General features: G+C 70.3%; 85 protein-coding genes and 3 pseudogenes (2 of these 88 only partly in view). 42 read left to right on the top strand and 46 right to left on the bottom strand.

The features are described 5' to 3' along the window. Positions 1-517, bottom strand: partial view of a glycoside hydrolase family 38 C-terminal domain-containing protein gene (locus tag AB0I03_RS07285; RefSeq protein WP_360407860.1) — the 5' end (the start) only. 2,519 nt of this gene lie to the left of the window's left edge; only the first 517 of its 3,036 coding nucleotides appear in the window; the start codon lies at positions 515-517; its stop codon lies beyond the left edge, outside the window. Continuing rightward, on the bottom strand, positions 510-1,724 hold the full coding sequence (locus AB0I03_RS07280; RefSeq protein WP_360407857.1) for a glycosyl hydrolase: 1,215 nt from the start codon (positions 1,722-1,724) through the stop codon (positions 510-512). Before AB0I03_RS07280 ends, AB0I03_RS07285 begins: the two co-directional genes overlap by 8 nt. 193 nt (positions 1,725-1,917) lie before the next feature. Between AB0I03_RS07280 and AB0I03_RS07275 the strand changes: the two genes are divergently transcribed. From AB0I03_RS07275 to AB0I03_RS07255, 5 genes are all read left to right on the top strand, one after another. Then, positions 1,918-2,967, top strand: a complete 1,050-nt coding sequence (locus AB0I03_RS07275) for a LacI family DNA-binding transcriptional regulator (RefSeq protein ID WP_360407854.1) — start codon at positions 1,918-1,920, stop codon at positions 2,965-2,967. A gap of 118 nt (positions 2,968-3,085) precedes the next feature. After that, entirely contained in the window at positions 3,086-4,390 is a 1,305-nt protein-coding gene (locus AB0I03_RS07270) for an extracellular solute-binding protein (RefSeq protein ID WP_360407851.1), read from the top strand. A 55-nt stretch (positions 4,391-4,445) separates the two neighbouring features. Beyond that, on the top strand, positions 4,446-5,333 hold the full coding sequence (locus AB0I03_RS07265) for a sugar ABC transporter permease (protein ID WP_360407848.1): 888 nt from the start codon (positions 4,446-4,448) through the stop codon (positions 5,331-5,333). Beyond that, positions 5,330-6,229: a carbohydrate ABC transporter permease gene (locus tag AB0I03_RS07260; RefSeq protein WP_360407845.1), complete on the top strand. Its 900-nt coding sequence runs from the start codon at positions 5,330-5,332 to the stop codon at positions 6,227-6,229. The genes AB0I03_RS07265 and AB0I03_RS07260 overlap by 4 nt, the downstream gene beginning before the upstream one ends. Beyond that, positions 6,226-9,384: a GH92 family glycosyl hydrolase gene (locus tag AB0I03_RS07255; protein ID WP_360407842.1), complete on the top strand. Its 3,159-nt coding sequence runs from the start codon at positions 6,226-6,228 to the stop codon at positions 9,382-9,384. Before AB0I03_RS07260 ends, AB0I03_RS07255 begins: the two co-directional genes overlap by 4 nt. 59 nt (positions 9,385-9,443) lie before the next feature. On the opposite strand, the gene AB0I03_RS07250 is transcribed toward AB0I03_RS07255, so the two are convergent. From AB0I03_RS07250 to AB0I03_RS07230, 5 genes are all read right to left on the bottom strand, one after another. Then, the gene (locus AB0I03_RS07250; protein WP_360407839.1) at positions 9,444-10,373 is read right to left on the bottom strand and encodes an endo-beta-N-acetylglucosaminidase H; all 930 of its coding nucleotides are present in this window, start codon (positions 10,371-10,373) and stop codon (positions 9,444-9,446) included. A 239-nt stretch (positions 10,374-10,612) separates the two neighbouring features. Beyond that, positions 10,613-11,353, bottom strand: a complete 741-nt coding sequence (locus AB0I03_RS07245) for a class I SAM-dependent methyltransferase (protein ID WP_360407836.1) — start codon at positions 11,351-11,353, stop codon at positions 10,613-10,615. Positions 11,354-11,618: 265 nt separating this feature from the next. After that, positions 11,619-12,803 carry a DUF418 domain-containing protein gene (locus tag AB0I03_RS07240; protein ID WP_360407833.1) on the bottom strand — a complete coding sequence of 395 codons (1,185 nt, stop codon included), beginning with the start codon at positions 12,801-12,803 and terminating at the stop codon, positions 11,619-11,621. 151 nt (positions 12,804-12,954) lie between these two features. Beyond that, entirely contained in the window at positions 12,955-14,784 is a 1,830-nt protein-coding gene (locus tag AB0I03_RS07235; protein ID WP_360407830.1) for a BNR-4 repeat-containing protein, read from the bottom strand. A 73-nt stretch (positions 14,785-14,857) separates the two neighbouring features. Further along, a complete protein-coding gene (locus tag AB0I03_RS07230) occupies positions 14,858-16,294 on the bottom strand; it encodes a non-reducing end alpha-L-arabinofuranosidase family hydrolase (protein WP_360407827.1) in 1,437 nt (478 codons plus the stop codon). 407 nt (positions 16,295-16,701) lie between these two features. Between AB0I03_RS07230 and AB0I03_RS07225 the strand changes: the two genes are divergently transcribed. Genes AB0I03_RS07225 through rhaS form a run of 4 tightly spaced genes read left to right on the top strand, consistent with a single transcriptional unit; the run spans position 16,702 to position 21,247 of the window. Then, positions 16,702-18,222 (top strand): sugar ABC transporter ATP-binding protein, encoded by a 1,521-nt coding sequence (locus AB0I03_RS07225; protein WP_360407824.1) that lies wholly within the window; start codon positions 16,702-16,704, stop codon positions 18,220-18,222. Further along, positions 18,219-19,220 carry an ABC transporter permease gene (locus tag AB0I03_RS07220; protein WP_360407821.1) on the top strand — a complete coding sequence of 334 codons (1,002 nt, stop codon included), beginning with the start codon at positions 18,219-18,221 and terminating at the stop codon, positions 19,218-19,220. Before AB0I03_RS07225 ends, AB0I03_RS07220 begins: the two co-directional genes overlap by 4 nt. After that, a complete protein-coding gene (locus AB0I03_RS07215) occupies positions 19,217-20,227 on the top strand; it encodes an ABC transporter permease (protein WP_360407818.1) in 1,011 nt (336 codons plus the stop codon). The genes AB0I03_RS07220 and AB0I03_RS07215 overlap by 4 nt, the downstream gene beginning before the upstream one ends. Before the next feature lie 12 nt (positions 20,228-20,239). Then, positions 20,240-21,247: a rhamnose ABC transporter substrate-binding protein gene (gene rhaS / locus AB0I03_RS07210; RefSeq protein ID WP_360407815.1), complete on the top strand. Its 1,008-nt coding sequence runs from the start codon at positions 20,240-20,242 to the stop codon at positions 21,245-21,247. A 116-nt stretch (positions 21,248-21,363) separates the two neighbouring features. On the opposite strand, the gene AB0I03_RS07205 is transcribed toward rhaS, so the two are convergent. Further along, on the bottom strand, positions 21,364-23,568 hold the full coding sequence (locus AB0I03_RS07205) for a CBM35 domain-containing protein (RefSeq protein WP_360407812.1): 2,205 nt from the start codon (positions 23,566-23,568) through the stop codon (positions 21,364-21,366). A gap of 292 nt (positions 23,569-23,860) precedes the next feature. On the opposite strand from AB0I03_RS07205, the gene AB0I03_RS07200 reads away from it, so the two are divergent. From AB0I03_RS07200 to AB0I03_RS07185, 4 genes and pseudogenes are all read left to right on the top strand, one after another. Further along, a complete protein-coding gene (locus tag AB0I03_RS07200) occupies positions 23,861-24,769 on the top strand; it encodes an AraC family transcriptional regulator (protein WP_360407809.1) in 909 nt (302 codons plus the stop codon). A gap of 90 nt (positions 24,770-24,859) precedes the next feature. Next, positions 24,860-25,444 (top strand): annotated as a pseudogene (locus tag AB0I03_RS07195) (RICIN domain-containing protein); the annotation flags it as partial. Between the two features lie 36 nt (positions 25,445-25,480). Next, a pseudogene (locus tag AB0I03_RS07190) lies at positions 25,481-26,383 on the top strand (glycoside hydrolase family 43 protein); the annotation flags it as partial. Positions 26,384-26,519: 136 nt separating this feature from the next. After that, complete coding sequence (locus AB0I03_RS07185; protein WP_360407806.1) at positions 26,520-27,923, top strand: family 43 glycosylhydrolase; 1,404 nt, start codon at positions 26,520-26,522, stop codon at positions 27,921-27,923. 94 nt (positions 27,924-28,017) lie between these two features. On the opposite strand, the gene AB0I03_RS07180 is transcribed toward AB0I03_RS07185, so the two are convergent. Both AB0I03_RS07180 and AB0I03_RS07175 read right to left on the bottom strand, forming a co-directional pair. After that, positions 28,018-29,496 carry a family 43 glycosylhydrolase gene (locus AB0I03_RS07180; protein ID WP_360407803.1) on the bottom strand — a complete coding sequence of 493 codons (1,479 nt, stop codon included), beginning with the start codon at positions 29,494-29,496 and terminating at the stop codon, positions 28,018-28,020. Positions 29,497-29,498: 2 nt separating this feature from the next. Beyond that, positions 29,499-30,995 (bottom strand): RICIN domain-containing protein, encoded by a 1,497-nt coding sequence (locus AB0I03_RS07175; protein ID WP_360407800.1) that lies wholly within the window; start codon positions 30,993-30,995, stop codon positions 29,499-29,501. A 251-nt stretch (positions 30,996-31,246) separates the two neighbouring features. Between AB0I03_RS07175 and AB0I03_RS07170 the strand changes: the two genes are divergently transcribed. After that, positions 31,247-32,260 (top strand): LacI family DNA-binding transcriptional regulator, encoded by a 1,014-nt coding sequence (locus tag AB0I03_RS07170; protein WP_360407797.1) that lies wholly within the window; start codon positions 31,247-31,249, stop codon positions 32,258-32,260. A gap of 53 nt (positions 32,261-32,313) precedes the next feature. On the opposite strand, the gene AB0I03_RS07165 is transcribed toward AB0I03_RS07170, so the two are convergent. The 9 genes from AB0I03_RS07165 to AB0I03_RS07125 all read right to left on the bottom strand — a co-directional run bounded on the left by AB0I03_RS07165 (position 32,314) and on the right by AB0I03_RS07125 (position 46,783). Continuing rightward, positions 32,314-34,686 (bottom strand): glycosyl hydrolase 53 family protein, encoded by a 2,373-nt coding sequence (locus AB0I03_RS07165; RefSeq protein ID WP_360407794.1) that lies wholly within the window; start codon positions 34,684-34,686, stop codon positions 32,314-32,316. A 19-nt stretch (positions 34,687-34,705) separates the two neighbouring features. Continuing rightward, positions 34,706-36,211, bottom strand: a complete 1,506-nt coding sequence (locus AB0I03_RS07160) for an RICIN domain-containing protein (protein WP_360407791.1) — start codon at positions 36,209-36,211, stop codon at positions 34,706-34,708. A 190-nt stretch (positions 36,212-36,401) separates the two neighbouring features. Then, positions 36,402-38,675, bottom strand: a complete 2,274-nt coding sequence (locus tag AB0I03_RS07155) for a carbohydrate-binding protein (RefSeq protein ID WP_360407788.1) — start codon at positions 38,673-38,675, stop codon at positions 36,402-36,404. A 124-nt stretch (positions 38,676-38,799) separates the two neighbouring features. Next, entirely contained in the window at positions 38,800-40,098 is a 1,299-nt protein-coding gene (locus tag AB0I03_RS07150) for an RICIN domain-containing protein (RefSeq protein WP_360407785.1), read from the bottom strand. A 230-nt stretch (positions 40,099-40,328) separates the two neighbouring features. Then, positions 40,329-41,339: a LacI family DNA-binding transcriptional regulator gene (locus tag AB0I03_RS07145; RefSeq protein WP_360407782.1), complete on the bottom strand. Its 1,011-nt coding sequence runs from the start codon at positions 41,337-41,339 to the stop codon at positions 40,329-40,331. Positions 41,340-41,412: 73 nt separating this feature from the next. Beyond that, complete coding sequence (locus tag AB0I03_RS07140) at positions 41,413-43,041, bottom strand: glycosyl hydrolase 53 family protein (RefSeq protein WP_360407779.1); 1,629 nt, start codon at positions 43,039-43,041, stop codon at positions 41,413-41,415. Between the two features lie 97 nt (positions 43,042-43,138). Beyond that, the gene (locus AB0I03_RS07135; RefSeq protein WP_360407776.1) at positions 43,139-44,035 is read right to left on the bottom strand and encodes a sugar ABC transporter permease; all 897 of its coding nucleotides are present in this window, start codon (positions 44,033-44,035) and stop codon (positions 43,139-43,141) included. A 3-nt stretch (positions 44,036-44,038) separates the two neighbouring features. Continuing rightward, complete coding sequence (locus tag AB0I03_RS07130) at positions 44,039-45,460, bottom strand: sugar ABC transporter permease (RefSeq protein WP_360407773.1); 1,422 nt, start codon at positions 45,458-45,460, stop codon at positions 44,039-44,041. 12 nt (positions 45,461-45,472) lie between these two features. Next, the gene (locus AB0I03_RS07125) at positions 45,473-46,783 is read right to left on the bottom strand and encodes an extracellular solute-binding protein (RefSeq protein ID WP_360407770.1); all 1,311 of its coding nucleotides are present in this window, start codon (positions 46,781-46,783) and stop codon (positions 45,473-45,475) included. A 403-nt stretch (positions 46,784-47,186) separates the two neighbouring features. Between AB0I03_RS07125 and AB0I03_RS07120 the strand changes: the two genes are divergently transcribed. Then, on the top strand, positions 47,187-47,756 hold the full coding sequence (locus AB0I03_RS07120; protein ID WP_360407767.1) for a redoxin family protein: 570 nt from the start codon (positions 47,187-47,189) through the stop codon (positions 47,754-47,756). Between the two features lie 39 nt (positions 47,757-47,795). Here the strand turns inward: AB0I03_RS07120 and AB0I03_RS07115 are convergent, their stop codons facing one another. Continuing rightward, on the bottom strand, positions 47,796-48,572 hold the full coding sequence (locus AB0I03_RS07115; protein WP_360407764.1) for a cytochrome c biogenesis protein CcdA: 777 nt from the start codon (positions 48,570-48,572) through the stop codon (positions 47,796-47,798). Positions 48,573-48,740: 168 nt separating this feature from the next. Here AB0I03_RS07115 and AB0I03_RS07110 point away from each other — a divergent pair, with 168 nt between their 5' ends. Continuing rightward, positions 48,741-49,946, top strand: coding sequence for a glutamate-cysteine ligase family protein (locus AB0I03_RS07110; protein WP_360407761.1), 1,206 nt, complete (start codon positions 48,741-48,743; stop codon positions 49,944-49,946). A 247-nt stretch (positions 49,947-50,193) separates the two neighbouring features. Here AB0I03_RS07110 and AB0I03_RS07105 read toward each other — a convergent pair whose 3' ends face one another. Continuing rightward, positions 50,194-51,195, bottom strand: a complete 1,002-nt coding sequence (locus AB0I03_RS07105) for a LacI family DNA-binding transcriptional regulator (RefSeq protein WP_360408146.1) — start codon at positions 51,193-51,195, stop codon at positions 50,194-50,196. A 165-nt stretch (positions 51,196-51,360) separates the two neighbouring features. Between AB0I03_RS07105 and AB0I03_RS07100 the strand changes: the two genes are divergently transcribed. Genes AB0I03_RS07100 through AB0I03_RS07085 form a run of 4 tightly spaced genes read left to right on the top strand, consistent with a single transcriptional unit; the run spans position 51,361 to position 55,232 of the window. Continuing rightward, positions 51,361-52,437 carry a substrate-binding domain-containing protein gene (locus AB0I03_RS07100; RefSeq protein WP_360407758.1) on the top strand — a complete coding sequence of 359 codons (1,077 nt, stop codon included), beginning with the start codon at positions 51,361-51,363 and terminating at the stop codon, positions 52,435-52,437. Between the two features lie 31 nt (positions 52,438-52,468). Continuing rightward, positions 52,469-53,503: an ABC transporter permease gene (locus AB0I03_RS07095; RefSeq protein ID WP_360407755.1), complete on the top strand. Its 1,035-nt coding sequence runs from the start codon at positions 52,469-52,471 to the stop codon at positions 53,501-53,503. Continuing rightward, positions 53,500-54,288, top strand: coding sequence for an ATP-binding cassette domain-containing protein (locus AB0I03_RS07090; RefSeq protein ID WP_360407752.1), 789 nt, complete (start codon positions 53,500-53,502; stop codon positions 54,286-54,288). Before AB0I03_RS07095 ends, AB0I03_RS07090 begins: the two co-directional genes overlap by 4 nt. Then, complete coding sequence (locus tag AB0I03_RS07085) at positions 54,285-55,232, top strand: carbohydrate kinase (RefSeq protein WP_360407749.1); 948 nt, start codon at positions 54,285-54,287, stop codon at positions 55,230-55,232. Before AB0I03_RS07090 ends, AB0I03_RS07085 begins: the two co-directional genes overlap by 4 nt. Positions 55,233-55,293: 61 nt before the next feature. Here the strand turns inward: AB0I03_RS07085 and AB0I03_RS07080 are convergent, their stop codons facing one another. The 8 genes and pseudogenes from AB0I03_RS07080 to AB0I03_RS07045 form a co-directional block, all read right to left on the bottom strand. After that, positions 55,294-57,159, bottom strand: a complete 1,866-nt coding sequence (locus tag AB0I03_RS07080) for an RICIN domain-containing protein (RefSeq protein ID WP_360407746.1) — start codon at positions 57,157-57,159, stop codon at positions 55,294-55,296. A 252-nt stretch (positions 57,160-57,411) separates the two neighbouring features. Further along, positions 57,412-58,368 (bottom strand): glycosyl hydrolase family 32, encoded by a 957-nt coding sequence (locus tag AB0I03_RS07075; RefSeq protein WP_360407743.1) that lies wholly within the window; start codon positions 58,366-58,368, stop codon positions 57,412-57,414. A 49-nt stretch (positions 58,369-58,417) separates the two neighbouring features. Then, entirely contained in the window at positions 58,418-59,311 is an 894-nt protein-coding gene (locus AB0I03_RS07070) for a carbohydrate ABC transporter permease (RefSeq protein ID WP_360407740.1), read from the bottom strand. A gap of 79 nt (positions 59,312-59,390) precedes the next feature. Further along, a pseudogene (locus tag AB0I03_RS07065) lies at positions 59,391-59,990 on the bottom strand (sugar ABC transporter permease); the annotation flags it as partial. A 310-nt stretch (positions 59,991-60,300) separates the two neighbouring features. Continuing rightward, entirely contained in the window at positions 60,301-61,578 is a 1,278-nt protein-coding gene (locus AB0I03_RS07060) for an extracellular solute-binding protein (RefSeq protein WP_360407737.1), read from the bottom strand. Positions 61,579-61,611: 33 nt separating this feature from the next. Beyond that, positions 61,612-62,631 carry a LacI family DNA-binding transcriptional regulator gene (locus tag AB0I03_RS07055; RefSeq protein ID WP_360407734.1) on the bottom strand — a complete coding sequence of 340 codons (1,020 nt, stop codon included), beginning with the start codon at positions 62,629-62,631 and terminating at the stop codon, positions 61,612-61,614. A gap of 172 nt (positions 62,632-62,803) precedes the next feature. Further along, entirely contained in the window at positions 62,804-63,655 is an 852-nt protein-coding gene (locus tag AB0I03_RS07050) for an SDR family oxidoreductase (RefSeq protein ID WP_360407731.1), read from the bottom strand. A 206-nt stretch (positions 63,656-63,861) separates the two neighbouring features. Continuing rightward, positions 63,862-65,352, bottom strand: coding sequence for a non-reducing end alpha-L-arabinofuranosidase family hydrolase (locus AB0I03_RS07045; protein ID WP_360407728.1), 1,491 nt, complete (start codon positions 65,350-65,352; stop codon positions 63,862-63,864). Positions 65,353-65,677: 325 nt separating this feature from the next. On the opposite strand from AB0I03_RS07045, the gene AB0I03_RS07040 reads away from it, so the two are divergent. Beyond that, positions 65,678-67,099: an endo-1,4-beta-xylanase gene (locus AB0I03_RS07040; protein ID WP_360407725.1), complete on the top strand. Its 1,422-nt coding sequence runs from the start codon at positions 65,678-65,680 to the stop codon at positions 67,097-67,099. Between the two features lie 69 nt (positions 67,100-67,168). Here AB0I03_RS07040 and AB0I03_RS07035 read toward each other — a convergent pair whose 3' ends face one another. Beyond that, a complete protein-coding gene (locus AB0I03_RS07035) occupies positions 67,169-68,212 on the bottom strand; it encodes a substrate-binding domain-containing protein (protein WP_360407722.1) in 1,044 nt (347 codons plus the stop codon). Positions 68,213-68,509: 297 nt separating this feature from the next. Here AB0I03_RS07035 and AB0I03_RS07030 point away from each other — a divergent pair, with 297 nt between their 5' ends. After that, positions 68,510-69,121 (top strand): methyltransferase domain-containing protein, encoded by a 612-nt coding sequence (locus AB0I03_RS07030; RefSeq protein WP_360407719.1) that lies wholly within the window; start codon positions 68,510-68,512, stop codon positions 69,119-69,121. Between the two features lie 155 nt (positions 69,122-69,276). Next, the gene (locus AB0I03_RS07025; RefSeq protein WP_360407716.1) at positions 69,277-69,801 is read left to right on the top strand and encodes a hypothetical protein; all 525 of its coding nucleotides are present in this window, start codon (positions 69,277-69,279) and stop codon (positions 69,799-69,801) included. Here AB0I03_RS07025 and ligD (AB0I03_RS07020) read toward each other — a convergent pair whose 3' ends face one another. The 3 genes from ligD (AB0I03_RS07020) to AB0I03_RS07010 are packed head-to-tail and all read right to left on the bottom strand — an operon-like array spanning position 69,802 to position 72,235. Further along, positions 69,802-70,722 (bottom strand): non-homologous end-joining DNA ligase, encoded by a 921-nt coding sequence (ligD, locus tag AB0I03_RS07020; protein WP_360407713.1) that lies wholly within the window; start codon positions 70,720-70,722, stop codon positions 69,802-69,804. Next, positions 70,722-71,663: a non-homologous end-joining DNA ligase gene (gene ligD / locus AB0I03_RS07015; protein WP_360407710.1), complete on the bottom strand. Its 942-nt coding sequence runs from the start codon at positions 71,661-71,663 to the stop codon at positions 70,722-70,724. The genes ligD (AB0I03_RS07020) and ligD (AB0I03_RS07015) overlap by 1 nt, the downstream gene beginning before the upstream one ends. After that, positions 71,660-72,235, bottom strand: coding sequence for a DNA polymerase ligase N-terminal domain-containing protein (locus tag AB0I03_RS07010; RefSeq protein ID WP_360407707.1), 576 nt, complete (start codon positions 72,233-72,235; stop codon positions 71,660-71,662). The genes ligD (AB0I03_RS07015) and AB0I03_RS07010 overlap by 4 nt, the downstream gene beginning before the upstream one ends. 177 nt (positions 72,236-72,412) lie before the next feature. Between AB0I03_RS07010 and AB0I03_RS07005 the strand changes: the two genes are divergently transcribed. Genes AB0I03_RS07005 through AB0I03_RS06995 form a run of 3 tightly spaced genes read left to right on the top strand, consistent with a single transcriptional unit; the run spans position 72,413 to position 74,399 of the window. Then, entirely contained in the window at positions 72,413-73,303 is an 891-nt protein-coding gene (locus AB0I03_RS07005) for a Ku protein (protein ID WP_360407704.1), read from the top strand. A 10-nt stretch (positions 73,304-73,313) separates the two neighbouring features. Continuing rightward, positions 73,314-73,697 (top strand): hypothetical protein, encoded by a 384-nt coding sequence (locus tag AB0I03_RS07000; RefSeq protein WP_360407701.1) that lies wholly within the window; start codon positions 73,314-73,316, stop codon positions 73,695-73,697. Between the two features lie 48 nt (positions 73,698-73,745). Beyond that, on the top strand, positions 73,746-74,399 hold the full coding sequence (locus tag AB0I03_RS06995; RefSeq protein ID WP_360407698.1) for a DUF402 domain-containing protein: 654 nt from the start codon (positions 73,746-73,748) through the stop codon (positions 74,397-74,399). A gap of 4 nt (positions 74,400-74,403) precedes the next feature. Here the strand turns inward: AB0I03_RS06995 and AB0I03_RS06990 are convergent, their stop codons facing one another. Beyond that, the gene (locus tag AB0I03_RS06990; protein ID WP_360407695.1) at positions 74,404-75,306 is read right to left on the bottom strand and encodes an AraC family transcriptional regulator; all 903 of its coding nucleotides are present in this window, start codon (positions 75,304-75,306) and stop codon (positions 74,404-74,406) included. Between the two features lie 56 nt (positions 75,307-75,362). Here AB0I03_RS06990 and AB0I03_RS06985 point away from each other — a divergent pair, with 56 nt between their 5' ends. From AB0I03_RS06985 to AB0I03_RS06970, 4 genes are all read left to right on the top strand, one after another. Next, entirely contained in the window at positions 75,363-78,743 is a 3,381-nt protein-coding gene (locus AB0I03_RS06985; protein WP_360407692.1) for a DUF5107 domain-containing protein, read from the top strand. 199 nt (positions 78,744-78,942) lie between these two features. Continuing rightward, entirely contained in the window at positions 78,943-81,318 is a 2,376-nt protein-coding gene (locus AB0I03_RS06980) for a beta-galactosidase (protein WP_360407689.1), read from the top strand. Then, positions 81,315-82,589 carry a cellulase-like family protein gene (locus AB0I03_RS06975; protein ID WP_360407686.1) on the top strand — a complete coding sequence of 425 codons (1,275 nt, stop codon included), beginning with the start codon at positions 81,315-81,317 and terminating at the stop codon, positions 82,587-82,589. Before AB0I03_RS06980 ends, AB0I03_RS06975 begins: the two co-directional genes overlap by 4 nt. A 55-nt stretch (positions 82,590-82,644) precedes the next feature. Further along, positions 82,645-83,358, top strand: a complete 714-nt coding sequence (locus AB0I03_RS06970; protein WP_360407683.1) for an alpha/beta hydrolase — start codon at positions 82,645-82,647, stop codon at positions 83,356-83,358. Between the two features lie 55 nt (positions 83,359-83,413). Here AB0I03_RS06970 and AB0I03_RS06965 read toward each other — a convergent pair whose 3' ends face one another. After that, on the bottom strand, positions 83,414-88,006 hold the full coding sequence (locus AB0I03_RS06965; protein WP_360407680.1) for an ATP-dependent helicase: 4,593 nt from the start codon (positions 88,004-88,006) through the stop codon (positions 83,414-83,416). Between the two features lie 81 nt (positions 88,007-88,087). Continuing rightward, entirely contained in the window at positions 88,088-88,360 is a 273-nt protein-coding gene (locus AB0I03_RS06960; RefSeq protein ID WP_360407677.1) for a glutaredoxin domain-containing protein, read from the bottom strand. A 79-nt stretch (positions 88,361-88,439) separates the two neighbouring features. On the opposite strand from AB0I03_RS06960, the gene AB0I03_RS06955 reads away from it, so the two are divergent. Continuing rightward, on the top strand, positions 88,440-89,309 hold the full coding sequence (locus AB0I03_RS06955) for a deoxyribonuclease IV (RefSeq protein WP_360407674.1): 870 nt from the start codon (positions 88,440-88,442) through the stop codon (positions 89,307-89,309). A gap of 38 nt (positions 89,310-89,347) precedes the next feature. Here AB0I03_RS06955 and AB0I03_RS06950 read toward each other — a convergent pair whose 3' ends face one another. Further along, positions 89,348-89,629, bottom strand: a complete 282-nt coding sequence (locus AB0I03_RS06950) for a hypothetical protein (RefSeq protein WP_360407671.1) — start codon at positions 89,627-89,629, stop codon at positions 89,348-89,350. 271 nt (positions 89,630-89,900) lie between these two features. Between AB0I03_RS06950 and AB0I03_RS06945 the strand changes: the two genes are divergently transcribed. Then, positions 89,901-92,048: an RICIN domain-containing protein gene (locus AB0I03_RS06945; RefSeq protein ID WP_360408143.1), complete on the top strand. Its 2,148-nt coding sequence runs from the start codon at positions 89,901-89,903 to the stop codon at positions 92,046-92,048. On the opposite strand, the gene AB0I03_RS06940 is transcribed toward AB0I03_RS06945, so the two are convergent. Continuing rightward, complete coding sequence (locus AB0I03_RS06940) at positions 92,049-93,122, bottom strand: LacI family DNA-binding transcriptional regulator (RefSeq protein ID WP_360407668.1); 1,074 nt, start codon at positions 93,120-93,122, stop codon at positions 92,049-92,051. Positions 93,123-93,307: 185 nt separating this feature from the next. Here AB0I03_RS06940 and AB0I03_RS06935 point away from each other — a divergent pair, with 185 nt between their 5' ends. The 5 genes from AB0I03_RS06935 to AB0I03_RS06915 all read left to right on the top strand — a co-directional run bounded on the left by AB0I03_RS06935 (position 93,308) and on the right by AB0I03_RS06915 (position 99,141). Continuing rightward, on the top strand, positions 93,308-94,195 hold the full coding sequence (locus AB0I03_RS06935) for a sugar ABC transporter permease (RefSeq protein ID WP_360407665.1): 888 nt from the start codon (positions 93,308-93,310) through the stop codon (positions 94,193-94,195). Positions 94,196-94,296: 101 nt separating this feature from the next. Further along, on the top strand, positions 94,297-95,106 hold the full coding sequence (locus AB0I03_RS06930) for a carbohydrate ABC transporter permease (protein ID WP_360408140.1): 810 nt from the start codon (positions 94,297-94,299) through the stop codon (positions 95,104-95,106). A 77-nt stretch (positions 95,107-95,183) separates the two neighbouring features. Then, complete coding sequence (locus tag AB0I03_RS06925) at positions 95,184-96,509, top strand: sugar ABC transporter substrate-binding protein (protein ID WP_360407662.1); 1,326 nt, start codon at positions 95,184-95,186, stop codon at positions 96,507-96,509. 309 nt (positions 96,510-96,818) lie between these two features. Continuing rightward, entirely contained in the window at positions 96,819-98,060 is a 1,242-nt protein-coding gene (locus AB0I03_RS06920; protein WP_360407659.1) for a glycosyltransferase, read from the top strand. After that, positions 98,050-99,141, top strand: a complete 1,092-nt coding sequence (locus AB0I03_RS06915) for a hypothetical protein (RefSeq protein WP_360407656.1) — start codon at positions 98,050-98,052, stop codon at positions 99,139-99,141. The genes AB0I03_RS06920 and AB0I03_RS06915 overlap by 11 nt, the downstream gene beginning before the upstream one ends. 150 nt (positions 99,142-99,291) lie before the next feature. Here the strand turns inward: AB0I03_RS06915 and AB0I03_RS06910 are convergent, their stop codons facing one another. Continuing rightward, positions 99,292-99,966, bottom strand: a complete 675-nt coding sequence (locus tag AB0I03_RS06910; protein WP_360407653.1) for a hypothetical protein — start codon at positions 99,964-99,966, stop codon at positions 99,292-99,294. Positions 99,967-100,147: 181 nt separating this feature from the next. Here AB0I03_RS06910 and AB0I03_RS06905 point away from each other — a divergent pair, with 181 nt between their 5' ends. Beyond that, positions 100,148-101,710 carry a hypothetical protein gene (locus AB0I03_RS06905; protein WP_360407650.1) on the top strand — a complete coding sequence of 521 codons (1,563 nt, stop codon included), beginning with the start codon at positions 100,148-100,150 and terminating at the stop codon, positions 101,708-101,710. Between the two features lie 41 nt (positions 101,711-101,751). On the opposite strand, the gene AB0I03_RS06900 is transcribed toward AB0I03_RS06905, so the two are convergent. The 6 genes from AB0I03_RS06900 to AB0I03_RS06875 form a co-directional block, all read right to left on the bottom strand. Then, entirely contained in the window at positions 101,752-102,186 is a 435-nt protein-coding gene (locus AB0I03_RS06900; RefSeq protein WP_360407647.1) for an RbsD/FucU family protein, read from the bottom strand. A gap of 183 nt (positions 102,187-102,369) precedes the next feature. Further along, on the bottom strand, positions 102,370-104,787 hold the full coding sequence (locus AB0I03_RS06895) for an RICIN domain-containing protein (protein ID WP_360407644.1): 2,418 nt from the start codon (positions 104,785-104,787) through the stop codon (positions 102,370-102,372). A 35-nt stretch (positions 104,788-104,822) separates the two neighbouring features. Beyond that, positions 104,823-106,061 carry a mandelate racemase/muconate lactonizing enzyme family protein gene (locus tag AB0I03_RS06890; RefSeq protein ID WP_360407641.1) on the bottom strand — a complete coding sequence of 413 codons (1,239 nt, stop codon included), beginning with the start codon at positions 106,059-106,061 and terminating at the stop codon, positions 104,823-104,825. 1 nt (position 106,062) lies between these two features. After that, entirely contained in the window at positions 106,063-106,890 is an 828-nt protein-coding gene (locus AB0I03_RS06885) for a carbohydrate ABC transporter permease (protein ID WP_360407638.1), read from the bottom strand. Next, entirely contained in the window at positions 106,890-107,780 is an 891-nt protein-coding gene (locus tag AB0I03_RS06880) for a sugar ABC transporter permease (protein ID WP_360407635.1), read from the bottom strand. The genes AB0I03_RS06885 and AB0I03_RS06880 overlap by 1 nt, the downstream gene beginning before the upstream one ends. Positions 107,781-107,848: 68 nt before the next feature. Continuing rightward, positions 107,849-109,117, bottom strand: coding sequence for an extracellular solute-binding protein (locus AB0I03_RS06875; RefSeq protein ID WP_360407632.1), 1,269 nt, complete (start codon positions 109,115-109,117; stop codon positions 107,849-107,851). A gap of 139 nt (positions 109,118-109,256) precedes the next feature. On the opposite strand from AB0I03_RS06875, the gene AB0I03_RS06870 reads away from it, so the two are divergent. Further along, on the top strand, positions 109,257-110,027 hold the full coding sequence (locus AB0I03_RS06870) for a FadR/GntR family transcriptional regulator (protein WP_360407629.1): 771 nt from the start codon (positions 109,257-109,259) through the stop codon (positions 110,025-110,027). A 256-nt stretch (positions 110,028-110,283) separates the two neighbouring features. Continuing rightward, entirely contained in the window at positions 110,284-111,594 is a 1,311-nt protein-coding gene (locus tag AB0I03_RS06865) for a ricin-type beta-trefoil lectin domain protein (RefSeq protein ID WP_360407626.1), read from the top strand. 76 nt (positions 111,595-111,670) lie between these two features. Here AB0I03_RS06865 and AB0I03_RS06860 read toward each other — a convergent pair whose 3' ends face one another. After that, positions 111,671-113,020, bottom strand: a complete 1,350-nt coding sequence (locus tag AB0I03_RS06860; RefSeq protein WP_360408137.1) for a glycoside hydrolase family 43 protein — start codon at positions 113,018-113,020, stop codon at positions 111,671-111,673. 573 nt (positions 113,021-113,593) lie between these two features. Here AB0I03_RS06860 and AB0I03_RS06855 point away from each other — a divergent pair. Beyond that, positions 113,594-114,487, top strand: coding sequence for an ABC transporter permease subunit (locus AB0I03_RS06855; RefSeq protein ID WP_360408134.1), 894 nt, complete (start codon positions 113,594-113,596; stop codon positions 114,485-114,487). Positions 114,488-114,501: 14 nt separating this feature from the next. After that, positions 114,502-115,343: the 5' portion of a carbohydrate ABC transporter permease gene (locus tag AB0I03_RS06850; protein ID WP_360407623.1), read on the top strand. The gene runs 112 nt beyond the window's last position; 842 of the gene's 954 nt are visible here — the first part of the coding sequence; it begins with the start codon at positions 114,502-114,504; its stop codon lies off the right edge, out of view.

Raw genomic sequence — 115,343 nt, 5'->3', positions numbered from 1 at the left:
GGTACAGCTCCTCGTCGCTGGAGGTGAGCACGTCGCCCTCCTCGGTCGGGAGGAAGGGGTGGTAGTCGAGCAGCACGGGGTTCGACGCGGCCTCGACGTAGTACTCGATCCGTTCGCCGCCTTCGGCCTTGGGCGAGACGGGGATCCACTGGGCGCGCGGGTTGAGCGAGCGCACGGCCTCGCCGTCCGGGGTGTACACGAGCCCTTCGGCCTGGAAGCCGGGCATGTTGACGTCGAAGCCGAGGTCGGCGACGATCTCGACGCGGCGGCCGGCGAAGGCCGCCGGCACCTCCCCGGTGAGGCGCAGCCAGGTGGTGCCCCAGGCGCGGCCCCAGTGGTCGCCCACGTCGACCGGGGCGTACTCGGCGTTCAGGCCCTGCGCGGCCGGGATCGGCTCGCCGTCGACGGCGTGCGCGGCGATCGCGAGCGGGTGGGGGTCGGCGTAGACGGCCGGCCGCAGGCGTTCGGCCAGCACCCGGGTGACTCGGCCCATGGTCAGGGCCTGGTTGTCATGCATCTGCGGTACTTCCTTCCTTCGCGCGCACCTCGTCGTGCGCGCGGACGGCGTTCGATTGAACCAGGCGAATCTGGGGATGCCCACCGCGTCGGGCCTCGTCCATGTAGGCGGTCCAGAAATCGCCGCCGGGGGCGAGACCGGCGCGGCCGCCGACGGCGGCGAGATCGAGGTCGATCACGTTGGCGGGGGCCGAAGGCGGCGCTTTCCGTGCGGCGGCGACCGCGTCGCGCACTTGCAGCCCTTCGGGTTTGATGCGGCCGTGCTCGTCGATGAGGCCGAGGTCGTATTCGAGCTCGGGGAAGTCGCCGAGGCCGCGGCTCACGTCGTGCGAGCACCACCAGGTGATGCCGTACAGGTGCGGCGCCTGCGCGAGCTGCTCGACCGTGCCCTCGATGAAGCCGGGGACCGACGCTGCGGGCAGCACGTTCCGCGGCGCGCCGAGCTCCTGCGCCCAGATCCCCTTGTCAGGGTCGGTCTGGAAGGCGCGGGCGACCTCGACCATGTAGCGGGCGTGCGCGCGGGTCTCGAACGCGTCGGGCCCGAACCGCTGGGCGGTGCCGTTGAACACCCAGGAGTGCGCGACGCTGAGGTCGCCGTGACGGGCCACGTGCTCGAGGGTGAACGGCTGCGTGTCGTCGTACCAGCTCGCGTCGTAGCAGGCGTGGAGCGCCAGCAGTTCCGGTGCGCCCCTGCGGATCGCGCCGATCATCCGGTCGAGCCACGCCGTGATCTGCACGCTCGTCGCCGGGTGCGGCTGCGGATGCACGGTGCCGGTGAACTGGTTCACCTCGTTGCCCACAGTCACAGCGAACGCGTTCGGATGCGCGGACACGGTGCGCGCCAACGTCTCCAGGTAGTAAGCGGTCGCGGCGACCACGTTCTCGTCGACGAACATGTTGCGCTCGTGCCAGGAGACCAGCCAGGAGGGCAGCAGGTCGAAGCTCGACAGGTGCCCCTGCAGGCCGTCGACCGCGACCTCGAGCCCGCGTTCGCCCGCGAGCTCGACGACCCGGTCGAGGCGGCCCAGCGCCGCCGCGCTGACCACGGTCGGATTCGGCTGGAAGATCGGCCAGAGCGGGAACACGCGCACATGGTCGGCGCCGAGTTCGCGGATCGCGTCGAAGTCGCGGGCGACCTCGTCGGCGTCGAAATCGATCCAGTGATGGAACCATCCGACGCGCGGCGTGTAGTTGACGCCGAACCTCATCTGCCACCTCTCTCTGCTGTTGCGCCCGAGACCGCCCGAGGGGCCGCCGCTCATGCGCGGTGCGGGTAGATCGGCGCGGCCGCATCCGGACCGCGTTCCGGATCACTGTAGCGCTTTAGTACCGCGTCGTGCACGCGCTCTCCCACCCGCCGGATAGGCTCGGACATCAAGCAGTTGAGTGAAGGAGCCCGGCATGGTCGACGCAGCCAACCCCGCCGAACCGGCGCGCAAGCGCAAACGCGTGACGATCGCCGACATCGCCGAACGCGCGGGCGTCACCAGCGGCGCCGTGTCACTCGCCGTCAACGGCAAGCCCGGCGTCTCCGACGCGACCCGGGCCCGCATCCTCGACGTGGCGCGCGAGCTGCGCTGGCGCCCGAGCCATGCGGCGCAGACCCTCATGGGGAAGAACTCCGAGGCGGTGGGGCTCGTGCTGGCGCGGCCGGCGGAGGTGATCGGCGAGGAGATCTTCTTCTCGAAGTTCATCGCGGGCGTGCAGTCGACGCTGAGCGGCCGCGGCTACTCGCTGATGCTGCAGATGGCCGAGGACACCGCCGCCGAGTGCGCCATCCACCAGGCGTGGATCCTGGACGGCCGGGTGGACGGGATCCTGGTCCTCGACCCGCGCATCGACGACCCGCGCATCGAGGCGCTCGCGAGCCTGGACCACCCCACGATCGTGGTGGGCGGCCAGACCGACGAGCGGTCCGTGCGGTCGCTGCACGTCGACAACGGCGGCGCGATGCGGCTGATCATGGACCACCTCCACGGCCTCGGCCACGACCGCGTCGCCTATGTGACCGGCGACCAGGCCTTCCGCCACATCAGCGAGCGCATGGACGCGTTCTCGCAGTTCTGTGTGGACCACGGCGTCTGGGGGCAGTCGCTCGCCGGGAACTTCGACCCCGAGCGCGCCCGCGAGGCGACCGCGCGGCTGGCGGGCGCGCCGCGGCCGCCCACGGCGATCGTGTACGACAGCGAGGTCATGGCCATCGCCGGGATGAGCACCCTCGCCTCCCTCGAACTGCGGGTGCCCGACGACGTCTCCGTGCTGTCGTGGGAGGACTCCACCACCTGCCAGGTCCTGCACCCCACCGTCACTGCGCTCAGCCGCGACGCGGTGTCGCTGGGCCGCACCGCGGCCGCGGAGATCCTGCAGCTCATCGCCGGTGAGCCGGTGGAGCAGGAGGACGTGGAGACCCGCGTCGTGCAGCGCGAGTCCACGGGCGCCCCGCGACGCTGAGCGGGGGCCGCCTTGACAACCCGAGCACCGCAGTGATTTGATGCAACTAAAGCGCTGTAGTACCCGAGCCGCACCCCGGTACGCACGCCCCCTTTTCGGTTCAAGGAAGAAGCGAGAAATGAAGCTGTTCACACGCCTGGGCAAGGCGGCGGCCATCGCCGCGGCCGGGTCCCTCGTCCTCTCCGGCTGCACCGGCGGCACCGGGGACAACGCCGCCGAAGGCGGTCCGATCGACACCTCCGGAGCGCTCAGCGGCACGATCAAGTTCCAGACCTGGTCGCTGAAGAACGAGAAGTTCACCCCCTACTTCGAGGACCTCATCGCCGCCTTCGAGGAGGAGCACCCCGACGTCACGGTCGAATGGATCGACCAGCCGGGCGAGGGCTACCAGGACAAGATCCTCAGCCAGGCCAGCTCCGGCACCCTGCCCGACGTGCTGAACCTGCCCCCCGACATCGCGTTCCCCCTCGTCCAGGCCGGTCAGCTCCTCGACCTCGCCGAGGCGAACCCGGACCTCGAAGCCCAGTACAACGCGGGCGGCTGGGCGGCCTACAGCGAGTTCACCGGCGTCGAGGGCACCTACGGCCTCCCCTGGTACCTCGGCAGCGACGTGTCCTGGTGGGACATGGCGCAGCTCGAGCCGTACGGCGTGACCGAAGCGGACCTGCCGACCACGATCGACGGCTGGCTCGACCTCGGCGAGCAGGTCGCCGCCGAGTCCGACGGCGAGGTCATGCTGGTCTCCTCCATGCCCACCATCGACGTGTTCATCGCCAGCGGCATCGAGCTCATGGACGAGGACGGCGCGTTCGTCTTCAACACCCCCGAAGCGGTCGCTCTGGTGCAGGGCTACGCCGACGCGTACGCGGCCGGCGCGATGCCCGCCGAGGCGCTCACGGGCAGCTACTCCGGCAACGCCGAGATGTACCTGCAGGGCAAGGTCGCGTACACGACCGGCGGCTCCGGCTTCGCCGGCGACCTCGAGATCAAGGCCCCCTCGCTCCTGGAGCACACGGTCGCGACCCCGCGCCCGGGCATCCCGCCCCTGTTCGTGCAGGGCGTCAACGTCGCCTCGACCTCCGAGAACAAGGCCGCCGCCCTCGCGTTCGCCGAGTACGTCACCAACCAGGAGAACCAGGTCGCCTTCACCACCGTGGCCGCGGGCTTCGCCCCCGGCACCGCCGAAGGCGCCGAGGAAGTGGCCTCGGCCGTCGCGCAGGACATGACGCCGGCCCAGGCCGACGCGCTCAACGTCATGTTCACCGCGCTCGAAGGCGGCCGCGCCATGCCGTTCCAGTGGACCGGCGCGATGACCGACTACGCCACCCAGCAGCTGGCGCTCGCCGTTCGCGGCGACACCACCGCCGAAGCGGCCCTCGACGACATCGTGGCCTACGCCAACGAGAACCGCATCGACCAGTAGCCGACTGGCGCCGGACACCCCTGCACCACACCGGCACCCGGACGAAAGCAGACCCTTGCGATCACATAGATGGTTCACCCCCTGGCTCCTCGCCGGTCCAGCCCTCGTCTGGGTGCTGGTGTTCTCCCTCTGGCCGTTCGTCAACACGGTCATCCTCAGCTTCACGGACGCGCGGCCCCTGCGGCCGGTCGAGCCGGTCGGCTTCGCGCAGTACGAGCGGCTGCTCGGCGACGAGCAGTTCGGCTACGCGCTCATCACCTGCCTGGTGTTCGTGGCGGTGTGCGTGCCGCTGCTGACGATCCTGCCGCTGCTGCTGGCCCTCCTGGTGGAGAAGCAGATCCCGGGGATCGCGTTCTTCCGCACCACGTTCTACTTCCCGGTGGTCGCCTCGGCGGTCGTCGTCGCGCTCATCTGGAGCTGGATCTTCGACAGCCGCGGCGTCCTCAACCAGGTCCTGGAGTGGATGGGCCTGGTGGACAAGCCGATCGCGTTCCTCGTCGACCGGTGGTGGCTGCTCGCGTGCGCCATCCTCCTGACCGTCTGGAAGGGACTCGGCTTCTACATGGTGGTGTACCTCGCGGCGCTCGGGAACGTCGGCAAGGAGCTCCACGAGGCCGCCATGATGGACGGCGCCGGCCCGTTCCGCCGCTTCCGCAACGTGACCATCCCGGGCGTGCGCGGCGCGATGGTCCTCGTCTCCGCGCTCATCGCGGTCTCGGCGATGCGCGTGTTCACCGAGCTCGACATCCTCTCGAACGGCACCGGCGGCCCGGGCGGCTACGACATGTCGATCGTCATGCTCATCCGCCAGGTCGGCTCCGGACTCAGCGGCAACCTCGGCTACGCGGCCGCGATCAGCGTGGTGCTGTTCCTGCTGACGCTGATCCCGCTCGCCGCCATCGCATTCATGAACCGCGAGAAGAAGACGAAGGTGCCGGCATGACCACTGCGATCGACCGACGGGCCGCCGAGCGGGCCCGCCGCTTCCGCCGCCGCGGCTCGAGCGACTTCTCCAAGCCCACCCTGCCGGGGATGATCCTGCGGTACGCGCTGCTGCTCGCCGTGTTCGCCCTGGTGATCGGCCCCTTCGTGTGGCAGCTCTCCACCTCGTTCAAGGGCCCCGGCGAGGACCTCTACGCGTTCCCGCCGAACCTGGTCCCGCAGGACCCGACCTTCGCGAACTACAGCACGGTCGCCGACGTCGTGCCGGTGTACCGCTACGCCTGGCACTCCCTGCTCGTGGCGCTCGGATCGGTCGTCACGAACGTGGCGCTCGCCGTCTTCGGCGGGTACGCCCTGGCGTGCATGCAGTTCCGCGGCAAGCTCATCGCCCTGGGCATCCTGCTCTCGACGATGCTGCTGCCCGCCGAAGTGACCGTGACCAGCAACCTGCTCACCATCAACGCGCTCGGCCTGGGGAACACGCTGTGGGGCGTGTTCCTGCCCGGGGCGATCGCCGCCATGAACGTGCTGCTCATCGCCACCGCCTGCCGGATGATCCCGAAGGACGTGCTCGACGCCGCCATTGTGGACGGCGCGACGACCTGGCAGCGGATCCGGCACCTCATCTGGCCCAACGTGCGGGGCATGGCGAGCGTGGTCGCGATCTTCACCTTCATCGGCGCGTGGGACGACTACCTGTGGCCGCTCATGGTGCTCACCGAGCCCGGCAACTACACGCTCACCGTCGGCATGGCGTACCTGAACAGCAACTTCTCACCAGACCCGCGCCTCATCGCCGCAGGCACGATGGTCGCCCTCGTCCCGATCATCATCGTGTTCTCGATCATGCAGCGGTACTTCTTCAAGGGCGTCCAAGAAGGGGCGATCAAAGGTTGACCGCGCCTTCCCTCGTCCCCGCCGCCGGACCGGCCGACCCGCCGTCGTCGCGCCCGCACGCCGGCGTGCTGGGCGGCCGGGTCTTCGCCTACCGGTTCGACCCGGCCCGGGGCGTGCAGCGGATCGCGGTCCCGGGCCTGGAAGCGGTGCCGATCGCCGCGGACACGATCGTGCAGTGGGCCTTCTACGCGGACGGGCCCGCGGCGGTGCACGCGCCGCACGCCGCCCTGGCGGTCACGGTCGACGTCCGCTTCGACGACGGCTCGCGCCTGAGCGGGGAGCCGCGGCTGCGCGACCGCTACGGCATGCCGATGACGCCCGAGGCGCAGTACGCCGCGGCGTGGTCGATGCCCGAGCAGTGGAACGCCGATGCGGTGCAACTGGAAGCGTGGGCCGGACGCCTCGGCACGGTCGAGATCGCCCTGGGATCCTCTACTTTGGATGGCGTGCCCGGCGCGGTCACCGGCTTCGTCGAAGTGGTCCTCGCCTCCCGCGCCGCCGGCCTCGACCCGTCTCCGGCCGAACGGGTCGACACCCGCCGCGGCAGCCACTCCGGAGCGCGGTTCTCCCGCGGGAACACGATCCCGATCACGGCCCGGCCGCACGGTTTCTGCTTCCTCACCCCGGCCACTGACGCCGCCGACTCCCGCTGGCCGTACCGGTGGTCGGTGCACGACGACCCGCAGGGCCGCAGGCTCGAGGCGGTGCAGTTCTCGCACCAGCCGAGCCCGTGGATCGGCGACCGCGGGGTCCTGCAGCTCATGCCGTTCACCGGCGCCGCGGCCTCCTCCCACGCGCGTCGCCGCCGCTGGATCGAGCCCGGCTCGGAGACCGCCCGACCGCACGTCTACAGCGCCGAGCTCACTGGCGGCCTGCGACTCGAGGTCACCGCGACCGATCACGGCGGCGCTTTCCGCGCCACCGCATCCGATCCCGCGGCGCGGGTCGGATTCGTGGTGGACCAGCTGACCGACGCCGGACGCCTGCACCTCGCACCCGACGGCTCGTTCCACGGCTGGATCCCCGAAGGCGCGGCCGACTGGGGCAACCCGCCGCGCACCTACTTCGCCGGGCGAGTGCTCTCCCCAGTGACGGCGACCGGGATGCTCGACGACGACGAACGAACGCGCACGGCGGGCTTCGTAGCGGGCACGGGCGCGCTCGAAGTGCGTGTGGCGCAGTCGTTCCTGTCCGTCGACCAGGCGCGGCGCGCGCTGAAGCAGGAGCTGCCCGCCGAGCGCACGTTCGACGACCTCCGCTCGGACCTGCAAGCCCAATGGGACCGGCTGCTCGGCGCGGTCACCGTGCCCGAGCCGCGGCACGACCCGTTCCGCGCGCTCGCCGACGAGGAGGACCGGGCCCGCATCGCGAGCGCCCTGTACCGCCTCCACCTCTACCCGAACAGCGCCGCCGAGAACACCGGCACCACCGAAACACCACAATGGAGGTTCGCGGACCCGATGGTCCCCGCCGGGCCCGACGGCCCGCCGGTGGCGGACGGCGCGCTCTTCGTGAACAACGGCTACTGGGACACCTACCGCACGACCTGGCCGGCGTTCGCGCTGCTCGACCCCGCGCACGCCGGTGCGATGCTGGACGGCCTGCTGCAGCAGTGGCGGCGCGGCGGGTACATGGCGCGCTGGAGCGCTCCGGGCTATGTGGACTCCATGGTCGGCACCTCGAGCGACCAGATCTTCGCGGACGCCGCCCGGTGGGGCGTGCCGTTCAACCGTGAGGACGCCTTCGCGAGCGCCTGGCGCAACGCCTGCGAACCGTCCGGCGACCCGCGGCGCGGGCGCAAGGGCATCGCCCGGGCGCGGTTCACCGGCTACGTCGCGCGCGAAGTGCCGGAAGGCATGAGCTGGAGCCTCGAGAACGCCGTCAGCGACGACGCCATCGCCCGGTTCGCCGCGCAGCTGGCCGAGTCCGAACAGGACGATGCGCGGTACCGCGCCTTCGCACGCTACTTCGCGAACCGGGCCCGCTCCTACCGCGTCCTCTTCGACGCAGCACACGGCTTCTTCCGGGGACGCGGCGCGGACGGCGCTTTCGCAGCGGCACCGTTCGACCCGCGGGTGTGGGGCGGCGACAACGTCGAGACGAACGCCTGGGGCATGTCCGTGAGCGCCGTCCATGACGGCCCCGGCCTCGCCGCGCTCTTCGGCGGCCCCGCCGGGCTGCGCGCGCACTTGGACCGGTTGTTCGCCGAACCGGAGACCGCGGACGAGCGGCACTGCGGCACTTACGGCGCCGTCATCCACGAGCAGCGCGAAGCGCGGGCGCAGCGCTCGGGGATGTGCGCGATTTCGAACCAGCCGGCGCACCACATTCCGTGGATGCACGTGTTCGGCGACGAGCCGTGGCGTGCGGGAGCCACGGTGCACGGCCTCGCCCGCCGGCTCTTCGCCGGGGCCGTGATCGGCCAGGGCTTCCCCGGCGACGAGGACAACGGCGAGATGAGCATGTGGTGGCTGTGGGCGGCGCTCGGCCTCTACCCGCTGGTGCTCGCCTCCGGTGAACTGCGGATCGGCAGCCCCCTGTTCGACGACATCACGGTCCGCCGGGCGGACGGCGGTCGACTGCGGGTCCACTCGCACCGCCCGACCCCCGAGGCCCGGTACCTGGTCGAGGCGCGACTCGACGGCACGGCGCTCGACCGACCGGTGCTGCACGTCCATGCACTGCAAGGCGATGTCGAACTCGAACTGCGCTTCACCGCTGCACCGGAAGCAGCGTCGCTGAGCCCGCTCTGGCAGGGCACGGCGGCGGTCGAACCCTGGCGTCCGGACCTCACCGGGGGAGCGGGCGACGCGATCGGGTCCATATCGGACCCCATTCGGATCTTCGACGACGGCGCGTCCGGAGCACGAACCGTCCTGGCCCCGAGCGACTGGGTCGGCTGGCGGTTCGCAGCGGCCCGACGAGTCACCGATGTCTCGGTGACGACCGCCGAAGACGCAGCCGACGCCTTGGTGTGGGAGGCGAGCGACGACGGCCTCGCATGGCGCGCACTCCCGACGACGCATATCGAAGCGCTGCATGCCGATCGCACGACGCCGTCCACGTTCGCGGAGGTCGTGACCGCGAGGATGCTGCGGGTCCGCGCGGTCGCCACGATCAGTCTGCACCAGCTCGAGCTCTTCGACCTCGGCTGAAGCGACAGCGGGCGGCGCGGCCACCGGCCGCGCCGCCCGCTGCGCTATCGCTCAGCCCGTCATCTCGGGTCGTAGACGGTGGTGCGTCCGGTGAGCGGCTTGGTGATCCGGGAGATGTAGCCGGCATGGTCGCCGGCGGTCAGGTTGTACGTGACGATGGCGCCGTATCCACCGCTCGCGGTGCGCGTGGCCAGTGAGGAGGCGGTGCTCGACGAGGTCTCGGTCAGGTTGACCGCGCCGGGAGCGAGCTGCGGGTCCTCCAGGCCGGGGATCGCCGGCACGTTCCACGTGCCGTACCAGGGGTTCCACGCGTAGTCGAGCAGGTCGCCCGCCCGCACGCCGCCGTACTCGGTGGCCTCGGCGGCCGGGCCGATGTTGTAGAACGTGATCAGCTTGTCCGGTCCGAGCCGTTCCCGCAGCGCGCTGACGAGGTACACGAACGAGCTGTCGTTGGCCGGTCCCGTGCCGTTCGTGCCGTACTTCGACCACTCGTCGTCGAAGTCGATGCCGTCGAGGCCGTAGGCGTCCACCACGGCGGCGAGCTCGTCGGCGAAGGCGGCCGCCGCCTCCTGGGACGGGAAGTTGGCGATGCCCGCGCCCTGGTGGTTGCCCAGAATGGACAGCAGGACCTTGGTGCCGCGCGCCTGCAGCGGGCGGATCTGGTTCGCGGCGTCCCCGAGGGTCGCGGTCACGCGGTCGTTCAGGTGGAGGTAGGCCGAGGCCGACGCGGTGTCGTAGTTGATGTTGGCGGCGAAGATGATCGCGATGTCGAACGCCGGCCGGGTGGTCCCTTTGAGGGTGTAGTCGGCGACGTTCGCCATGTCGTTGCTGTTGACCTCGACGTAGACGACGCGCTTCGGCTCGCCGGCGCGGGGCGCCGCGCTCGCGGCCGAGGCCAGGGGCAGGCCCCCGGCGGTGACGCCGAGGGCGATCAGCGAAGCGGACGCCGTGCGGCGCAGCATGCTGCGGCGGTCGATTGATTCGGTCATGAGGAGTCTTCCTTCGTGCATCGTTGCATGACGGCCACGACTCCGTGGCTCGAAACGACTATAGCGCTTAAGTTCAGGCGACGATAGAGGCAAGGTGGCGCACTTTCACCTCGCAACCGCTTGCAACTCAAGCGCATGATGACCCGCGCGAGCACTCGCGCAGCGCGGACCGCCCGCGCCCGGGGACGGGCGCGGCGATGTGGCGAGCATGAGGTCGGCGACCTCGTTGTCCAGGGCCTCTAGTCGAGAGGGAGCCGGTAGACCGACACGTGGTACGGGGAGTCCGCGGTGAACTCGCCGCCCTGCCAGTCGGCGTGCCGGGATTCGAGTCCGAATCCGGCGAGCCGGGCCATGAGGTCCAGTTCGGACGGCCAGATGTAGCGGTGCGGGGTGCGGTCGAGGCGGGCCCGGCGGCTCTCGCCGAAGGTGAAGTGGTGGGAGACCACGTGCTGGTTGAGGGTGTCGTAGGTGTCGAGCAGCACGTACCCGTCCTCGACGACGCCGACCGTCCCCCTGCGGCCCGGCGGGAGCGCGCGCAGCTCCGGCACCCACAGCTCGATCACGAACCTGCCGCCCGGGACGAGATGCCGGGCCGCGTTCCGGAAGCACTCGATCTGCTGGTCCTGGGTGAGCAGGTTCGCGATGGTGTTGAACACCAGGTAGACCAGGTGGAACTCGCCGGGCGCGCGGGTGGCGGTCATGTCGCCTTCGAGCACCGGGAGCGTCGCTTCGTCCACTTTGGTGCGAAGCTGCGCGATCATGTCGGGGGACAGCTCGATCCCGGTCACCGGCACGCCGCGCTCGGCGAGCGGCACGCCGACGCGGCCGGTGCCGATCGCGAACTCGAGGGCGCGGCCGCCTTCGGAGAGTCCGACGAGTCGGTCGAGCGTCGGGTCGAGGACCTCCGGCGCGAACATGCCCTCGCCGGGAGTGTCGTAGCCGCGGGCCGTCTCGGCGTCCCAGATGTCGTTCGATGCCATCGCCACAGGATTCCGCAGACCTGCAGCCGTGTCGAGTGGTTTGCCCGAGGTCCGGTCCCGAAGCAGGGGTCCGGCCGCAATCCCGACCTTCCGGCGGATTGCCGCCGCCGCTGTACGAGTCGGCCGGCGGTTCCGGCCAGAGACTCGAGCTCAGCTACAACGACCCCGTGCTCAGCGACAACGCGGGACACGCTCCGATCACCGTCACCCAGTGGCGCTGAGATGAACAGGGCCGGTGCCGCGACGTCGCGTCGCGGCACCGGCCCTAGCGGTAGGCGAGCCTGCGCAGCAGCGCGTCGGCCGGGCCCTTCTTGCCTTTGGCGGCCAGCCAGGCGGCCAGGGCGACGCCGACGGCCCAGACGCCGAACGCGACCGCCATGGCGCCGGCGCGGTGGAGGTGGTCGCCCAGTCCGATGAGGTCGGGATGCAGGAGCACTGCGACGCCCACGGAGCAGAACAGGTAGACCGACAGCGACCGCTGCCCGGCGGCGGCCAGCGCCTTGGTGACGGCGCCGGGGCGACGCTGCAGCCGCCGTCCGATGAGGGCGAACAGGGCGGCGTAGCCGACGCCGGCGGCGACACCGGTGAGGATCTGGAGTCCGAACAGCGGCATGAACGCCTCGTCGGGCACCTCCAGCACGTCCAGGCCCGCGAGCGTCAGCGGCAGCGCCCCGGCGACGGACACGCTGACGCCGATGGCGGCGGCCTTCCGCAGCGCCGGGACATGACTGTCGGGATCCTGGAGCCATCCCTTGCGCCCCAGGCGGATGCCGAGGACCACGAGGATGACCATGGGGAAGAACAGGACGTTGATGAGCGGTGCGCCCACCGCGCCCGCCAACCGGGTGGTCCAGTCCTCGAGCGTGGTGTAGCCGACGATGCCCTCCCAGGTCTCGCTCCCTCCGGCGAGTCCTGCGGCGATCGTGCCCCCGCCGATCACGATGGCGTAGTAGGCGATGGCGATCCAGGTGGCGATGCCGACCGCCCGGTCGGAGCGGAAGAGCAGCCAGCCGAACAGGAGCCCGGTGAGGCCGTAGGCGGCCAGGATCTCGCCGGGGAACACCAGGAAGGCGTGGAGCAGCCCGAAGACGAGCAGCCACACGCTGCGGCGGCGGATGACGCGGCGGGTCTCCGCATCGGAGCGTCCTTTGGCGCGGGCGGCGTCGATCATCATGACCATGCCGATGCCGAAGAGGACGCCGAACAGGGGGAAGGCCCGGTTCTCCAGGAACAGCGCGGCCAGGGCCGAGGCGGTCCGGTCGACGGCCGACCCGCCGAAGGGCGCGCCGTAGCCGCCGATGTCGTCCGCGGTGAGGTACATGCCCGCGTACGCCATCGCGATGAGCAGCAGCATGAACCCGCGGGCGAGGTCGGGGGTGAGCTTCCGTTCGGCCGCGGGAACGGAGGCGTGCCGTTCAGGTGTCGCGGGGGTGGGGGTCGTTCGCTCCACGGTCCCTCCAGGGGGATCGGACAACATCGGGATATGCGTTCAGCGTACCCAGACAGTCCCACGGCGCCAACGGATTTCGACGGTCCTTAACGGGCGTGCGCCTCCGGTGAGGCGCCGCAGGGCGCCTCACCGGAGGTTCGCGATCCGAGGCCTAAAGCGACCACTGCTGGGTGCTGCTGCTCGAGCACGTGGCCTGGAGGAGGCGGGCGCTGTTCGCGGTCGAGGCGCCGGTCACGTCGATGCATTTGCCGGAGTGGCGGGCGACGAGCTGGACGTGGTCGCCGGCGGTGCGGAGCTGCCACTGCTGGTTGGCGCGGTCGCCGCACGTCCACTGGATGATCGCGGCGTTGTCGGCCGTCGAGGCGCCGTTGACGTCGAGGCACTTGCCCGAGGCCTGCGAGACGATCCGGTAGTACCCGCTGCCGGCGTCGTGCAGCTCCCACAGCTGGTTCGCGCCGCCGTGGCAGGTCCACTGGATCGCCTCCGCGCCGTCGGCCGTCGAACTCGAGACGACGTCGATGCACTTGCCGGAGTTGCGGTTCGCGATGTCCGTGGTCTGCGTGCCGCCGCCCTGCCCTGCCGTCCAGTTGAGGACGTCGATCTGGCTGCCGCCGTAGCGGGGCGCGAAGACCGAGACGACCCCGTCGAGGAGCCGGGCGTGGTCGAGCAGGGGATCGGAGTAGTACTGCACGCTCGAGGTGTAGCGCGTGGCCCAGTCGGTCCAGCCGGAGGCCTTCGACGCGGTGTACACGCTCAGCCGCCTGGTCGAGGAGTTCCCGCTCGCGATGTACAGGTTGTCGTCGCCGTCGACGCCGATGTCGGCGCGGGTCATCACGCCCGTGTAGGAGAGCACTTGGCGGTTCCAGGCCTTGCTGGTCTTGTCGCGCCAGTAGTGCACGAGCACGGACTTGCCCCGCGCACTGTCGAAGTTGCTGTCGTTGGACGCCGAGGGCGCCATGTGCGAGGCGAGCACGTGGACGATGCCGGCGCTGTCGACCACTTGCGACTCCTGGTTCATGAGCCCCCGGTTCTGCCCGATGCCCACGACCCGCAGCGAGGCCGAGTCGGCCACGAGCGGGTTCGAGCCGGTGGTCGCCACCACGTCGCCGTTGTTGTTGCGCCAGGTGCGGCCCTGGTCCTTGCTGTAGGCGTAGTAGATGTCGTGGTTGGTGCTCGCGTTCGGCGTCTCGCGCACCGTCCAGGTGACGTGCAGGAGGTCGCTGGTGTCGAGTCCGGTGTCGTCGTACTCGATGCCGAAGAGGTAGGCGTTGTTGTCGGCGCGCGTGCCGTTGAGGAACTGGCCCAGGTAGCTCCAGGTCCCGCCCTTGTACTCGAAGAGCACCACGTCGCCCGCGCCGCTGGCGCCGGTGCGGATGCTCATCTGCAGCACCCCGTCCGGGGCGCGGAAGAACTGCGGGTAGGTGGCCTGCGACAGGCGCTGGCCGCCGAGGGTGTTGGTCACGGCCCCGAAGCTCGACGCGGACCAGTTCGCGGTCGCCGGCGAGGTCGCCAGGCCCGCGGCGGACTTGCGGTACTTCAGGAGTGAGCTGTGCATGTCGAAGGAGAGGTGGATCGAGCCGTCCTGGCCGGAGATGCCGATGGAGATCGTGTTGTGCGAGTCGGTCGAGGTCGTCCGGTAGTCGGTGAGGCGGATGGTCTGCCACGAGCCCGAGGCGACCGCCCGGCGGGCGAGGTTGACGTAGCCGGCCTGGTCCCACCAGGCGGTGTACTGCCAGCCGTTGAACGTGGTGATGCCGTCCTGCTGGAACGATTCACCGTTCATGTAGCCCGTGTACGTCAGGGCCGTGCGGCCGTCCGTGGTGAGCGTGGTGACGGTCGGCGAGCCGAGCGAGGGCGCGGCCGCGGACGCCGGGACCGCGGAGAAGGCCAGCAGCGCGGTCAGCATCGCTATCAGTGCGACGGCGGGTCCGAGCGGGCGCGGCCTGCCGGTCGTCTTGCTTTGGGCGGCTTGATGTCTCATGCAGGGTTCCTTCGCGATGTCGGCCGAGGTGGTGGCGCTGCGACGGCGTGGCCGCAGATGCTGCGCCGTCGCCTCAGCAAGGGGAGTTCGTTTGCGTCAGCAGGCCGAGCCTCCAGGGCAGGAGGTTGTACGGCCCGCTCGCGTTGGGGTCCTTGCCCTGGTAGAGGAACCGCAGGTCGCAGGGGTCGACGGTCAGGGTCTGGTCGATGCCGCTGCGGATCAGCTCGCCGTGGCTGATGTCGTTCGTCCAGGCGGTCCCGCCGAAGGTGACGTTGCTCCGGGCGGCGAACGGGTTCTCCTTGGTGTCGGCCAGCGGGGTCCAGGGCCCGGAGATCGATGAGGAGGTCCAGGACCGGAAGATCCGGCCGCCGGCGGTGATCGCCTCGACCATGAGCAGGTACTCGTTCGCGCCCGCCAGGCGGTAGACGTTGGCGCCTTCGAAGAGCCAGTGGTGGTTGGGGTCGTGCATGGCGATGACCGGCTCGGAGAAGCCGTTCGGGAAGCGCGCCAGCGAGGTCTGCGCCCGGTAGAGGTTCCCGTTGTCGTCGGAGGAGTACATGTGGCAGGTGGCGGCGTCGCAGACGGTCCAGAAGTCCAGCCACTGCCCGCCGCCCATGTTGTCGAGCACGATCTGCGGCGTATCGGCGTAGAACGGCTTCGGCGCGCTCCAGGAGGTCGGGTCGGCGAGGTTCGCGGTGGTGGAGTAGGCGACGTTGTCGCCGATCTGGTAGGTCAGGTACCAGCGCTGTTGCGGCGCGAAGTAGAACACCTGCGGCGCGGCCTTGTACCCGGACCCGATCGCGGACCGGTCGAGGAAGTGCAGCGGTGCGGAACCGGCCTGCGACCAGTCGGTGAAGCTGAGGTACGCCAGGCCGTAGCCCTGGTTGGCGCTCACGACGCTGACGAAGACGTGGTAGCGGCCGTTGTGGTGCACGACCGACGGGTCCTTGACCGAGACGATGTTGTGGGTCGCGTCGGATTTCGGGAAGACCAGCGGGCCGGTGGAGCTCCACTGGAGGCTCGAGGGCAGCACGCTGCCGCCGGCGCGCACCACGTCGAGGTAGTCGATGTTCGCCAGGCCGCCGGCGGTGGTGGCCGCGAGCCGGATCGTGTTGGCGCCCTCCCGTACCGGCACGGAGACGTTCGCCACCGCCCATCCGTTCCAGGAGCCCGTCGGTTCGAAGGCCACTCCCGACCGGGCCAGGGCGCCGTTGACGCTGAGGTCCGCGGGGCGTGCGGCACTGGACCCGTTCGCGTACTTGATGCCGAGCGTGAAGGTGCCGGGCGCTCCGGAGTGGACGGTGAACTGCACGTACGCCCCGGTCCGGTTCGCGGTGTTGCAGAACCCCCTGCCGGAGAATCCGGTGTAGTTCGCGTCGATCGTGCCGTCGCAGGCCGCGTCCTCCGCCTCGTACCGGGACGACTGCGCGTTGGCGCCCGGCACGGCCAGGACCACGGCGGCGACCATGGCCATCACCGGCACGAGCACGAGCCTCGCCAACCGACCCATGGGCACTCCTTCAGTGTGTCTGCGCCCCAGCGCAAGGGACATCGCGGCAATGTATCGATATAAATCAATACCTAGAGCGAGTGTCGCAGAATCGCCCCCCGATTGCAAGAGTCGACGGGGGTCGGGCGTCCCCTCGCCGGGAGGCTCTACGCCCCGAGTGTTTGCAAAATTGTGTCGATAAAAGATCGAATCCTGTGCTTGACAGCACGGTGCGGAGCGATCTAGGTTGTCTGAGTCACAGTGAAACGATTCAATACTTGATTACCGAAAGTCGTTGCCACGACACGGAAAGTGCACATTCGTGTTCCCGCTGCCTCCCAGCCCCGGCGACACCCCCGTCCCAAGGAGCCCGACGATGATCCGCCACCCCCAACGCGTCCGCCTCGCGCCGGCATCGGCGGCGACGCATGAGTGATCCCGTCCCCGAACCCGTGCTCGTGCTCGACGGCGTGCACAAGTCGTTCGGCGCGACCGCGGCGCTCACCTCCGGCGGCATCACCGTCGAAGCGGGGTCGATCCACGCGCTGGTCGGCGAGAACGGGGCCGGCAAGTCCACCATGGTCAAGATCGTCGCCGGAGTGCACCGCCGCGACGGCGGCGTCTTCCGCTTCCAAGGCGAGGACGTCGACTTCGCCTCGACCGCCGACGCGAAGGCCGCCGGCATCGCCGTGATCTACCAGGAGCCCACGCTGTTCCCGGACCTGTCGGTCGCCGAGAACCTCTTCATGGGCCGCCAGCCGTACAAGTCCGGCCGCCGCATCGACCGGGCCGCGATGTACGAGCGGGCCGAGATGCTGTTCCAGCGGCTCGGCGTGCGACTGGACCCGCGGCGCCTCGCCCGCGGCCTGTCCATCGCCGACCAGCAGATCATCGAGATCGCCAAGGCGATCTCGCTCGACGCCGCCCTGCTCGTCATGGACGAGCCGACCGCCGCGCTCTCCGGCGTCGAGGTCGACCGGCTGTTCGCCGTCGCCCGCGGACTGCGCGACGAAGGCCGCGCCCTCGTCTTCATCTCGCACCGCTTCGAAGAGATCTTCGCCTTGTGCGACACCGTCACGGTGTTTCGCGACGGGGCGTACGTCGCCACCCAGCCCATCGCCGAGACGAACCGGGGCGAGATCGTCGCCCAGATGGTCGGCCGCGACGTCGAGGAGCTGTTCCCGAAGGTCCCGGCCCCGATCGGCGACACCGTGCTCCGCGTCGAGGACCTCAACTCGACGGGCGCCTTCCACGACGTGAGCTTCGAGGTCCGCGCCGGCGAGATCGTCGGCATCGCCGGACTCGTGGGCGCGGGCCGCAGCGAGATCGCCCGCGCGGTCTTCGGCGTGGACGGCTACGACTCCGGCAGCGTCCACCTCAACGGCAGAGCGGTCCCCATGCGCGACCCGCGCGCTTCGATCAAGGCGGGCATGGCCTTCGTCCCCGAGGACCGGCGCCTCCAAGGCCTCGTCACCGACGGCTCGATCGCCCGCAACATCGCCTCCGTCATCCGCCGCGGACTCGTCAAAGCCGGCCTCCTCACCTCCCGCGCCGAGCTGCGGGCCGCCGACGCCTGGGCCGCCCGCCTGCAGGTGAAGACCCACGCACTGGACATGCCCGCCACCACCATGAGCGGCGGCAACCAGCAGAAGGTCGTGCTCGCCAAGTGGCTCTCGACCGAGCCGAGCCTCCTCATCGTCGACGAACCCACCCGCGGCATCGACGTCGGCACCAAAGCGGAAGTGCACCGCCTCCTGTCCGACCTCGCCGGCCAGGGCATCGCCATCCTCATGATCTCGTCCGAACTGGCCGAGGTCCTCGGCATGGCCGACCGCGTCCTCGTCGTCAGCGAAGGGCGCATCACCGCCGACATCGACCGCGAGCAGGCCACCCCCGAAGCCGTGATGCGAGCGGCCACGCAGCTCCACCACGCGGAGGCCGGCGAATGAAGCACGCGATCGCCAACCTGCTCCGCACCCGCGAACTCGCCGTCGCCCTGGTGCTCATCGCGGCCGTCGTCCTCACGGCCCTCAAATCGGAGAGCTTCGTGTTCAGCGCCGACGGGTGGCGCAACCTCCTCGTCACCCCGTCGATGCTGATGATCCTCGCGGTCGGGCAGGCCGCCGTCATCATCACCAGGAACGTCGACCTCTCCGTCGGATCGGTCCTCGGCCTGACCGCCTACATGACCGGCCGAATCTTCATCGAAGCCCCCGGGACCCCGATCATCGTGGTCGTGCTCGCCGCGATCGGACTCGGCGCCGTCCTCGGACTCGTCAACGGCGTGGTCGTGGCCGTCGCGAAGGTCCCCGCCCTCGTCATCACCCTCGGCACCCTCTACATCTACCGAGGCGTCTTCCTCACCTGGGCCGGCTCGGACCGGATCAACGCCTCCGACCTGCCGGACGACTTCCTCGCCTTGGGCAACAAGCAGATCGCCTCCGTCCCGGTCCTCTCCGCCGTGGCCCTCCTCGTCCTCATCGCGGTCGGCTACTACATGTACTACTCGCGAGGGGGACGCGAGATGTACGCGATCGGCTCCGACCCCGACGCCGCCCGGCTCTACGGCCTCCCGGTCACCCGCCGCGTGATCAGCGCCTTCGTCCTCTCAGGAGCGCTGGCGGGCCTCGCGGGCGTCGTCTACGCCGCCCGCTACGGCACGGTCTCCAGCGGCGCGGGCCTCGGCATCGAACTCGAAGCGGTCGGCGCCGCCGTCATCGGCGGCGTCGCGATATTCGGCGGCAGCGGCACCGTGTGGGGCGCCGCGATCGGGGCCGCGCTGCTCGTCACGATCAACCGCGCCCTGCCCGTCGTGGGCATCTCCGACTTCTGGCAGCGGGCCGTCGTGGGGGCGCTCATCCTGGCCGCCATCGTGCTCGACCGCGTCCTGGCACTGCACCGCGAACGCCGCCTCAGCATCGAACGCGACACTCGGAGCACGGCATGACCTCCCTGCACTTCCGCGCCCACGCGCGACCGGCCTGGCGCCGCCTCCTCCTCACCCGCGAGACCGCGGTCATCGCGATCCTCGCGGCCGTGCTCCTCTACGCGAACCTCGCGGTGAGCAACTTCGACAGTCCACTGACGCTCTACTACCTCTTCCTCGACGTCACCCCGCTGCTGCTCATCGCCCTGCCCCTGACGATGGTGATCGTCACCGGCGAGATCGACCTCTCGGTCGCGAGCGTCGTCGGCCTCTCCAGCGTTCTCGTCGGCGTCCTGTACGCGCACGCCGGCTTGCCGATGTGGGCCGCAGCGGTCACCGCCATTGCCGTCGGCGCGGTCTGCGGATCCCTGAACGGCTTCCTGGTCGCCTACGTCGGCCTGCCCTCCCTGGCGGTCACGATCGGCACGCTCGCGCTGTACCGCGGCATCGCCATCGGCCTCCTCGGCACCGAAGCCGTGACCGACTTCCCCGAGTCCTGGACCGACCTGGCCAAGATGCGGATCGTCGAAGGCGGCAGCCTGCCGCTCGTCCTCATCCCCTTCGCCGTGCTCGCCGCGGCGACGGCGTGGCTCCTGCACTTCTCGCCGTTCGGGCGCGGCGTCTACGAGGTCGGCCTCAACCGCGAGGCCGCCCACTTCACCGGCGTCAACGTCGAACGCACCAAGTTCCTGCTGTTCGTGCTGACCGGCGCCGTCTCGGCGCTGGCCGGCGTCTACTTCACTCTGCGCTACGGCAGCGCGCGCGGCGACAACGCGTACGGGCTGGAACTCCAGGTCATCGCCGCGGTACTGCTGGGCGGGGTGTCGATCTTCGGCGGGCGCGGTGCGCTGCACGGCCCGATCGCCGGAGTGCTGCTGATCGGCGCCGTGTCCAGTGCCATGCGGCTCGAAGGGCAGACCGTCAACGCCATCAACATCGTCATCGGCGTGCTGCTGGTGGCATCAGTCGTCGCAACGCCCGTCTTGAACAGGGTCGCCGCCGAACGGGCCGCCCGCAAACTGCAATGAAAGGAATGAACGATGAGGTTGCACAAGAAGTCGATCGCCGTGGCGGTGACACTCGTGGTCGGTCTCGGACTGTCCGCGTGCGGCGGTGCCGACGACGGAGGCGATGACGGCACTGCTTTCACGTTCCTGCCGAAGAACCTCGGCAACCCCTATTTCGACACCAGCGAGGTCGGCGCGCAGAGCGCGGCCGAGGAGCTCGGCGTCACGGTGACGCAGGTCGGGCCCGACGCGGCGTCCCCGGAGGCGCAGGTGCCGTTCATCAACACCGCGGCGCAGCAGGGTGCGGACGCCCTGATCATCTCGGCCAACGACCCGTCCGCGATCTGCGGTGCGCTGGAGGAGGCGTCCGACGCCGGCACGGCGATCGTCACCTTCGACTCCGACACCGATCCCGAATGCCGCGACCTCTTCGTGAGCCAGGCGGACGCCGCCGGCATCGCCAAGGTGCAGGTCGAGATGATCGCCGAGCAGATCGGCGGCGCGGGGCAGATCGCGATCCTCTCCGCTTCGGCCAACGCCACCAACCAGAACGCCTGGATCGAGCAGATGCAGGCCGAGCTCGAGGCGAACTACCCCGACATCGAGCTCGTCGACACGGTCTACGGCGACGACGACGACCAGAAGTCCTTCGACCAGACCGCGGCGCTGCTGCAGTCCTACCCGGAGCTCAAGGGCATCGTCTCGCCGACCACTGTGGGCATCGCGGCCGCGGCCCGCTACCTGTCGACCTCCGAGTCGAAAGGCCAGGTGGCGCTCACCGGCCTCGGCACGCCGAACCAGATGCGCGAGTACGTCGCCGACGGCACCGTGACCGAGTTCGCGCTCTGGAACCCGGACGACCTGGGCTACCTCGCCGTGCACGCGGCGGCCGCACTCGCCAGCGGCGACATCGAGGGCAACGAGGGCGACACGTTCACCACCGAGCGCCTGGGCGAGTACACCGTCGGTCCTGACGGCGTCGTGCTGCTCGGCGAGCCGTTCCGATTCAACGCGGACAACATCGGCGACTTCGACTTCTAGCACTCGCAGCAAGGGGCGCCGGGCGGTCATCCGCCCGGCGCCCCTTCGTTGTTCACGCCCTCAGCGGGCGGCGGCGGCGCGCAGTGAATCCGGCTCCGCGCCGCCGCCGTGCTCGGTCAGCCGCTCGCCGGCGTGACGTCGAGGTAATCGAGGTTGGGCAGGCCGCCCGCGGTGCTCGGGTCCCATCGGATCGTGTTGGCGCCCGCGCGCAGTTGGACCGTGAGCGTCTGCGTGGTCCAGGTGTTCCACGCGCCGGTCGTCGCGAACGCGGTCGTCGCCACGGTGGACCCGTTGACGATCAGGTCGCCCGGCCGCCCGGTGGTGCCGCCGTTGGCGTACCGGAGGCTGATCGTCGCCGTCCCGGCGGCCGGCGCCTGGACGGTGAACTCGGCATAGGCGCTGTCGGTGTTGTCGCCGTTGCAGAACCCGGTCCCGGAGTAGCCGGAGTGGTTGGTGTCGATGGTGCCGGTGCAGGTCGCCCCGGAACCTTCGGCCTCATAGCGCGTCGCCTCGCCAGGATTGGTCCCGCCGCCTTGCCTGACGAGCGAGAACTGGTCCGCGATGAGGTTGCCGCTCCCGCCGGTGACGGTGACCGTGGCGGTCCCGGCCGGCAACGTGATGCCGGTCAGCTCCCGCTTGGTCCAGCCGCTTGACGACGGGACGTTGAGGGTGTGCACCCTGCCGTCGGCGCCGGTGACCGTGACCCGGCCGGAGCCCTTGGTGTGCAGGCCCAGCGTGTAGGTGCCCTCGGGCACCTGCATCTGCTGCCGGACGCCCGATCCGTTGCTCACCTGGATCGCGAACCGGCTCCCGTTCACCCCGCCGTTGACGTTGGTCACGCCGCCCGAACCGGTCCTGGTCCATCCGACCACATTGGAGACGATGATCCGGTCGGCCTGGATGTCGGGGTTCAGGATGTAGTTGTTGCCGGGGGCGACGCGGAATTCACCGGTGGTCGCGTTGAACTGCCACTGGCTCATCGAGTGGAAGCGGATCCCGGTGCCCTCCTTCGTGATCGGGACCCACTGGTTGTAGCCGATCCCGTTCCACGCGAAGTCGGCCCAGCGGTCGCCCGCGTAGATCACCGTGTCCTGCACGGTCCCCTCCACGGTGATGAAGAACCCGGTCTGGGTCACGTGGCTGTAGTCCATCTGCGTGCCGGGCATCGTGTAGTAGTCCGTGTAGTCGCCCTGCACCCTGCCCTGCGTGGAGTCGAGGCAGTAGTTCACCGAGGTGTTCCAGCCGTGCAGGTCCGAGGCGCACATGTGGTACTTGCCGTCGAGCTTGAACATCGCGTTGCCCTCGCGGCCGTCGCCGTGGCGGCCGATCTCGACCGCCGGCTCCGCGTAGAGCGAGTCGGACGAGCGGAGCTTGGAGACGAACGCGCGGGAGCGGCCCTCGCGGTTGGAGAAGATCAGGTAGTCCTGGCCGTCCGAGTCGGTGAAGACGGTCTGGTCGCCGGTGCCCGTCGTCGGCGAGTTCGTGACCTGCCGCTGGAAGTTGCCGAAGGTGAACGCGCCGGTGGGGGAGTTGCCCTGCAGGAACAGCACGCCGTGGTCGTGCGTGGGGTGCCACATCTGCACGGGCAGCACGTACTTGCCGGTGTTCTCGTTGTACGCGACGCCCAGGCGCCCGACCCATCCGGCGTTGCCCATGGTGCCGCCGAGGCTGCCCAGGCTCGTCGAGGTCGTGGCGACCCGGTTCTCGAACTTCCAGTTCACCAGGTCCTGCGAGGAGTACACCGGGATCGACACGAAGCTGACCTGGTTGTCGTACTTCTGCGTCGGGTTCGCCAGGTAGGACTCGGCGCCGCGGTAGTGCACGCCGTACCAGTAGTACGTGTCGCCGAACTTGAAGACCCCGCCGCCCTGCGAGTAGATGGGGTTGCCGGCGGTGTCCCTCCAGAAGGTGTTGTTGGTGATCGTCGCGAACGTCGACTGGAGGACCTCCAAGTCGGCGGCGGCGGTCTGCAGGTCCGTCTTCGCGTCGGCGACCTCGGACTCGCTCGCCGCATCGTCCTCGACGACGTCGGACGCGGTGGTCAGGGCCGCGGCGAAGGGCTCCCAGGAATCGGCGGTGTACTCCGTGGGGACGCGCGTCTGGTAGTCCGAGACCAGCGTCTCGAGGCCGTCGGCGTTGGTCGCGTCGGCGGCGGCGGTCGCGGTGTCCGTCTGCGCCGCGCCTGCGTCGGCGCCGTCGTCCGCGCCCTGGTCCACGGCGGCGGAGCCGGGAGATGCGGGTCCCGCCAAGGCCAGGGCGAACAGCGCCGCGGCGACGAGGGGGCCCCATCGGCGCGGCGAACTGCGGGCAATGAGTGTCATGGTCGTGCCTCTCACTCGATATCGCCCGACGGCAGGACAGGCGGAGACAGCGCTGTCACCGCCGCCGGTATATGAACACGGGCGTCCGCACGGCGTCCAGAACCCTTGCGGGAGTCCGGGAACCGGGGACGCGCCAGTCGTTCACGATCGCAGTGCCGGGTGGAATCGTGAGCCGGTCGCGTCGTCGCTCGAGGCCGCTCAGTGCGGGCATATGCCGCAAGCGGCTCGAAAGACTTGCCATCGACCCTACGAGCGCTTGACATGCGTGTCGATGGTCATTTCACTGATGGGCATGGACGAAACCACGACCATGGACGACCTCGGCCTGGTCCGGGACGGATTCACCGGGCAGCGGATGCTCGTGGTCCCGCGCGCGACCGTCGCGAAGGCACTGCACCACCCGGTCACCGCGAAGCTCACGGTCACCGACGCCGGCTACTTCCCCCACGCGGTCCGCCACGGCCGCGAGCGCCCGCGCGGCGCGCGCGAGCACCTCCTCCTCGTGTGCACCGACGGCGCGGGATGGTGCCGGACCGGCGACACCCGGTCCACCGTGTCACGGGGCGGCACCATGGTGCTCCCGGCGGACCGGCCCCACGCCTACGGCGCGTCAGAGGACGCCCCGTGGACACTGTGGTGGTTCCATTTCACGGGCGTCGACGCCGCCGACCTGGTCCGAGCCGCGCACGCGGCGACAGGCGGCCCGGTGACGCACCTCAGGGACCCGGCACCGGTGGCGAGCCTGGTCTCACAGGCCATCGACGCCCTCGACGCCGGACTCACCACCTCGTCCCTGATCACCGCCGCGGGCGCCGCCTGGCACGCCCTCACGCAGGTGATCGCCACCGGCCGCCGCAGCCCCGGCGCCGGCATGAGCCCGCTCGAGCGCGCCGCCGAACACCTGCGGGCCACCTCGCCGCACCGCACCCCGGTCGCCGCGCTGGCCTCCATGGTCGGATTGAGCGCCTCCCAGCTCAATGCGCTGTTCCGCGAACGCCTCGGCGTCACCCCGCTCCAGTTCCAAGTGCAGCTGCGGATGAAGCGCGCCCGCGAACTGCTCGACGGCACCGACCTGCCGGTGGCCGCCGTCGCACGCGACACCGGCTACGACGATCCGATGTACTTCTCCCGCCAGTTCGCCCGCATCCACGGCATGGCCCCGACCGCGTACCGGATTCGGTCCTCCGGAACCAAGGTCTGACCCTCGCTCCCAAAATTTTGCAGAGCCCCTGTTCAGCAGCGGCGTAAACGCTTACACTACGAGTGCTCATAGTTTTATATATGTAGATTTATGAACGCTTCTGAGGCGGGTCCGCCCGCCCTCGCGCGTCCCTCACCGCACGATCGGGAGTCCTCCATGCCAACCCGTCTCCGCCGGCGCCTCTCGGGCCTGGCCGTCGCCGCGGCGCTCGCCCTGACCGCCGTCTTCTTCGCCGCACCGCCCGCGAACGCCGCCATCGACACGAACACCTGGTACACCATCGAGTCGCGCCACTCCGGGCTCGTCATGGACATCGCGAACGCCTCGACGCAGCCCGGCGCGGCGTTGATCCAGAACACCCGCAGCAGCGGCGCCAGTCAGCAGTTCCGCTTCATCGACACCGGCGACGGGCACTACCGCATCCAGGCCCGCCACTCCGGGCACGTCCTCGACGTCTCCGGCCGGAACGCGGCCAACGGCGCCGAGATCATCCAATGGAACGACCTCAACGGCACGAACCAGCAGTGGCGGCTCACGGAGAACGCCGAGGGGTACCACGCCATCGTCAACCGCTTCTCGGGCAAGGCGCTCGACGTCTGGGAACGCTCGACCGCCCCGGGCGCGCGGATCTCCCAGTACACCGCGAACGGCGGGACCAACCAGCAGTGGCGCCTGGTCCCGGCCGACACCCCCGGCGGCGACGAACCGTACGGCTACCTCTTCGCCTACATGCTCGGCGAGGGCAGCGCCAACGGCGAGCAGGTGTACTTCGCCCTGAGCCGCGGCAACAACCCGCTCGCCTACGACGCGCTCAACGGCGGCCGGCCCGTCGCGACCTCCACAGTGGGCGAACGCGGCGCCCGCGACCCGTTCATCGTGCAGCACCCGGGCACCGGCCGGTACTACATGATCGCCACGGACCTCAAGATCTACGGCAACGGCGACTGGGACCGCGCGCAGCGATACGGCAGCCGCTCCCTCGTCGTGTGGGAGTCGAGCGACCTGGTCACCTGGACCGCTTCGCGCCTGGCGCAGGTCTCGCCTCCCGCGGCGGGCAACACCTGGGCCCCGGAGGCGTACTGGGACCCGGCCCGGAACGCGTTCGTCGTCTACTGGGCCTCGAAGCTGTACACGAACGCGGACCACTCCGGGAGCACCTACCACCGGATGATGTACGCGACCACGACCGACTTCCGCACCTTCAGCACCCCGCAGGTGTGGGTCGACAAGGGATACTCCACGATCGACTCCACGGTGACCCAGTACGGCGGCACGTACTACCGCTACACCAAGGACGAGCGCAGCGGCACGACCTGCGGCAAGTTCATCCTCGCCGAGACCTCGACGACCCTGACGAACACGAACTGGGCCTTCCAGCGCGACTGCATCGGCCGGGGCACCGTCAGCCAGGGCGAGGGCCCGCTGGTGTTCAAGTCCAACACCGAGAACAAGTGGTACATGTTCATCGACGAGTACGGCGGCCGCGGCTACCTCCCGTTCGAGACGACGAACCTCGCCGGAGGCCAGTGGACGCCCTCCTCGAACTACAGCCTGCCCGGCCGACCGCGCCACGGCATGGTCCTGCCGCTCACCGCCGAACAGTACGAGCGGCTGCAGAACGCCCTGTGAGCCCGCCCCCACGCGCCGGTCGCGGACCGGCGCGTGGAGGCGGCCACCCGCACGCGGCGTCCACGGAACGAACGGCGCCGAGCACGACCCGCCTTCCCCGACTGCACCTTAGGAGCCGCACATGCGACCGATACGACGAGTGGCGCTCGCCGTGATACTCGGGCTCGCCATGGCCCTCACCACCGTCTCCCCTGCCGCCGCCGACCACCGCCTGACCGACGGGACGTCGGTCAGCGTGACCGCCCGGCACTCGGGCAAGTGCGCCGACGTCGTCAGCGCCTCCACCGCCAACGGGGCGGAGATCAGCCAGTACACCTGCAACAGCGGCCTCAACCAGCTGTGGCGCATCCGCGACCTCGGCAACGGCTACGTGCAGCTCGCCGCCCGCCACTCCGACCGGTGCCTCGACATCGACGCGGCCTCGACCGCCAACGGCGCCAAGGTCATCCAGTGGACGTGCTCGACCGGCACGAACCAGCAGTGGCGGATCGAGAACCCCGGCACCGGCCACACCCGGCTCATCGCGCGCCACTCGGGCAAGTGCCTCGAGGTGCCCGCCTCCTCGACCGCGAACGGGGCGCGACTGCAGCAGCGCGACTGCGGCACCGGTACCAACCAGCAGTGGCAGCTGAACACGGTGTCGATCCCCGCGATCCCGGGCCTGTTCGCCGACCCCAACATCGTGCGCTTCGGCGACACGTACTACCTGTATGCGACCACCGACGGCTTCGCCGGCTGGTCGGGCACCCAGTTCCGGGCGTTCTCCTCCAAGGACCTGGTGCACTGGACCGACCACGGCGTGATCCTGGACGTCGCCGCCGACATCTCCTGGGCCGACAACTCCGCCTGGGCCCCGGGCATCGCCGAGAAGAACGGCAAGTACTACTTCTACTTCTCCGCCGGCCTCGCCAGCGGCGACACCCGCAAGCACCTCGGTGTGGCGGTCGCGGACTCGCCCACCGGCCCGTTCCGGGACGCGCTCGGCAGGCCCCTCGTCGCCGCCGGCTCCTATGCGGGCCAGATGATCGACCCGGCCGTGTTCACCGACGCCGACGGCCGGTCCTACCTGTACTGGGGCCAGGGCTCCTCGCACCAGGTGCCGCTCAACGCCGACATGACCTCGTTCAGCGCCTCGCAGGTGCGCACCTACAAGCCCGCGAACTACAACGAAGGGAGCTTCGTGGTCAAGCGGGGGAGCACCTACTACTTCATGTGGTCCGAGGGCGACACCCGCTCCGAGGACTACCGGGTCGCGTACGCCACCGGGTCCTCGCCGACCGGCCCGTGGGGACCGAGGGTCGGACTGATCCTCCAGAAGGACCTGAGCCAGGGCATCAAGGGCACCGGCCACCACTCGGTGGTGCAGGTCCCGGGCACCGACCAGTGGTACATCGCCTACCACCGGTTCGCCATACCGAACGGCGACGGCACGCACCGCGAGACGATGATCGACCGCATGTACTTCAACGCGGACGGCTCGATCCGACTGGTCGTGCCGACCATCGACGGCATCGATCCCCTCTAGCGCACGAGAAAGGCCCCGGCCTGTCGGCCGGGGCCTTCAATATTGTGACCGCAGTGGACACCCGGCGGCGGCGCGAGCCGCCGCCGAGTGTCGGTCACTCGCCCGAAGGCGCCGGGAACTGGACCCCGCTGGCGATCGGCGTCCCGAAGTTCGGGGTGCCGTCCGCGTTCCAGGTGATCTTCTGCACGCGGGTCTGCCGCGTGTCACCGCAGCCCTGGCTCGCCGAGGTGTTGCCGTGGTAGACCAGCCACTGCTCGGTGCCGTCCGGTGAGGTGAAGAACCCGTTGTGGCCCGGCCCGTAGACGCCGTTGCCGCGCTGGAGCACCGGCGTCGACTTCTTGGTCCACGACGAGGCCGCCAGCGGGTTCGAGCCGGTCAGCTCGAGCAGCCCCAGCTTGTAGTCCGGCGTGTTGCACGACGAAGCAGAGAACGTCACGAACGTCCTCCCATTGTGCTGCAACACGGCTGGAGCCTCGTTGACCCGCATTCCCACGGTCTCCCAGCTGTGGCTGGGCCGCGCGATCGTGGCGTGCGCGCCGGTGACGGTCCACGGGTTCGACATGGCCGCGATCCGGATCGACTGGTCAGCGCCGACCCATTCACTCCACATCAGGTAGAGACTGCCGTTCAACTCCAGGTAGGAGCCGTCGATGTTCCACTGGTTCGGCAGCGGCGTCCCCATGAACTCATAGGGCCCCATGGGTGTCGAACTGGTCGAGCGCAGCACGTGGAGCTTCTGCCCGTCGAGGTTCGTCTGCGAGTTCCCCGAGGTGTACATGAGGTACCAGACGCCGCCGATGCGGTGGAACTCCGGCGCCCAGTGCGAGCAGCAGCGGCTCGGCACGTTGGCGTCGTTCCAGACCACCGTGTCGCTCGCGGTCTTCAGCCCGGCCAGGGTGGTGGCGCGACGCATGATGACCGTGGAGCTCCAGGTCGTGGTCGACATGTAGTAGTAGCCGTCCCAGTACTCGATCCACGGGTCGGCCCCGTTGTTGCGGATCGGGTTGGCGAGGGTCGACTGGTTGCCGCCGCCGACCGTGGTGAGCCGCCACTTCTGGGCGACGCCGGCGTTGTAGGTGTACTGGGAGATGCGCGCTCCCGCGGTGGTCGACCGTTCCCACAGGTCGAGGGCCTTGCCCGAGAAGCGGTTGATGAAGCTGTAGGTGCCGTCCGAGTGCTCGGTGACGGACCACTGCTGGTTGGTGCCGCCCAGGTCGGTCCACTGCGCGATGGTCGCGCCGTTGTCGGCGTTCCACTCGTAGACGTCGAGCACCAAGTTCGTGTGCCTGACCTGGATGCGGTAGTAGCCGCCGCCGGCGTCGATGAACCGGAACTGCTGGTTCGCGGCGTCGGTGCGGTTCCATTGGGTGAGGATGGCCCCGGCCGAGGTCGACGAGTCCTTGATGTCGAGGGCGAGACCGGAGTGGGCGCTGGTGATGACGTACCAGGTGCCCGGGGTGACGGCGGCCTGCGCCGGGGCCGAGGAGGCCGCGACGAGGCCGAGGGCCGTGAGTGCGGTGGTGAGGGCGAGCGCGAGGAACGTGCGCCAGCGCCGGTTGGTGTGCTGCAGCATGGTCAGCTCCCGTCCAGGACGGGCCAGCCCGCCGAGTTCCATTGGATCTGTTCGATGTCGAGGGCGAAGCCGCCGCCCGAGCCGTACGCGTGGTACGCCATGAATCCCCTGTGGATCGATTGGCCGCCCGCGGCGACGTTGTTCCCGTACGCCCCGAGGACCACGGTGCCGCCGCCGTTGCGCATGTCGACGCCCGCGGCGTCGACGAACGGGCCGGTCGGCGAGGTGGAGCGGCCGACGGTGATCTTGTAGGTGGAGTTCGCCCCGGCGCAGCAGGTGCCGATCGAGGTGAACAGGTAGTAGTAGCCGTTGCGGTAGGTCATGGACGGGCCTTCGATGCCGCCGCTCTTGGTGGCGAGGCGGATCGGGGTGGCGCCGGCCTTGGGTTTGCCGGAGGGCCAGTCGAGTTCGATGGTGTGGATGCCCTGCTGCCAGGAGCCGAAGACCATCCAGTGCCGGCCGGAGGCGTCGACGACGATGTTCGCGTCGATCGCGTTGTAGGCGTTGCCGTTGTAGGACTGGAAGACCACGCCCTTGTCGGTCCAGCCGAAGTTGGGCGCGGACGGGTCGAGGCTGGGGCTGGTGGCGAGGCCGATGGCCGAGCGCTGGGAGCCGAAGGTCGAGACCGAGTAGTACAGGTAGTACAGGCCCTGGGCGGCGTCGTAGTGGATCTCGGGCGCCCAGATGTTCTCGGACCCGGGGATCTGCTGCGAGGTCCACGCGGGCTTGGTGCTCCACATGTAGCCGGCGTGCTGCCAGGTCTGGCCGCCGTTGGTGGAGCGCAGGATCGGGACGTTGCCGTTGCTGTAGCGGATGTCGCCGGTGGCGTAGACGAACCACGGCTGGCCGGTGCATCCGGCCCACAGCGCGGGGTCGTGGGCGCCGAGGGAGCCGCTGAGGTTCGGCGGCTGCGCGGGCCCGCTGGTGCAGTCGTTCGGCTGCGGCTGCTGGGTGCCGCCGATCGGGGTGAGGGACCACTGCTGGTTGGTGCCGCCGGTGGCGGTGTACTGGGAGATGCGCCCGCCCGCGGCGGTCGACCACTCCCAGACGTCGAGCGCCTTGCCCGACAGGCGGTTCACGAAGGTCGCGTACCCGCCGGACTCGGTGACGCGCCACTGCTGGTCGGTGGCGTTGGTGCTGGTCTCCTGGACGACGTTCGCGCCGTCCGCGGTGCTCTGGTTCTGCAGGCCGAGGACTTTGCCGCTGTGCCGGGCCTGCATGCGGTAGTAGCCCCCTCCCGCGTCCACGAACGTGAACTGCTGGTTGGTGGCGTCGGTGCGGTTCCACTGGACGAGTCCGGCGCCGTCGGCCGTGGAGCGGCCGTCGATGTCGAGGACCAGGCCTGAGTGGCGGCTGGTGAGGACGTAGTTGGCGTTGGTGTCGATGGCCGCGTTCGCGGTCTGCGGTGTGAGGAAGTACAGGCCGGCCGCCGCCAGGACGGCGGCGGTGAGTCCGGCGAGCCAGGTTCCGGGTCTGGATCGTCGGTGGGTCGTCTGCATGTGCGTTCCGATCTCTCGACAGTGAGGGATAGAGATTGTTCGATGTTACCGGACACATGGAACGATACACAAGGGCCCCGGCAACCGGTGGTCGGCACGGCCGCGAACCGGTCCCGACTGATGGTGCCCAAGGTGCTCCGGTGGCGTTCGATAGAATTCGACGCAGTGCTGCTCCGGAGGCGAGCCCCTCACGCGCGCTGCGGCAGCACTGCCCCTCAGGGGGCATTCGACGAGCTACAGGCTGTGGAGGCATGGTGAATCGCGGCAAGGTCACCATGAGCGACGTCGCACGGCTCGCGGGCGTCTCGCCCATGACCGTCTCCAACGTCATCAACGACCGGGTCCGCGTCAGCGACCAGGCCCGCGAGCGGGTCCTCGCGGCGATCCGCGAATCCGGTTACCAGGTCAACGCCGCGGCGCGCAACCTCAGGTCGGGGCGCAGCGGCGTCATCGGGCTCGCGGTCCCCCAGGTCGGCAACGCCTACTTCGGGCTGCTCGCCACGCACGTCATCGAGGCGGCGCAGCAGCACGGCTACCACGTCGCGATCGAGCAGACGGGGGCCCTCGCCACCGGCGAGGCCGCGGCCATCGCCCAGTCCCGCAGGCTCCAGTTCGACGGCCTGATCCTCTCCGCCGTCGAGATCGAGTCGCTGGTGCCGCCGGTGCCCGAGCAGGGCTACCCGATCGTGCTGCTCGGCGAGCAGGACCGCGCGGGCCGGTTCGACCATGTCACGGTGGCCAACGAAGCCGGCACCGCCGCGGCCACCGAGCACCTCATCGACCAGGGGTGCGAGCGCATCGCGGTCGTCACCGGGGGCGATCTCGACCGGCTCACCATGTTCACGCGGCGCTACAACGGCTACCGGACCGCGCTGGAAGGCCGCGGGATCGATCCCGATCCGCGGCTGCGGTTCATCGTCGACGCGCTCTCATGGGAAGGCGCCAGGAGCACCGGCCGGCGGATCGCCGAGGCGGACCTCGGCATCGACGGCCTGGTGGTCTTCAGCGACACCGTCGCGATGGGGGTCATGCGCGGCCTGCGGGACCGCGGTGTCAGCGTCCCGGACGACATGCGCGTCATCGGTTTCGACGACATCCCCGAATCGGCGGTCTTCATCCCCTCGCTGTCCACGGTGAATCCCGACCACCGGTGGAAGGCCGCCAAGGCCGTCGAGCTCGTCGTCGCGCGGATCGCCGACCCCGCGGCACCACCTCGCGAGTTCACCGCCCCGTTCACGATCGTCGAGCGGGAATCCACCGCCTGAGTGCGCATAGGACGACGCGGCCGCCCTCATGGGCGGCCGCGTCGTCCGTCAGGTCAGAGGCCGGCGCACTGCCCGCTCCTGGGGCCCTTCACTTCGTTGGCCTTCCCGTTGTTCACCGGAGCCGACCCGTTCTCGCTGCACGACAGCGGGCCGCTGATCGCGTTGCCGGCGATCACGTTCCACCAGGTCGTGCCGGTCACGGTCACCGGACCGGAGACCCGGTTCGGGTCGCAGTCCAGGTTCGGATCGCCCAGCGTCACCGAGGTGCTTCCGGTGAGGCTCACCGGACCGCTGACCTGTGTGCCGCACAGGACGACGACCGCTGCGCCGGTCGCGGAGAGCGGACCGGTGATCCGTGCCCCGTCGGCGACCAGCCCGGCGCCCTCGGCGACGTTCACCGGGCCGTACACGCGGGCGCCCTCGGCCAGGCAGGTCGTGCCCGACGCGACCGACAGCGGCCCGTAGTGCGCGCCGCTCAGCTCCGTGTCGCAAGCGACAGCGGCGAACTCGTCCACGACGTCGACGACCGCCGTCACTTCGCCGTACTCCGTCGTACCGGTGACGCGGACCTGTCCGGCGGTGCCGGTGGCGCCTGCGGGCAGGTCGTCCCATGCCACCGGGACCGCCTCCTCCGTGCCGTCCGCAGTGGTCAGCACCTGCACCGTCGCAGGCAGCACCGGAGTGCCGCCGGTCGTGACCGCCGTATAGACCGTGTCCTCCACGACATGTGTTGCGCGGCTGCGGTTGTAGACGTCGATGGAGGCGTTCGGCTCGGAGGTGTTCGCCATGCCGGGCACCGAGCGGAACATGGACTGCCAGCTCGCCGGCTCCCACAGAAGCGCCCCGGCGCCCTGGTTGTCCACGACGTCGTTGACCATCTGGAACACGTGCTGGATCGCGTCGGCCTGGCCCTGCACGGTGCGGGGGAAGGTCGAGTTGGGCTGGGTGCCGCCGCCCGTGGCCGGGTACGAGGTCTCGGCGATCTCCAGCCGGTACTGCGGGTACGTGGTGGCGAGCGTGTGGAGGTTGGCCTCCATCTGCTCGAGGGTGCCGTGGTGCTCGGGGTAGTAGGAGAGCCCGAGCACGTCGAAGTCCTGGCCCTTGGCGTTGAGCCGGGTCGTCAACTGCTCCCAGAACTCGCCGGCCTTGCCCATCCCGCTGATCCGGCCCACCACCGAGTGCAGCTCCACTTCGGACTCCGGTGAGGCGTCGCGGACGGCCGCGATGCCGGCGGCCAGCAGCGTCGTGAACCGGTCCCACGAGTCGAGGTACTTCTGGCGTTCGGCCGGGTCCTCGGAGAACCGGTACTGCCAGAGGATGCCGCCGCCGGGCTGCGACTGGTAGACCGCCGCCTGGTTGCGGAAGTACGCCGGGTTCGCGCCCGCGTGCACCGCCTCAGTGGACGGTGCGCCGACCGCTTCGCTGCCCCACATGAACCCGTTGGCGATCTCGTTGCCGACCGCCACCTTGTCCGGGACGGTCCCCTGCGCGACGAGCTGCGACACGTAGTCGTGCGTGTAGTCGTAGACCGCTTCGGTGAGCTCCGGGAACTCCAGCTCGGCCCAGGCCCGCGGCTTGGGCTGCTTGCCCGGGTCGGCCCACGAGTCCGCGTAGTGGAAGTCGATCCCCAGCCCGAGACCGCGCTCCTCGACCCACTGCGCCGAGGTCAGGGTCCTTTCGGGCCCTTGGTAGGGCACCGCGTTCAGGTTGCCGGTGGACTCGTTCCGGGGCTCGTTGAACACCCGCAGCCGCGTGTACTCCAGGCCGCGGTCCTGCATGACGTCCAGCAGGTGCGGTCCCGCGCCGCGGTCCTCGGCCTGCGGGTGCACCCAGTACTGACGGCCGCTGGGATCGTCCATCCAGGACAGGTCTGCGCCCAGGACCACGTCGTCCCGCAGGTAGTTGAAGACCATCAGTTCGCTGATGCCCACCGCCGCCCCGGGCGAGGCCCCGGTGACGGCGACCCGCACGAACCGGGTGCCGGGCTGCGTGAACAGATCCACGCCGCCCGAGCCCGGTGTCGCAGTGGCCGACCGGTCCGCAATGCGATCCCAGGACTCCCCGTCCGGGGAGGCTTCGACCACGTATTGGTAGACGGCGCCTGGATCGGGGAAGGCCACGTGGACCTTGCGGAGGTTGTCGTATGCGCCGCCCAGGTCGAGCTGCAGCCACTGCTGCGAGCCTGATTCGGTCGCCGCCCAAGCCGTCTCGGGATCCTGGTCGACGGCCAGGCCGGCAGTGTCGGCGCCGCTGGAGGCGGTCGCCTCCACCCACGGCTTCGCGGCGAGGTTGCTCTCGATCGGATCGATGTCGGCCTCTCCGTAGAGGGCCGCGGCGGGCGCGGCCGGGCCGAGGGCGCCTACCAGCGCCCCGGCCATGAGCAGTGCCGCCGATGCGCCGGCGGTCCTGCGTTGCGGAGGTCTCATGAAGGGTTCCTTTCGGGGGTCAGCGGAACAGGCCGGCGGGGACGATCCCCTGGTTCCGCATCTCGTTGCGGACGAGCTGCGCGAACTGGTCGGCGCCGTAGTCCGAGGTGTGGGTGTTGTCGCCCGCCTCGTTGGTGAGGAACAGGGCCTTGGAGCGCTCGGTGCCGAGCTGCTCGACCATCTGCTTGGTGAGCGCGGTCATGTCGATGAGGTCGACGCCCTGCTGCTGCGCGAGGGTCCGCATCTCGCGGGGGAGGTCGACGCCGACGCCGTTGACGTGCAGCGCGGTGCCGTTGTTGAGGGTGCCGTCGCTGTTGAACGAGCGGCGGACGATCGGCGTGACGAGGACCGGGACGCCGCCCTGGGCCTCCACGCCGTCGATCAGCCGGGTGAGGTTGCTGCGGAAGGTCGAGGCGTTGGTCTGCTTGTCGTTGTGCCCGAACTGGATGAGCACGATGTCGCCGGGCCGGATGAGCGGGCGCATGGTCGGGAAGAGCCGCGAGTTGGACAGGAACGAGCCGGAGCTCTCGCCGGAGTCGGCGTAGTTCGCGACCGACAGGCCCTGGGTGAAGTACTGCGGGAGCGCCTGGCCCCAGCCGGCGTACGGGCGCGTGTGCTGGTCGCAGACGGTCGAGTCGCCGGCCAGGAACACCTGCGGCTGCCGGGCGGGCGTGACGGCGACGCTGGTCAGGCGCGGCGCCGAGCCGCTGAAGTACAGGTCGAGGCCGGGGCTGCCGGTGGTGCCGGTGGGCTGGCCCTCGGGGCTGCGCACGTTGACGGTGAAGGTCTTGGTCACCTGCTGCCCGGCCGCGGTGGCGGTGGTGCCCAGCATGGTGCGGCGCGCTTCAGCGGTGACCATGGTGGACCCGGCCTGCGCGCCGCCGAGGACCACGGTGACGTCGTAGGTCCCGGGCGCCACGTTGTAGCGGCAGGTGATCGGCGAGGTGCCGGTGCAGCCTTCGAGGCCGCCGCCGGGGCTGCCGTTGTCATCGACGGGGATGAGCTGGAACTGCTGGTTGGTGCCGCCGTTGGCGGTGTACTGGCTGATGCGGGTGCCCGGGGTCGTCGAGCGCTCCCAGACGTCGAGTGCCTTGCCGGAGAAGCGGCTGATGAACGTGGCGTAGCCGCCGCTCTCCTGGACCTGCCACTGCTGGTTGGTGGCGTTCTGGTCGGTGTACTGCGCGATCGTCGCGCCGTTGGCGGTGTTCTTCTCCCACACGTCGAGGACCTGGCCCGAGTGGCGGGCCTGGATCTTGTAGTAGCCGCCGCCGGCGTCGACGAAGCGGAACTGCTGGTGCTGCGCGTCGGTGCGGTTCGCCTGCACCAGCTGGGCGCCGGTGGCGGTCGAGGCGCCCTGGATCTCGAAGACGAGCCCTGAGGACCGCGACTGCACGACGTACCAGGCTGAGGTGTCGGGCGCTGCCGAAGCCGCGCCGGGAACGAAGACGAGGAAGACGACGGCGGCGACCGCGGCCGTCAGGAGGGCGGCCGACTGCCGCAGCCACCGGGCGGGGGAGAAGCGCATGAGCGCTCCAATCTCGTGGAGAAGCGAATGGGTTTCGGCGGCGTCGGCGGAGCGCCGCGAGCCGGGGAGGGTTCGGATGTTCCAGGAAACGGCCCCGGCGTCGCCGCCGGGGCCTGTGAAGGAGGAAGGTGCGTGCTTTGAACCGCGGGGCCCGGGCGTTCCGGCACGGCGTCCGGGCCCCGCGGGGCTTCTACGGGGTGTGGATGTCAGGCCACGGGTAGGAGGTCTTGTCGCTCCCGATGTAGAAGCTCGGGTGCGGCGGCTGGTTGTACGCGGTGTTCTGCCAGGCGATCGCGACGCGGTACTGGACGTCGTGCATCAGGGTGGCGATGCGCAGGTTCGTCTGGTGCGGTGTGGCGTAGATCCGCAGGCGCGTGCTGTCGCTGGTCTTCCAGATGACCTCTTCTCGCCAGTCGCCGAACAGGTCGGCGGACAGGCCCGGGGTGGACTTGGTGCCGTTGTTCGAGGTCACGCCCGAACCGCTCAGGAGCGTGCCGGACGGGTAGTTGGTGATCTGGGTGCCGTCGAGCAGCTCGCGCTCGCCGTCGCCGTCCCACCAGGACAGGAAGTTGGTCGAGCCGGGCTTCGACCCGATGTTCTGGCCCGAGGCGTTGAGCAGCCCGCTCACATTGGACGACCAGTACTCCGAGCCGGGGTTGGAGGCGAGGACGTTCGCCCCGACGCCGCGACCGTTGTCGCCGCTCGGACTCGTCTGGAACAGGATCTGACCGTTGGAGCCGTTCAGGTGCGAGGACGGCTGGTTCGACGCCTCATGGACCATGAACACCTCCTGACCGGCGCGGCTGGGCACGTGGTCGGTCACGTGCTGTGCGTCCCCATGGCCGAACCGGGTGTTCCACAGCGCCTGGCCGTTCGAGCCGACCGCCATGGCGCCGTAGACGACGTCCTGGTTGCCGTCGCCGTTCATGTCGGCGATGGAGAGGCTGTGCGCACCTTGGCCGGCGTACTGCGAACCGGCGGTGTTGGAGTCGAAGGTCCAGCGGGTGGTCAGGTCGGTGCCGTTCCAGTCGACCGCCCAGATCACCGAGCGGGTGTAGTAGCCGCGCGCGAAGATCATCGACGGCGTCTCACCGTCCAGGTAGGCGGTGCCGGCGAGGAACCGGTCGACCCGGTTGCCGTAGTTGTCGCCCCAAGACGAGACGTTGCCGCGCGGCGGGTTGTAGTTGACGGTGTCCATCGCCGCGCCGGTCTGCCCGTTGAAGACCGTCAGGAATTCAGGACCGGTCAGGATGTAGCCCTCGCCGTTGCGGTGGTCGGCGCTCGAGGAGCCGATGACGGTGCCGGCGCCGTCCCGGGTGCCGTCGGCGGTCTTCATCGCGACCTCGGCCTTGCCGTCGCCGTCGTAGTCGAACACCTGGAACTGCGTGTAGTGCGCGCCGGAACGGATGTTGCGGCCCAGGTCGATGCGCCACATGCGCGTGCCGTCGAGCTTGTAGGCGTCGATGATCGTGTTGCCGGTGACACCCGACTGCGCGTTGTCCTTCGCGTTCGACGGGTACCACTTGACGATGTACTCGTAGTCGCCGTCGCCGTCCAGGTCGCCGACGCTGAGGTCGTTCGCCTCGTAGGTGAAGCCGCTGCCGGTGGGCTTCTGGATGGGGATGTCGAAGTAGCCGCTCGAATTGAACGCCACCTCGGTGCCGGAGGCGGCGCCTTCGGTGCCGTTCGTGACGGCCCTGACCGTGTACTGCGAGGACGACGATCCGCCGTTGTCCAGGTAGTTCGTCGCACCGGTCAGCGGTGAGGAGTTCACCTTGGTGCCGTCGCGGTAGACGTTGAACGCCACGTTCTCGGCGTCCGTGCCCAGCAGCCGCCAGGACACGAGCCGCCCGCTGCCCGAAGGCACGACGGTGACCCCGCGCGTCAGCGCTTCGACCTCGTACCGGCCGTCGCCGCCCTGTCCCGGGCCGCCCGTCGTGGGCTCTCCGGTCGGGTCACCGGGGTCGGTGATCTCGACGTAGTCGATGTTCGGCAGGCCCGCGCTGGTGGAAGCGGTGAGCTGGACGGTGTTGCTGCCGGCGTTCACCGGAACGGTCACGGTCTTGGTCGACCAGCTCGTCCACGCGCCGGTCGCACCGAACGCGCTCGCCGACTGCACCGTGGCGCCGTTGACGACGATGTTCGCCGAACGGGTGTCCGTGCCGCCGTGGGCGTACCGGATCGCCAGCGTGGCGGTGCCGGCGCTGGCGGCGTTGATCGTGAACCGGGATGATGCCCCGGTCGCGTTGTTGGAGTTGCAGAACCCTGAGCCGGAGTACCCGGCGTGGTTCGAGTCGATGGTGCCGTCGCATACGGCCGGAGCCGTCTCGGCTTCGTACCGGACGGTGGCCGCGTCGGCGGCGTTCATCGCCATCATCGTCGCCGCGGCGGCGGCCACCAGGCCGGTCACCGCCGCCACGGGCGCTCGCAGGCGTCTCGCCCGTCGAGAGGTTGACATGTGCATGTTCACTCCGTACTTGCTGGGTGGCGGACCACCCGATCGGGACGGCGTCGGCGCTGCATGTCGGAAGGTCGCCGACGCCGTCACTTCGGGTGGTGCTGAATCGTTTTAATCGTGCGGTTGCGGCTCAGACTGCTTGGCGGGTGAAGCGTTGGTTGGTGCCGCCGTTGGGGGTGTACTGGGAGATGCGGGCGCCGTCGGCGGTGGACCGCTCGTAGACGTCCATGGCGAGGCCGGACTGGCGGTTGATGATGCTGACGACGTTGTTGCCGTGGTCGGTCAGGCGCCAGTGCTGGCTGTGGGCGTTGGTGTCGGCCTGCTGCGTGATGTCCGCGCCGTTGCTGTTGCTCGCGACCTGCAGGACCAGCCCGGAGTGGCTCGCTTTGATCTTGAAGTGGCCCTCGCCGGCGTCGACGAACTGGAACTGCTGGTTGGTGCGGCCGGTGCCCGACCACTGGTGCAGCAGCGCCCCGGCAGCGGTGGAGACCCCGTTGATGTCCGCGTACTTCCCCGAGTGCTGCGCGATCAGCCGGTAGGTGCCCGGCTCGGTCGGCGTGCTGCCGAGCGAGGATTCCCATCGGACGTTGGAGCCGGACGCGTCCTGCGGGAGGCGGTCGCGGGCGGCGGTGTCGCCGTACATGGTCCAGCGGGCCCAGTCGACCACGGTGCGCGGGAAGCGCTGGTCGCTCCAGAAGCTCGTGTGGCTGCCGCCGACGAAGGTCATGAACGCCTTGGGCCAGGTGATCTCGTTGTAGGCCTGGCGGGCGGAGGAGTACGACGTGGTCGAGTCCTGGTCGCCGTGGACGAACAGGACCTTGGCGTTGACCGAGCTCGACGGGTTGCCCATGTCCACGCAGGACTGCGGGTTGGCGGAGATGATGCGGCTGTCGGGCCAGGAGGTGAGCAGGCCGTGGGTGACCATGCCGCCCAGGGAGTGTCCGGAGACGCCGACGCCGATGTCGGTGCGGATGTGCCCGGCCAGCGGACCGCTGGTGTTGAGGGCGAGGGTGTTGGTGATGAGCTGCGAGACGTCCTTGGAGGTGTTGCCGTTGTTGACGTCGGTGAAGTTGTGGTTGAAGTGCGGGGCGGGGACGATGAAGCCCGCCGCCGCGAGGGCCCGGATGATGAACAGGGAGTTCTGCGGGCTGCTGCCGTAGCCGTGGGTCATGTTGTAGACGGGGAAGACCCCGTTCGCGACCGGAGCGTCGGTGACGGGGTTGCCGCCGGCGGTGCCGGTGGCCGGGTAGTAGACGTACGTGGTGACCGGGCGGCTGCCGCGGGTCCAGTTGTAGCGGCGCACGCCCACGGCGAACGGATTGGCCGGGGCCGGATCGGCGAGTGCGGAGCCCGCGCCGAAGAGGGACGCGCCCACTCCCACGGCGCCGGCCATGCCGAGGCCGAGGAAGGTCCGTCGTTGCATTGACATGAGTGCTCCTTCAAGGAGAGTTGTGAGGGTCGCCGACACGGGTTCATCCACTGGGAACGTGCACAGCGAGGTTCAATATATCGTCACAATTCGATATAGTCAAGAACTTCGATATCAGGTTCCGCCGGACTCCTGACCTGCGCTCGGTCAGGCGCAGCGGGTCCGGCGGTGCTGTTCAGGCACCGTCGTGCAAGCGCTCTCGTGCAGTCCCGTCGTTCAGGCACTGTCGTTCAAGCGCTGTCGCGCACGACCAGTTCGGTAGGCAGGACCACGGGCGCGGCCTCCCGCTCGTCCAGGAGGGCGAGGAGGAGGCGCACGGTCTCTTCGGCGATCGCGGCCAGGGGCTGGCGGATCGTGGTGAGCATGGGGCTGGTGGCAGTGGCGACGGCCGAGTCGTCGAACCCGGCGACGGCCACGTCCCCCGGCACGCTGCGGCCGGCGGCGTGGAGCGCCCGGAGCGCCCCGGCGGCCATGAGGTCGGAGGCGACGAAGACCGCGTCCAAGGCGGGGAAGGACGCCAGCAGCTCGTGCATCGCCCGCTCGCCGCCGGCCTGGGTGTAGTCGCCGTGCACCACCATCCGCTTGGTCACCTTGCGGCCCAGCACACTGGTGAAGCCCTCCAGGCGCAGCGACCCGCCCGGGGTGTCGAGCGGGCCGGTGATCATGCCGATCTTCTTGCGGCCCTGCTCGACCAGGTACGCCGTGGCCTGCCTGGCCCCGCCGCGGTCGTCGGCCGCGGCGTAGGGGATGACGCTCTCCCTCCCGAGCACCGCACCGCAGGCGACGGCCGGGACGTGCGAGCGCTCGACGGCCTCCAGGAGCGGGTCGTCCGCGTGGGTGGAAATGAGGAGCGCCCCGTCGGCGTGGCCGCCGCGCAGGTAGCGGGCCACCCGGTCGCGGCCGCCGTCGTCGTCGGCGATCATGAGCACCAGGGACATGTCGTGCTCGGCGAGCTTGTTGGTCCCCACCCGCATGAGCACGCTGAAGTTCGGGTCCTCGAACAGGCGCTCCTGCGGCTCGGACAGGACCATGACGATCGAGCCGGTCCGGCTGGTCTTCAGGCTCCGTGCGGCCCGGTTGACGACGAAGCCGGTCTCGGCGACCGCCCGCCGCACCGCCAGTTCGGCGGCCAGCGAGACGTTGGTCTTGCCGTTGAGGACGCGCGAGACCGTGCCCCGCGAGACGCCCGAGGCCGCCGCGACGTCGTTGATCGTCGGTCGTTTCCGTGCCAAGTCCTTCATCTCTCGCTCGAGTTCCAGTGGAGCCGCAGTGAGGGAGGCCGCGCCCGTGGTCCGGTGCGGCCTCCGCTCATCGTCACGCGGTGCGGGTCAGGCTCACCGAATCGAAGTTGATCCAGTTGCCGGCGTTCGCGTTCGAGTAGAACCCGATCTCGATCTGGCCGCTGGTGACCTGGATGCCGGTGATCGTCACCTGCGTCCAGGTCGAGGCCACCGGGAGGTTGGCCTGCCGCTCGGTCCCGCCGTGGTTCTTGGCGTACATGCGCGCGGCGTTCTGGCCGCCGCCGTTCATGACCCAGGCGGTGAGCGTGTAGGTCCCGTTCGGCACACTGCGCGACTGGTAGGTCGAGACGGTGTACGCGCTGTTCTTCCAGTGCGTGTACTTGGCCGAGCCCTGGTGGAAGCTCCCGCGCGTCTCGCGGAAGGCCGCGTCGAGGTTCGTGCTGCTCTGCGCCCAGACGCTCCACCCGGTCGCGGTCCGGCCGCTGCCGGACTCGAAGCTCCCGTTGGTGAGCACGTTCTCACCGGTGCCCGGATCGCCGCCGCCGCCGGTGACCTCGCCGAAGAAGTCGAGCGTCGAGAGCTTGTTCCCGTTGTGGTCGAACAGGGTCTGGTTGTCCCAGGAGTTGCTCTGGCCGGCCTGGTCGTTGATGTAGGTCATGCCCGCCGATGTGGCCCAGCTGGTGTCGCCGGTCCAGGCCGCCTCCCACCAGACCAGGCCGCGTCCGCGGTCGTTCGGGACGTCGGCGATGGCGTCCTGCAGGTCGCGCAGGAACTGCGTCTGGCCCGCCACCGTCGCGGGGTAACCCGACTCGTTGGCGTGGCTGCTGGTGAAGATGTTGCCGCGGCCGTCGCCGTCGGCGAGGGTCCACGCGTACGCGGTCTCGACGACCATGACGTCCTTGCCGTAGCGCGAGGCCACGTCGTTCATGTTGGTGCGCAGCTGGCTCATCGTGCCGTGCCAGTACGGGTAGTAGGACATGGCGATGATGTCGTACGGCACGCCCTGGTTGCGGGCGTTGTCGAACCAGGTCCGGTACGCGGCGTTGTTGCCGCCGCGGTCGAGGTGCAGTGCGATCTCGATGCCGGTGCCGCCCTCGTGGACGCCCGCGATGCCGGCCTTGAGCAGGCCGCCGAGCTGCGACCAGTTGTCGGTGCTGCCGGTGGGCCACAGCATCCCGTGGGTGATCTCGTTGCCCACCTGGACGATGTCGGGCTTCGCGCCCGCGGCGGTCATCTGCGAGACGACGTCCCGCGAGTAGGTGCGGACCGCGGTCGTCAGCTGGCTGTAAGACATGTTCTGCCAGGCCTTGGGCTTGTACTGCTTGCCCGGGTCGGCCCAGAAGTCGGAGTAGTGGAGGTCGAGCAGGACGTCCATGCCGAGGGCCTTGGCGCGCTTGGCCAGCGCGATGGTCTTGGCCAGGTCGTTGGTGCCGCCGCCGTAGGGCTGGCCCGAGGTGCTGTACGGGTTGTTCCACAGCCGCAGCCGCACCAGGTTGGCGCCGCTGTCGGCCATGATCTCGAGCGCGTCGCCTTGGACGCCGTCGTCGTAGAAGCGTTCGCCGCTGGCTTCGACCTCGGCGAGGGTGCCGACGTCGACGCCCATGTAGAAGTCGTCCCTGACGGCCTGGGCCGGGGAGGCTGCCGTGGCGAACGCGACGAAGCCGAGGGCGGCCGTGAGGGCCACCGCGATCATCCGTCTCATGTGTCGCTCCTTTGCGATCGGGGGTCGGGCGCCGGGGCGCCCGCTGCGGCGGCGCGGGGCCGCCGAAGTCGAGGGGCCGCGTGCGGCCCTGGGGCGCTCATCCCTTCTCCGCGCCGGCCATGGCCCCGGTGACCAGGTGGCGCTGCAGGACGATGTAGAGGATCGTGATGGGCAGGGCGAGGGCCACCGCGCCGGCGGCGAAGGTGGTGAAGTCGTTGCTGTACTGGTCGGTGATCATCTGGAACAGGCCCAGCGCCACGGTCTGCTTGTCGTTGCTCTGCAGCAGGAGCCGCGGGAGGATGAAGTCCATCCACGGGGCCGTGAAGCTGGTGATCGCCACGAAGGTGAGCATGGGGCGCATGAGCGGCAGGATGATCTTGCGGAAGATCGTGAGCCGTCCGGCGCCGTCGAGCGCGGCGGCCTCGTCGAGGCTCGCGGGCAGGTTGTCGGTGTAGCCCTTCATGAGCCACGTGTTGTAGGGCAGGGACGCGGCGATGCTCACCAGCGCGAGACCCGTGAGGGAGTCGAGCAGGCCGAAGTTGAGGAACAGCATGTAGACCGCGATCGCGGTCAGGAAGCTGGGGAACATCTGGAGGATGAGGATCCCGAGCATGCTGACCTTGCGGCCCCGGAACCTGATGCGGGCGAACACCCACCCGCACAGGGCGGAGAGGGCGACGGACCCGACCATGTTGAGCACGGCGACGTACAGCGAGTTGAGGTACCAGCGCCCGTAGTTCGTCTCGGTGAACAGGTGCACGTAGTTGTCGACGGTCGCGTTCTCGGGGATGGGGGTGGCGTTGGCCAGCCCCCCGCCGGGCCCGAAGGAGGAGCCGACGACCCAGATGAGCGGGTAGATCACGATGACCGCGACGATCAAGAGGACGAGGTGCATCAGGGCGCTGGTGGCGCCGTCGCGCACGCGCTGGCGGCTCTCGACGCTCGAACCGCCGCGGGAGGGGCGGGCCCCGGTTTTCGCTGGAGTGGCGGCCATGGGTCAGAGCTCCCGGATCGCTTTGGTGCGGTTGAGGTTCACCACGGAGATGGCGCCGACGATCATGAAGATGACCAGGCTCATCACCGCGCCGATGTTGTAGAGGCGGTTGTCGAGCGTGAGCTTGAACAGCCAGGTGACGAGCAGGTCGGTGCTCCCCGCGAAGCGGTAGTCCACATTGTCTGGTCCGCCTTCGGTGAGGAAGTAGATCACCCCGAAGTTGTTGAAGTTGTGCACGAACGACAGGATGATGAGCGGTGTGACCGTTCGCTGGACGATCGGCAGCGTGATGTAGCGGAACTGCTGCAGCGGCCCGGCGCCGTCGATGCGGGCGGCGTCGTAGTAGCTCTCGGGGATGTTCGCGAGGACGCCGCCGACGAGGGCCATGAAGAACGGGAACCCGAGCCACAGGTTGACCAGGAGTGCGACCCCGCGCGCGAGGTTCGGGCTGGTCGGGTCGGTGAACCAGTAGACGCGCTCGTCGGTGAGGCCGATGTCGACCAGCCACTGGCTGATGGGCCCGAACTGGCCGTTGAACATCGAGCGGAACACCAGGGCGGAGACGATCGCGGGCACGGCCCACGGCAGCAGGAACACCGAGCGCCACATGCGCGGGAACCTGACCTTCCGGCTCGCCAGCAGCACCGCGATGAGCATCCCCGCCGCGTACGTCGTGATCGTGGCGATCACCGCCCACACCACGGTCCATCCGAGGATGCCGACGAACGTCGAGGCCCATGAGGGGACGGCGAAGATCGTCGCGAAGTTCTCGAAGCCCACCCAGCTGACGAGGTTCTTGGGCGGCAGGTTGTCGCGGCTGTAGTCGGTGAACGCCACGAGGATGCCGAAGAGCACCGGCAGCACCGACATGAAGACCAGGAGGACCAGGCCGGGCGAGAGCGCGATGAAGGCGAAGGCGCTCTCCCACAGGCGCTTGAAGTAGTCGCCGGACGTCTCGGCCCGGCCGCCGCCGTTGCGCTCGGTCCGGTAGCGGACCGCATCGCGGATGCCCCAGATCCAGATGATCGCGAGCAGCGCCAGCGTGAGCAGTGCGATGAGCCCGTTGGCCATGAGGACGATCGAGTTGTCGCCTTCGGTGAGGCCGGTCATGGTCATCTCGCGCGGCTGCGTGCCGAGCGTGAACAGCCCCCACAGGCCCCGGATGAAGAACCCGCCGTTCGCGCGCGGGGTGAACTCCATGCCGGCGTAGTAGTTGCCGGTGGCGACCTCCCAGACGATCGCGCCGGCGAAGAAGGTGAAGAAGAACGCGGCCTTGCCCGCCTGGCGGTTGAGGAGCTGACCTGCTCCCCACACCAGCGCCGAGGCGAGGCCCGGGACCGCGGAGGGGAGTCCGGCTCCCGCCCGGCCCGGGCCGCGCGGAGTGCGGGCCCGGGCCGGGGATGCGGGTGTCTCAGTGGTGGTCACAGCGGTCGGTCCCTAGAGCCCGTGCAGTTCGTTGTAGGTCGTCACGGCCTTCTCCTGGGCTGCGGCGGAGTCGGAGAGGTCGTCCCACACGTCGACGACCATCGCGTCGCCGACCTCCCAGAAGTACTCGGGCACCTGCGGGATGAGTTCGGCGTTGGCCGACTGCGCGACGATGCCCGCCACGTGCGGGTCGTCGGCGATGCCCTCGATGCCCGAGAGCAGCTCCTGGTTGAGCGCGGGGATCTGGCCGCTCGAGGCGTAGACGGCGGCGGCGCCGGCGTCGGAGGCCATGAAGTTCGCGAAGACGCGGGCCGCGGCCGGGTACTCGGAGTATCCGGAGACGGCGGCGACGTGCATGCCGGCGAAGGCGCCGGGGATCCCGCTGCCGGCGACGCCGGGGAGGGTGGTCACGCCGTATTCGAAGCCGTTCTCGGCGGCGCCGGTGTCGAAGAGCGAGAAGCTCCAGGGGCCGGTGATGACGTACGGGGTCTCGCCCTTGGCGAAGCCCTCTTCGATGACCTCCCAGGTGCTGTCGGCGCTGGGCACGTTGTAGATGTCGCGCAGGCCGGCGTAGTAGTCGAGCGCGGCGGTCAGCGCCGGGTCGTCGAAGCCGGGCTGGTCCGGGTTGCCGTCGGGGTAGACCTGCCAGCCCATGGCGGAGAGGATCGGGTAGGCCCGGTAGATCTCCATGGTGGACATGCGGATCGTCCAGCGGTTGGCGCCCGGGTCGTTGTACTCGGCGGCGAGCGCCTCGATCTCCTCCCAGGTGGTGGCGGGCTCGGGGGAGCCGGTGAGCTCTTCGAGCAGCGTGGCGTTGTACATGAGCCCGAGGGATTCGGTGGTCACGGGGACCGCGTGCATCTGGTCGTCGACGGAGACGACGCTGGTGAAGGCCTCGCTCATGCGCTCGCTCAGGACGCCGGTGTACTCGCCGAGCGGGGCGGCGGTGCCGTCGTCGACCGCATTGGGGATCTCGTTGTAGAAGGTCATGAAGACGTCGGCGCCGGTCCCGGCCTCGCCGGCGAGCGCCATCTTGTCGACCGCGTCGTGCTTGCCGACGAGTTCGTACTCGATCTTCATGTCCGGGTACTCGTCTTTGAACTCCTCTTTGAACGCGGCGATGACGGCTTCGGCGAGGTAGTCCTCCTCGAACCAGACCTTCAGCGGCACTTTGCCCGAGGCGATGTCCTCTTCGATGACGTACTGGCCGGCCTCGGCGTCCCACTCCAGTTCGGAGGACTGCTCCTCCTCGGTGGGGCCGCCGCAGGCGGTCAGCCCGAGTGCCGCCGCCGCGGCGAGCGCGATTGCTCCTCTGCGTCGCATGTAGGTTCCTTGTCTCAGTGAGGGATGCCGCCGCTGGTCCGCAGCGACTGTGAACGTTTACAGCAACATAGCGACATGTCTCACTGGAAACAACCCTGATATGTGCGGTATGTGGCATTTGCATGACAATTGTTACGATAAAAAGTTGCGAAATCGAGCCCGAAACCTTGATCCGCAGGGGGACGCAACCGCCCCTCGCCGTTGACGGGCGTTCCCGGCGTGCCGAGCCGGGCCGAGATTTCGCAATTTGTAAGGTCCGCGGCCGCACGGCGCATGCTGTACTCGAGTGCCGGCAGGCTTGCGCCTCCCGGCGTCGGCCGACCGCCTGCGCGGGCCCGGGCGAGTCCAGGCCCCAGGCTCGAACCATCACCACGCAGAGAGACGAAAACGTATGCGACGCACCATGACCGGATTGTCAGCGGCGGGACTCGCCGCGGTCTTCGCCCTCGGCGCCTGCGGCTCCGAAGAAGACCCCGCAGGCGAATCCACCACTGCGGCCACCGCCGAGCAGTCCGGTGACGACATGACGGGCTCGGCGCCCGAGGACGAGGCGGCGGTGCCCGAGCTCCTCGACTTCAGCGCGACCACGCTCGACGGCGCGTCCTTCGAGGGCGCTTCGCTCGCAGGAGGCCCGGCCGTCCTCTGGTTCTGGTACGAGGACTGCCCGATCTGCCAGAGCCAAGGGCCCGCGGTCGCCTCGCTGCTCGAATCCGAGGGCGACCGGGTCGACATCGTGGGCGTCGCCGGACCGGGCCTGTTGGGCACGAGCAGCATCGAGCAGATGCAGGAGTTCGTGTCGGACACCGGCACCGAGGACGCGACGCACCTCCAGAGCACCGACGGTGAACTGTGGACACGCTTCGGCGTCACCTCGCAGAGCACCTACGTGCTGCTCGACTCGAACGGCGAGATCGTCGACTCCGGCCCGTTCGCCGACGACGAGCTCGAAGAGAAGGTCGCCGAACTCGACTAGCACCCCCGCGGCGGTCCGGCCAACGGGCCGGGCCGCCCTTCACTGCCCCAGGATCGACCTGACGAGCCCCTCAAGGAACCGCTGCACCGCCCTCGCCCCCTCCACGATCGGGTCCTGCGCATCGCCACCGTTCAGCACGCGAAGGTCCCACCAGCCGTAATAGGCGACGTAAAGGCCCGCGACCAGCAGCAGAACGCCCACGACCCGCAGCACCTTGGGGAAATGCCGCCTGAGCGACGCCACGAACCCCTGCCTCGCCAGCGCGATCGCCACCGAGACCGCGCCGATGACCAGCGACATCCCGATGGCGTAGGTCAGGAACATCGCCGTGCCCCCGAGCACCGAGGCCGAGCGAAAGCTCTGCGCCATGACGGCCAGGAACGGCGCCACCGTGCACGACAGCGACGCGATCGCGAAGCACACCCCGAAGAGCGTCATCGACCCCAGCGAGCGCTTGACCTCCCGGCCGCCCAGCTTCGGCATGAACGTGGGCAGCTCCCGCCCGAGCAGCAGCCAGACGCCGGCGGCCGCCGCCGCCACGCCGACCAGGATCGTCACCCACGGCAGGTAGGCGGTGATGCTCACGGCGGCAAGGGAGATGAGGAGGCCGAAGGTGCCGAAGACGGTCACGAAGCCCAGGGTCATGGCGACGGTGAACAGCAGGGCGCGCCCCAGCGCCCGGCGCCGGGCGACGGTCTCGTCGGCGTCACCGGAGATGAGGAAGCCGGCGTACACGGGGAGGAGCGCGAACCCGCACGGGTTGACCGCGGCCACGGCTCCGGCGACCAGCGCCAGGGCGAAGGGGAGTTCCTGCATGGGCCCAGTCTGACGCAGGCGCACCATCGCCCCCGGAACCGACCCGGTCCCCGCCGACCCCGCAGCCGGTCCGCTTAACCGGCGCCGTTCTGGGCATCCTCCCGCTGCCTCCCGGGCTTGGGCCCGCGCGGGGCGTTCCGCGTCCTGGAGACCGGAAGGAGAGGTGGCATGGACACGCTGTCGAACACGCACGATGCAGCCGCTTTCATAGGGCGTCGGGGCTTCACCACAGGGCCCACCCGGCGCGTCGGCGTCGAGCTCGAATGGCTCGTCGAACCCCGGGGCGACCTGGAGACCGGCTGGAAGCTGCCGGGCGGCGGCACCGTCAGCCGCGAGGCCGGCGGCCAGGTGGAGATGAGCTCCGCACCGGCCGACGACCTCGCCTCGTGCATCGCCTCGGCCGAAACCGACCAGGCCGCACTCGAGGCGGCCCTCGCCACGCGCGGCCAGACCGTCCGCGGCGGCGGCTTCGACGGCGACCCCGACCCGGTCCGCTACGTCGACGACGCGCGGTACCGGACCATGGAGGCCTACTACGACCGCTCGGGCCCGTGGGGCCGCATGGTCATGTGCGGCACCGCCTCCGTCCAGGTCAACCTCGACGCGGGCGACGACGACGCCGACCTGCGCCGCCGCTGGGACCTGGCGCACCGGCTCGGACCGGTCCTGATCAGCGCGTTCGCGAACTCGCCCGAACTCGACGGGCGCCCCAGCGGCTGGAACTCCACCCGCCAGGCCCTGTGGTGCAAACTGCCCGGATGGGGCCGCCCGGTCTCCGAAGAGGGCGACCTGCGGCGCGACTTCGCGGAGTGGGTGCTCGACGCCGAGGTCATGTGCCACCGCTGCGACCCGCCCCGCGACTGGGCCGTTCCGCCCGGCATGACCCTGCGCGACTGGATCCGCAGCGGCCACAACGGCCGCAGACCCACGCGCGAGGACCTCGAGTACCACATGACCACGCTCTTCCCGCCCGTGCGGCCGCGCGGCTGGCTCGAGCTGCGCATGATCGACCAGCAGGACGGCGACGGCTGGATCGTTCCCGCGATCGTCGCCGCGACGCTCATGGACGACCCGCGGGCTTCGGCCGCCGCGTACGAGGCCACCGAGCCGCTGTGCGGCGGCCGGCCGCAACCGCCCGCCTCGGTGTGGGAGGAGGCCGCGCGCATCGGCCTGGCCGACCGGGACCTCCACGAGGCGGCGCTCGCGTGCTTCGCGGCGTCGGCGGAGGCGCTGGCGCGCATGGGAGCCCCTTGGCGGCTGCGTTCGCGCCTCGCCGAGTTCCGGCTCCGCTTCACCGACCGGGGCCGGTGCCCGGCGGACGACCGGCTCGACGCCCTCCGCGCGAGTCCGGAGCCGGAGGCGGCGGCGCTGTAGCGGCAGGAATGGTGCAGCCGTGCGATATCCGCGCGGGAGTCCAGATATAACTCGCGAACGAGGTATGCGTTGCCGGGCTCGGCGGTTCGCTACGACCGCTGCGCCGGGCGTTCCGGCGGGGCGACCGAGTCGCGGACGACGATGTGGGTGCCGAGGAGGACGCGGCCGGTCGTCGCGCCTTCGCTGCGGCGCAGGCCGTCGATCTGGAACCGGCCGGGCAGCCTGAGGCCGTCTCAGCCCGCAATGGTCACGCGCTGGCCAGTGGAATCTCGCCGCTGCCGCGCATGATCAGCGTGGTGCCCACGACGATGCGCTGCGACGGTGAGTTGTTGCCGTCGAGCCGTTCGAAGACGCGCTCGGCGGCGATGCGGCCGAGGTCTTCGGGGTGCTGGGCGACGACGGTGACGCCCGGCTCGAGGAGGTCGGCGAGTTCGACGTCGTCGAAGCCGACGAGGGCGGTGTCGCGTTGGCGCCCGCGTTCGCGCAGTGCGTGGAGCGCCCCGATCGTGATGAGGTTCTGGGCGCTGAACACGGCGGTGGGCGGGTTCGGGCCGTCGAGCAGCCGCAGCAGCGCGTCGCGGGCGGCGGCCTGGTCGTGGAGGTCTTCGATCACGGGCAGGTCGTCGAGGGGGACGCGGGCGCGGTCGAGGGCGTCGAGGAAACCGCGGCGGCGTTCGCGTGCGGTCTGGATGCTGTGGAGGTCGCCCAGGTAGGCGATGCGCTGGTGGCCGTGTGCGAGCAGGTGTTCGGCGGCTCTGGCGGCGCCGCCGGCGTTGTCGCTGACCACGGCGTCGGTCTCGATGCCCGACGGCTCGCGGTCGACGAACACGATCGGGGTGCCGCGCTGCAGCTCGGGCTCCAGATAGGTCTGGTTCGCGGTGGCGGTGGTGAGGATGAGTCCGTCGACGCGTCGGCGCAGGAACGCGGCCACCGCTTGGCGTTCGCGTTCGGGGTCGTCGTCGAGGCTGGAGGCGAACACGGCGACGCCGCGTTCGGCCGCGGCGTCCTCGACCGCGCGGTGGACCGCGCCCGAGAAGGGGTTGTCTACGCTGCCGACGAGCAGCCCGAGCGTCCGGGTGCGGCGGTCGGTCCGCCGGAGGTTGCCGGCGTGCAGGTCGGGCTGGTAGTCAAGGGCGCGAGCGGCATCGAGGACCCGCTGCGTGGTCTCGGGGGTGACGTTCGGTTCGCCGTTGATGACCCGGGAGACGGTCTTGATGCCGACGCCGGCGAGCTCCGCGACCTGCCGCATGGTGGGGCGGGGCCTGTTGCCCGCCTCCTGCGCTGACAACGATGTCACGAATTGACCTCCAAAAATCGACTGGGCTTGACGATACACGCTCGCATGCTCTAGAACTAGGTTTGACATCGTTGTCAATCGGGCAGCGGTGCCCGACCCTTCAGAGGAGATTCATCGATGAATCGCAATCGACACGGCGGCCTCCGCCTTGTGACCACGACCGCGCTCACGATCGCCGCGGCGGCCGCACTGACCGGCTGCAGCGCCGAGGGCGGATCGGACGACGACACCGTCGGCGTCTCGCTGATCGTCAAGACCACGACCAACCCCTTCTTCGTGTCCATGCAGGAGGGCGCCGAAGCCGCCGCCGAGGAGATCGGCGTCGAACTCACCTTCGCCGCAGGCCGCCAGGACGGCGACGAGGACACCCAGATCCAGGCGATCGAGAACGCCATCTCCCGCGGCGACAAGGGCATCCTCATCACCCCGAACGGACCGGGCGTCGAGGACGCGCTGACACGGGCGCGCGACGCGGGCCTGTACGTCATCGCCCTGGACACGCCGCCGTCCGAACCCGAGGCCGTCGACATCACCTTCGCCACCGACAACTTCCTCGCCGGGCAGCGCATCGGCGAGTGGACCGCGGCGCAGCTCGGCGGCGAGCGGGCCGTCATTGCGATGATCGACCTCTTCGACGACAAGGTCGTCTCCGTCGACGTGCAGCGGGACCAGGGCTTCCTGGACGGCATGGGCATCGACCTCGCGGATGACGCGGTGATCGGGGACGAGGCCGCCACCGGCCAGTACTCCGGCGGCGAGTACGAGATCGTCGGCCACGAGGCCTCGGACGGGGCCGAGGACGGCGGGCGCACGGCCGCCGAGAACCTCTTGTCGATCAACCCCGACATCAACGTCGTCTACACGATCAACGAGCCGGCCGCGTACGGCGCGTACGAGGCCTTCGAGGCCGCCGACGCGACCGACGACCTCATCGTGGTGTCGGTCGACGGCGGATGCGCCGGCGTCACCGCGGTGACCGAAGGCGTCATCTCCGCGACCAGCCAGCAGTACCCGGTGCGCATGGCCGAACTCGGCGTCGAGGCGATCCACGCGCTCGCGACCACCGGTGAGGCCCCTGAAGCCTCGGAAGGACTCGACTTCTTCAACACCGGCGTCGAACTCGTCACCGACCAGCCGCACGAGGGCATCGAGTCGATCACCTCCACCGAGGCGAGCGACGTCTGCTGGGGCTAGGCCCTGCAGTCCTGAGAACATCGGAGCACACGTGAATCAGCATGTCGCCGTCCCGGAGGAGCGCGACCTGGCCGAGGAGTTCCTCGACCGGTCGACGCCCCTCGGCACGGTCCGCAACCTCCTGCACCGCTACCCGGCGATGAGCCCGGCCATCGTCCTGATCGCCGCCGTCGCCGTGTTCGGCGGCCTCAACGAACGGTTCCTGGAACCGTCCAACCTGTCACTGGTGAGCCAGCAGGTCGCCGTCGTCGGGACGCTCGCCCTGGCCCAGACGCTCATCATCCTCACCGCCGGGATCGACCTGTCGGTCGGCGCGGTCATGGTGCTCGGCTCCATGGTGGTCGCGCAGACCACCGTGCAGAACGGGGTGCCGGCGCCGCTAGTGCTCGCGCTCGGCCTCGTCGTCGGGCTCGGCGCGGGCGCGCTGAACGGCTTCCTCGTCACCCGGCTGAAACTGCCGCCGTTCATCGTCACCCTGGGATCCCTCAACGTCTTCCTGGCGTTGACGCTGCTGTACTCGGGCGGCGCCACGGTCCGTGGCGGGGACATGCCGGCGCTGCTGACGCTGACCGGCGAGACCTTCGCCGTCGGCGGCGTCAACATCACCGTCGGCGTGGTGATGATGCTGGTCCTCTACGTCGCACTCGCGCTGATCCTGCAGGGAACGGCGTGGGGCCGCCACGTGTACGCCGCCGGGGACGACCCCGAGGCCGCGCGCCTGGCGGGCATCAGGGTGCAGCGGGTGCTCGCGAGCGTGTACCTCGCGGCCGGGGCGATCCTCGCCGTCGCCGCGTGGATCCAGATCGGACGGTCCAATGCCGCCTCGCCGAACACCGGCATCGACCTGAACCTCGACTCGATCACCGCCGTGGTGATCGGCGGGACCAGCCTGTTCGGCGGGCGGGGCACCGTCTGGGGGACCCTCCTGGGCGCGCTCATCGTCGGCGTCTTCCGCAACGGGCTCTCCCTGGTCGGCGTCGACGTGCTCTGGCAGACCTTCGCGGTCGGCGTGCTCATCATCGCCGCCGTCTCGATCGACCAATGGATCCGAAAGGTGCGCACATGACCACCGACAGCACCGGCGCTGACGAGCCGATCCTGCAGGCGAGCGGCCTGGTCAAGACCTTCGGTCGGGTGGTCGGCCTCGACGGGGTGGACCTGGAGCTCTACCCCGGGGAGGTGCTGGCCGTCATCGGCGACAACGGTGCCGGCAAATCGACCCTGATCAAATGCCTCACCGGCGCGGAGGTCCCCGACGAGGGGGAGATCCTGCTCGAAGGGCGGCGGGTGCAGTTCAAGCGCCCGCAGGACGCCCGCGCGCACGGCATCGAGACGGTGTACCAGACCCTCGCGGTCGCACCGGCGCTCGACGTCGCCGCCAACCTCTTCCTGGGCCGCGAACTGCGCAAACCCGGTCCACTGGGGACAGTGCTGCGGGCGGTCGACAAGAAGCGGATGCGGCAGCGGGCGAAGGAGGAGCTCGCCGAGCTGGGCATCACCACCTTGCAGGACGTGACGGTCCCGGTCGAGAACCTCTCGGGCGGGCAGCGGCAGGCCGTGGCGGTCGCCCGGGCGGCGGCCTTCGGCTCGAAGGTGGTCGTGCTCGACGAGCCGACCGCGGCCCTGGGGGTGCGCGAATCGCAGCAGGTCCTCGCGATGATCGCGAACCTGCGCGACCGGGGCGTCCCGGTCATCCTGATCTCGCACAACATGCCGCAGGTCTTCGAGGTGGCCGACCGCATCCACATCCAGCGGCTCGGCAAGCGGGCGGCCGTGATCACCCCGCAGAGCCACTCGATGACCGATGCGGTGGCGATCATGACCGGCGCCGCGCAGGAGGGCGTGCGTTGATCGGCGTCGTCGGCGAGGCGTTGATCGACCTGGTGGTCGCCGAGTCCGAGCCGTCCCGGCCGGTGGCGCACCCGGGCGGCAGTCCGATGAACGTGGCAGTCACCTTGGGGCGCTTGGAATCTCCGGTGGCGTTCCTGGGGCGGTTGTCCGGCGACGCGTTCGGCGAGCTGCTCCGGGGCCATGTGCAGGCGTCCGGGGTCGACCTGCGGTGGGCGGCGGACGCGCTGGAGCCGACGAGTCTGGCGGTCGTGTCGGTCGCCCCCGGCGGCGGCGCGGACTACTCGTTCCACGTCCACCGGACCGCCGACTGGCAGTGGTCCGCCACCGAACTGCCCGCCGCACCGGGTTTCGACGCCGTGCACGCCGGATCGCTCGCCTTGGCGCTCGAACCCGGCGGGCCGGTGGTCGCGGACTGGCTCGAAGGGCTCAGCGGTTCGACCACGATCAGCCTGGACCCCAATGTGCGACCGGAACTCCTGGGCGACCGGGACCGCTACCGGTCGCGGTTGGACCGGTGGCTGGGCTTCGCCGACCTCGTCAAAATCTCGGACGAGGACCTGGCGTGGGTCCGGCCCGGCTGCGACGCCGCCGAAGTGGCGCGCGGCTGGGTCGCCCGGGGACGCCGCCTCGTCGTCGTGACCCACGGCGGCAACGGTTCACAGGTGTTCGGGAACGGCTTCGAGTTCACGGTGGCCGCGCACACCGTGGACATTGTGGACACCGTCGGCGCGGGCGACTCCTTCAGCGGCGGCCTGCTGCACTGGCTGGACCGGGCCGACCGGCTCCGCCCGGAGCAACTGGCTCGCCTGACCGGGGGAGAAGCCCGCGAGGCGGTCGAGTTCGCCTCCGCGGTCGCCGCCGCGACCTGCTCGCGCGCCGGGGCGAATCCCCCGTACCGCAGCGAACTGGCGGCCGCGTACCAGGCCTCAGTGCCCGGGGCATAGTGGTGCGGGCTGCTTCGAGTGATCGATGATCACTCGAAGCAGCCCGTTCGTGCCGCGCCGCTCAGGCGGCTTCGATGGTCCACTGCTGGTTGTTGCTGCTGCTGAGGGCCCACTGGCCGGCGCTCGAGCCGTTGGTGGTGCGGCCCATGCCGTCGAGGTACAGGCCGGTCGCGCGGTTCTTGATGCGCACGTACGAGCCGGTGTTCTCCACGACCCACTGCTGGTTGTAGTTGACGCTGCTGGCCCATTGGCCGGCGCTCGAGCCGTTGGTGGTGCGGCCCATGCCGTCGAGGTACAGGCCGGTGGCGCGGTTCTTGATGCGCACGTACGAGCCGGTGTTCTCCACGACCCACTGCTGGTTCTGGCTGCCGGCGCTGGAGGCCCACTGCCCGGTGTCGGCGCCGTTGCTGGTGCGGCCCATGCCGTCGAGGTACAGGCCGGTCGCGCGGTTCTTGATCCGCGCGAACGCGGTCGCGACCATCGGGTTGAACTCGGTGATCGTGACGTCGTGGAAGACCGCCGGGCCCCCGTCGGTGTACAGCGCGATCCGGTCGTCGGCGTTCTCGGGGTACGTCAGGCTGGAGTGGACGTACCGGCCGTCGTCGACGAACATCTCGACTGAGAGGTTGTCGACCAGGATCCGCAGGTTCACCTCGCGCCGGGCCGGGTCGAAGGGCGTGTGGCTCTCGAGCCAGCGGCTGTCAGGGTTGCCGGTGAATTCCCTGTTGACGTAGGCGAAGTCGTGGTAGACGCCGGCGTCGATGTGCCTGGAGTCGTCGTTCGACAGCCGCAGCTGCAGCCCAAGATTCTGGAGCTGGTTCCAGGTGACGCGGGTCTGGATCTGGTACGCGCGTCCCCGGTAGTCGAGCACGGTCCTGCCGTCGACGGTGATGTCGCCGAGGTTGATTCGCCTCGAGGCGCGCGCTTCCAGGGTCCGGACCGGCGTGGAGACCAGCGCTGACTCTGACCCGTACCACTTGAGCGAGACTTCGCGGACGATCGAGTCGGTCCCGTTGAACCCGTCCGAATCCCAGGTGGGGGTGTTGTTCGCGTAGTCCCAGAAGTTCATCCAGCCGATGGCGTACCGGGTCTTGGGGTCGATCTGACCGTTCACCCTGCGTTCCCAGGTGACGGCCGCGTACCAGTCCCAGCCGTAGTCGAGCCACTTCGGGTCGGCGTGGTTCGGGAAGAAGTTGTAGCCGTTGAAGTCCCCGGTCCAGTACGCGTAGTTCGCCGGCAGGCCGAGGTGCTTGGCGTTGACGCTGACGCCCAGCACCCACTGGCCGGGGCCGGTGTCGGAGTCCATCCAGAACAGGTCCGGGCATTCGAAGACGCCCAGGCCGCCCCTGATGAACCCGTCGACGTACGTCCAGCTCTTGAGGTCGTTGGAGTGGTAGAACCCGACCTTGTCGTTCTCGGCGAGGGCCATCACCCACCGGCCGCGGGCCTCGTCCCAGATGATCTTGGGGTCGCGGAAGTCCACGACGCCGGGGTTGGCCAGGGCGACCTGGTCGCGCCGGTTGAAGGTGCGGCCGCCGTCGGTCGAGTAGAACAGGAATTGCGCCTGCTTATGGGGAGCCGGCGCGAATCGGTCCTCTTGCGTCGCGAGGGCGATGATGGCGCCCGCGCCGTAGCCGGCCGTGTTGCGCTCGTCGACGACGAGGCATCCGGACCAGATCGACCCGTTCGGATTGGTCTCCTTGGCAATGGCGTCGCCGAGGTCGCGGAATGCGACATTGTCGTCAGAGGCGACCAGTCGCCACGAGGTGCCGACTGCCGATGGGAAGTCCTTGTTGTACAGGTAGTAGTAGTACGTCTGCCCATTGACGTAGATCGGCCGCTGCGGGTCGTTCTTCCAGCCCTTGGGGACGGAGTAGTGGTAGTAGGGGCGCCGCGACAGGGATTGTGCAGCCGCTGGACTGGCCATTGGGACACCGATCAGGCAGGCGGCACCGCCGACACCGGCGGCGCGGAACAGCGCCCGTCTCGAGGTTTGCAGCATCATCGCTCCAAATCTGCATTGCTCATGCGTGGAATTGACATAGGCAAATGTATTTGGTTAATCGAGGTTAAATCAATGGACGCCGGCGAGTTAATTTCAGTTAAACCAAAGGCAGGCCGTTCCGCGATCAGGAACGGCCTGCCTTGGTCTTCTGATTGCGATAAGTGCGCTGATTGCTCAGTATCGATCGATTCGCACGAGCCGCTCACCGTCCCACTGCACCGGAATGGGATCAGTCAGTTCGCCCACGAACGCACCGTTCTCGGTATTCCGGAAACCGATGAGATGCGCCCTGCCATCGATGTCGTGCAGGCGGGCGGCGTACAGGCTCTCGTGCTCGAACGGGCGGGCCTTGGCGATGTCGAATCCGGCCAGTGGATCCTCGACCGGCACGACGTAGTTGTCGCCGGTCTCCCCGAGCGCCCGTCGAGCATCGGCGGCTTCCGCGCCGCCGCAGCAGAACAGCAGCAGCCACTGGCCGTCCACCTGGTGCAGCTGGCACACCTCGATCTGGCCGAAGCCGAGCGCGTCCGGCCGGCTCAGCGGCGGCAGCACCTCCCAGGTCTCCAGGTCCGCCGAGCGGGCGTGGCCGACCACGCCGCGCTCGCGGGCCGGCTCCGGGCCCGAGACGCGCGCGGTGAACAGCATCCGCCAGCCATCACCCCCGGGGTCGGGGAACACCCACGGGTCGCGGCAGGCCTCGTCGAACCAGCCCGAGTCGGGCCCGAACTTCTCGTAGTACCGCGCATCGGCCTCGACCTGCGGTCCGGGCAGCCGCGTCCAGGTGACCAGGTCATCGGACACGGCCGAACCGATCCGCTGGACCAGTCCGTTCTCGGATCGGGACACGCCGGTGTAGAACATCCGCCACCGGCCCTGGCCGTCGCGAACGACCGACCCGGTCCACGTCGCCTGGTCGTCCCAGGCCGGAGCGTCGGCGCACACCAGCGCATCCGGCAGCAGTGTCCATTCGCGCAGGTCGTCCGAGACGGCGTGGCCGATCGACGCACGCTGGTGCCGGCGGCCCTCCTCCTGGAGCGCACGGGACGCCCGCAGGAAGAACACGTGGTGCCGGCCGTCGTCGTCGGTGGCGTACCACGAGTCCCAGACCCAGTGGTCGGCGAGTTTCAGCATCGGTTTCCTTCATTGATCGCAGTTCAGGGGTGCTGGGGGGAGGGGCCGTTCAGTCCTTCATGCCCGCGCTGGCGATGGACTGGATGAAGGCCCGCTGGAACGCGATGAAGACGGCGACCATCGGGATCGTGATCATCGAGATGTAGGCCATCACCTCGCCCCAGGAGGTGTCGAGCTGGAAGAAGTACTGGACGCCGACCATGACCGGCCGCAGCTCCTCGCTCTGCACGGTCATGAGCGGCCAGAGGTACGCGTTCCAGGTCGCGGGGGAGGTCACGACGGTCAGGATGGTGACCGTGGCGAACACCGGCTTCGACAGCGGCACGATGATCCGCCAGTAGGTGCGCAGCCATCCGGCCCCGTCCATCGCCGCGGCCTCTTCGAGTCCTTTGGGGAGGCTCTTGAAGTACTGGGCGAACAGGAAGATCGAGAAGGCGTTCACCACGAACGGGATGATCTGCACGTGGTAGGTGTTGAGCCAGCCGATCTCCAGGACCGGCCGGATGCCCTCGAAGCCGATCCACGGCAGGTTCGCGACCAGGTAGACCATCGGGACGATGGTGGTGTCGAACGGCAGGATGAGCGTGGCGATGATGAAGCCGAAGACCAGTCCCCGGCCCTTCCAGCGCATCCGGGCGAGCGCGTAGCCGCACAGGGAGTTCACGATGAGGCCGAGCGCGGTCACCATGAAGGTCACGAAGATCGTGTTGCCCAGGAAGCGCCAGAACGGGACGCGGTCGAACACGGCCGCGTAGTTGGCGAACGAGACGTCGCCGACGGGCAGGAACGCCCGGAACGAGTCCATGTCGGCGAAGATCTGGTGGTCGCCCTTGAAGCTGGCGGCCAGCATGAACACGATGGGGAACAGGAAGAACACGGCCAGGAGCGTCATCGGCAGGTACACCCACCGGCGGCGGTGCGGCCTCAGCGTCATTGCGGTCATGGCGGCCTAAGTCCTTGTCGCGGGTCAGGCGGCGCTGGATCAGCGCCAGGGTGAGCACGAGGCAGAAGAACACCAGCGACAGGGCTGCGGCGTAGCCGATCTGCTGCTGCTGGAATCCCTTCTGGACGATCTGGAAGACGATGGAGCTGGTGGAGTTCAGCGGCCCGCCGTCGGTCATGATGTCGACCTGGATGAACAGGCCCATCGCGGCGATCGTGATGGTGATGAGCACGAACACGAACGTGGGTTTGAGCAGCGGCAAGGTGATGTGGCGAAACCGTTCCCATGGCGTGGTGCCGTCGAGCGCGGCCGCTTCGTAGACCTCGTCGGGGATGGTCTGGAGCCCGGCGAGCCAGATGATCATGTGGAAGCCGACGCCTTGCCAGACGCTCATCACCACGATCGCGCCCATGGCGGTCGACGGGTCGGCGAGCCAGGCCTGGCCCGCCCACACGCCGCCGGTGAGCATGGACAGCGCGGAGTTGACCAGGCCGTCCTCTTGGTACAGGAAGCGCCACAGCAGGCTGATGACGACCATCGAGGTGATCACCGGCAGGAAGTAGATCGTGCGGAACAGGTTCCGTCCGGCGATCTTCTGGTTGACCAGGATCGCCAGCACCAGGCCGAGTCCGCCCTGCAGCGGCACGACGAGCGCCGCGAACACGAACGTGTTCAGCATGGAGCGGGTGAACACCGGGTCCTCGGTGAAAGCGCGCCGAAAGTTGTCCAGGCCCACGAACTCCGGCGCGACCGGCGAGACGAGCCGGGCGTTGGTGAAGCTCATGGCCAGCGACACCACTGCCGGGCCGATCACGAACAGCAGCAGCAGCACGATGGCCGGAATGGCGAAGACGGTCCCGGCTCGCTGTTCGGAGCGGCTGAAGTTGCCTCGGCGGCGGTTGTGCCGCTGCGGTGTCGGTACGCGGTCGGCGGCTGCTGCTGCGGCGGCGACTCGGTCGGTGCTGGCGATGGTCATATGATCGCCCTTCTTAGAACCCGTAACCGGAGTTCGACTCGATGTCGGCGTCGATTTCGGCCACTGCCGAGTCGAGGGCGGCCTGGACGTCGCCGCCGTGGATGATGTCGCCGGTGTACTGGGTGAAGACGCTCGCGATGACGGTGTAGGCCGGCGTCTCGGGTCGCAGGACCGCGAAGTTCCGCGAGTAGTCGACCATCATCCGCAGGGCCCCGCCGGGCGCGTAGTTCTCGGTCAACTCCGCGGCCGCTTCGGTGGCGGGGATGAGCCCGGTGGCGTTGGCGAACTCGGCCACGAACTTGTCGGACAGCGCCGCCTGCAGGAAGGTGTTCGCCCCGGCCGGGTCGGCGGCGCTGGTGACCGCCCACTGCCATGAGCCGCCGCCGATCTTGGGGCCGTTGCCGAAGTCGGGCGGCGGCAGGAACAGGACGTCGTCGTAGAGGTCCATGGCGGCCAGGGCGTTCCAGTTGCCGTTGAAGGACATCGCGGCCTTGCCCTGGTTGAAGTCCTCGCCGCCGATCGGCGACTCGATGTTCGCGAGTCCGCCGGTGAACAGGCCCTGGAACCACTGCCCCCAGGCGAGGGCTTCGGGCCCGTTGAGGGCGCCCCCGGCGGTCAGGTACGTGGAGCGGTCGATCAGGTCGCCGCCGAAGCTCTGCAGGAACGGCGAGTACGCGTAGGGGTACCACTCGCCGATGTCGGCGGTGGCGAAGTCGATCGCCCACTGGTAGTCGGTGTCGGCGGCGATGCGCTGGAGCGCCTCGTCGAACTCCTCGCCCGTCCACGGCGCGTCGAGGGTCGGGATGCGGATCTTCGCGGCCTCGAGGACCGATTCGCGGGCGAAGATCGAGCAGGCCGCCTCCCAGTGGCCGATCGAGTACAGCTGGTCCTGGAAGATCCCGAGCGTGGACGGCAGGAACTTGTCGGTCACCTCGGCGGGCAGGTCGAGGGGTTGGAGGTGCCCTGCCCAGGCCCAGTTGGGTACGTTGGGGCCGTCCACAGTGAGGGCGTCGGGCAGGTCGCCGGAGAGCGAGGCCGCACTGACCGTGTCGTTGTAGGCGTCCTGCGGGAAGGATTCGCGTTCGACGGTGTAGTCGTCCTGGCCGCCGTTGAAGGATTCGAGGATCTGGTCGGTGACGGCCAGCTCGGTGTCGTTGCCGGCGCTGTGGGTCCACAGCAGCAGGGTGCCGTCGGCGGCGTTGCCGCCCGAGGAGCAGGCGGTCAGGGCACTGCCCGCCAGGGCGGCGCCGCCCGAGGCGGCGGCGAGTTTCATCAGGTCACGGCGTTGCATCGCGGTTCACTCCATTGGGATCGGATCGAAGGGTCACGCCGGGGCGACGGAGTCGCGCCGGGCGATCGGGCAGGGCATGAGGTGCTGTACGGGTTCGGCGTCGGGTTCGTCGAGCCTGCGGAGCAGCTCGTTGACGGCCCAGCTGCCCATTTCGTAGTGGGGCAGGGCCGCCGAGGTCAGCCCGGGAGCGAGCTCCGGGGCGATGAGTTCCTGGTCGTCGTAGGAGACGACGGAGAGGTCGCCGGGAATGGAGAGTCCGAGTTCGGCGGCGGCGCGGTAGACGCCCATGGCCATCCGGTCGTTGAAGCAGAAGATCGCCGTGGGCCGCTCGGGGCGGCCGAGCAGCCGCATGGCGGATTCGTAGCCGCCGTGGGTCCTCGCTTCGGCGGTCTCGGCCAGCAGGTCGTCGGCGTCGAGGCCGTAGGCGGTGACGTGCTCGCGCCAGGTGGCCAGGCGGAGGTGGCGGGCCTCGACGTCTTCGAGGGTGGTGACGTGGCCGATGCGCCGGTGGCCGGCCGCGGCGAGTTCCGCCAGGACGCCGAGCGCGCCGCCGCGCTCGTCGGGCACCACCGAGGAGACCGAGTAGTCGGCGGTGCGCGAGTCGAGCAGTACGACCGGCGTGGACTTGATCTCCTTCGGCACCTCGGTGACCTGGTGGTACATGGTCGCCAGGACGATGCCGTCGATCTGGCGCTCCTGGAGGGCGGCGATGGCCTCGCCGGTCTCGTCGGGGTCGCCCATGGTGTCGATCATGAGCAGCAGGAACCCTGCCTGCCGGGCCGCGTCGTGCGCGCCGCGGATCATCTGGCCCGCGAACGGGGTGGTGGCCACGTTGTCCCCGACGAACCCGATCATGTGGGTGCGCCGGGTGCGCAGGCCGCGGGCGACGGTGTTGGGACGGTAGCCCAGCTCGGCGGCGGCGGCGAGGACCCGGTCGCGCGTCTCGGTACTGATGCGGTTGCCGCCGGATCCGTTGAGCGCCATGGAGGCCGTCGCCGTAGAGACCCCGGCGGCCTTGGCTACGTCGGTCAGGCGGGGTGGTCGGGTCGCCATCGCATGCTCCATTCGGTCAATCGATTAACTGAGACCCGTCAAAGACTAGACGGTCACAGTTAAACGATTAACTGAACCTATAGACCGACCGCTGCGAAACGGGCTCGAAAAGATAACGATTGAACAACATCGATGCGCCCGGGCTCATGCGCCGAGCGGCTTGAAGCGCGCCTCAAGCGGCGAGGTGGCTCCAGGACTCCGGCTCGTTGCGCAAGAACTCCTCGAGTCCCCAAGGGCGCCTACCGGTGACGTGTTCGATCGTATGGCTGGTCACCGAGGTCTCGCCGGTCGCGATGGCCTTGTACGAGCCCGCCCACCCGGCGATCTGCCAATCCTCGGCGCCGGCGCGGGAGGCGCGGGCCTCCTCATCGGTCTCCGGAACGTAGGCGATCTCGCGGCCGGTCACCTTGCCGAGGATCCGCGCGGACTCGTAGAGGTCGACCGGCTCCGGCCCGGAGACGTCGTAGACGCGGTCGGCGTGGGCGGGATCCAGCAGGGCCTCCACCGCGAGCCGGGCCACGTCGTGGCGGGCGACCCAGGCGACCCTGCCCTGCCCGGCGGGCCCGCGGATCACGCCGTCCTGGACGAACAACGGCAGCATGTCGGCGTACAGCGAGTTCCGCAGCGCGGTGAGCCGCAGCCCGGATTCGGCGATGAGCTGCTCGGTCTGCGAATGCTCGCGCGCGAACGTGAACGTCGCGGCCGGCGACGCGCCCAGGAACGAGGTGTAGACGACGCGTTCGACCCCGGCAGCAACCGCGGCGCGCACCGCGCTGCGATGTTCGGGCATCCGGTCCCGGCTCTCGTGCGCAGAGACTAGGAACAGGGTCTGGACGCCGGTCAATGCGGTGCGCAGCGCTGATTCGTCCTCAAAGGAGGCGACTGCGACCTCAGCGCTGTCCAGTTCGGGCGCGCGCGACGGATCGCGCACGACGAGCCGCTGCGCCGCACCGCGTTCGGCGAGCATCCGCGCGACCCTCGACCCGAGCTGACCTGTGGCACCGGTGACGGCGATGAGTCCCATGCGCTGGCCCCTTCCTCTGCGTTTCACGACCATCCGCCAGTATCCCCGGCGATGCGGAGGCCGCCCGGGTGAACTCCGCAGAAGCCAGCAGACAGACGGATCGCAGGAGGCGACGAGGACTTTGAGGGCCTGCTCGGTGCTCAGCCCTGGTGGTACCACGAGAAGGGCCCCAAGCATCTGCTTGGGGCCCTTGGGCTTTACTGCATCTAGGTGAGCGTCCAGCGTTGGTTGGTGCCGCCGTGGCAGGACCACAGCTGCACCTTGGAGCCGTTGGCGGTCGCAGCAGCCGCCACGTCAAGGCACAACCCCGACGCGGCATTGCTGATCGTGCCGTTCGAGTTCACGTTCCAGCGCTGGTTCGCACCCCCATGACAGGACCAGATGATCGCCGCCGTCCCGTTGGCCGTACCGCCCCCCGAGGCGTCCAAGCACCGCTTCGAACCACCGGAGTACACCGAGATCTCACCGTTCGCGACCGTCCACTGCTGATTCGCCCCAGTCCAGCAGTCATAGATCTGCAACTGCGTCCCATTCGTCGTCGACTGATTCGGCACATCCAAACACCGATTCGACGCGGTGCCGCGCAGCTGACCCGAGTCACCCCCGCCCGGGTCGCCGCTCCCGCAGTCGGGGGTCGGGTTGGTGTGGTTGAGCAGCCCGAGCCGGTAAGGCAGCTGCGAGTACTCCATGCCGTTGGAGTTCGGGTTTCTGCCCTGGTAGAGGAAGTCGATGTTGCACGGATCGATCTCCATGGTCTGGTTGCCGTCCACGCGGACCGCCTCGCCGTGGCTGATGTCCTGCGTCCAGGCCCCTCCTGGGAAGGAGACGTTGGCGGCGCCGGCGAACGGGTTGGACTGGGTGTTGGCCAGCGGGACCCACTCGTTGAAGTTCGCGTCGAGCCGGTTGGAGGTCCAGGACCGGAAGTAGCGGGCGCCGTTCGAGCCGATGCCCTCGACGACGAGCAGGTACTGGCCGGAGTCGCCGAGCTTGTAGACGTTGGTGCCCTCGAACAGGCTCTGGTTGGGCGCCTCCATGAACAGCTCGACGTCGCCGAAGCCGTTCGGGAACTCCGCCACGGTGGTCTGCGCGCGGTAGAACTTCTGCTTGTCGTTGTTGAAGTACAGGTAGCAGTTCACCTCGTCGCAGGCGACCCAGTAGTCGAGGATGTACGACGAGCCGGCGTCGGCGATGCCGTGGTTGTTCATGAAGTTCCTGGGCGCCGAAGCACTCTGCGGCTGCCCGGGGTGGGTCAGGGTGGAGAACGACGGCAGGCCCGTCTGGTAGATCAGGTACCACTGGTTGTCAGGTTCGAAGTAGAACACCTGCGGGGCGGCTCGGTAGCCGCTGCCGATCGGAGTCCGGGACAGGTGGTACTGCGGGGCCTGGCCGGCCTGGGACCAGTCGGTGAATCCGCCGAAGGAGGTCAGGGACCAGCCGCCGTTGGTGTCCGCGGTGGTGGCGTAGACGTAGTACTTGCCGTCGACCTGGACCACGGACGGGTCCTTGATCGACACCAGGGTCCGGCCTGGCGCGGTCTGCTGCGGGGCGACCAGCGCGCCCGTGGAACTCCATTGGAAGGACGAGGGAAGCGGGGCGGCCTGTGCCGGGGCGGCGCTCAAGGTCGCTGCGGCGAGGGCCGCTGCCAGCGTCGTCGCCAGCAGCGCGATCCACGATCGCCATCGCGTCGGATGCCTCATGGGGTTGCCTCTCTGATCATGTCCACTGTGTGGTTATCGCTAACAACATCAGGGTCTTCGAAAGTTTCGACCCGGCGGCCGAAACATGAGATGTGTACACAGGATAGACAGACGTCTCGTCGCATGTAAATAGATCGATGCGAATTCGCAGGACCGGGTCCGCGGCGGCTCGCCCGGAGGCGGTACGCCGCGGATGCGCTCACTGTCCTACTTGACGAGGTATCGAAACATATCTATAGTTCGAGGACGCAAGTTTCGGTACGCACTTCGAAACTTTCGAAGGACTTCTTCGATGACCCTTCCCGCGAGCACCAAGAGGAACACCATGATCACCAGTTCACCGCGGCGACGGCGCCGCGCCTGGTCGACGATCGCCGCAATCGCGACCGCCGGTCTGGCCGCCACGACAGCGCTCGTGATGTCCCCAGGGACCGCGCAGGCCGGCACCACGCTGGGCACCTCGGCCGCCGAGAGCGGCCGCTACTTCGGGGCCGCCGTCTCCACGCAGTACCTGAGCGAGGCCGCCTACGCCAACACCCTTGGGGCCGAGTTCAACTCGGTCGTCGCCGAGAACGCCATGAAGTGGGACGCGACCGAGCCCAACCCCGGCCAGTTCAACTTCTCCGGAGGCGACCAGCTCGTCAACTGGGCGCAGGCCCGCGGCATGAAGGTCCGCGGCCACACCCTCGTCTGGCACGCCCAGCAACCCGGTTGGGTGCAGAACCTGACCGGCCAGAACCTGCGCAGCGCGATGCTGAACCACATCTCGGGCGTCGCGAACCACTACGAGGGCGACATCTTCGCCTGGGACGTGGTCAACGAGGCGTTCGAGTGGGACGGCTCGCGCCGCCAGTCGAACCTCCAGCGGCAGCTCGGCAACGGCTGGATCGAGGAGGCCTTCCGGGCCGCGGACGCGGCCGACCCGAACGTCACGTTGTGCTACAACGACTACGGGACCGACTCGATCAACGCGAAGAGCACCGCGATCTACAACATGGTGCGCGACTTCAAGGCCCGCGGCGTCCCGATCGACTGCGTCGGCTTCCAGACCCACATCGCCCACAACGAGAACCTGAGCAGCTACCAGGCCAACCTCCAGCGCTTCGCCGACCTCGGCGTGGACGTGGAGATCACCGAGCTCGACGTCGGCCAGGGATCGGGCCAGGCTTCCACCTACGCCGCGGTCACCAACGCGTGCATGGCGGTCGCCCGCTGCAAGGGCATCACCGTCTGGGGCATCACCGACAAGTACTCGTGGCGCGACGACAACCCGCTGCTCTTCGACGGCAACTACCAGAAGAAGCAGGCCTACCACTCCGTGCTCGCCGCGCTGAACAACGGCAACCCGGGCGGCGGCGACGGCGGCCACGTCACCTCGGTGGCGTCGAATCGGTGTTTGGATGTGCCGAATCAGTCGACGACGAATGGGACGCAGTTGCAGATCTATGACTGCTGGAGTGGGGCGAATCAGCAGTGGACGGTCGCGAACGGTGAGATCTCGGTGTACTCCGGTGGTTCCAAGCGGTGCTTGGACGCCTCGGGGGGCGGTACGGCCAACGGGACGGCGGCGATCATCTGGTCCTGTCATGGGGGTGCGAACCAGCGCTGGAATGTGAACTCGAACGGCACGATCAGCAATGCGGCGTCGGGGTTGTGCCTTGACGTGGCTGCCGCTGCGACCGCCAACGGCTCCAAGGTGCAGCTGTGGTCCTGCCACGGCGGCACCAACCAACGCTGGAACCTGTAAGCCATTAAGCCATACCCCGCGGATCGCCGCCCGGACGCGACCTCGTCGCCGGGCGGCGATCCTCTGTGGTCAGTCCTCCGGGACCGGGCCCGTCGAGTCGCGCACGGTCAAGGCCGTCGCCAACTGCAGGTGACGGGACGCGGGCCGGGAGCCCTTCGCCATGGCCAGGACGGTGTCGACGGCCATGCGGCCCATGCCCGCCAGCGGCTGGCGCACCGACGTGAGCCCGGGCGCGGTCCATTCGGCCTGCGGGGTGTCGTCGCATCCGGTGACGGAGAGCCCGCCGGGGACCTCGACGCCCAGCTCCTTTGCGGCGGCGAGGACGCCGATCGCGATCTCGTCGTTTCCCGCGACGACGGCGGTCGGCGGCTCCTCGATCGACAGCAGTTCGCGGCCGTGCCTGAAACCCGCCTCGACCGTGAACGCGTCGTGGCGGATGAGCGCCGGATCCGGTTCGAGCGCGGCGGCGTCGAGCGCGGCCCGGTACCCGTGGAAGCGCTCGGCCGAGGGGGCCGAGCTGAGCGGGCCGCCGATCCAGCCGATCCTGCGGTGGCCGAAGCGGATGAGATGGTCGGCCGCGGAGCGCGCGCCCGCCCAGTTGGTGGCGCCGATGGTGACGACGCGGGAGTCCGCCATGCCGATCGGGTCGATCATGACGACCGGCAGCCGGGCTTCGTTCGCGGCGTTGAGCACCGCGCCGGGCGAGGCGACCGCGAGCTCGACCATGCCGATGGCCCCTGACGCCCGCTGCTGGGCGATCCACTCGCGGGCGGCTTCGGGGCTCGCTCCGACCGAGGGGTGGGGCGGCAGCCTGAGCAGCAGATCGGTCGCGGCCTCGGTGGCGGCGGCGAGGATCTCCTGCAGCACGGTGCCCGCGTAGGGGGAGGCGACGAAGTCGAGCACGACCACGATCGCGGGCTTCCGGGGCCGGTCCTGCCGCTGCGTCGTCGGCTGGTAGCCGAGCTCCGCGACGATGTCCATGACGTGCTCGCGGGTGCTCGCCGCCACGTCATTACGTCCATTGAGGACCTTCGAGACGGTCGCCGGCGAGACCCCTGCCCGCAGGGCGACGTCCGCGAGGGTGATCTTCTCGGTTCGGGGCTGCCGGCTCACCGGGGGATCCTTTCGACAATCCGAAAATATTTCGATCCTAGCAGTTCGGTGAACCTGGCGTATAGCCCGCAGAACCAGCAGTCCAGCAGCATATTTGCTGGTGCAGCCACGGACAGTGCTGTGGTCGCGATCGCATACTAGTCGAAATTTTTCGAGAGATGACTGCGCCCGGGCGAGGGGATGAGCTGCCCATCCCCTCACTTTGCCGATCGGCAAATTTCTTTGCGCTTTCTCAACGTTCCGCGGCACCATCGAATGGTGCCCGACCCGGGGCACGAGCCCGCGAGGAGGAGAAGGATGCACGAATTCGAGAGGGACGCTTGGGAACAGCGCTGGCGTGCACGAGGGACCGCGACGGCGCCGCCGCCGAACCCGTACCTCACCGCCGCAGCAGACGACCTGACTCCCGGCACCGCCCTGGACGCCGGGTGCGGGGCGGGATCCGAGGCGCTGCACCTGGCCGGGGCCGGCTGGCAGGTCACCGCCGTCGACCTCGCGGCCGAAGCCCTCGCCCTCGCGGCCCAGAACGCCGCGGGGCACCCGGCGGCCGACCGGGTGGAGTGGATCCGCGCGGACCTCGCCTCCTGGGAACCGGCCGCCCGGTTCGACCTGGTCACGACCCATTACGCGCACCCGGCGATGCCGCACGCCGAGTTCTACGACCGGCTCGCGACCTGGGTCGCCCCCGGCGGCACCCTGCTCATCGTCGGCCACCTCGCGGAGCCGCCCGGTCAAGGCCACCACCACCATCCGGCGGCGGCCTCGACCACCGCCGCGGCCGTCACCGCCCGCCTGGACGAGGCCGAGTGGGCGGTCACCACCGCCGCCGAACCCGTCCGCTCGGTGACCGGCGGCGGCCGGTCGATGGAACTCCACGACGTGGTCGTCCGCGCGGTCAAGCGCCGCTGAAGGACACCTCTCGTCTTGCGGCACCGGGGGCTTCGCAAGCGTCGCGCGCGGAGTCGCCCGCAGTCGGCCCGCAGTCGGCCCGGCGCCGAACCGGTCCCGGTGGCCGACGGTAGGCTGTGCGGCCGGCACCGCCGATTCGGGAGGGAGCGCCGACCATGAGCTTGGAAGACCTCATCGAGGCCGCGCGCCTCACGCCGCTCGCGGCGCCGTTCGATTGGGGCCGTGCCGAAAGCGTGCTGCGGACGCCGCTCCCCGGGGACTACCGCGGGCTGGTGGACGCCGGGGGCTGCGGGCTGTGGTTCGACTACCTCCGGATGTTCGCCCCCGACGACCGCGACCCGAGCCGGAACCTGCTCGACGCCGACGCCGTCTTCGCGGACCTCGAGTTGTTCTGGGAGGACGATCCCGACACCAGGCCCGCTGACCTGCCCGAAGGCGCGCGCCTGATCGCCTGGGCCAGCACGGGATCCGGCGAGACCCTGTTCTGGCGGGTCGATCCCGGCACCCCTGCCGACGCCTACCCCGTCTACGTCGAGAACGCGGACGGCGACGGCTGGGAACGCTTCGACATGGGGACCGCGGACTTCCTCCTGGGCCTCCTGCGGGGCGGCGTCCGGTGCGCGTGCTTCTCCGAGGTCTTCCTCGACCGTACGAAGGTCTTCCGGCCCTTCACCCGATGACTAGGCCGCCTTCGTGCCGTTCATGGCGTCCAGGCGCTCCCGGACTTCGGCCGGGGCCGCGGCGTGGTCGTCCATGTCCGCCCACGGATCGGTCTTGCGGGCGAGGCGCCTGCTGATGGACGCGGTGGTGTAGCCGTCCGGTGTGGACCGGCTGAGCTCGCTCCAGTCGAGCGGGGTGGCGACCGCGGCGCCGGGGCGGGCGCGCAGCGAGTAGGGGGCGACGAAGGTCTGCCCGTGGCCGTTGCGGTTGGCGTCGAGGAAGATCCGGTCGCCGCGCTGGTTCTTGCGGAAGGCGGTGGTCAGCCGCTCCGGGTCGGCGGCGGCGAGGCGGTCGGTGATGCCGCCCGCGAGCGCGCGCACGAACCCGAAGTCGGCGGAGCGGTCGAGCGGTGCGACCACATGGTAGCCGCGCCCGCCCGTGGCCTGCAGGAACGGCGTCAGACCCAACTCAGTGCAGAGGTCCCGGGCCCGCCTCGCGACTGAGCGGAGCTCGGCGACCGTGACGCCCGGGGGCGGGTCGACGTCGATCACGAGGCGGTCGGGTCGTTCCAGGGCCGCGGTCGTCGCGGTCCAGATGTGGAACTCGATGGCGGTGAGGTTCGCGAGGTACAGCAGGGTCGCGGCGTCGTCGCACACCACGTAGGGATCGGACCCTTCGGAGCGCTTGTGCGCGATCTCGACCACGTGCATCCACCCGGGCAGGCCCGACGGGTGCTTCTGGAAGAACCCCTCCGTTCCGATCCCGTGCGGGAAGCGGCGCAGGGTCAGCGGGCGCCCGGCCAGGTGGGGGACCATCGCGTCGGCCACGGTGCCGTAGTGGAGGAGCATGTCGCCCTTGCTCACGTGGTCCTCGGGGAACAGCTCCTTGTCGAGGCTGGAGACGTTGATGTCGCGGTCGGCGACGTGGAGCACCGGTGCCATCAGCTCGTCTCCCTCACTACCTCGCGGGCGGGCTTGTCGATGCGCTCGCCGCGGTAGCGGGGATGGCGCAGCATCCCCTCGGCGGTCCATTCGCTGAAGCCCACCTGCACCACCGGCTCGGGGCGTATCCAGTGGGCGCCCTTCTCGCGCACCGGGTCGGCGAACGGCTTCTCGTCCTGTGCCAAGGCGTCCATGCGCGCTCGCAGCTCCCGCAGCGTGCGCTCGTTGTACCCCGTGCCGACTTTGCCCGCGTACCGCAGCTCTCCGCGTCCGGCGTAGTAGCCGACGAGCAGCGCCCCGAACCCGGCGCGCGAGCCCTGCGGATCGGTGAAGCCGCCCACCACGAACTCCTGGTCGCGCACGCACTTGAACTTGAGCCAGTCCTTCGACCGGCCCGCGCGGTACCGCGAGTTCGCGCGCTTGGCGATGAGCCCCTCCCAGCCGCGCTCGCAGGCCTGCGCGAAGAACGCCTCGCCGTCGGTGTTGCGGTGCACCGAGTACCGCAGTGGGTCGCGGTAGTCGAAGGCCCGCCGCAGGAGGCGCTTGCGTTCGCGCAGCGGCTCCCGGGTCAGGTCCTCGCCGTCGAAGGAGAGGAGGTCGAACAGGTAGTAGTAGACCTCCACGCCCGTCGCGGCGATGCGGGCGGCGCCGGTGAGGTGGATGCGCGCCTGGAGGCGCGCGAAGCTCGTCATCCTGCCGTCGAACGCGACGATCTCGCCGTCCGCCGCGAACCGGGGCCCGCCGAGCGCTTCGAGCGCGTCGACCAGCTCGGGAAACCGCTCGTCGAGCCGGTTCCCGTTGCGGGACCACAGCTGGGGGCGGCCGCCGTCGCGGGTGGCGAGCGCGCGCATGCCGTCGAGCTTGCGCTCGAACAGCCAGTCGTCGTTGGAGAACCGGCGCTCGGTGAGCGAGGCCATCATGAGCACTTGGAAGCCGGTCATGCCAGGTCCCGGTTGGTGCGGCCCGTCAGCACCGACGCGAGCTGGGTCTTGGCGGGTTTGCGGCGGCGGTCGGCGCCTTCGTCGTCCTTCTTGATCAGGATCCAGTCGCGGCCCTCGCCCATCCTCGACAGTGCGAAGCCGCCGCGGATCTTCTCGCCTTCGAGCCACACCGAGACGTGGCCGTGCTCGACGGCGTCGGCCATCGCGATCGGCTTGCGGCGCTTGGCGGTGACGTTGCGGTAGGTGCCGGTGTCCCAGACGATCATCGTGCCCGCGCCGTACTCGCCCTCGGGGATGCGGCCTTCGAAGTCGACGTAGTCGAGCGGGTGGTCCTCGGTCTGGACGGCGAGCCGCTTGTCGCGCGGGTCGAGCGAGGGGCCCTTCGGGACGGCCCAGGAGACGAGCACGCCGTCGACCTCGAGCCGGAGGTCGTAGTGCAGGCGCGAGGCCTCGTGGCGCTGGATCACGAACCGGTCGCCGCCGCCTTTGCGGTGGCGACCGCCGGCGGGCTCGCCGGACTTCGCCAGGTCGCGCTTCGCCCGGTACTCCTCCAGTTGGTCCCCCCGTGCCATGCCGGCTGAGATACCCGGCCGGCGTCCCGGCAAAACCGCGGCGTCCCTGCCTGCCACGCCTGACCACCCCGTCTGAGCTGGTGCAACACGGCCCGGTTCGGGGCGTGCCGTCACGATGGAACGAAGAAAGATCACATATCGCGATCACATGATCACTCTAAGTGCCATGCTGTGGTCATGCCTGCGATCTGGACCGGAGTGATCGCATTCGGGCTGGTGAGCATCCCAGTCAGCCTGCGATCGGCGACATCGAACCACGACGTCTCGATGCACCAGTACCACGCGGCCGACGGCGGCAGGATCCGCTATCAGAAGGTCTGCGAACTGGACGACGAGGTCGTCCCGCCCGAGGACATCGTCAAGGGCGTGGACCACGAGAGCGGCGAGACCGTGCTCCTCGACGACGACGAACTCGAGGACCTGCCCGTGAGCTCGTCGAAGACGATCGAGGTCGTCCAGTTCGTGAGCGGCGACCAGATCGACCCGATCCACTACGAGCGGTCCTACTACGCCGACCCGGGCAAGGCCGCGGCCAAGCCGTACGTGCTCCTGCGCGAGGCGCTGCTCGACTCGGGCAAGATCGCGATCGTCAGGGTCGCGCTGCGCCGCCGCGAGAGCCTCGCCGCCCTCCGGCCCCGCGACGACGTGCTCGTCCTCCACACCATGCTCTGGCCCGACGAGATCCGCCGCCCCGAGGTCGGCGGCCTCGAAGGCGAGGCCCGCGCGCAGGAGCTGGAGATGGCCGCGACCCTCATCGACACCATGACCGGCGACTTCGACCCCGAGGAGTACAGCGACACGTACCAGGAGGCGCTGCGGGCCCTCATCGACGCCAAGGCGCGCGGGGGCAAGACGCCCGCGAAGTCCAAGAAGGAGGCGCCGAAGGCGAAGGTCATCAACCTCATGGACGCGCTGCAGAAGAGCGTGGAAGCGAAGGAGGGCGGGCGCCGGCCCGCGAAGAAGACCGCCAAGAAGGCCACGAAGAAGACCACCGCGCGCAAGCAGACGGCCAAGAAGACCGCCAAGAAGGCCGCCAAGAAGGCCGCACGCAAGCAGAAGAGCGCCTGAGCGGGGACCCATGGCCTCGGCAGCCCCCGCGACCGCAGCCCTGCAGGACCGGTACCCGCTGCCGGACTGGGTGGTCGACTCCAAGTTCAAGCAGGAGCTCACGCAGGCGGTCGCCGACGCGATCGCCCTCGAGACCGACCGGTGGCCCCGCCGCCCCGGCCCCATGGCCCTGCGCGCGCACGCCGAGCACGTCACCATGGCCGCCCGCGCCGCCCTCGAACCCCTTCTGGCCTGGCTCCACGACTGCGACACCGACGGCTTCAGCTACCCCGGCGACGTCCTCGTCTCCTACATCGCCCAACTCGCCCTCACCCGCCCCGGCGAAACCCTCACCCCCGACCACTACCGCGACCTCCTCCGCACCTACCACCGCCACCTCGCCCTCCAGGCCTGAGCGTTCGCGCACCGGCGCGATTAGCCCCTCGGTATTACGCTGCACCCCATGACCTTTCACATCGGGCAGACGATCGTGCACAGGGACGTCCAACGCGACGGGCGCCTGCTCTCGGTCGGCGCGGCGCGAGTCGTCGCCGACGACGACCGCGGCGTGCGGACCTGGATCGCCGAAGGCTCGCAGGTCATGTGGCAGACCACGCTCACCGGCGAGCGGACGCGCAAGTTCTCGCTCGAAGCGCTGGCCGCCGTGCCGACGATGCTCGCACCGGACCGGTGGACCGACACCAGCGTCCTGACGCTCACTCCGCCCGGTGCCGCGCATGCGGTCCTGTGGTTCTTCGGCACCGACAATGCGTTTCTCGGCTGGTACGTGAACCTCGAGACCCCTTGCACGCGTTGGAGCGGCGGTCTCGACCGGCGGGACCTCGCGCTCGACATCTGGGTCGATCCCGACCGGTCCTGGCGGTGGAAGGACGAGGACGAGTTCGACGAGCGCACCGGCCACCCGGACTACTGGACCGAAGCGGAAGCGGGCGCGATCAGGGCCGAGGGCGAGCGCGTGATCGCGCTGATCGAAGCCGGGAGGTACCCCTTCGACGGATCGCTGACCGACTTCAAACCCGAACCCGACTGGGCGCCTTCGATGCTGCCACCGGACTGGGACCGGCCCGCCGCAGGTGTCGCCCCGATCGGCCGCTGAGCCGTCACGTCCCTTGCGGGCGGTTGCGGTAGGCGGTCGGGGTCATGGCGTGGTGGTGGCTGAACTGGCGCGAGAAGTACATGGGGTCGTCGAAGCCGGTCTCACGGGCGACGGCGGTGACGGGGAGATCGGTGCCGTCGAGGAGTTCGCGGGCCCGGGCCATGCGCAACTGCACCTGGTACTGAAGCGGCGAGACCCCGAGGTGCTCGCGGAAATGGGCACTGAGCTGGGACCGGCTCAAACCCACCATCGAGGCCAGCGCGGCCACCGAAGTGCGCTGCGGGGCGGTCGCCCGCAGGTGCGCCACCGCCCGTTCCAGTGGGCTGAGCTGGGGTCCGGGGGCCCGGCGGCCGGTCGCGACCACGTGGGCGAGGGCGTGCCAGGCCGCGCCGGTGCCGCGGACGAGGGCGGCGAGGGTCGGGCCGGTGTCGATGGCGTCGATGACCTGCGAGACCAGGCTGGCCACCGGCGCAGGATCGCGGAGGTGCGTCACCGGGCCGCCCGCCGCCTCATGCGCGGCCCGGACGAGGTCGGCGGCGTCCGCGCCCGTGAAGTGGAGCCACCACAGCGTCCACGGGTCGTCCTCGGCCGCACCGTAGGCGTGCGGGCGCTGCGCAGGCAGGAGGACCACCCCGCCGCGCGAGACCGGGAACCGGGCGCCTTCGACACGGCACCAGCCGGACCCGCCGGTGCAGACCAGCAGCAGGTGCTCGGCGGCCCCGGCAGGTCGCGAGCGGCCGTGGCGCGCGGCGTGCGGGAAGTAGCCGGCGTCCGTCACCAGGAGCTTCCCGGTCACCGGGTGGCGCAGCGCCCGCTCGACGGTGGCGCGGGGGACCACGAGCATCCGCTGCCCCGCGAAGCCCTCGCGGATCCCCTCCTCGTTGGCAGTGATCGGCGGTTCGTCCATATCCGCCATTGAAATGACCATCGACAGCCATGTCAAGCCCTCCTAAGGTCGAGGGCATGCCAACCGAAGAGTCGAGGATCGTCCTCCCCGCCGCCCCGGCCGCGCTCGCGGACCGGCCGGTGAGGGCCTGGCGCGAGCCGGTCGCGATCGACTCCTACGCCCCCGCCGCGCCCGACCGGTACCCGGCCTACCTCGACCAGCGCGTCTACCAGGGCTCCTCGGGCGCGGTCTACCCGCTGCCGTTCATCGACGCCGTCGCCCGCGAGAAGGCCCCGCGCGACTGGGACGCGATCCACCTCGAGAACGAGTACGTGCGGCTGATGATCCTACCGGAACTCGGCGGCCGAATCCACATCGGACTCGACAAGACGCGCGGCTACGACTTCTTCTACCGCAACGACGTCATCAAACCCGCCCTGGTCGGCCTCGCCGGGCCATGGGTCTCCGGCGGCGTCGAGTTCAACTGGCCCCAGCACCACCGGCCCGCCACCCACCTGCCCGTCGAGACCGCGATCGAGTCCGAAGCGGACGGATCGGTGACCGTGTGGTGCTCCGACCACGACCCGTTCGCGCGCATGCAGGGCATGCACGGGATCAGGCTGCGGCCCGCGAGCGCCCTGATCGAGCTGCGCGGCCATCTCGTGAACCGCAGCGACGAGGTGCAGACCTTCCTGTGGTGGGCCAACGCCGCCGCGAAGGCGGGGGAGGACTACCAGTCGTTCTTCCCCTCGGAGGTGCGCACGGTCGCCGACCACGCGAAGCGGGCGACCTCCACGTTCCCTGCGGCGCAAGGCGAGTACTACGGCATCGACTACCCCGCCCGCCGCACCGCCGAGCGGCCGGACGGCGACCGCCTCGACTGGTACCGCAACATCCCCGTGCCGACCTCCTACATGTGCCTGGGCGGCGAGGACGACTTCTTCGGCGGCTACGACCACGCCGCGGGCGCCGGCTTCGTCCACTGGGCCGACCACCGGACCGCGCCCGGCAAGAAGCAGTGGACCTGGGGAAACGCGCCCTTCGGCTGGGCCTGGGACGGGCACCTCACCGACGACAACGGGCCCTATGTGGAGCTCATGGCCGGGGTCTTCACCGACAACCAGCCCGACTTCGCGTTCCTCGCGCCCGGCGAGACCAAGACGTTCTCCCAGTACTGGTACCCGATCCAGGACACCGGCCCCGTCCGCCAGGCCACATTGGACGCCGCCGTCCGGCTCGACGTCGACGGCACCCGCATCCGGATCGCCGCCGCCGTCACCTCCCCGCGCCCCGGCGCGAGGATCCGGCTCCTCGCGGGCGGCCGAACCCTCTACGACGTGGCAGTCGACCTCGCGCCCGGCGCGCCCCACATCGCCGAGTTCGCATCCATCGCAACGACCCTTGACCCGGCCGACTGCGAGCTAGCGGTCGAGCACGGCGGCAGGACGCTCGTGTCCTGGCGTCCCAGTCCGGAGGCCGCCGAACCGGAGACGGTCGAACCCGCGACCGAACCGCCTGCGCCCGAAGCGATCGCATCGACCGACGAGCTGTACCTCACCGGCCTGCACCTCGACCAGTACCGGCACGCGACCCGCTCGCCCGAGCCCTACTGGCGCGAGGCCCTGCGCCGCGACCCCGGCGACGCCCGCAGCAACACCGCGCTGGCGGCCCGCCACGCCCGCGCCGGGCGGCTCGAGGAGGCCGAGGCGCATCTGCGCGCCGCGGTCGACCGGCTGACCCGGCGGAACCCGAATCCACGTGACGGCGAGGCCCACTACCGCCTGGGTCTCGTGCTCGCCCGCCAAGGCCGTGCCGCCGAAGCGCAAGCAGCCCTGGGCAAAGCATGTTGGGACGGCGCGTGGACCGATGCCGCCGCGGTCGCCGCCGCCCGGCTCGACCTCGCCGCCGGTCGCGACGCCGAACCCGGGCTCCGAGCGGTCGTCGCCCGCAGCCCTCGCCGCACGCAGGCCCGCAACCTCCTCACCGTCGCCGTGATGCGGCGCGGCGACCACGCCGGCGCGGTCGAGATCGTCCGAGACACGTTGCGCGACAATCCGCTCGACGCCTGGGCCCGCGACCTCGCCGTGCGGCTCGGCATCGACGCCGCACCGACGACCGATCCGACGATCGCGCTCGACGTCGCCCTCGAGTACCGCATGATCGGTGAGGACGAGGCCGCGATCGGCGCCTTCGCGACCGCCGCCGCGCTCGCACCGACTCCCGGCCAGGTCAACGTCGTCCCCCTCGCCTGGCTCCACCGCGCCGATCTCGCCTTCGAACGCGGCGATGAGGCGGCGGCCGACGTTGCGCTGCAACAGGTCCGGGACTTCGACCGAACCTGGTGCTTCCCCACCCGCACGGAGGACGACGCCCTCGCGCGGCTGCGCAGGCACCGCCCGGACGACCCGGTCCTCGCCGCCCTCGCCGGTCACCGCCTCTACGCCGCGGGCCGCCGCCGCGAAGCGATAGCCGCATGGGAGGCCGCCGCCGACACCGGCGACCCGGTGGTGCTGCGCAACCTCGGGGTCGCCGCCCACAACGTCGAGGACGATTCGGAGCGCGCCGCCCACTGGTACGCCCTCGCCAGCGCCGCCGCACCCGACGACGCCCGGCTCCTCTACGAGTCCGACCAGCTCGACGCCCGCCGCGGCGTCGACCCCGCGAAACGCCTTGCGGCCCTTGAGAACCGCCACGACCTGGTGAACCAGCGCGACGACCTCGCGGTCCAGTTCGCCGAACTCCTCACCGCGGCGGGCCGCCCCAATGACGCCCTCGAAGTGCTCGCAGGCCGCGCCTTCCAACCCTGGGAAGGCGGCGAAGGGCGGGTGCTCGCCGCCTGGGAGGACGCGCTGACCGCCCTCGCGCGCCGAGCCCTCGCCGCGCGCGACCCCGAGGCGGCGGCCGCCCACGCCCGGGCCGCGCTGACGCCGCCCGCGAACCTCGGCGAGGCCCGGCACCCGCTCGCGAACACCGCCGACCTGCACCTCCTCCTCGGTGACGCGCTCGCCGCGACCGGCGACCACGCTGGCGCCCGCAGTGCCTGGGAACGGGCCGCTTCCCAACAAGGCGACTTCCAGACCATGCAGGTGCAGGCCCACTCCGAGCACTCCGCCGCGGCGGTCGCCGCGCTCCGGCGCCTCGGCGACGCCGAAGCGGCTCAAGCGCTTCGCGACGGCCTCGCCCGGTACATCGACGAGCAGGCCCATGCGACCGCGACGATCGACTACTTCGCGACCTCGCTGCCCGCCATGCTGCTGTTCACCACCGACCTGCAGGCCGCCCATGAGATCCGGGTCCTGGTGCTGCGGGCGCAGCTGGCGATGCTGGACGGCGAACCCGACCGGGCCGCGGCGCTCGCCCGCGAGGCGCTGGGGCGCGATCCGCTCAACGCGGCGGCGCGGGCCGTCGAGGCCGAAGCCGAGGCGTTGCGTGCCGAGCTGAGCGAGGGAGCGGCATGAGCGACTGGGCCGCACTCCGCGAGTTGCGGATCCTCGTCACCTCCACTGCCGCCGCGAGGCCACTCGCCCTGCGGCTTGCGGAAGGCCCGCCCACCCGGGCCGCGATCGTGGCCCGACAGGGATTGCGGCGCAGTCCGCTCAACACTGCGGCACGGCCTCTCCTGACCGCGTTGAGCGCCGACCCGAGCGAAGGAACGGCATGAACGACCCGATCCCCGCCCGCGAAATGCGGGTCTCCACCCCCAAGCCGCCCCTGCGCGACCACCTGCCCTACGGCGAGCCCGCCGGTACACCCGACCGCATCGAGGTCACCAGCCGCTCCCTCGAACGCGGCGGCCGACCCTGGATGCCGATCACCGGCGAGATCCACTTCTCGCGCCTCCCGCGCGAGCGCTGGCACGAGGTCCTCGGCCACGCCCGCGCCGGCGGGCTCGACTCCGTCGCCACCTACGTCTTCTGGGCCGCGCACGAACCCGAACCGGGGCGGTTCGACTGGACCGGCAACCTCGACCTGCGCGCGTTCGTCGCGACCGCCGCCGCCCACGGCCTCGACGTCATCGTCCGGCTCGGCCCCTGGGCGCACGGCGAGTACCGCAACGGCGGCCTCCCCGACTGGCTCCTCGCCCGCGACCTCGAGCTCCGCACGAACGACCCGGCCTACCTGGACCTGGTGCGGCCCTACTACACCCAGATCGCCGCCCAGCTGCGAGGCCTGACCCACGCCGACGGCGGGCCGGTCATCGGCGCGCAGGTCGACAACGAGCTGTACGACCGGCCCGAGCACCTGCGCACACTGCGGGAGACCGCCGAAGCGGTGGGTCTGCGCGTCCCGATCTGGACCGCCACCGGCTGGGGCGGCGCCCAGGTCCCGGACACGCTGCTGCCCGTCTACGGCGCGTACGCCGACGGCTTCTGGGAGGACGAGACCACCGAATGGCCCCCGTTCGGCCCCTTGCACTTCCGCTACTCCGAGGTCCGCGACGACCTCAGCGTCGGGGCCGACCTCCGTGAAGCACTCGACGGCACCGCCGCCCCGGACGCCGAACCGAAGAGCGATGAGACCCGTCCATTCGCGACCTGCGAACTCGGCGGCGGCATGCACGTCGCCTACCACCGCCGCCCCCTCGTCTCGGCCGAGGACGTCGCCAACCTGGCACTCGCCAAACTCGGATCCGGCTCGGCCTGGCAGGGCTACTACCTGTACGCGGGCGGCACTCAGCGCACCGGACCCCATGGGACCGAACAGGAGTCGCACGCCACCGGCTACCCGAACGACGTGCCGCGGCTGAGCTACGACTTCCACGCGCCGATCGGCGAGCACGGCCAGATCCGCCCGCACCACCACTACCTGCGCCGCCAGCACCTGTGGCTGCGCGAGGAGGGCCACCGGATCGCCGCCATGGACGCGCACATCGGCGGCGGCAGCGAGGACCCCGGGGAGCTGCGGTGGGCCGTCCGCTCCGACGGCACCACCGGCTACCTGTTCCTGACCACCTACCAGCCGCCGAAGCAGCCCATCGCGGCCCAGCCCGGCGTGCAGTTCACCGTCCACTTCGAGGACGGGGCCGTGACCGTGCCGACCGCCCCGGTCGACGTGCCCGCCGGGCACTCCCTCGTCTGGCCGCTGCGGTACCCGCTCACCTCGGCGCTCGAGCTGCGCAGCGCCACCGCCCAGCTCCTCACCCGCCTGGCCGACGGCGACGGCGACCTCGTCGTCCTCGCGGCAACGGACGGCATTCCGGTCGAGATCGTCCTCGGCGACGGATCCAACGTGGACGCACCGCCGCCCGGACCGGACTGCCTGGTGCACTTGGGCGACGTGCGGCTCCTCATCCTCGACGAGCAGAGCGCGAACCGCCTCTACCGGCTCCCGATCGCCGGCCGCGACCGCCTCGTCCTCGCCGACGCTCCCGTCTGCGCCGACGCAGGCGACCTCGTCCTCCAACCCGAAACCTCGGAGGTGACCGTCGCGGTATGGCCCGCTCCCGAGGCGTTCACCGCCGCCGGCGCCGAACTCGACCCGCCCCGCGACCGAGGCCTCTGGCGCACCTGGACATTGCGCGCGCACCACACCGGTTCGACCCCGATTCCGATCGAGACCGACCCCGCGACCGCTACCGCGCCAACACCCGTGCGCGGCGGTCCGATGCGGCGGCTGAGCGCCCCGACCGACTACGCCGACGCCGCGGTCGTCCGCGTCCCCGTCCCGTCCTGCGCCGGTGCCGACAGGGCCCTGCTGCGTCTGCAATGGACCGGCGATGTAGGCCGCGCCTACATCGGCGACCGCTTCGTGTCCGACCACTTCTGGCACGGCCGCGCCTGGGACATCGACCTCACGCCGCACCGCGACGCCGTCGCGGAGCACGGCGTCCGGCTCGAACTCCTGCCCTGGCGGCGCGAGACCGGCGTCTGGGTCGACCCGTCCGTGCGCGGCGTCAAGGACGGCGTGACCATCGAGTCCGCGACGCTCATCCGCGTCGGCAAAGCCCGTCTCATCCCCGGAACGCCTGGCGGGCAGCACCACTCGGATCCGGCCGCCGGAACCGCATCATCGAACCGCAAGGAGCAGCCGTGACACCCGCACACCTCCCCGAACGCCTGGCGATCACCCTCTGGGACTTCTCCTGGTACGTGCGCACCGGATCCGGCGAGCCGTTCGCGCACCTCGACGCCGCGCTCGCCCGCGCCGTCGACCTCGGCTACAACGCCGTGCGCATCTGCGCGATGCCGTTCCTGCTCTTCAGATCCGGCATCGACACCAGCGCGCTGCGCCTCGAACCGCTCGACGGCGGCCCGGGCGGGTACGGCTCGCGCGTCCGCTGGTACGACGTTCGCCAGACCACGGTGATCGACGCCAAAGCCCACCTGCTCGACCTCTTCCGCGCCGCCGACCGCCACGGCGTGAAGGTCATCGCCTCCTCCTGGGAGTACCAGCAGAGCCCGGCGTTCGCGGCCGACCCCGCCTGGTACGAAGCGCTGCACGCGGTCGACCCCGAGGACCGGCTCACCGTCCTCGCCGAAGCCCAGGCCGACCTCGTCGACCTGCTCATCGAACACGGTCTCGCCCACGTCCTCGCGTGCGTCGAGCCGCACAACGAAGTCCAGATCGGACACCTCGCCGCGGGTCTGCCCGGCGCGGAGGACGCCGTCGTCGAACTCCAGGGCCGCCTCGAAGCCGGCATCGCCGCGTTCCGGGCCCGCCACCCCGAGGTCCTCTGCGCCCCCAACTACGGCGGCGTCCCGATCGGCTCCCTGCGGGGCCTGCCGCGCAACGCGACCGCGCTCGCCTTCCACCCGTACGTCTACGGCGTGCTCGACGACCTGGTCGAGGAGTTCGGCCTCCGCCGCGACCCCGCGCGCTTCCCGCAGGAGCGCGCCGACGCCGAACTGCTCCGCCCCGGCGCGCCGCCGCTCGCCGAGTGGCGGCTGCCGGAGGCGCACGCGTGGAAGCTCAAGGCCTCGATCATGCAGCCCGCCGAGATCTACGTCCACGACTGGTGCGACCCCGAGAAGTTCGACCGGTGGCTCTACGACCGCTATGGCGCGCACCGGATCGCGATGGCGAACCGCCTGCGCGACTGGATCGACGCCGCCGCCGACCACGCGGCCCGCCTCGGCGTCCCGCTGCTCTTCGGCGAAGGCTGGGTCGGCTACACGCCCCGCGACGGCCGCTTCGAGGAAGGACCGGTCGGGGCCCAGATCTGCCGCGACGCCATCGCCCACTCGGTGCGGGTCGGCGCATGGGGCTCGATCGTCTGCTCCAACGCCGCCCCGCAGCATCCCATGTGGACCGACGTGACGCTGCAGCGCGAATGCAACGCCGCCTTGCTCGCACCGGCCAAGTGACACACTGAGGCCGTGCCGGATGTCGAGCACGGCACGCGTGCGGAAGGATCGGTCCATGCGCTCAACGACCGTGTACGCCGATGACCGGACCCGCCTGCACGTCGGCGTCACCGGCAGCGGGCCCGATGTCCTGGTCCTGTCCGGCGGCCCCGGATGCGTCCATTACCTCGAGGACGACGCGATCGCGCCCCGCGGGATGCGGGCGTGGTACCCCGAACCGCGAGGCGTGGGCCGCTCGGACGGCGGTCCGCACACCATCGCCCAGGCCATCGCCGATCTTGAAGCGGTCAGACGCGCTGCAGGCGTGGACGAGTGGGTGGTGCTCGGCCATTCCTGGGGCGCGGACCTCGCGGTGCGCTACGCCTTGGACCACCCCACGCGCGTCCGCTCGGTCGTCGCGGTGGCCGCACACGGCCTGCACAAGGACCGCAGCTGGTCCGAGATCTACGAGTCCTTGAAGGACACCCAGCCCAAAGTCGACATCGAGTGGGTGCCTCCGGTCCACCGGTCCCTGATGGCGTCGTTCCTGGAATGGATCCACGAGCCGGACCTGTTCCGCAGCGTGGCCGACTGCGCCGTGCCGATGACCGTCATCGCCGCCGGCGACGACATCCGGCCCTCCTGGCCGCTGCGCCAACTCGCCGCCCTGGTCCCGCACGGCACCTTCATCGAGGTCCCCGGCGTCCCGCACGACCTGTGGTCGACCCATCCGCAGATCTGGGTCGACGTCGTGACCAGCGCCTGCCGCAATCCGGTCAGTCAAGACTGAAGCTTCACCGCGTTCGGCGCGCCGGCCCGTGCGCCGATCTGAGTGCCCTCGAACGTCAGGGCCGCAACCGGAACGCCTTGTGCGTGGGCCGGAAGCCCGCCGACTCCAGCAGCGGACCGAGCGGCGCCGACAGCGCCGGCTCGTCGTTGACGCGTTCGATCGACAGCGGGCCGGTGGCACCCGCCCGAGTCGCCTCCGCCAAGGCGTCCACTGCGGCCCGCAGGCGGGCGTCGGCCGACCATTCGGCCGATTCGTCTGCAGGCCAGGCGAGCAGCGTCTTGCCGCCGCGTTCGAGGTAGAGGACGAGTGCGCCGTCGACCAGGACGACGAGCGACCCCGCCTTGCGGCCCGGCTTGTGGGCCGCGCGCGCGGGCGGTTCGGGCCAGGGCAGGGCTGCCCCGTAGGCGCTGGCGGGGTCGGCCGCGGCCAACACCGCTGCGTCGAGTCCTTCCGAGTGTTCGCGGCGGGAGGCCATGGCGCGCAGGCGGTCGACGGCCCCGTCGGCGGCGAACTGGGCCGCGCCCAGCCCTTCGACCACGTAGCCGCGCCGGGCCTTGCCCGACTCCTCGAAGACCGAGAGGACCCGGTAGACCTTCGCGAAGCCGCCTTCCACCTCCTCTGCGGCGACCGCGCCGCGCGTGACCACGCCGTGCCGGTCCAGGAGCGTTGTGGCCAGCGCATGGGCGCGGACCGTGGCGTCGCCCGCAGGTTCGGGCAGCAGCGACCAGCGTCCGGCGACGGTGGGCATGACGGCGAGGCCGGTCCCGGCGCGGAGTTCGCGCCAGCCCGAGCCGACGCCGGGGGCGTAGCGTCCGCGCGGGGCCGACCGCTTGGCGCGGTGGGCGGTGGCGCCGGGGGAACTGCCCGAGCCGAGGTACGCGCGCAGCGGTGCGAGCGCGTCGTTGGTGAGGCGTCCGGCCCAGACCAGGTCCCAGAGCGCTTCGGCCAGTTGGGACTCGGGTGCCTCGGGGTGCGTGGCGCGGACCTGTTCGGCGAGTTGGCGGAAGAACAGTCCGAAGCCGCCCGCCAGGGCGTCGAGGAGTGCATTGTGGAGCGGCCCGGCTGCGAACGGCGCCGCGTCCGGGAGGAGCAGCGGCGCGGTCTCGGCCGGGTAGAGCGCGATCCAGCCGTCCTTGCCGGCGAGGCTGCCGGCCCCGGCCCACAGGACCTCGCCGGAGGCGGTGAGCTCGTCGAGCAGCACCGGCACGTAGTCGGCGACGCGCGAGGGCAGGACCAGTTTCTCCAGCGCTGAAGCGGGGACCGGGACGCCTTGCAGCTGTTCGACGGCGCGGGCGAGGCCGTCCACGCCGCGCAGGTCGCCGCCGACGTGCTGCCATGCGGGCAGGAATCCGGCGAGCGCGGCGGGAGCCACGGGTTCGAGTTCTTTGCGAAGGGCCGCAAGGGAACGGCGGCGCAGGCGCCGCAGCACCCCGGCGTCGCACCATTCGCGGCCCTCGCCGCCGGGCCGGAACTCGCCTCCGGCGAGGCGGCCCTCCGCGGCGAGGCGCTGGAGGGCGCCGTCGGTGACGGCGACGCCGAGGCCGAAGCGGGCCGCGGCGTCACCGGTGGTGAAGGGGCCGTGGGTGCGGGCGTAGCGGGCGAGGAGGTCGCCCAGCGGGTCGGCCACCGGTTCGAGGAAGGCGGCCGGGACGCCGGCGGGCAGTGCGGCGCCGAGGGCGTCGCGCAGGCGGCCGGCGTCTTCGACGGCGGCCCAGTGGTCGCGGCCGGCGATGCTCACCGCGAAGGCCCGGCCCGCCGCCGCCAGCTCTGCGGCCCAGGCGGGTGCCGCTCCGCGTTCGGCGAGTTCGCCGTCCTGGAGCGGGCCGAGGAGGCGCAGCAGGTCGGCGACGCTCTCGGCATCCCGCGCGCGGCGGTCCTCGGTGAGCCACTGGAGTTCGGACTCCAACTGCGCCAGCGCATCGGGGTCGAGCAGTTCGCGCAGTTCGGCCTGGCCCAGCAGTTCGCCGAGGAGCCGGGAGTCGAGGGAGAGCGCGGCGGCGCGGCGCTCGGCGAGCGGGGTGTCGCCCTGGTACATGAACTGGGCGACGTATCCGAAGAGGAGGGACCGCGCGTACGGCGAGGCCTCGGGGGTCGCGACCTCGATGAGCCGCACGCGGCGGGCCTCGATGTCGCCCATGAGCTCGGCGAGGCCGGGCACGTCGTACACGTCCTGGAGGACTTCGCGGACCGCCTCGAGGATGATCGGGAACGACGGGTACTGCGCGGCGACCTCCAAGAGCTGGGAGGAGCGCAGCCGCTGCTGCCACAGGGGCTGCCGCTTGCCGGGCTGGCGGTGCGGCAGGAGCAGGGCGCGGGCGGCGGCCTCGCGGAAGCGGGAGGCGAACAGGGCCGAGCCGCCGGCGGCCTCGGTGACGATGCCGGTGATCTCGCCCTTGTCGAAGGCGAGGTCGGAGGGGTCGAAGCCGAAGTCGTCGGTGTCGGGCAGGCGCAGGACGATGCCGTCGTCGTGGTGCATGAGCTGCGGGTCGACGCCGTGCCGTTCGCGCAGGCGCGCACCGAGGGCGAGCGCCCAGGGGGCGTGGACCTGGGCGCCGAAGGGGGAGTGGACGACGACGCGCCAGTCGCCGAGCTCGTCGCGGAAGCGCTCGACGACGATCGTGCGGTCGTCGGGGACGTGACGCGTGGCCTCGGCCTGCTCTTCGAGGTAGGCGAGGGCGTTGCGGGCGGCGAAGTCGTCGAGGCCCGCCGCGTTGAGCCGCTTGTGGGCGCGGTCCTTCGGGAGTGCGGCGATCTCGCGGGTGAACGCGCCGAGGGCGCGGCCGAGTTCGAGGGGCCTGCCGAGGGTGTCGCCGATCCAGAACGGGAGGCGTCCGGGCACGCCGGGCGCGGGCGAGACGACGACGCGGTCGCGGGTGACCTCCTCGATGCGCCAGGAGGAGGTGCCGAGCGAGAACACGTCGCCGACCCGCGACTCGTACACCATCTCCTCGTCGAGCTCGCCGACCCGGCCGCCGCCGCGCTTGGGGTCGCTGCCCGCCAGGAACACGCCGAACAGGCCCCGGTCGGGGATGGTGCCGCCCGAGGTGACGGCGAGGCGCTGCGCACCCGGGCGGGCGGTGAGGTTCCCGGTCGCGCGGTCCCAGACCAGGCGGGGCCGCAGCTCCGCGAATGCGTCCGAGGGGTACCGGCCCGCCAGCATATCCAATGTGGCGTCGAAGGCGGACTGGGGGAGCGAGGCGAACGGGGCCGCGCGGCGCACCACCGCGAGCAGGTCCGCCGCGGCCCAGTCGTCCATCGCGCACATCGCCACGATCTGCTGGGCGAGCACGTCGAGCGGGTTCGCGGGGATCTTGAGCGCCTCGATCGCGCCCTCCCGCATGCGCTCCACGACCACCGCGGACTGCACGAGGTCGCCGCGGGTCTTGGGGAAGAACACGCCGCGGGAGACCGCCCCGACCTGGTGCCCGGCGCGGCCGACGCGCTGCAGCCCGGACGCGACCGACGGCGGGGCCTCGACCTGGACGACGAGGTCGACCGCGCCCATGTCGATGCCGAGTTCGAGGCTGGAGGTGGCGACGACGGCGCGCAGCCGGCCCGCCTTGAGGTCCTCTTCGACCAGCTTGCGCTGCTCCTTGGAGATGGAGCCGTGGTGGGTGCGGGCCAGGACCGGCGGCGCGCCCGGGGTCGCGGAGGCGCCGCCCATCAGCTCGGCCGGGCCGTGGTCCTCGGGCAGGCGCTCGCCGGTGCGCCGCTCGTACTCGATCTCGTTGAGCCGGCTCGAAAGCCGCTCGGCCACGCGGCGGGCGTTGGTGAAGACGATCGTCGACCGGTGCTGCTCGACGAGGTCGGTGATGCGCTCCTCGACGTGCGGCCAGATCGACCGGGCCGCGCGGGCGGCCCCGGACGGGGAGGCCGACGGGCTCGGGGCCTCGGCCAGGTCGCCCATGTCCTCGACCGGGACGACCACCGAGAGGTCGAAGACCTTCGCTGAAGGGGGCTGCACGATCGCGGCACTCCGCTGCGGGGACACGAAGCGGGCGACCTCCTCCACCGGCCGCACCGTGGCGGAGAGGCCGATCCGCCGGGCGGGCCGGGCCAGGAGCTCGTCGAGGCGTTCGAGCGAGAGCGCGAGGTGCGCGCCGCGTTTCGTACCCGCGACCGCGTGCACCTCGTCGAGGATGACCGTCTCGATGCCGGCCAGCGCCTCCCTCGCCTTCGAGGTGAGCATCAGGAACAGCGACTCGGGGGTGGTGATGAGGATGTCCGGCGGCCGGAGCGCGAGCGAGCGGCGCTCGGCGGGCGGGGTGTCGCCCGATCGCACGCCGACACGGATCTCGGGTTCGGGTAGTCCGAGCCGGGCCGCTTCGGCGCGGATGCCCTCGAGCGGGACCGCGAGGTTGCGTTCGACGTCGACGCCGAGGGCCTTCAACGGCGAGATGTAGAGGACCCGGCAGCGCAGTTTCGGGTCGTCGGGCGGCGGCGCGGAGGCGAGGGCGTCGAGCGCGGAGAGGAACGCGGCCAGGGTCTTGCCGGAGCCCGTGGGCGCCACGACCAGGACGTCCTTCTCCTCGGCGAGCGCCCGCCAGGCGCTCTCCTGCGCGGGCGTCGGCGCTTCGAACGCGGCGGTGAACCACGCGGCGGTCGCCGGCGAGAACCGGTCGAGCGCGGACTTGCGAGGTGGGGCCATACCGACAATCGTGCCCCGGACCGCCGACACGACCGGCCCGGTTCGGCGATCCGGCCCGCTCCTCACCGGATCGGACGGAACCTAGGCGCCGAGGATCGCCAGTTCGCGGAGCTTCGCCTCGACCTCGGCGTTGCTCGGCTCGACCTGGTGCGTCCCGTCCGGGTACACCACGACCGGGATGTTCGTCCGGCCCGAGATGCGCCGCGCCTCGTCGGCGGCGGCCGGTTCGGCCTCCAGGTCGATGTAGTCGACGTCGACGGCGAGGTCGCTGAACTGGCGCTTCGTGCGGCGGCAGTCCCCGCACCATTCGGCGCCGTACATGCGGATCGCGGTGCGCTCTTCGGTGTTCGCCATGTCGGTACCCCTCTCTCTGGCCTCCGCTACCGTAGACGCTTGCAAGCGCAGGCGGTAGCGAGTCGACGGGAGGCGCCGGGTGGGGTCGGTCAAGAGTGCAGTGGGCCACCCGGTCGGTGCGCACGTCCCCGTAGGGGGCGGCCTGGTCCGGCGCGGCATCCCCAACGCCCTCGAGTTCGAGGTCGAAGCGCTGCAGGTGTTCATCGGCTCGCCGCGCGGGTGGGCGCCGCCCCGCCTCGACCAGGCCGTGGCCGACGACTTCCGCGAGCAGTGCGCCGCGCGCGGCTGGCCCGTCTACGTCCACGCCGCCTACCTCCTGAACCTCGCCTCACCGGTACAAGAGACGGTGAACCGCTCGGTCGAGAACCTGCGCGTCGCGATGGCCTCCGCGGAGCGGATCGGCGCCGCCGGGGTCGTGGTGCACGCCGGGTCGTCGATCGACGGCGACCGGCCCGCCGCATTGAAGCGCCTCGCGCCCGCGTTCCGCGCCGTCCTCGACGACGCCCCGCCTTCGGTCCGGCTCCTCGTCGAACCCACCGCCGGCGGCGCCAACTCCATGGCGTCCACGCTGGCGAGCGCGGGGGAGTACCTGCAGGCCGTGGGCCTGGCCGAGGTCGGCCTGTGCCTGGACACCTGCCACCTGCACGCCGCGGGCGAGCACCTGGCCGACCGTGACGCCTTCGAGGCGTCGCTGGAAGCGCTCAGCGCCGCCGCCGGGCCGGGACGGATCGGCCTGGTGCACTTCAACGACAGCAAGGACCCGCGGGATTCGCGCCGCGACCGGCACGAGGCGCTGGGCGACGGCCTGCTCGGCGACGACGGGCTCCGGGCCGTGGCGGCGAGCCCGGCGCTGGCGGGCCTCCCGCTCATCGTGGAGACCGCGACCCAGGCCCGCGATGTGGCCCACGCCAAGCGGCTCGTCAGCGAGGCTGCCTCCGGCCGGGCCTGACGCGGCCGTGGACCGGTCCACGGCCGCGTCCGAGCTGATCATCCGATGCGGATCTCCGGGGCGTAGTCGTCGATCCAGACGGCGAGGTCGAGCGCGAGTTCGAGGCCGAGCCGCACGTCGATCGGCATGGCCGCGCTCGGTTCCTCCACGGCCGCTTTGAGCCACTGCTGGTCGACCAGGTCGAACACGCCGTGCCCGGGCTCGGCGAGGAGGTCGCGGCCCTGGTCGGCGCGGTCATGGGGGCCGGCAGTGCCGCCGTCCAGACCGCGCTGCGGTCCGGCCTCCCCCTCGAGGACTCCCTGCGGCAGGCGCTCGCCCACATCACACGCCACCTGCAAGCGGCCGGCTAGCGAAGCCGCGCCGGCACGGAGAAGGTGTCGACAGCGGTCTATGTTTTCGACAACATTTCTGTTAGGTTGAGCCACGAACACGGGTGCGGGCACCGGCGCAGCGGCCCGACCCACCGCAAGCATCCCTTGAGGAGTGGCGATGAAGCCGAAGAGATCCATGTGGTGGAGGGCGCTGGCCGCGCTCTTCGCGGCGGCGGCGCTGGTGCTCGCACCATCGGCCCCGGCCCAGGCCTACAACCCGATGGGCGGGGTCCTCTACGACCTCGGCGACCGGGACTGCCTGAAGGGCCTGGGGAACTGCGCGGTCTACCCGAAGTCCGCGCAGCTGCCGAGCGGCCGCCTCGTCGCGGCCTTCGAGAACGCCGTGGTCGCCCCGTCCGGCAGCGCGGACGGCGAGACCCTGCCCGTCTACAAGAGCGACGACCGCGGCACCAGCTGGAGCCACCTCACCGAGGTGCCCGCCCCCGCCTACCTCTCCACCGACCCCGCCTACGACCGGTACATCAGCCACTGGGGCAGCCCGTACCTCTACACCCTCCCGCAGCGCGTCGGGAACCTCGCCGCCGGCACGCTGCTGCTCGCCAGCGTCGTCACCGGCGACGACCACTACTACCTCGAACGCAAGGCCGCCGACCCGAACTGGGTGCCCTCCAACGACGGCGACCGCTCCGACATGGCCCTCGCCCTGTACGCCAGCGACGACGAGGGCGCGAGCTGGCGGGTCGTCAACATCATCGCGACCGGCGGCTGGCAGGGCGGCAGCGTCGGCGCCACGGGCGTCAACGTCGCCGCCGCCAACACCCACCGGCAGGTCGACCCCGTCTGGGAGCCGTTCCTGATGGTCTACAACGGACAGCTCGTGGCGTACTACTCCGATGAGAACGACTACATCGGCGTCACCGCGGCAGGCGTCCCGATCCTCGACCCCGCCAACGCCACCGCGCCCGACTCGCACGGGCAGATCCTCGTGCACAGGACCTGGAACGGCACGAGCACCGCGTGGTCCAGCCCCGTGGTCGACGTGCAGGGCCTCACGCAGAGCATGGGCGGCGGCAAGACCGTCATCGGCGGCGGCCGCCCGGGCATGACGACCATCGCGCCCACTTCGGACGGCAGGTGGCTCATCACCTACGAGTACTGGGGCGGCGGGTCCAACATCCGCTACAAGGTCGCGAACAGCCCCCTCGACTTCCGCACGGTCGGCGGCCAGGCGGGCGCGGAGATCGGCGGCCTCCCGGTCGCGAGCGGTTCGCGCCCGCTCGCGACCGGCGGCAGCCCGGTCCTCATCGGACTCCCTGACGGCCGGATCGTCTACAACGCCGCGGGCAGCGGCAGCGTCTGGGTGAACGAGACCGGCTCGAGCACCGGCACCTGGACCGAGCACCAGACCAACATCGGCGCCGGGTACAGCCGGACCCTCCAGTACGTCGAGGGCACCGGCCGCGTCGTGATCCTGCAGGGCACCTGGGGCGGCCCGACCAGCGCCGCCGTCATCCGCTACGGCGAAGTGGACCTCGGCGACTCGGACGGCGCCTACCACCAGCTCGTCAACCGCCAGACCGGCCAGGTCCTCGGCACCGGCGGCAACACCACCGACGCGAACCTCGGCAACGGGGACGTCCCCGACGTGGTCCTGGAGGACGCCGGCGCGACAGCGGTGCCCGACACCCAGTACTGGCACCTCGCGGCCAAGGGCGGCGACTCCGTGACGCTGCTGAACAAGTCGGGCGGCCGCGCCGCCGGCATCTGGACCGCCAACGCCACGGCCGGCCAGCGGATCGGCCAATGGGTCGACGACACCGCCACGGGCACCTGGAACCTCGTCCCCACCAGCGACGGCTTCCACCGGTTCCAGTCCACCGCCAACCCGGGCCTGTACCTCACCGGCGGCGCGGAAGGCGCGGCGGCGACCCTGCAGCCCTTGACGAGCAACGGATCGCAGGAGTGGCGGCTGTCCGACGGGGCCGCAGGCGCGGTCACCCTGGCGGCGCGCCACTCCGGGAAGTGCATCGACGTCGTCGGCGCGTCCACAGCAGACGGCGCGGAGGCCGTCCAGTACGGCTGCAACGGCGGGGCGAACCAGTCCTGGCGGTTCCAGAGCCTCGGCAACGGCTACCACCGGATCACGGCGGTCCACTCGGGCAAGTGCCTCGACGTGAACGCCGCCGCGACCGCCGACGCCGCCAGGGTCGTCCAGTGGACCTGCAACGGCGGTCGCAACCAGCAGTGGGAGGTCGTCGACGCCGGCGGCGGCGACGTGCGGCTCGTGGCGCGCCACAGCGGCAAGTGCCTCGACGTGCCGAGCAGTGCGGCCGCCGACGGCACCCGCCTCCAGCAGTACGCCTGCAACGGCGGTCAGAACCAGCAGTTCACCTGGGCCGCAGCCTGATCAGCGCCCCGGCCCCCACGTCGTGGACGCCCGGATCACGAGCTCGGTCTGCAGCGACGGCACCCGCGGCGGCGGCGCCTGATCGATCCGGCTGAGCAGCTCCTGCACCGCTGAACGGCCCTGCGCGGCGAAGTCGACGCGCAGGGTCGTCAGTGGCGGGGCGAAGTACGCGGCCTCGGGGATGTCGTCCACCCCGGTGACGCTGACGTCCTCCGGGATGCGCAGCCCCAGCTCGCGCAGGGCCAGCATGGCTCCCAGCGCCGTCTGGTCGTTCGCGGCGACGATCGCCGTCGCGCCCAGGGCGGCGCCGCGGCTCATGACCGCCTCGTAACCGGACTTCGCCGACCAGTCCCCGTGGATCGTCCCGGCCGACGCCAGGCCCCGGTCGCCGAGCGCGCGCTCGTACGCGCGGGCGCGGTTGCGGGCGGCGGAGTACGCGGACGGCCCGGCGATGTGCAGGAACGTCTCGTGGCCGAGCCCGGCCAGGTAGGCGATCAAGGACGGGAAGCCGACGTCGCTCAACTCGGTGCGGTGCCCGGTGACCTCGTCGTCCTCCTCGGCGGCGATGTGCGCCGGGACCCGGAAGTCGGTGCGCTCGAAGACCTCGGTCATCGCGTCGGTCGAGGCGAGCGCGAGGATGCCGGCGACGTCCTGGCTCGCGGCGAGGCGCACGGCCTCGTCGACCGCCTCGGCGTCGGTCATGTCGAAGGTGATGATGTCGAGGAGGTACCCCGCCTGCCTGGCGGCGGCGCTGGCGCCCTGGATGATCCGGCTGGGGCCGACCTGCTCGATCTCGTGGGTGAGGGCGGCGAGGCGGTGGGGTCGCCCGCTCTTGAGCGAGCGGGCGGTCAGGTTCGGCCGGTAGCGCAGTTCGGCCAGCGCTTTGGCGACCTTCTCCTGCGTCTGGGGCCGGATGCCCTGGTAGCCCTTGAGGAAGCGGCTCACCGTCTGGTGGGAGACGCCGGCGGCGCGGGCGACGTCGTAGATCGTGGCGGGCTTCGAGGCCGCCTCTGCGGACGCCTCGCCGGGCGTCCCCGGGGAGGGCGTCGTCTCGCCGACCGCGTCCACTGCCATCCACTACCTCCGAAGTCCGGGTGCCTGCGCCCCCGATTGTGCCGTGTCGGGCGCGGTGTCGCCCAGTCTGGCCCGCACGGTCGAGTTTATCGAAAACATCTTGGTAAACTCGTCTTGTTTTCGAAAATATTCTGCGTTAGCGTACACACCTGCCTCACCCGAAACAGCAACGGAGCGACGACGCGATGCCCCCTCAAGCCCCCCGAAAACCCCGCCGCGACTGGCGCGGCTGGCAGTTCACCGGACCGTTCGCCGCGGTCTTCGTGTTCGTGTTCATCGCCCCGCTCGCGTACGCGCTGTGGCTGAGCCTCTTCCAGAACCGGCTCGTCGGCGGCAACGCGTTCGTGGGCCTCGAGAACTACCGGACCGCGCTGACCGACCCCCAGTTCTGGGACGGCTTCCTGCGCGTCCTGCTGTTCCTCCTCGTCCAGGTGCCCATCATGCTCGCCCTCGCGCTCATCGCGGCCCTGGCGATCGACAGCGCCCGGCTCTACGCCACCGGCCTCTTCCGGCTGGTGATCTTCCTGCCCTACGCCGTCCCCGCCGTCGTCGCGGTCCTCATGTGGGGCTTCATCTACGGCGACCACTTCGGCCTCACCGCCGACCTCAACGAACTCCTCGGCACCGACCTGCGGCCGTTCGCCCCCGCCTGGATGACCGCCTCCCTCGGCAACATCGTCACCTGGGAGTACGTCGGCTACAACATGCTCATCTTCTACTCGGCGCTGAAGACCGTCCCGTACGAGCTGTACGAGGCCGCCGAGATCGACGGCGCCCGCGGCGTCCAGGTCCTCAAGGCGATCAAGCTGCCCGCCGTGCGCGGCGCCGTCGTCATCGCCACGATCTTCTCCATCATCGGCAGCTTCCAGCTGTTCAACGAGCCGAACGTCCTCAAACCCCTCGCCAACAACGTCATCAACAGCTACTTCACGCCCAACATGTACGCCTACAACCTCAGCTTCGCGGGCCAGCAGTACAACTACTCCGCCACGATCGCGATCGTCATGGGCGTCATCACCGCCGCGATCGCCTACGCGATCCAGTTGCGCGGCACCCGCAGGGAGGACCGCTGATGTCCACCGCCACCCGAAACCACCGTACGATCCACCACCGGGCGCGCCGGCCGCGCCACTCGGTCGCCAACCCGCGCAAGTCCCTCGCCCTCACTCTCCTCATGGGACTGTTCCTGGCCTACGCGCTCGTGCCGCTCGCCTGGCTCTTCATCAACGCCTCCAAGACCCAGACCGACCTCTTCGGCGGCTTCGGACTCGCCTTCGGCGACTCCTTCGCCCTGTGGGACAACATCGCCCGCACCTTCACCTACGACGACGGCATCTTCCTGCGCTGGCTCGGCAACACCCTGCTGTACGTCGTCGCCGGCGCCGGAGGCGCGACCCTCCTCGCCACCCTCGCCGGGTACGGCCTCGCCAAGTACACCTTCCCCGGCCGCAAGGCCTACTTCGCCGTCATCCTCGGCGCGATCGCCGTGCCCGGCACGGCCCTCGCCGTCCCCACGTTCCTCCTCTTCAGCCGGCTCGAACTCACCAACACCCCGTGGGCGATCATCGTCCCCTCGCTCATCAGCCCCTTCGGGCTCTACCTGATCTGGGTCTACACCCTCGAATCGGTCCCGAAAGAGCTCCTGGAGGCCGCCCGCATCGACGGCGCCGGCGAGATGCGCATCTTCTTCACCATCGCCGCCAAACTCCTCGCCCCCGGCATCGTGACCGTGGCCCTCTTCGCGGTCGTCGCCACCTGGAACAACTACTTCCTGCCGCTCATCATGCTCAGCGACCCGAACTGGTACCCGCTCACCGTCGGCCTCAACCAGTGGAGCGAACAGGCGTCCGGCGTCGCCGCCGAACCGATCTTCAACCTCGTCCTGACCGGATCGCTCCTCACGATCGTCCCGATCGTCGCGGTCTTCGTCCTCCTGCAGCGCTTCTGGCAGTCCGGCCTCAGCGCCGGAAGCGTCAAGGGCTGACCGGACCCCTCCGGCCCGCCCAACCCCGTCCCGGGAGTCTCCGCACCCCCGCACAACGAAGTGAAGGAACCCGACCCATGTCGACCATCAAGCGCCGCACCATCATCGGCACCGTCCCCGCAGCCCTCGCCACCGGCGCACTCGCCGCCTGCGGCGACGACGCCGAACCCGCCGCCGCCGGCAAGCCCGAAGACCTCGACGCCGCCCTCGAACAGGGCGGCAAGCTCACCTACTGGACCTGGACCCCCTCCGGCGAAGCCCAGGCCGCGGCCTTCACGGCCCAGTACCCGAACGTCGAGGTCGACGTCGTCAACGCCGGCACCGCCACCGACGAGTACACCGCCCTCCAGAACGCCGTCGCCGCCGGCTCCGGCGCCCCCGACGTCGCCCAGATCGAGTACTACGCGCTCCAGCAGTTCGCGCTCTCCGACTCCCTCGTGGACCTCGCCCAGTACGGCTTCGCCGACCTCGAACCCCAGTACACCGCCTCCACCTGGGCCGCCGTCAACCTCGGCGGAATCTACGGCCTGCCCCAGGACTCCGGCCCGATGATCATGCTCTACAACCAGGCGATCTTCGACCAGTTCGGCCTCACCGTCCCCGCCACCTGGGACGAGTACGTCGCCGCCGCCGAAACCCTCCACGCCGCCGACCCCGACCGGTTCCTCACCAACGACGCCGGCGACCCCGGCTTCGCCCAGCCCCTCATCTGGCAGGCCGGCGGCCGACCCTACACAGTGGACGGCACGAACGTCGCCATCGACCTCCAGGACGAGGGCTCCCGCCGCTGGGCCGACATGTGGAACCGCATGCTCCAGCCCGGCCTCCTCGCCCCCATCCCCACCTGGAGCGACGACTGGTGGAAGGCCCTCTCCAACGGCACCGTCGCCAGCCTCATCAGCGGCTCCTGGATGCCCGGCATCCTCGAAGGCTCCGTGCCCGAAGGCGCCGGGAACTGGCGCGTCGCGCCCGTGCCCAGCTACGACGGCACCCCCGCCACCGCCGAGAACGGCGGCAGCGCCCAGTCCGTGCTCAAGCAGTCCGCGAACCCGGCCCTCGCCGCGGCCTTCCTGCGCTGGCTCAACAGCTCGCCCGAGAGCATCGCCGTGTTCCTCGAGAACGGCGGATTCCCCTCCACCACCGCCGAACTCGCCTCGGCCGAGTTCACCGGCACCGCACCGGACTACTTCGGCGGCCAGCAGATCAACGAGGTCTGCGTCGCCGCCTCCGAGAACGTCGCCACCGGATTCCAGTACCTGCCGTTCCAGGTCTACGCCAACAGCGTCTTCCCCGACACCGTCGGCACCGCCTACACCGAGCAGGGCGACCTCAACGCCGGGCTCGAAGCCTGGCAGGCATCACTGGAGAGCTACGGCGAGACCCAAGGCTTCCAGGTGAACTGACCCTCGTCAGGGCACCTGGACGGCGGCTGCGCGGCCGCGGCGAATCGTCTCGGCCGCGGCCGCGCAGCTCTCCAGCCGTCCACGAGAAGTGCCGGTCGACATCGCCCCCGCACGGCCAGAGCCGACGATCGCGGTGGGGCCGCATGATCCGGGGAGACTGGGTGCCGCTCGGTACGCTGCAGTTGCGGCGGCATCACCGAACGCCTCGGTCCACGGTGGGCACTGGCCCAGAGCGCGTTCGCGAGCCTCGTCGCCGCCTCGCGCGCCCCAGCGCGCCACGGACAACGCACTTCTCGAGAAAGCAGCGACATGACCGAGTTCCGTCCACTGAGGGTGCTCTTCGTGGCCTTCAGCCGCTCCAGCCTGGGCCACGTGACGCGCATGCGCACGGCCGCCCGGCGCTTCGCCGACGCCGGGCACACCGTCGCCGTCGCCGCCCACGAAGAGGCCCGGCACCTCATCGACCACGCTGGGCTGCAATGGATCGGCATCGACGAGATCGGACCCGCCCCGGCCTGGCGCGGCATGAACGACGTGGAAAGCCTCCGCGCCTTCGCCCGCACGCGGCTCGCCAGCCCCATCTACGTGCAGGCCTGCCTGCGGGACGAACTGCGCGCCATCGACGAGTTCGCGCCCGACGCCGTCGTCAGCGACATGCGCAACACCGCGTCCGTCGCGGCCTCGATGCGGGGGCTGCCGAGCTTCACCTGCCACAACCTGCGCCTCTTCAAGCACCCGATGCACGCGGTGCTCCCGGAGATCCTGGCGACCCTCGCAGCCATCGGCATCGAGCCCGAACACCGTGCGCCCCTTGGCGACGCGGTGCTCGTACCCGACCTGCCGCTGCTGGACCCGCTCGCCGACGTCCCGGCCGAGACCGCCGGACTCATCGCCGGACTCATCGCCGAGATCCGCCACATCGGACCGCTCGTACCGCAGGCACTGCTGGAACAGCCGGTTGCGGCAGCACGCGAACCGATCCTGAACATCACCCTCGGCGGCTCGGGCGCGGGGGACAAGGACCTGCTGCGGATCGTCGCCGCCGCGAGCGGCCTCGGGGTGCGCCTCGCCGTCACCCTCGGTGCCGAGGGGCCCGGCAGCGACGCGCTCGCCGACCAGGTGCGGGCCGCGGCGGGCGGCGCCGCGATCGAGATCGCGGCGTTCCGGCACGACGCGGTCGACCTCATGGCGCGCAGCGCCGCCGCCGTTATCCATGGTGGACATTCGTCGATGATCGAGGGCCTGCTGTGCGCGACGCCCTTGGTGTTCACACCGCACTCCGCCGAGCAGCGCGGCAATGCCGCACGCGCGGCCGGGCTCGGCCTCGGCACGGTGGTGGCCGACGACGATCCGGCCGACGCCGTCACCGACGCGATCCGTTCGGCGCTCGCCGCCGACCGGGGACCGCTCGACGCGTTCGCCGCCGTGCTGCGCGCCGCCGACGGCGCGGGCGCGATGCTCGAGGCCGTCGAGCGCGCGGTTGCGCTGCACCGCGCCCACGGCATTGCGCGCGTTCAGGATCGGACCGCCGGAGGTACCGGTGCGCGCTGACGCGGTACGCCTCTCCACGGCGATCATGACCCACCCGGCCCGCGAGGACCACGCGCGCCGGCTCGCCGCATCGCTGCCGGAACTCCATCCGGCCGTCGTCGTCGACGACACCGGACCCGGCCGGGGCAACCTCGGCAACGCCCTGCGCGCCTGGGCCGCAGTGGGGGAGGACGCCACGCACCACCTGGTGCTCCAGGACGACGCGATCCCCTGCGACGGCTTCGCCGCGCTGGTGCACCGGGCGATCGACGCCCGGCCGGAGACGGCGATCAGCCTGTTCTGCGAATGGGGTTCGCGCACCGCGAACCTCGCCCGCGTCGCGGCCCGCCGCGGCTGGGGCTGGGCGCGCGCGGTCGACATGTACACCCCGTCCCCGGGGCTCGTGATGCCCCGCGAGACCGCACTCGCCTTCGCGGCCATCGAGAACGCGGGCGGCGCCGACGATCTCGCGCTCGCGGACTTCCTGCGGCGCAACGGCATCGACAATCTCGTCACGGTGCCGAACCTGCTGGAGCACGACGACCTGCTGAGCCTGACCGCCAACGGGTTCCAGGGCCCGCGGCGCGCCGTCTGCGTCGCGCATTCCGGGGCCGAGCCCGCCTTCGGCACTCCCGCCGCCGGCGTCGGCCTCGTCTGGCTGCCGCACGCCTCCTGGATGCGGGTCCACGCCGAGTGGTACTACTGCGGCGAGTCGCCCGAGGCGTACACGTGGCTCGGGGAGTTCGGCGACACGCGGCTCCCCGAGGGCTTCCGCAAGGCCGACCTGGCCGAGCGGTTCCGGGCGGACCTCGCCGCGATGGGCGCCCCGCTCACGCAGGCGGTCAGCGAACTGGCGCTCTTCGAATACTGGACCGTCTACTTCGCACTCGGCCTGGTCCAGGACGAACCGCTGGAACGCGAGCCCGGCCCGCACGCCGAAGCGGCGTTCGCCACCGCGTTCCCGGGCCTGTTCCGCCGCTTCCTGCCGATGACCGCATTGGAGGCGCTGCGCGGCAGCGCGGGCCGCCTCGCCGCGACCGCGTTCGAGCACGGCGCGGCCGCCGACATCGAACGCCCGCACCGCGACTACACGATCGGGTGAATCCGCGGGCCTGCCCGGTTTGAAGGCGCTTTCTTGTCGGACCCGGCCGGAACCATTGAAGCGGGGACGCCCCCCTGGGAGGGCGGGGGACTGCCCGCCTTTACGGCGAGCCCCGAGCGCGTCACCGCACTCGGGGCCTTCAGCGTGCGCTCAGAACTGGGCCGGAGCCAGAATCGGGCTGCCGACCTTGCCCATCAGGTCGTTCGTCGGGTGGTTGCGCTCGCTGCCGAGGAAGAAACCGAAGATCGCGCTCCGCCACTCGTCGGGCGAGATCCGGTTGTCGTGGTCGGCGTCGAGGTACTCGAACACGCGGTGGCTCTCCTGGTAGTCCACGCCGTTCCAGTTCCGCAGCAGCTGCACGAACTCGCCGGAGCCGATGAGGCCGTCGCCGTCCTCGTCGGCGATCGCGAAATACGCGTCCGCGATCGAGGCGAGCTTCGCCGCCGCGGCGAACTGGTCGGCGAGCATGTGCTCGGCGAGCGCGGCGCGCAGCTCCTTGCGGCCGACCCGGCCGTCCTTGGCGTCGGCCTTCGGCGCGATGAACTCGCTCCACAGCCGCTCGGTCGCCTCGCGCAGCTCCAGGCCCATCGGGCTGTCGACGGGGATGCCGCGCGCGCCGAGGACGCGGCCGGCGGCCTCGTTCAGGTTCGCCTCGGTGATGTAGCCGTTCCCGTCGACGTCGAGCGTGTCGAACCACCGGTCGAACTTGTTCAGGCGGACCCTGCCCACGCTCGCGGTCTGCCGGAACCTGCTGCCGATGACGATCGCCGCTCCCGCCGCGACCGTCGCGACGGCGCCCACTGCCAGTACCCTCTTCGCCTTCATGGATCTCCCGTTCCCTCTCGTGACCGCCCCGCGCGGGGAATGTCCGGTTTGCTGTCCAGGTCGGATCGTGCCATGACGGGCGCGGCCGGGGGACTGAAACCGCCGATCCGGCTCATGAGCCGGGACCGGTCCCGAGTGATCGGTGCTGGACTGGGGTGGTCCCGACGCCCCGAGGAGCGCCATGTACCCCGAACCCGCCCCGCCGCCCGTGCCGCCCGCAGGGCCGCCGGCCCCGCCGCAGTTCGCGCCGCCGCCCCCGCGTCCCGCGCCGCCGCGCCGCGCGACCGACCCGGCGGCCGCGGTCGCCGGGAACGCCACCATGCTCGGCCTCGGCTACATGCTCATGCGCCGCCCGGTCCTGGCCGTCCTCGCGCTCTGCGGGACCGGGTTCCTGCTGTGGTCCGCCGTCGTCCAGACCGGGAACCCGCTCTGGCGGTACCTCCTGCCGGCCTGGGGCCTGGCCACGATCCTCCACGCCTGGTGGCTCACCCGCCGCTCGCGCCCCGACCGCGTCGTCGACCTCGCCGACGCGACCGCCCTGTTCGGCTCCGCGAAACCCGACCCGGGCCGGCGCTCCCGCGTCTTCGCCGTCACCGCCGCCGCCCTCGTACTGCTCACCGCGGTCTGGTTCCGCGTGGACGCGTGGTGGATCGCCGAGGACGCCGAGACCGCCCACGCCGCGGGCGACTGCGAGGAGGCCACGGCCGCGATCGACCGGCTCGACGCGGTCCACCGCGTCGCCTTCGGACCGGTCGTCCTGCGTGGCGAGGAGGAACGCGAGGCCTGCGAGCTCCTCCTGGCCGGCCTCGACGAGACCCCCACCGAGGCCGCCGCCGCCATCGCGGACTACCTCGACCACCCCGGTGCCCTCTGGGACGGCGCCGGCCCCAAGCGCGCCCAGTTCCTGCTCGAAGCGGCGCTTCTCGACACCAACCCGGACCTCGAGGTCGTCGAGGAGGCCTTCGCGCAGCTCTCGACCACGCTCGAGCAGCACCCCGGCCAGTCCGAGACAGTGGCGTCCACAGTCGAGGGATTCATGGCCGACCTCACCGAGGCCCCGCCCTGCACCGCCTACACCGTGGACGACTGGCTCGCCGCGCAGTCATGGGACGCGAAGGAGCTCAGCGCACCGGTCGCCGCCGCCGTAGACCAGGTGCCGGTCCGGCTGCTCAACTGCGCCAAGGAGACCGCCGAGGCCAGCGGCGCCGCCGGCGCCGCCCTGTTCCGCGAGTTCCTCACCGCCTACCCCGACCACGAACTGGCCGGAGAGGCCGCCGACGGCGTCCTCGCGTCGGACACCTACTGCGCCGACCCGATCGCCTACCGGGGCGCCCCCGACGCCGGCGGCGCCGGCCCCCACCCCATGCAGCTGGTCGGCGCCTGGGGCTCGGACGGGCGCGGCTTCCCGGAGTCCTGGCTCGCGACGACCGCCGCCGAGACCGCACTGGTCGTCTGCGTGGACGCCGAGGGCGGCGAGTTCCAGGAGGCCTGCCAGTACCGCAGGCCCTCCGGGGACACCTACTGGGCGTACTTCTTCGCGCACCGGTTCACCATCACGGCCTATGCGCTCCAGACCGGCGAGGTCGTCGAGGAGTACACCCGCGAGATCGGCAACCCGTGCCCGAGCACCCTCGACGGCACCTACTCCACCATCTTCATCTCGTTCTCCGACTCCAGCTTCTCCATGGCCTCGGAGTACACCGACGAGGACTTCCGCAACATGTTCACCCCGCTCATGGACTGAACCGAAGCAGTGCCGCCCACTCAGGACGGCACTGCTCCCGTTCAGTCGCCCTTTCGCGGTGTCACGCCGACCACGCCGATGGTGAGCAGCAGGTTCGCGTACTGGCGCTGGTCGCCGGTGGCGATGACGACGGCGGTGTCGGTCGTGCGCGCCAGGTCGTAGAACGCGAACCGCTCGACCGCCTCCAACGGGACCTCCTCACCGAGGGCGGACCGGTAGCCCTCATGGGCGGGCACGGGCGCGCCCTCGGACGCCATCACGACCGCGTGCTCGACCGCCGCCGCGTCGAGCAGCGCCTCGAGCACCTGGTCGCCGGTGAGCAGGCCCGGGCGCAGGTTGAGGTGGATCATCGCCGCCGCCGGATTGGCATGCGTCGAGCACGGGAAGTGCCCGTCGGCGATGAGGATCCGCGAGCCGTGGCCGGCCGCGGCGAGCGCCGCGAGGAGCGGCGGGTGGATGAGCGGATATCTGAGCATGCTTCCCTCTCCAGGGTGGGTCGGCCCGCGCGAGCCGCGGCCCTGACCAAGATAATGCCGATCGATGCGAGCGGTCGGAGGTGGAGTCGCCGCCTGGACCGGGAACCGGCGATCGACGTTTGACCGGAACGCCGATGGCGCGGCCCGCGCGGGCCGCGCCATCAGAGTTCGGTCAAGCCGGCATCAACTCAGCGTCCAGCGCTGGTTCGTGCCGCCGTTGCAGCTCCACAGGACCACTTTGGAGCCGTTCGCGGTCGCCGCACCGGAGACGTCGAGGCACAGCCCCGACCCGGCGTTGGTGATCGTGCCGTCCGCGTTGCGGTGCCACTGCTGGTTCGTGCCGCCGTGGCACGACCAGATGATGGCCGCCGTGCCGTTCGCCGAACCGCCGCCGGACGCGTCCAGGCAGCGCCGGTTCCCGTCCGCGTACACGGTGAACTCGCCTGCGGCCGTGTAGGTCCACTGCTGGTTCGCGCCGCTCCAGCAGTCCCAGATCTGCAGCTGCGTGCCGTTGGTCGTGGACTGGTTCGGCACGTCCAGGCACCGGTTCGCGCTGGTCGAGCGCAGCGCGCCCGTGCCGCCGGGGTTCCCGCCGTCGCGCGGGCCGGCGGCCGCCATGATCTGCGAGGCCGCGGCCGGGGGCGAGCCGGCGTTGAACGTGGTGTTGTTCCTGACGGTGTTGCCGCGCTGGCCGTCCACGAGCCCGGTGATGCTCGCGTTCGTGGAGTAGTTCCCGGTGACGGACATGTTGCCGGTGAGGTTGCCGGCCTGGTTGTTGGCGTGCGCCCATTGCCCGTAGGTGTTGCGGAAGACGTTGCCGGACAGGCTGAAGTACCGCGAGCCTTCGTCGAAGTACATGCCGAGCTGGCCGCTGTTCTCGCAGAAGTTCCCGGTGATGGAGCTGTTCGGATGCGCCGAGAGCGAGTAGATGCACCCGGCGTCGAACAGCGTCTCCACGACGTTGCGCACGTGGTTGCCGGTGACGTTCACGTTCTGGGAGGTCGTGGGCGTCTGGTAGATCGGCTGGTAGTCGTAGAGCCCGCGGTTGAGGTACTCGGGGCTGCCGCCGGGGTCGTTGGCGCCCCAGCCGAAGCCGACGTTGATGCCGCTGTAGGGCATGTCGGAGACGTAGTTGTGGGCGATCGTGAGCCGGGTGGCGTAGGTGCCGAGGATCGCGACCTGGTCGAGGTATTCGACCGCGGTGTCGTGGATGCTGTTGTCGCTGATGAGGATGTCGCTGTTGATCATCCGGGGGTCGCCGGGGTGGTGGGCGTCGGGGCGGACCCCGCCGACCACGATGCCGCCGCCGGCGCCCGCGGTGAAGGTGTTGCCGGTGACCTCGATGTTCTTGGCGCCGAGGCCGACTCCGGTGCTGTGAGCGTTGGCGTCGTTGCCGATGCCGAGGTCGACGGAGCCGAGGTTCCTGAAGGTGTTGCCGGTGAACGTGATGCCGTCGGCGGCCGAGACCTGCACGGCGGCGGGCACCTGGGCCCAGCCGTTGCGGGCGGCCTCGAAGCCCTTGCAGCCGGAGCGGCACGAGGTGAACGCGTCAGCGGGCCGGTGGGACTGGACGCCGGTGATGAAGGTGCCGGTCTGCTGGTTCGCGTACCCGTTGTTCGAGCCGGGGTCCAGCCAGCTGGTGCCGGTGAAGGTGAGCCCGGCGAACTCGAGTGCGCGCACCGGTGCGTCGTACGTGCCGCCGATTTCGACGAGCGTCTCCAGGCGCGGCAGTTCGACCTTGGCGTTCGCCATGTTCTGGCCCGACAGCGGCTTGTAGTAGAGCCGCCCGGCGGCCGTGTCGAGGTACCATTCGCCGCCCTGGTCGAGGAAGCGCTTGGAGTTGAGCAGGAAGAACTTCGGTGTGCGGAACGGGTTCTGGATCGCGTCGTACCCGTAGGTGTTGTTGTTCCACGCGGGCTGCTGCATGGTCACCGTGCGGCCGCTGATGGCCTGCACGGGCGAGAACCGGTTGGTGAAGGAGAGCAGCGCCTGGAGTTCGATGCGCTGCTTGTCGGGCAGCGACGCGAGGTAGTCGAAGTTGCCGTTGTTGAGGGTGAACCCGCCGGCGTTGAGCGTCATGTCCGAGGGCGCGATGCTCGTGCGCGCCCGCTGGGCGAGGACGCCGTCCACATAGAGCTGCCTGGTGTCGAAGCCGGTGCCCACGTCGGCCCGGTAGATCCCGGTGGCGGCGTCGTCGAGGGTCCAGCCGGTGACCGGCTGCGCGCCCGTGACCACCGGCTGGGCGCCGGTGGCGGCCTGCCAGGTCACGGTGTGGCCGTTGCGGCCCGAGTCGCTTGCGTTGAACCGCAATGGGCTGGTGAGCCGGTAGGTGCCGGCGAGGAGGTTGACCGAGACGTCGCCGTCGCCCGCTCCGGCGGCCTGGCGGGCCCGTTTCTGGGCCTCGGTCAGGGTCTTGAGCGGTTGGCTCGAGGTGCCCGGGCCGGTGTCGCTGCCGGTGGGGGAGACGTAGAAGTCGTACGCGGTCTGCGCTTGCGCCGGGGAGGCGCCGAGGCCCGCGAGGGCTCCGGCGACGGCGAGGAGCAGCGCCGCCGCGAGGGCGAGTCGTTTCTGGAGTGAACGCAGCGGGGGTGAGTGCCGCATGGCGTGTGCCTTTCCATGATTCGGCGAGGCTGGTCTCAATGCTCGGTGACGGGTACTCGCCGCCTGGCGGGCGGTGCCTCGGGGTCCTCCTGCCCGCGGCGAGTAGGGGATCGGTCGGTCGTGTCGTCCTGCGGCGCGGTCGCGAGCAGGTGCAGTCCGGCGCGTTCGGGCCGGACGCCCGGACCGGCGGGGTCCGCGTGGCGCGGTCTCGGGCCGAGTCCGGATACGGCTCCCTCATGGACGCGGACGCCCAGGCCGGGAGTGTCGCCGAGGACGAACGCGCCGTCCTCGATGTCGAGGTCGGCGGTGACGCCGACGGGCGGGCGCAGGTCCTGCAGCTCGCTCACGAGGTGGTTCGGTATCGCGGTGGCAGCGTGGAGCAGGCCTACCGGCACGTTCCCGATCGGGCTCACCGGCAGGTCGAAGGCGTGCGCCAGCGCGGCGGTGCGGAGGAAGTGGGTGATGCCGCCGACCGCGGAGGTCTGCACGATGTCGACGCCGCCCGCTTTGAGGAGCGGCCGGAACTGCTCCAGCCCGGTGAGGTTCTCGCCGGTGGCGACGGCGGCGCGCACGCCTTGGTGCACGGCCGCGAGGCCTTCGGCGTCCCAGCGCCGCACCGGTTCCTCGATCCAGGCGAGGTCGATGGTGCGCTCGAGTTCGCCGACGTGGCGCACGGCCTGCTTGCGCGACCACGTCTCGTTCGCGTCGAGCATGAGGCCCGGTCGCGCGGTCCCGGCGTCGGACAGCACTTCCCGCACCAGGGCGAGCCGGCGGCGGTCGTCCTCGACGTCGAGGCCGCCTTTGAGTTTCGCCGCCCGCAGGCCGCGCTCGGCGTACAGGCGGTAGGCCGCGGCGAGGTCGTCGTCGCCGAGGCCGATGTCGAGCCCGGACGCGTAGGCGGGCACGACCCGGTCGCGGCCGCCGAGGAACCGCCAGAGCGGTTCCTCGGCGGCCTGGGCCTTGAGGTCCCACAGGGCGGTGTCGAGCGCGCCGATGGTGGCGAACACGGTCCCGCCGTGCCCGGCTTTGAAGGTGTGCCGCAGCATCCGGTCGTACAGCGCGGTGACGCCCCGCGGGTCCTCGCCTTCGATCGCGGCGAACACGGCCGCGATCTCGACGTGCGAGCCGATGCCGACGCCGGTGAGGCCGTCGTCGGTGTCCACCAGGACGAGCGGGATGGTGGTGACGCCGTCGGCGAGGACGCCGTTGGCGTCGCCGACGGGCCGCGCCCACTCCTGGATGGTCGTCAGCGTGCGGTAACCGGTGATCCGCATGTCATCCCTTCGTGGCGCCGGCGGTGACACCGGCGGTGATCTGGCGCTGGAAGCAGAGGTAGAGCACGAGGACCGGCACGGCCGCGATGAGCACGCCGCCGGCGAACGTGGGGATGTCCGCCGAGTACTGGCCGCGCAGCGAGGTGACGCCGACCATGAGGGTGCGGTGCTCGGCCGAGGGCATGAGCAGCAGCGCGATGAGCACGTCGTTCCAGCAGAACAGGGCGTTGAGGATGCCCACCGAGAGGAGCGCGGGCCGCCCCAGCGGCAGCATGATCCGGCCGTAGACCCCGTACACGGAGTTGCCGTCGATGCGGGCGGCGTCGATGATCTCGGGCGGGATGCCGCTGTAGTAGCTGGTCATCAGGAACACCGTGAACGGCAGGAACTGCGCGGTGTAGGCGAGGATCAGCCCGGGGTAGGTGTCGATGAGCCCGACCTGGCCCATGGTGCGGGCGAGCGGGACCATGATCACCTGGAACGGGATGAACAGCGCCGAGAGCACCGCGAGGAACAGCAGGCGCGAGCCTCGGAACCGCAACTGGCTCAGGGCGAACCCGGCCATGGACCCGAAGAGCAGGAGGAGTGCGACGGAGCCGGTGACGACCAGGACCGAGTTGGCGAGGTAGCGGCCCATGTCGGCGCTGGCCCAGGCGGTGGTGAACGCGTCCCAGCGCAGTCCCGTGGCCGGGGCGAAGCGGTCGAGCACGTACTCGTGCCGGGTCTTCATTGCGACGTTGGCGGTGAACACGAGCGGGTAGACGGTGGCGATCGCCAAGGCGGCCATGGGGACGGCGGCGAGCCAGCGGCCGGCGCGGAGCGGTGTCATCAGTCCTCCCTCCCGGCGCGGCGCAGGACGGCGATCTGGGCCAGTCCGACGACGAGCATCACTCCGAAGAGCACTGTGGACGCCGCGGAGGCGAGGGCCGGGCGTCCCATCTGGCCCTGCTGGAACCAGATGTAGTACTCGGGCAGGTAGGTCGAGCCCTCCGGGCCGCCGCCGGTCATCACGTAGAGCAGGCCGAACATCGAGGTGAGCATGCCGATCATGGTGGTGACGACGACGAACTGGATGGTGCGCGAGAGTCCGGGGACGATCACGTGCCGCACCACGCGCGGCAGCGAGGCGCCGTCGACGCGGGCCGCGTCGATCAACGAGGGGTCCAAAGTGGCGAATCCGGCGAGGAACACGACGAGCGCCATCCCGAACGTCGCCCAGATGTGCACGCCGACCACGGCGAACATGGCGATGTCCGGGTCGCCGAGCCAGTCGACCGGCCCGAGTCCGACGGCGCCGAGGAGCGCGTTGGCGGGGCCGTCGAAGGCGAGCAGCAGGTTGAAGATCGCGCCGATGATGACCGGGGAGAGGACCGCGGGGAAGAAGTACACGCCCCGGTACACCCGGTGGCCCGGCACCCGCAGGTAGATGAAGGTGGCGAGGAGCCCTGGGATCGCCACGGCCACGGGCAGGAGCAGCACGAGCAGGCCCACGTTCCGCATGGACGCCAGGAACAGCGGGTCCGCGAACAGCGCGGTGTAGTTGTCCAGCCCGACGGTCTGCCCGTTGCGGTCGCCGTCGCCGGTGAACGAGAAGTTCACGCCGAGGGCCAGCGGGTAGAGCCGGAACACGCCGATGACGAGCGCCGCGGGCGCGACGAGCAGGTAGGGCGCGAGCCGTTCGGACCGGGACCTGCCCGCGGCGCCGCGCCCGGATCTCACGCGGCGCCGCGGTGACTGGGCGCCGGCCCGGAGACTGGTCCGGGCCGGCGAGGCGAGCTGCGGCATGCCTAGGCCGCCTGGTCGCTCGCGGCGAGCTGGGCGAGTGCGTCGTCCACAGTGACCGAACCGCTGAGGAGCTGCTGCGAGAGCCGCCCCATGAGTTCGAGGGTCTCGGCGGAGAGGGCCACGTGCAGAGCGGGCTTGCCCGTGGGGAGCAGGTCGACGATCTCGGCCGTGGCCGGACCGGCGCTGGAGGCGTCGATCGTGGTGTCGGCGGCGATGGCCCCCGCGTCGGCGTAGAACGCCTCGAGCGCCATGGGCGAGGTGAGCGAGCGGACCAGGTCGGCCGCGAGCGCGGGGTCCTCGGTCCACTCCGCGACGCCGTAGCCGATGCCGCCGTCGTACGGCATGCTCGGGGCGGCTTCGGGGTTGACGAGCGGGGCCGGCATGACGCCGACGTTCTCGGCGCCGAGGAACTCGCTGAAGTCCTTCCAGTGGCCCACGTCGGACATGAGGCCGATGACGTGGGCGGCGTCGCCGGCGTTGAAGATCGCGAACTCGTCGTTGAACATCGCGGTGGAGTTCACGCCGTCGTTGTTGAGCCCGGCCTGCTCGGTCTCGGCCCACAGTTCGAAGATCCGTCGCACGCCGGGGGAGGTCCAGTCGCGGTCGCCCGCGATCCAGGCGTCGTACTCCTCGGGGGTGAGCACGCCCGAGCCGAGGCCGGAGAGGAAGAACTGGATGCCGATGCCCTCCTTGTTGCCCAAGGCGAAGCAGTCCGCGCCGGTGGCCTCGGTGAGCTGCTCGCAGTCCGCGAGGAAGTCCTCCCAGGTGGCGGCGGGCGCCTCGGGGTCGAGCCCGGCTTCGGCGTACAGCGCCTTGTTGTAGTAGATCGGGTGGCCCTGCAAGGTGACGGGCGCGGCGTAGACGTGCCCGTCGGCGGAGAACGCCTCCCAGCCGGCCAGGCGGTCCATGTCCTCGGCGAGGTAGTCGTCGAGCGGGAGCAGGGCGTCGGTGCGGTCGCGCAGCTGTCCGCCGCCGTTGAAGAGCATCACGTCGGGGCCTTCGCCGGACTGGATGGCGGTGCCCAGCAGGTTGTAGTACTGGTCGAACGGCTGGGCCACGAACTCGACCTCGACGTCCGGGTGCTTGGCGGCGAAGTCGGCCTTCGCCTCCTCGATATAGGACTCGGCGGTCGCGTCGCCGGACTTCCAGTCCCACACCACGAGGGTGCCGCCCTCGCCGCCGTCGGCGTTGTCAGGCCCGGCGGCGCTGCCGCATCCGTAGAGCGCGAGGGGCGCTACCAGAGCGGTCGACCACAGTGCTCGTCGCTTCATTGCAGATCACTCTCTGTAGGGGCGCCGGAGGGGTCCGGCTCACAGGGTCGCGTGTAAACGTAACTTGTATGACGTCTTACGTCAATGGAGTGATGCCGTATACTGGGCGGCGACCTGAACGCGGCGGACGGAGGACCGAATGACGGCATTGCAGCACCCGGCCGCGCAGGAGCCCGCGCCCCCCGCCTGGGCCCGCCGGCCCGCCAACCTGGCGAAGGCCGTCACCGAGGAGCTCGTGCGCCGCGTCGTGCGCGGCGACTACCCGCCCGGGTCCGCGCTCCCCGCCGAACACGCCCTGTGCGCGACGTTCTCGGTGAGCCGCACCGTGGTCCGCGAGGCCGTGAAGGTCCTGCAGGAGAAGGGCCTGGTGCAGATCCGCCAGGGCTCGGGCACCGCCGTGCTGCCCTCGACCTCCTGGAACCTGCTCGACGAGCTCGTGCTCGCCGCGACCATCGACGACGACACGACCCTCGGCATCCTCGACGACCTCGTCGTCACCCGGCGCCTCCTCGAGTCCGACATGGCGAACGTGGCCGCCCGGGTCGCGGACCAGGACGCCCTCGACCGCATGCGCGACCTCGTCGAACGCATGGACCAGCTCGTCGACGACCCGGAGTCCTACCACGAGCACGACCGGGCCTTCCACGACACGGTCATGCGCGCCTCGGGCAACCGCATCGCGCGCGCCGTCGTGCGCTCCCTGGAGAGCCAGGTCATCAACACCTCGAGCTACATGGGACGGACCGAGCGCGCCCGCTGCGAGGAGTCGAACCGCGGCCACCGCCGCATCTGCGAGCGGATCACCGCCCGCGACCCCGAGGGCGCCGCCGAGGCGATGTACGCCCACATCACCGACGCGTGGCTGGTGCGGCGCGGCACGCAGGGCGACCCGGACCGCTTGGCACGCTGAACCGCGGAGAGGTCTGATGTATCGCTCTCCGCTGAGGGGACACAGCGCCTTAAACTTCTGGAACCTCCCGGGTATTGACCGCATAGATCCAATTTATATAGACTATCGTCGATATTCAAGGCACCGCACGGCCTGATTCCCGCACCGACTGGGAGCGATTCCAGACGGTGCCCGGCCGCACCCTCCGCAACGGACCTCTCATGCGATGCCGCCCCGCAGGTCTCCGAACGAGCCTGAACACAAGGAGTTCCGTCCGATGTCGAGATTCAGAACCGCTCTCGCGTGCCTCGCGGCCGCGATCGTCGTGGCGACGGCCGGGGGTGCGACGGCCCAGGCCGCCGAAGCCCCGCAGGCCACCGCCGCCGACGTCACCGCGGCAGCCAGCACGGGCTGCGGCAAGGCCCCGACCCTCAACAGTGGCACCCACACCATCCAGAGCAGCGGCCAGAACCGCAGCTTCATCCTCAAGGTCCCCGCGAACTACGACCGCAACAAGCCGCACAAGCTGATCTTCGGCAACCACTGGTGGGGCGGCACCGCCCAGCAGGTCGCCGGCGGCGGTTCCGACGGCGCCGTCTACGCCCACTACGGGCTCGACGCGCTCTCGGGCGGTTCGGCGATCTTCGTCGCCCCGCAGGGCCTCGACAATGCCTGGGCCAACCCCAACGGCCGCGACATCACCTTCTTCGACGACATGATCCGCCGGATCGAAGCCGACCTCTGCGTCGACGAGTCGCAGCGGTTCTCCCTGGGCTTCAGCTACGGCGGGGCGATCAGCTACGCGCTCGCCTGCGCGCGGCCGAACGTGTTCCGCGCGGTCATCGCCATCGCCGTCCCGGGCCCGGTCAGCGGCTGCAGCGGCGGCACCGGCTCCGTGGCGTACTTCGGGATCCAGGGCGTCACCGACTCCATGCCCAACGCCCGGTCGATGCGCGACCGGTTCGTGGCCAACAACGGCTGCGCGGCGATGAGCCCGCGCGAGCCGGCCTCGGGCAGCGGCACCCACATCACCTCCACCTACTCCTGCCGCGCCGGCTTCCCGGTGCAGTGGGCCGCGTTCGACGGCGGCCACCAGCAGGGCCCGGTCGACGGCTGCACCGGCTGCGAGAGCGGCGCCCGCAGCTGGGTGAAGAACGAGGTCTGGGCCTTCATCAGCCAGTTCGGCTCCAGCACGCCCACGGAGACCGACCAGGTGCGCAACAACGCGGCGAACCGCTGCCTCGACGTGTCGGCCCAGTCGACGTCGAACGGCGCCGTGACGCAGCTGTGGGACTGCCACACCGGCGCGAACCAGCAGTGGACCCGCACCTCGGCCAAGCAGCTGAACGTCTACGGCAACAAGTGCCTCGACGCTGAGGGCGCGGGCACGGCCCCGGGCACCCGGGTCATCATCTGGGACTGCCACAGCGGGACGAACCAGCAGTGGAACGTGAACGCCGACGGCACCGTCACCGGCGTCCAGTCGGGACTGTGCCTGGCCACCGCGAACAGCGGCACCGCCAACGGCACCGGCGTGGTCCTCTCGAGCTGCAACGGCTCGAACGGCCAGAAGTGGACCTTCGTCTAGCACAACCGGCAGCGCACGCGCTGCGCCACGCATGATCGAACGGGCCTCCCTCGCGGGAGGCCCGTTCTGCCGCGCCCTAGACAGTGAAGCGCCAGTAGTCCACATTGAACAGGTAACCGCCGCCGCCGGTGAACTTCAGGTACAGGTCGCGGGTGCCGGTCGCGCCGCTCACCGGGCAGGAGACGTCCGCCCAGTTCTGCCAGCCGCCGGTGCCCGAGACGGTGCACCGGCCCACGACCGGGCCGTTCGGGCCGTCGACCCGCAGCTCGATCGTGCCGCCGCTGGTCGCCGAGGCCACCCGCGCCGTGAACTGGCGCGCACCGGTGCCGAAGGCCGCGCCCTTCACTTTGATGGAGTCCCCGTTCTCGATCCAGCCGACGTTCATGCCGCCGGCGCTCGAGCGCTCGGTCTCGACCCCCGTGGCCCAGGCGATCGTCTCGGCCTCTTGGCGCACATAGGGGTTGAGGGTCCCGATCTGCGGCGCCCCGGCCGACGTCATGTTGATCTGGGGGATCGTCCCGTCAGGGTTGTACGTGAACTTCTCGACGGCCACCGACCTGGTGAAGCCGCCGCCGCCCGGCAGCGCGCCGTTGTGGTAGAAGAAGTACGACCCTCCCTTGTAGTCGATCAACCCGGGGTGGTTGGTGAAGCTCGAGCCCTGCGTGGGCATCACGGTCCCGCGGTAGGTCCACGGCCCGGTCGGCCCCGGCGCGGTCGAGTAGGCGATGTGCTCCGAGCAGCACTGCGCCGCGTACACGTTGTAGTACAGCGAGCCGCGCTTGTACACCCACGGCCCCTCCTCGTACAGCGTCGGCCGGTCCGTGCTGCCGGGGCGGGTCCCGAAGCCCTGCGTGGTGAGCGGGATCTTGGTCGGGGAGCCGGAGTACGAGATCATGTCGGCGTTGAGCTTCACGTACCAGAGGTTCGGGTTGCCCCAGTACAGGTACGCCTGCCCGTCGGTGTCGATGAAGACCGACGGGTCGATCTCGCCGTTCTGGACCAGCGGCCGCCCGAGGGCGTCCCGGAACGGACCGGTGGGGCTGTCCGCGACGGCGACCCCGATGGCGGGCCTGCCGGTGGCGTCGTTGATGACCGGCACGTACCAGTAGAACTTGCCGTTGCGCTCGATCGCCTGGCCCGCCCACGCGTCCTGGCGCGCCCAGGAGAACGTGTCGAGGTTGAGCGGCGAGCCGTGGTCGGTCCAGTTGACCATGTCGTCGGAGGACCAGACCCGCCACTCCTTCATGGTGAACCAGGTCGAGCCGTCCTCGTCGTGCCCGGTGTAGAGGTAGACGCGGCCGTTGTGGACCAGCGGCGCGGGGTCGGCGGTGTAGATGGTCTGGATGATCGGGTTGTCGGCCCGTGCCGGGGAGGGCGACGGATCGGCGGCGGTGCTCAGCAGGGCCGCGACGACGGCGGCGACCAGTGCCGCCGCGATAGTGGCCGGCCGCCGCCGGATGGCGTTCGGGGTCTTCACGGGTGGAGTCTTCATGGGAAGCCTCTCCGGCGCTCGCGCGCCACAGGTGTCACGCAGGAATCTCGGACGCCCTCGAAAGTTTCGATGGAAGTGTCGAAAACAAGGGCTACAGGTCAGGGTATCCATAGTGCCTAGATATGTAAATAGGTCGATACCTGACCTGCGCTTGCTCTCGCTCGCCGACCGCCGAACTCATCCGTTCGGCCCGAAAGATCAGATTAATCAGGTCTGTAATTCAGATGACACTGCATAAATCTGCATATATCGCAGGTTAATGGATCGCTCCCATGAAAGAGATCAGATCTTTGGGTGTGCGAAGTATTGACGAACCTGATTGCCTGTCTCTATCGTGAACGATCACGAAGGCCGAGGTCGTGAAGGAGCGAGCGTGAACGTGACGAACGGAGCGCGCCGGCAGGCGCGCGGAGTCAAGGCGGCGGCGCGGTGAGCGCCGTGGCGGCGAGCGGCGTCGAGGGCCGGAAGGGAGCGGAGCGGTCCGTCCCGAAGCCGCGCCGGAAGTCGTTGAAGGCCCGCGTCAAGCGCCACTGGCAGCTCTACCTCCTGCTCGTGCTCCCGGTGGCCTACTTCGTGATCTTCCAGTACATCCCCATGGCCAACAACGTGATCGCCTTCAAGGACTACAACGTGGTCCAGGGCATCTGGGGCAGCCCCTGGGCCGGGCTCGACCACTTCGAGCGGTTCTTCGCCAACCCCGTCGCCTGGGACCTCATCCGCAACACGCTGATGCTCAGCCTGTACGGCTTCCTGGCCGGGTTCCCCATCCCGATCATTCTCGCCTTGGCGCTCAACGAGGTCCGGGCCAGGTTCTTCAAGCGCACCGTCCAGATGGTCACCTACGCACCGCACTTCATCTCCACGGTGATCGTCGTGTCGATGCTCATCCTGATCTTCTCGCCCCGCATCGGCTTCATGGCCGACTTCCTCGGCTTCTTCGGCATGGACTCCAACCTCCTCGCCCAGCCCGACGCGTTCCGCAGCGTCTACGTCTGGAGCGACATCTGGCAGACCGCCGGGTACTCCGCGATCATCTACATGGCCGCGCTGGCGGGCATCGACCCGAGCCTGTACGAGGCCGCCCGCCTCGACGGCGCCTCGCGCCTCCGGAAGATCTGGCATGTGGACCTGCCGGGCATCGCGCCCACCGTGGTGGTCGTGATGGTGCTGAGCGTCGGCAGTGTCATGGCGATCGGGTTCGAGAAGGCGTTCCTGCTGCAGAACCCCCTGAACCTCTCCACTTCGGAGATCATCGCCACCTATACGTACAAGATCGGCCTGCTCAACGCCGACTTCAGCCTCGCGACGGCGGTCGGGCTGTTCAACTCCGTCATCAATCTCATCCTGCTCCTGCTTGTCAACGCGGTCTCCAAGCGCGTGACCGGCAACGGACTGTGGTGAAGGGAGCCCCTGCAATGACCTTCGAGACAGCGACTCGCGCGGCGCTCGACACCGAGCCGGAACCCAAGCCCCGCCCGCGCCGCCGCACCGCCAACGTCCAGGACACCCCGGTGGACCGGATCTTCATGGTCGGCGTCTACCTCCTCTTGACGACGTTCCTGCTCATCGTGCTGGTCCCGCTCGTCAACATCCTGGCCAGCTCGTTCTCCAGTCCTGCGGCGGTGTCGGGCGGGCAGGTGTTCCTGTGGCCGATCGACTTCACGCTCATCGGCTACGAAGCGGTGCTCGGCAACAAGGCCGTCCTCACCGGCTTCGGGAACTCCCTGTTCTACGCGATCGTCGGCACGATCATCAGCGTCGCCCTCACGGTGATGATCGCCTACCCGCTCTCGCGCTCAGAACTGGTGGGCCGCAAGGTCCTCATCGGCGGCGTCCTGTTCACCATGCTGTTCTCCGGCGGCCTCATCCCGACCTACATGGTCGTACGCGCCCTCGGCCTGCTCGACACCCGCTGGGCGATCATCCTTCCCGCAGCGGTCGGGGCCTGGCAGGTGCTCATCGCGATGACGTTCTTCCGCTCCTCGATCCCGGGCGAGCTCTACGAGGCGGCGCAACTCGACGGCGCCGGCGATCTGCGGTTCCTGTGGTCGGTCGTGCTGCCCCTGTCGAAGCCGCTGCTCGCGGTCATCGCGCTCATGTACGGCATCGGCCAGTGGAACTCGTACTTCAGCGCCCTCATCTACCTGCGCAGTGAGGAGCTGTACCCGCTCCAGCTGGTGCTGCGGAACATCCTGATCGTCAACAACAGCGGCGGGTCGAACCTCGCGGATCAGCTGGCCGCCCAGCAGATGGCCGA

Source organism: Glycomyces sp. NPDC021274 (assembly GCF_040641195.1).
Classification (GTDB): Bacteria; Actinomycetota; Actinomycetes; order Mycobacteriales; family Micromonosporaceae; genus Glycomyces.
Note: the sequence above shows the minus strand (reverse complement) of the source record. Positions and strands in the feature narration are given on the sequence as shown.

Excerpts from the sequence above, each read along its gene's own strand:
- AB0I03_RS07280 (WP_360407857.1), bottom strand. The coding sequence starts at position 1,724 with ATGAGGTTCGGCGTCAACTACACGCCGCGCGTCGGATGGTTCCATCAC.
- AB0I03_RS07275 (WP_360407854.1), top strand. The coding sequence starts at position 1,918 with ATGGTCGACGCAGCCAACCCCGCCGAACCGGCGCGCAAGCGCAAACGC.
- AB0I03_RS07270 (WP_360407851.1), top strand. The coding sequence starts at position 3,086 with ATGAAGCTGTTCACACGCCTGGGCAAGGCGGCGGCCATCGCCGCGGCC.
- AB0I03_RS07260 (WP_360407845.1), top strand. The coding sequence starts at position 5,330 with ATGACCACTGCGATCGACCGACGGGCCGCCGAGCGGGCCCGCCGCTTC.
- AB0I03_RS07250 (WP_360407839.1), bottom strand. The coding sequence starts at position 10,373 with ATGACCGAATCAATCGACCGCCGCAGCATGCTGCGCCGCACGGCGTCC.
- AB0I03_RS07245 (WP_360407836.1), bottom strand. The coding sequence starts at position 11,353 with ATGGCATCGAACGACATCTGGGACGCCGAGACGGCCCGCGGCTACGAC.
- AB0I03_RS07235 (WP_360407830.1), bottom strand. The coding sequence starts at position 14,784 with ATGAGACATCAAGCCGCCCAAAGCAAGACGACCGGCAGGCCGCGCCCG.
- AB0I03_RS07230 (WP_360407827.1), bottom strand. The coding sequence starts at position 16,294 with ATGGGTCGGTTGGCGAGGCTCGTGCTCGTGCCGGTGATGGCCATGGTC.
- AB0I03_RS07225 (WP_360407824.1), top strand. The coding sequence starts at position 16,702 with ATGAGTGATCCCGTCCCCGAACCCGTGCTCGTGCTCGACGGCGTGCAC.
- AB0I03_RS07220 (WP_360407821.1), top strand. The coding sequence starts at position 18,219 with ATGAAGCACGCGATCGCCAACCTGCTCCGCACCCGCGAACTCGCCGTC.
- AB0I03_RS07215 (WP_360407818.1), top strand. The coding sequence starts at position 19,217 with ATGACCTCCCTGCACTTCCGCGCCCACGCGCGACCGGCCTGGCGCCGC.
- rhaS (WP_360407815.1), top strand. The coding sequence starts at position 20,240 with ATGAGGTTGCACAAGAAGTCGATCGCCGTGGCGGTGACACTCGTGGTC.
- AB0I03_RS07205 (WP_360407812.1), bottom strand. The coding sequence starts at position 23,568 with ATGACACTCATTGCCCGCAGTTCGCCGCGCCGATGGGGCCCCCTCGTC.
- AB0I03_RS07200 (WP_360407809.1), top strand. The coding sequence starts at position 23,861 with ATGGACGAAACCACGACCATGGACGACCTCGGCCTGGTCCGGGACGGA.
- AB0I03_RS07185 (WP_360407806.1), top strand. The coding sequence starts at position 26,520 with ATGCGACCGATACGACGAGTGGCGCTCGCCGTGATACTCGGGCTCGCC.
- AB0I03_RS07180 (WP_360407803.1), bottom strand. The coding sequence starts at position 29,496 with ATGCTGCAGCACACCAACCGGCGCTGGCGCACGTTCCTCGCGCTCGCC.
- AB0I03_RS07175 (WP_360407800.1), bottom strand. The coding sequence starts at position 30,995 with ATGCAGACGACCCACCGACGATCCAGACCCGGAACCTGGCTCGCCGGA.
- AB0I03_RS07170 (WP_360407797.1), top strand. The coding sequence starts at position 31,247 with ATGGTGAATCGCGGCAAGGTCACCATGAGCGACGTCGCACGGCTCGCG.
- AB0I03_RS07165 (WP_360407794.1), bottom strand. The coding sequence starts at position 34,686 with ATGAGACCTCCGCAACGCAGGACCGCCGGCGCATCGGCGGCACTGCTC.
- AB0I03_RS07160 (WP_360407791.1), bottom strand. The coding sequence starts at position 36,211 with ATGCGCTTCTCCCCCGCCCGGTGGCTGCGGCAGTCGGCCGCCCTCCTG.
- AB0I03_RS07155 (WP_360407788.1), bottom strand. The coding sequence starts at position 38,675 with ATGCACATGTCAACCTCTCGACGGGCGAGACGCCTGCGAGCGCCCGTG.
- AB0I03_RS07150 (WP_360407785.1), bottom strand. The coding sequence starts at position 40,098 with ATGTCAATGCAACGACGGACCTTCCTCGGCCTCGGCATGGCCGGCGCC.
- AB0I03_RS07145 (WP_360407782.1), bottom strand. The coding sequence starts at position 41,339 with ATGAAGGACTTGGCACGGAAACGACCGACGATCAACGACGTCGCGGCG.
- AB0I03_RS07140 (WP_360407779.1), bottom strand. The coding sequence starts at position 43,041 with ATGAGACGGATGATCGCGGTGGCCCTCACGGCCGCCCTCGGCTTCGTC.
- AB0I03_RS07135 (WP_360407776.1), bottom strand. The coding sequence starts at position 44,035 with ATGGCCGCCACTCCAGCGAAAACCGGGGCCCGCCCCTCCCGCGGCGGT.
- AB0I03_RS07125 (WP_360407770.1), bottom strand. The coding sequence starts at position 46,783 with ATGCGACGCAGAGGAGCAATCGCGCTCGCCGCGGCGGCGGCACTCGGG.
- AB0I03_RS07120 (WP_360407767.1), top strand. The coding sequence starts at position 47,187 with ATGACCGGATTGTCAGCGGCGGGACTCGCCGCGGTCTTCGCCCTCGGC.
- AB0I03_RS07115 (WP_360407764.1), bottom strand. The coding sequence starts at position 48,572 with ATGCAGGAACTCCCCTTCGCCCTGGCGCTGGTCGCCGGAGCCGTGGCC.
- AB0I03_RS07110 (WP_360407761.1), top strand. The coding sequence starts at position 48,741 with ATGGACACGCTGTCGAACACGCACGATGCAGCCGCTTTCATAGGGCGT.
- AB0I03_RS07105 (WP_360408146.1), bottom strand. The coding sequence starts at position 51,195 with ATGCGGCAGGTCGCGGAGCTCGCCGGCGTCGGCATCAAGACCGTCTCC.
- AB0I03_RS07100 (WP_360407758.1), top strand. The coding sequence starts at position 51,361 with ATGAATCGCAATCGACACGGCGGCCTCCGCCTTGTGACCACGACCGCG.
- AB0I03_RS07090 (WP_360407752.1), top strand. The coding sequence starts at position 53,500 with ATGACCACCGACAGCACCGGCGCTGACGAGCCGATCCTGCAGGCGAGC.
- AB0I03_RS07080 (WP_360407746.1), bottom strand. The coding sequence starts at position 57,159 with ATGGCCAGTCCAGCGGCTGCACAATCCCTGTCGCGGCGCCCCTACTAC.
- AB0I03_RS07075 (WP_360407743.1), bottom strand. The coding sequence starts at position 58,368 with ATGCTGAAACTCGCCGACCACTGGGTCTGGGACTCGTGGTACGCCACC.
- AB0I03_RS07070 (WP_360407740.1), bottom strand. The coding sequence starts at position 59,311 with ATGACCGCAATGACGCTGAGGCCGCACCGCCGCCGGTGGGTGTACCTG.
- AB0I03_RS07060 (WP_360407737.1), bottom strand. The coding sequence starts at position 61,578 with ATGCAACGCCGTGACCTGATGAAACTCGCCGCCGCCTCGGGCGGCGCC.
- AB0I03_RS07055 (WP_360407734.1), bottom strand. The coding sequence starts at position 62,631 with ATGGCGACCCGACCACCCCGCCTGACCGACGTAGCCAAGGCCGCCGGG.
- AB0I03_RS07050 (WP_360407731.1), bottom strand. The coding sequence starts at position 63,655 with ATGGGACTCATCGCCGTCACCGGTGCCACAGGTCAGCTCGGGTCGAGG.
- AB0I03_RS07045 (WP_360407728.1), bottom strand. The coding sequence starts at position 65,352 with ATGAGGCATCCGACGCGATGGCGATCGTGGATCGCGCTGCTGGCGACG.
- AB0I03_RS07040 (WP_360407725.1), top strand. The coding sequence starts at position 65,678 with ATGATCACCAGTTCACCGCGGCGACGGCGCCGCGCCTGGTCGACGATC.
- AB0I03_RS07030 (WP_360407719.1), top strand. The coding sequence starts at position 68,510 with ATGCACGAATTCGAGAGGGACGCTTGGGAACAGCGCTGGCGTGCACGA.
- AB0I03_RS07025 (WP_360407716.1), top strand. The coding sequence starts at position 69,277 with ATGAGCTTGGAAGACCTCATCGAGGCCGCGCGCCTCACGCCGCTCGCG.
- ligD (WP_360407713.1), bottom strand. The coding sequence starts at position 70,722 with ATGGCACCGGTGCTCCACGTCGCCGACCGCGACATCAACGTCTCCAGC.
- ligD (WP_360407710.1), bottom strand. The coding sequence starts at position 71,663 with ATGACCGGCTTCCAAGTGCTCATGATGGCCTCGCTCACCGAGCGCCGG.
- AB0I03_RS07010 (WP_360407707.1), bottom strand. The coding sequence starts at position 72,235 with ATGGCACGGGGGGACCAACTGGAGGAGTACCGGGCGAAGCGCGACCTG.
- AB0I03_RS07005 (WP_360407704.1), top strand. The coding sequence starts at position 72,413 with ATGCCTGCGATCTGGACCGGAGTGATCGCATTCGGGCTGGTGAGCATC.
- AB0I03_RS07000 (WP_360407701.1), top strand. The coding sequence starts at position 73,314 with ATGGCCTCGGCAGCCCCCGCGACCGCAGCCCTGCAGGACCGGTACCCG.
- AB0I03_RS06995 (WP_360407698.1), top strand. The coding sequence starts at position 73,746 with ATGACCTTTCACATCGGGCAGACGATCGTGCACAGGGACGTCCAACGC.
- AB0I03_RS06990 (WP_360407695.1), bottom strand. The coding sequence starts at position 75,306 with ATGGACGAACCGCCGATCACTGCCAACGAGGAGGGGATCCGCGAGGGC.
- AB0I03_RS06985 (WP_360407692.1), top strand. The coding sequence starts at position 75,363 with ATGCCAACCGAAGAGTCGAGGATCGTCCTCCCCGCCGCCCCGGCCGCG.
- AB0I03_RS06980 (WP_360407689.1), top strand. The coding sequence starts at position 78,943 with ATGAACGACCCGATCCCCGCCCGCGAAATGCGGGTCTCCACCCCCAAG.
- AB0I03_RS06970 (WP_360407683.1), top strand. The coding sequence starts at position 82,645 with ATGCGCTCAACGACCGTGTACGCCGATGACCGGACCCGCCTGCACGTC.
- AB0I03_RS06965 (WP_360407680.1), bottom strand. The coding sequence starts at position 88,006 with ATGGCCCCACCTCGCAAGTCCGCGCTCGACCGGTTCTCGCCGGCGACC.
- AB0I03_RS06960 (WP_360407677.1), bottom strand. The coding sequence starts at position 88,360 with ATGGCGAACACCGAAGAGCGCACCGCGATCCGCATGTACGGCGCCGAA.
- AB0I03_RS06945 (WP_360408143.1), top strand. The coding sequence starts at position 89,901 with ATGGGCGGGGTCCTCTACGACCTCGGCGACCGGGACTGCCTGAAGGGC.
- AB0I03_RS06940 (WP_360407668.1), bottom strand. The coding sequence starts at position 93,122 with ATGGCAGTGGACGCGGTCGGCGAGACGACGCCCTCCCCGGGGACGCCC.
- AB0I03_RS06935 (WP_360407665.1), top strand. The coding sequence starts at position 93,308 with ATGCCCCCTCAAGCCCCCCGAAAACCCCGCCGCGACTGGCGCGGCTGG.
- AB0I03_RS06930 (WP_360408140.1), top strand. The coding sequence starts at position 94,297 with ATGGGACTGTTCCTGGCCTACGCGCTCGTGCCGCTCGCCTGGCTCTTC.
- AB0I03_RS06925 (WP_360407662.1), top strand. The coding sequence starts at position 95,184 with ATGTCGACCATCAAGCGCCGCACCATCATCGGCACCGTCCCCGCAGCC.
- AB0I03_RS06920 (WP_360407659.1), top strand. The coding sequence starts at position 96,819 with ATGACCGAGTTCCGTCCACTGAGGGTGCTCTTCGTGGCCTTCAGCCGC.
- AB0I03_RS06910 (WP_360407653.1), bottom strand. The coding sequence starts at position 99,966 with ATGAAGGCGAAGAGGGTACTGGCAGTGGGCGCCGTCGCGACGGTCGCG.
- AB0I03_RS06905 (WP_360407650.1), top strand. The coding sequence starts at position 100,148 with ATGTACCCCGAACCCGCCCCGCCGCCCGTGCCGCCCGCAGGGCCGCCG.
- AB0I03_RS06900 (WP_360407647.1), bottom strand. The coding sequence starts at position 102,186 with ATGCTCAGATATCCGCTCATCCACCCGCCGCTCCTCGCGGCGCTCGCC.
- AB0I03_RS06895 (WP_360407644.1), bottom strand. The coding sequence starts at position 104,787 with ATGCGGCACTCACCCCCGCTGCGTTCACTCCAGAAACGACTCGCCCTC.
- AB0I03_RS06890 (WP_360407641.1), bottom strand. The coding sequence starts at position 106,061 with ATGCGGATCACCGGTTACCGCACGCTGACGACCATCCAGGAGTGGGCG.
- AB0I03_RS06885 (WP_360407638.1), bottom strand. The coding sequence starts at position 106,890 with ATGACACCGCTCCGCGCCGGCCGCTGGCTCGCCGCCGTCCCCATGGCC.
- AB0I03_RS06875 (WP_360407632.1), bottom strand. The coding sequence starts at position 109,117 with ATGAAGCGACGAGCACTGTGGTCGACCGCTCTGGTAGCGCCCCTCGCG.
- AB0I03_RS06870 (WP_360407629.1), top strand. The coding sequence starts at position 109,257 with ATGACGGCATTGCAGCACCCGGCCGCGCAGGAGCCCGCGCCCCCCGCC.
- AB0I03_RS06865 (WP_360407626.1), top strand. The coding sequence starts at position 110,284 with ATGTCGAGATTCAGAACCGCTCTCGCGTGCCTCGCGGCCGCGATCGTC.